104 protein-coding genes and 1 pseudogene (1 of these 105 running past the window's edge) are annotated in these 98,296 nt (G+C 66.3%); 50 read left to right on the top strand and 55 right to left on the bottom strand.

Annotated elements, in window-relative coordinates; genetic code table 11:
- The 3 genes from D573_RS13755 to D573_RS0104960 all read left to right on the top strand — a co-directional run.
- Positions 1-743: IS630 family transposase (locus D573_RS13755; RefSeq protein ID WP_018939176.1), on the top strand; the 743-nt coding region annotated here is incomplete at its 5' end.
- 44 nt (positions 744-787) lie between these two features.
- Positions 788-1,900 carry an efflux RND transporter periplasmic adaptor subunit gene (locus D573_RS0104965; protein ID WP_018938888.1) on the top strand — a complete coding sequence of 371 codons (1,113 nt, stop codon included), beginning with the start codon at positions 788-790 and terminating at the stop codon, positions 1,898-1,900.
- Positions 1,897-5,037, top strand: coding sequence for an efflux RND transporter permease subunit (locus tag D573_RS0104960; protein ID WP_018938889.1), 3,141 nt, complete (start codon positions 1,897-1,899; stop codon positions 5,035-5,037). Before D573_RS0104965 ends, D573_RS0104960 begins: the two co-directional genes overlap by 4 nt.
- 250 nt (positions 5,038-5,287) lie before the next feature.
- Here the strand turns inward: D573_RS0104960 and D573_RS14800 are convergent, their stop codons facing one another.
- From D573_RS14800 to msrB, 3 genes are all read right to left on the bottom strand, one after another.
- Positions 5,288-5,560, bottom strand: coding sequence for a hypothetical protein (locus tag D573_RS14800; RefSeq protein WP_081618737.1), 273 nt, complete (start codon positions 5,558-5,560; stop codon positions 5,288-5,290).
- Between the two features lie 398 nt (positions 5,561-5,958).
- Positions 5,959-7,158 (bottom strand): MFS transporter, encoded by a 1,200-nt coding sequence (locus D573_RS0104955; RefSeq protein ID WP_018938890.1) that lies wholly within the window; start codon positions 7,156-7,158, stop codon positions 5,959-5,961.
- A 54-nt stretch (positions 7,159-7,212) separates the two neighbouring features.
- Entirely contained in the window at positions 7,213-7,611 is a 399-nt protein-coding gene (gene msrB, locus D573_RS0104950) for a peptide-methionine (R)-S-oxide reductase MsrB (RefSeq protein WP_018938891.1), read from the bottom strand.
- Positions 7,612-7,727: 116 nt separating this feature from the next.
- On the opposite strand from msrB, the gene D573_RS0104945 reads away from it, so the two are divergent.
- From D573_RS0104945 to D573_RS0104935, 3 genes are all read left to right on the top strand, one after another.
- Entirely contained in the window at positions 7,728-8,810 is a 1,083-nt protein-coding gene (locus tag D573_RS0104945; protein WP_018938892.1) for an EAL domain-containing protein, read from the top strand.
- A 180-nt stretch (positions 8,811-8,990) separates the two neighbouring features.
- Positions 8,991-10,388, top strand: coding sequence for a glycoside hydrolase 100 family protein (locus tag D573_RS0104940; protein WP_018168395.1), 1,398 nt, complete (start codon positions 8,991-8,993; stop codon positions 10,386-10,388).
- Entirely contained in the window at positions 10,385-12,568 is a 2,184-nt protein-coding gene (locus D573_RS0104935; protein WP_018938893.1) for an HAD-IIB family hydrolase, read from the top strand. The genes D573_RS0104940 and D573_RS0104935 overlap by 4 nt, the downstream gene beginning before the upstream one ends.
- A 233-nt stretch (positions 12,569-12,801) precedes the next feature.
- On the opposite strand, the gene D573_RS0104930 is transcribed toward D573_RS0104935, so the two are convergent.
- Positions 12,802-13,563: a sulfite exporter TauE/SafE family protein gene (locus D573_RS0104930; protein WP_018938894.1), complete on the bottom strand. Its 762-nt coding sequence runs from the start codon at positions 13,561-13,563 to the stop codon at positions 12,802-12,804.
- Here D573_RS0104930 and D573_RS0104925 point away from each other — a divergent pair.
- Positions 13,556-14,224, top strand: a complete 669-nt coding sequence (locus D573_RS0104925; protein ID WP_018938895.1) for a DUF4124 domain-containing protein — start codon at positions 13,556-13,558, stop codon at positions 14,222-14,224. The genes D573_RS0104930 and D573_RS0104925 overlap by 8 nt on opposite strands.
- Here the strand turns inward: D573_RS0104925 and argB are convergent.
- The gene (gene argB / locus D573_RS0104920) at positions 14,214-15,092 is read right to left on the bottom strand and encodes an acetylglutamate kinase (RefSeq protein ID WP_018938896.1); all 879 of its coding nucleotides are present in this window, start codon (positions 15,090-15,092) and stop codon (positions 14,214-14,216) included. The two genes, D573_RS0104925 and argB, sit on opposite strands and share 11 nt — an antisense overlap.
- A gap of 175 nt (positions 15,093-15,267) precedes the next feature.
- On the opposite strand from argB, the gene hmpA reads away from it, so the two are divergent.
- Positions 15,268-16,449: an NO-inducible flavohemoprotein gene (gene hmpA, locus D573_RS0104915; RefSeq protein WP_018938897.1), complete on the top strand. Its 1,182-nt coding sequence runs from the start codon at positions 15,268-15,270 to the stop codon at positions 16,447-16,449.
- A gap of 7 nt (positions 16,450-16,456) precedes the next feature.
- Here hmpA and dut read toward each other — a convergent pair whose 3' ends face one another.
- The 4 genes from dut to D573_RS0104895 form a co-directional block, all read right to left on the bottom strand.
- Positions 16,457-16,918 carry a dUTP diphosphatase gene (dut, locus tag D573_RS0104910; protein ID WP_018938898.1) on the bottom strand — a complete coding sequence of 154 codons (462 nt, stop codon included), beginning with the start codon at positions 16,916-16,918 and terminating at the stop codon, positions 16,457-16,459.
- 74 nt (positions 16,919-16,992) lie between these two features.
- Positions 16,993-18,168 carry an RNA-guided endonuclease TnpB family protein gene (locus tag D573_RS0104905; protein ID WP_018938899.1) on the bottom strand — a complete coding sequence of 392 codons (1,176 nt, stop codon included), beginning with the start codon at positions 18,166-18,168 and terminating at the stop codon, positions 16,993-16,995.
- 129 nt (positions 18,169-18,297) lie between these two features.
- Positions 18,298-19,515: a bifunctional phosphopantothenoylcysteine decarboxylase/phosphopantothenate--cysteine ligase CoaBC gene (gene coaBC, locus D573_RS0104900; RefSeq protein ID WP_018938900.1), complete on the bottom strand. Its 1,218-nt coding sequence runs from the start codon at positions 19,513-19,515 to the stop codon at positions 18,298-18,300.
- 10 nt (positions 19,516-19,525) lie between these two features.
- The gene (locus D573_RS0104895; protein ID WP_018144675.1) at positions 19,526-20,128 is read right to left on the bottom strand and encodes a DUF502 domain-containing protein; all 603 of its coding nucleotides are present in this window, start codon (positions 20,126-20,128) and stop codon (positions 19,526-19,528) included.
- Between the two features lie 160 nt (positions 20,129-20,288).
- Here D573_RS0104895 and D573_RS0104890 point away from each other — a divergent pair, with 160 nt between their 5' ends.
- Positions 20,289-21,263: an MBL fold metallo-hydrolase gene (locus D573_RS0104890; RefSeq protein WP_018938901.1), complete on the top strand. Its 975-nt coding sequence runs from the start codon at positions 20,289-20,291 to the stop codon at positions 21,261-21,263.
- A gap of 10 nt (positions 21,264-21,273) precedes the next feature.
- On the opposite strand, the gene D573_RS0104885 is transcribed toward D573_RS0104890, so the two are convergent.
- Entirely contained in the window at positions 21,274-22,233 is a 960-nt protein-coding gene (locus D573_RS0104885) for a lipid A deacylase LpxR family protein (protein ID WP_018938902.1), read from the bottom strand.
- 88 nt (positions 22,234-22,321) lie between these two features.
- Here D573_RS0104885 and D573_RS0104880 point away from each other — a divergent pair, with 88 nt between their 5' ends.
- A complete protein-coding gene (locus D573_RS0104880; protein WP_026287987.1) occupies positions 22,322-24,049 on the top strand; it encodes a potassium/proton antiporter in 1,728 nt (575 codons plus the stop codon).
- On the opposite strand, the gene D573_RS0104875 is transcribed toward D573_RS0104880, so the two are convergent.
- Positions 24,012-24,806, bottom strand: a complete 795-nt coding sequence (locus D573_RS0104875; RefSeq protein WP_019611965.1) for an endonuclease/exonuclease/phosphatase family protein — start codon at positions 24,804-24,806, stop codon at positions 24,012-24,014. The two genes, D573_RS0104880 and D573_RS0104875, sit on opposite strands and share 38 nt — an antisense overlap.
- Before the next feature lie 2 nt (positions 24,807-24,808).
- Positions 24,809-26,860, bottom strand: a complete 2,052-nt coding sequence (locus D573_RS0104870) for a UvrD-helicase domain-containing protein (RefSeq protein WP_018938905.1) — start codon at positions 26,858-26,860, stop codon at positions 24,809-24,811.
- An 86-nt stretch (positions 26,861-26,946) separates the two neighbouring features.
- Here D573_RS0104870 and D573_RS0104865 point away from each other — a divergent pair, with 86 nt between their 5' ends.
- From D573_RS0104865 to D573_RS0104855, 3 genes are read left to right on the top strand one after another with little or no spacing between them, the layout of a single operon-like run.
- Positions 26,947-27,330 (top strand): thioredoxin family protein, encoded by a 384-nt coding sequence (locus tag D573_RS0104865; protein WP_018938906.1) that lies wholly within the window; start codon positions 26,947-26,949, stop codon positions 27,328-27,330.
- Positions 27,327-27,884 (top strand): 1,6-anhydro-N-acetylmuramyl-L-alanine amidase AmpD, encoded by a 558-nt coding sequence (gene ampD / locus D573_RS0104860; RefSeq protein ID WP_018938907.1) that lies wholly within the window; start codon positions 27,327-27,329, stop codon positions 27,882-27,884. The genes D573_RS0104865 and ampD overlap by 4 nt, the downstream gene beginning before the upstream one ends.
- Positions 27,881-28,465 (top strand): histidine phosphatase family protein, encoded by a 585-nt coding sequence (locus D573_RS0104855; RefSeq protein ID WP_018168376.1) that lies wholly within the window; start codon positions 27,881-27,883, stop codon positions 28,463-28,465. Before ampD ends, D573_RS0104855 begins: the two co-directional genes overlap by 4 nt.
- An 18-nt stretch (positions 28,466-28,483) precedes the next feature.
- Here the strand turns inward: D573_RS0104855 and D573_RS0104850 are convergent, their stop codons facing one another.
- Complete coding sequence (locus tag D573_RS0104850; RefSeq protein WP_018938908.1) at positions 28,484-28,801, bottom strand: DUF2322 family protein; 318 nt, start codon at positions 28,799-28,801, stop codon at positions 28,484-28,486.
- A gap of 161 nt (positions 28,802-28,962) precedes the next feature.
- Between D573_RS0104850 and D573_RS0104845 the strand changes: the two genes are divergently transcribed.
- Positions 28,963-29,724 (top strand): inositol monophosphatase family protein, encoded by a 762-nt coding sequence (locus D573_RS0104845; protein WP_018938909.1) that lies wholly within the window; start codon positions 28,963-28,965, stop codon positions 29,722-29,724.
- Between the two features lie 93 nt (positions 29,725-29,817).
- Here the strand turns inward: D573_RS0104845 and D573_RS0104840 are convergent, their stop codons facing one another.
- The 16 genes from D573_RS0104840 to D573_RS0104765 form a co-directional block, all read right to left on the bottom strand.
- Positions 29,818-30,144 carry a helix-turn-helix domain-containing protein gene (locus tag D573_RS0104840; protein ID WP_018144664.1) on the bottom strand — a complete coding sequence of 109 codons (327 nt, stop codon included), beginning with the start codon at positions 30,142-30,144 and terminating at the stop codon, positions 29,818-29,820.
- Positions 30,141-31,133, bottom strand: a complete 993-nt coding sequence (dusB, locus tag D573_RS0104835) for a tRNA dihydrouridine synthase DusB (protein ID WP_018176256.1) — start codon at positions 31,131-31,133, stop codon at positions 30,141-30,143. The genes D573_RS0104840 and dusB overlap by 4 nt, the downstream gene beginning before the upstream one ends.
- Positions 31,134-31,243: 110 nt before the next feature.
- A complete protein-coding gene (locus D573_RS0104830) occupies positions 31,244-31,891 on the bottom strand; it encodes a DUF3426 domain-containing protein (protein WP_018938910.1) in 648 nt (215 codons plus the stop codon).
- A 228-nt stretch (positions 31,892-32,119) separates the two neighbouring features.
- Positions 32,120-33,001: a 50S ribosomal protein L11 methyltransferase gene (prmA, locus tag D573_RS0104825; protein ID WP_018938911.1), complete on the bottom strand. Its 882-nt coding sequence runs from the start codon at positions 32,999-33,001 to the stop codon at positions 32,120-32,122.
- A 31-nt stretch (positions 33,002-33,032) separates the two neighbouring features.
- A complete protein-coding gene (gene accC / locus D573_RS0104820; RefSeq protein WP_018938912.1) occupies positions 33,033-34,379 on the bottom strand; it encodes an acetyl-CoA carboxylase biotin carboxylase subunit in 1,347 nt (448 codons plus the stop codon).
- 51 nt (positions 34,380-34,430) lie between these two features.
- Complete coding sequence (gene accB / locus D573_RS0104815; protein WP_018938913.1) at positions 34,431-34,886, bottom strand: acetyl-CoA carboxylase biotin carboxyl carrier protein; 456 nt, start codon at positions 34,884-34,886, stop codon at positions 34,431-34,433.
- Between the two features lie 9 nt (positions 34,887-34,895).
- Positions 34,896-35,336, bottom strand: coding sequence for a type II 3-dehydroquinate dehydratase (aroQ, locus tag D573_RS0104810; RefSeq protein WP_018176254.1), 441 nt, complete (start codon positions 35,334-35,336; stop codon positions 34,896-34,898).
- 191 nt (positions 35,337-35,527) lie between these two features.
- A complete protein-coding gene (locus D573_RS0104805; RefSeq protein WP_018650581.1) occupies positions 35,528-36,190 on the bottom strand; it encodes an OmpA family protein in 663 nt (220 codons plus the stop codon).
- A 102-nt stretch (positions 36,191-36,292) separates the two neighbouring features.
- The gene (gene aroE, locus D573_RS0104800) at positions 36,293-37,141 is read right to left on the bottom strand and encodes a shikimate dehydrogenase (protein WP_018938914.1); all 849 of its coding nucleotides are present in this window, start codon (positions 37,139-37,141) and stop codon (positions 36,293-36,295) included.
- On the bottom strand, positions 37,138-38,154 hold the full coding sequence (hemB, locus tag D573_RS0104795; protein ID WP_018938915.1) for a porphobilinogen synthase: 1,017 nt from the start codon (positions 38,152-38,154) through the stop codon (positions 37,138-37,140). The genes aroE and hemB overlap by 4 nt, the downstream gene beginning before the upstream one ends.
- 23 nt (positions 38,155-38,177) lie before the next feature.
- Complete coding sequence (gene hemF / locus D573_RS0104790; protein WP_018938916.1) at positions 38,178-39,107, bottom strand: oxygen-dependent coproporphyrinogen oxidase; 930 nt, start codon at positions 39,105-39,107, stop codon at positions 38,178-38,180.
- Positions 39,108-39,123: 16 nt separating this feature from the next.
- A complete protein-coding gene (locus D573_RS0104785; RefSeq protein ID WP_018938917.1) occupies positions 39,124-39,729 on the bottom strand; it encodes an L-threonylcarbamoyladenylate synthase in 606 nt (201 codons plus the stop codon).
- On the bottom strand, positions 39,716-42,286 hold the full coding sequence (locus tag D573_RS0104780; RefSeq protein ID WP_018938918.1) for a DNA topoisomerase I: 2,571 nt from the start codon (positions 42,284-42,286) through the stop codon (positions 39,716-39,718). The genes D573_RS0104785 and D573_RS0104780 overlap by 14 nt, the downstream gene beginning before the upstream one ends.
- A gap of 141 nt (positions 42,287-42,427) precedes the next feature.
- Positions 42,428-42,913 (bottom strand): DUF494 family protein, encoded by a 486-nt coding sequence (locus D573_RS0104775; protein WP_018938919.1) that lies wholly within the window; start codon positions 42,911-42,913, stop codon positions 42,428-42,430.
- Positions 42,910-44,049, bottom strand: a complete 1,140-nt coding sequence (gene dprA / locus D573_RS0104770; RefSeq protein ID WP_018938920.1) for a DNA-processing protein DprA — start codon at positions 44,047-44,049, stop codon at positions 42,910-42,912. Before dprA ends, D573_RS0104775 begins: the two co-directional genes overlap by 4 nt.
- A gap of 21 nt (positions 44,050-44,070) precedes the next feature.
- Positions 44,071-45,231, bottom strand: a complete 1,161-nt coding sequence (locus D573_RS0104765; RefSeq protein WP_018938921.1) for a LysM peptidoglycan-binding domain-containing protein — start codon at positions 45,229-45,231, stop codon at positions 44,071-44,073.
- Positions 45,232-45,373: 142 nt separating this feature from the next.
- On the opposite strand from D573_RS0104765, the gene def reads away from it, so the two are divergent.
- Genes def through msrA form a run of 13 tightly spaced genes read left to right on the top strand, consistent with a single transcriptional unit; the run spans position 45,374 to position 59,300 of the window.
- Positions 45,374-45,907: a peptide deformylase gene (def, locus tag D573_RS0104760; protein WP_018938922.1), complete on the top strand. Its 534-nt coding sequence runs from the start codon at positions 45,374-45,376 to the stop codon at positions 45,905-45,907.
- Complete coding sequence (gene fmt / locus D573_RS0104755) at positions 45,907-46,872, top strand: methionyl-tRNA formyltransferase (protein ID WP_018938923.1); 966 nt, start codon at positions 45,907-45,909, stop codon at positions 46,870-46,872. The genes def and fmt overlap by 1 nt, the downstream gene beginning before the upstream one ends.
- A complete protein-coding gene (gene rsmB, locus D573_RS0104750; protein ID WP_018938924.1) occupies positions 46,872-48,230 on the top strand; it encodes a 16S rRNA (cytosine(967)-C(5))-methyltransferase RsmB in 1,359 nt (452 codons plus the stop codon). Before fmt ends, rsmB begins: the two co-directional genes overlap by 1 nt.
- Positions 48,230-48,808 carry a DUF4390 domain-containing protein gene (locus tag D573_RS0104745; RefSeq protein WP_018168358.1) on the top strand — a complete coding sequence of 193 codons (579 nt, stop codon included), beginning with the start codon at positions 48,230-48,232 and terminating at the stop codon, positions 48,806-48,808. Before rsmB ends, D573_RS0104745 begins: the two co-directional genes overlap by 1 nt.
- Positions 48,793-50,994 carry an ATP-binding protein gene (locus tag D573_RS0104740; protein WP_018144644.1) on the top strand — a complete coding sequence of 734 codons (2,202 nt, stop codon included), beginning with the start codon at positions 48,793-48,795 and terminating at the stop codon, positions 50,992-50,994. Before D573_RS0104745 ends, D573_RS0104740 begins: the two co-directional genes overlap by 16 nt.
- On the top strand, positions 50,991-52,370 hold the full coding sequence (locus D573_RS0104735; protein WP_018168357.1) for a sigma-54 dependent transcriptional regulator: 1,380 nt from the start codon (positions 50,991-50,993) through the stop codon (positions 52,368-52,370). The genes D573_RS0104740 and D573_RS0104735 overlap by 4 nt, the downstream gene beginning before the upstream one ends.
- A 23-nt stretch (positions 52,371-52,393) precedes the next feature.
- The gene (trkA, locus tag D573_RS0104730; RefSeq protein WP_018144642.1) at positions 52,394-53,773 is read left to right on the top strand and encodes a Trk system potassium transporter TrkA; all 1,380 of its coding nucleotides are present in this window, start codon (positions 52,394-52,396) and stop codon (positions 53,771-53,773) included.
- A gap of 13 nt (positions 53,774-53,786) precedes the next feature.
- A complete protein-coding gene (locus tag D573_RS0104725) occupies positions 53,787-55,241 on the top strand; it encodes a TrkH family potassium uptake protein (RefSeq protein ID WP_018650576.1) in 1,455 nt (484 codons plus the stop codon).
- Positions 55,242-55,281: 40 nt separating this feature from the next.
- Positions 55,282-55,641, top strand: a complete 360-nt coding sequence (locus tag D573_RS0104720; protein ID WP_018144640.1) for a tetratricopeptide repeat protein — start codon at positions 55,282-55,284, stop codon at positions 55,639-55,641.
- Positions 55,638-56,615 carry a lysophospholipid acyltransferase family protein gene (locus D573_RS0104715; protein WP_018650574.1) on the top strand — a complete coding sequence of 326 codons (978 nt, stop codon included), beginning with the start codon at positions 55,638-55,640 and terminating at the stop codon, positions 56,613-56,615. Before D573_RS0104720 ends, D573_RS0104715 begins: the two co-directional genes overlap by 4 nt.
- A gap of 10 nt (positions 56,616-56,625) precedes the next feature.
- Entirely contained in the window at positions 56,626-57,453 is an 828-nt protein-coding gene (locus D573_RS0104710) for a DNA-formamidopyrimidine glycosylase family protein (RefSeq protein ID WP_018938925.1), read from the top strand.
- A gap of 42 nt (positions 57,454-57,495) precedes the next feature.
- Positions 57,496-58,656 carry a PQQ-dependent sugar dehydrogenase gene (locus D573_RS0104705; protein ID WP_018938926.1) on the top strand — a complete coding sequence of 387 codons (1,161 nt, stop codon included), beginning with the start codon at positions 57,496-57,498 and terminating at the stop codon, positions 58,654-58,656.
- An 11-nt stretch (positions 58,657-58,667) separates the two neighbouring features.
- Positions 58,668-59,300, top strand: coding sequence for a peptide-methionine (S)-S-oxide reductase MsrA (msrA, locus tag D573_RS0104700; RefSeq protein ID WP_018938927.1), 633 nt, complete (start codon positions 58,668-58,670; stop codon positions 59,298-59,300).
- A gap of 39 nt (positions 59,301-59,339) precedes the next feature.
- Here the strand turns inward: msrA and D573_RS0104695 are convergent, their stop codons facing one another.
- Both D573_RS0104695 and D573_RS0104690 read right to left on the bottom strand, forming a co-directional pair.
- Positions 59,340-60,107 (bottom strand): gamma-glutamyl-gamma-aminobutyrate hydrolase family protein, encoded by a 768-nt coding sequence (locus D573_RS0104695; RefSeq protein ID WP_018938928.1) that lies wholly within the window; start codon positions 60,105-60,107, stop codon positions 59,340-59,342.
- Between the two features lie 49 nt (positions 60,108-60,156).
- Positions 60,157-61,182, bottom strand: coding sequence for an amidoligase family protein (locus D573_RS0104690; RefSeq protein ID WP_018938929.1), 1,026 nt, complete (start codon positions 61,180-61,182; stop codon positions 60,157-60,159).
- Positions 61,183-61,255: 73 nt separating this feature from the next.
- On the opposite strand from D573_RS0104690, the gene folB reads away from it, so the two are divergent.
- The 6 genes from folB (at position 61,256) to fetB (ending at position 66,088) form a co-directional block, all read left to right on the top strand.
- Positions 61,256-61,621, top strand: a complete 366-nt coding sequence (folB, locus tag D573_RS0104685) for a dihydroneopterin aldolase (protein ID WP_018144633.1) — start codon at positions 61,256-61,258, stop codon at positions 61,619-61,621.
- A gap of 280 nt (positions 61,622-61,901) precedes the next feature.
- The gene (locus D573_RS0104680; RefSeq protein WP_018938930.1) at positions 61,902-62,642 is read left to right on the top strand and encodes a TorF family putative porin; all 741 of its coding nucleotides are present in this window, start codon (positions 61,902-61,904) and stop codon (positions 62,640-62,642) included.
- A 68-nt stretch (positions 62,643-62,710) separates the two neighbouring features.
- Positions 62,711-63,049 (top strand): P-II family nitrogen regulator, encoded by a 339-nt coding sequence (locus D573_RS0104675; RefSeq protein WP_012981610.1) that lies wholly within the window; start codon positions 62,711-62,713, stop codon positions 63,047-63,049.
- A 34-nt stretch (positions 63,050-63,083) separates the two neighbouring features.
- The gene (locus tag D573_RS0104670; protein WP_018938931.1) at positions 63,084-64,337 is read left to right on the top strand and encodes an ammonium transporter; all 1,254 of its coding nucleotides are present in this window, start codon (positions 63,084-63,086) and stop codon (positions 64,335-64,337) included.
- Between the two features lie 333 nt (positions 64,338-64,670).
- Entirely contained in the window at positions 64,671-65,291 is a 621-nt protein-coding gene (locus D573_RS0104665) for an ATP-binding cassette domain-containing protein (RefSeq protein ID WP_018938932.1), read from the top strand.
- On the top strand, positions 65,282-66,088 hold the full coding sequence (gene fetB / locus D573_RS0104660; protein ID WP_018168345.1) for an iron export ABC transporter permease subunit FetB: 807 nt from the start codon (positions 65,282-65,284) through the stop codon (positions 66,086-66,088). The genes D573_RS0104665 and fetB overlap by 10 nt, the downstream gene beginning before the upstream one ends.
- Before the next feature lie 138 nt (positions 66,089-66,226).
- Here the strand turns inward: fetB and D573_RS0104655 are convergent, their stop codons facing one another.
- The 3 genes from D573_RS0104655 to speE all read right to left on the bottom strand — a co-directional run bounded on the left by D573_RS0104655 (position 66,227) and on the right by speE (position 67,925).
- On the bottom strand, positions 66,227-66,511 hold the full coding sequence (locus D573_RS0104655; protein ID WP_018938933.1) for a type II toxin-antitoxin system RelE/ParE family toxin: 285 nt from the start codon (positions 66,509-66,511) through the stop codon (positions 66,227-66,229).
- Positions 66,511-66,738, bottom strand: a complete 228-nt coding sequence (locus D573_RS0104650) for a ParD-like family protein (RefSeq protein ID WP_018938934.1) — start codon at positions 66,736-66,738, stop codon at positions 66,511-66,513. Before D573_RS0104650 ends, D573_RS0104655 begins: the two co-directional genes overlap by 1 nt.
- Positions 66,739-67,073: 335 nt before the next feature.
- Complete coding sequence (gene speE, locus D573_RS0104645) at positions 67,074-67,925, bottom strand: polyamine aminopropyltransferase (RefSeq protein ID WP_018168343.1); 852 nt, start codon at positions 67,923-67,925, stop codon at positions 67,074-67,076.
- 315 nt (positions 67,926-68,240) lie between these two features.
- Between speE and speA the strand changes: the two genes are divergently transcribed.
- The 3 genes from speA to typA all read left to right on the top strand — a co-directional run bounded on the left by speA (position 68,241) and on the right by typA (position 72,661).
- On the top strand, positions 68,241-70,145 hold the full coding sequence (gene speA, locus D573_RS0104635) for a biosynthetic arginine decarboxylase (protein ID WP_018938935.1): 1,905 nt from the start codon (positions 68,241-68,243) through the stop codon (positions 70,143-70,145).
- A gap of 4 nt (positions 70,146-70,149) precedes the next feature.
- A complete protein-coding gene (locus D573_RS0104630) occupies positions 70,150-70,392 on the top strand; it encodes a YcgL domain-containing protein (RefSeq protein ID WP_018144623.1) in 243 nt (80 codons plus the stop codon).
- Positions 70,393-70,843: 451 nt separating this feature from the next.
- On the top strand, positions 70,844-72,661 hold the full coding sequence (typA, locus tag D573_RS0104625; RefSeq protein WP_018168341.1) for a translational GTPase TypA: 1,818 nt from the start codon (positions 70,844-70,846) through the stop codon (positions 72,659-72,661).
- 188 nt (positions 72,662-72,849) lie between these two features.
- On the opposite strand, the gene D573_RS0104615 is transcribed toward typA, so the two are convergent.
- From D573_RS0104615 to D573_RS0104590, 6 genes are all read right to left on the bottom strand, one after another.
- Positions 72,850-73,089, bottom strand: coding sequence for a hypothetical protein (locus D573_RS0104615; RefSeq protein WP_018939175.1), 240 nt, complete (start codon positions 73,087-73,089; stop codon positions 72,850-72,852).
- 11 nt (positions 73,090-73,100) lie between these two features.
- The gene (locus tag D573_RS0104610) at positions 73,101-74,261 is read right to left on the bottom strand and encodes an IS4 family transposase (protein WP_026288004.1); all 1,161 of its coding nucleotides are present in this window, start codon (positions 74,259-74,261) and stop codon (positions 73,101-73,103) included.
- Positions 74,206-75,588, bottom strand: coding sequence for a hypothetical protein (locus D573_RS0104605; RefSeq protein WP_018939173.1), 1,383 nt, complete (start codon positions 75,586-75,588; stop codon positions 74,206-74,208). The genes D573_RS0104610 and D573_RS0104605 overlap by 56 nt, the downstream gene beginning before the upstream one ends.
- A 67-nt stretch (positions 75,589-75,655) precedes the next feature.
- Positions 75,656-76,954, bottom strand: coding sequence for a pilus assembly PilX N-terminal domain-containing protein (locus D573_RS0104600; RefSeq protein WP_018939172.1), 1,299 nt, complete (start codon positions 76,952-76,954; stop codon positions 75,656-75,658).
- Positions 76,955-76,976: 22 nt separating this feature from the next.
- Positions 76,977-77,792, bottom strand: a complete 816-nt coding sequence (locus D573_RS0104595; RefSeq protein ID WP_077277013.1) for a prepilin-type N-terminal cleavage/methylation domain-containing protein — start codon at positions 77,790-77,792, stop codon at positions 76,977-76,979.
- Positions 77,786-78,337: a GspH/FimT family pseudopilin gene (locus D573_RS0104590; protein WP_018176231.1), complete on the bottom strand. Its 552-nt coding sequence runs from the start codon at positions 78,335-78,337 to the stop codon at positions 77,786-77,788. The genes D573_RS0104595 and D573_RS0104590 overlap by 7 nt, the downstream gene beginning before the upstream one ends.
- Positions 78,338-78,526: 189 nt before the next feature.
- On the opposite strand from D573_RS0104590, the gene D573_RS0104585 reads away from it, so the two are divergent.
- Entirely contained in the window at positions 78,527-78,940 is a 414-nt protein-coding gene (locus D573_RS0104585) for a type IV pilin protein (protein ID WP_018176230.1), read from the top strand.
- A gap of 45 nt (positions 78,941-78,985) precedes the next feature.
- On the opposite strand, the gene D573_RS0104580 is transcribed toward D573_RS0104585, so the two are convergent.
- Positions 78,986-79,519 carry a GspH/FimT family pseudopilin gene (locus D573_RS0104580; protein ID WP_018938265.1) on the bottom strand — a complete coding sequence of 178 codons (534 nt, stop codon included), beginning with the start codon at positions 79,517-79,519 and terminating at the stop codon, positions 78,986-78,988.
- Positions 79,520-79,803: 284 nt separating this feature from the next.
- Here D573_RS0104580 and D573_RS0104575 point away from each other — a divergent pair, with 284 nt between their 5' ends.
- Complete coding sequence (locus D573_RS0104575) at positions 79,804-80,670, top strand: SUMF1/EgtB/PvdO family nonheme iron enzyme (protein WP_018938264.1); 867 nt, start codon at positions 79,804-79,806, stop codon at positions 80,668-80,670.
- Between the two features lie 107 nt (positions 80,671-80,777).
- Here the strand turns inward: D573_RS0104575 and D573_RS0104570 are convergent, their stop codons facing one another.
- Together D573_RS0104570 and D573_RS0104565 are read right to left on the bottom strand one after the other, a co-directional pair.
- Complete coding sequence (locus D573_RS0104570; RefSeq protein ID WP_018938263.1) at positions 80,778-81,158, bottom strand: type II toxin-antitoxin system VapC family toxin; 381 nt, start codon at positions 81,156-81,158, stop codon at positions 80,778-80,780.
- Positions 81,158-81,400, bottom strand: a complete 243-nt coding sequence (locus D573_RS0104565; protein WP_018144612.1) for a type II toxin-antitoxin system Phd/YefM family antitoxin — start codon at positions 81,398-81,400, stop codon at positions 81,158-81,160. Before D573_RS0104565 ends, D573_RS0104570 begins: the two co-directional genes overlap by 1 nt.
- A 203-nt stretch (positions 81,401-81,603) precedes the next feature.
- Between D573_RS0104565 and D573_RS0104560 the strand changes: the two genes are divergently transcribed.
- Complete coding sequence (locus D573_RS0104560) at positions 81,604-81,882, top strand: type II toxin-antitoxin system RelE/ParE family toxin (RefSeq protein WP_018938262.1); 279 nt, start codon at positions 81,604-81,606, stop codon at positions 81,880-81,882.
- A gap of 24 nt (positions 81,883-81,906) precedes the next feature.
- Positions 81,907-82,206, top strand: coding sequence for a HigA family addiction module antitoxin (locus D573_RS0104555; protein WP_018144608.1), 300 nt, complete (start codon positions 81,907-81,909; stop codon positions 82,204-82,206).
- A 59-nt stretch (positions 82,207-82,265) separates the two neighbouring features.
- On the opposite strand, the gene D573_RS0104550 is transcribed toward D573_RS0104555, so the two are convergent.
- Together D573_RS0104550 and D573_RS0104545 are read right to left on the bottom strand one after the other, a co-directional pair.
- Positions 82,266-82,805 (bottom strand): protein disulfide oxidoreductase, encoded by a 540-nt coding sequence (locus D573_RS0104550; RefSeq protein ID WP_018938260.1) that lies wholly within the window; start codon positions 82,803-82,805, stop codon positions 82,266-82,268.
- Positions 82,802-83,233 carry a hypothetical protein gene (locus D573_RS0104545; protein WP_018168333.1) on the bottom strand — a complete coding sequence of 144 codons (432 nt, stop codon included), beginning with the start codon at positions 83,231-83,233 and terminating at the stop codon, positions 82,802-82,804. The genes D573_RS0104550 and D573_RS0104545 overlap by 4 nt, the downstream gene beginning before the upstream one ends.
- Positions 83,234-83,367: 134 nt before the next feature.
- On the opposite strand from D573_RS0104545, the gene nadA reads away from it, so the two are divergent.
- The 3 genes and pseudogenes from nadA (at position 83,368) to D573_RS13750 (ending at position 85,150) form a co-directional block, all read left to right on the top strand.
- Positions 83,368-84,450, top strand: a complete 1,083-nt coding sequence (nadA, locus tag D573_RS0104540; protein WP_018650559.1) for a quinolinate synthase NadA — start codon at positions 83,368-83,370, stop codon at positions 84,448-84,450.
- A gap of 43 nt (positions 84,451-84,493) precedes the next feature.
- Positions 84,494-84,805 carry a nucleotidyltransferase family protein gene (locus D573_RS0104535; protein ID WP_018650558.1) on the top strand — a complete coding sequence of 104 codons (312 nt, stop codon included), beginning with the start codon at positions 84,494-84,496 and terminating at the stop codon, positions 84,803-84,805.
- 4 nt (positions 84,806-84,809) lie between these two features.
- Positions 84,810-85,150 (top strand): annotated as a pseudogene (locus D573_RS13750) (DUF86 domain-containing protein).
- Positions 85,151-85,226: 76 nt separating this feature from the next.
- Here the strand turns inward: D573_RS13750 and D573_RS0104525 are convergent.
- Positions 85,227-85,433 (bottom strand): hypothetical protein, encoded by a 207-nt coding sequence (locus D573_RS0104525; protein ID WP_018938259.1) that lies wholly within the window; start codon positions 85,431-85,433, stop codon positions 85,227-85,229.
- 98 nt (positions 85,434-85,531) lie between these two features.
- On the opposite strand from D573_RS0104525, the gene D573_RS0104520 reads away from it, so the two are divergent.
- Positions 85,532-85,888: a hypothetical protein gene (locus D573_RS0104520; protein ID WP_018168331.1), complete on the top strand. Its 357-nt coding sequence runs from the start codon at positions 85,532-85,534 to the stop codon at positions 85,886-85,888.
- A 303-nt stretch (positions 85,889-86,191) separates the two neighbouring features.
- Here the strand turns inward: D573_RS0104520 and D573_RS0104515 are convergent, their stop codons facing one another.
- Both D573_RS0104515 and D573_RS0104510 read right to left on the bottom strand, forming a co-directional pair.
- Entirely contained in the window at positions 86,192-86,722 is a 531-nt protein-coding gene (locus tag D573_RS0104515; protein WP_018168330.1) for a hypothetical protein, read from the bottom strand.
- A 175-nt stretch (positions 86,723-86,897) separates the two neighbouring features.
- Positions 86,898-87,479 (bottom strand): thioredoxin family protein, encoded by a 582-nt coding sequence (locus D573_RS0104510; protein ID WP_018650556.1) that lies wholly within the window; start codon positions 87,477-87,479, stop codon positions 86,898-86,900.
- A gap of 115 nt (positions 87,480-87,594) precedes the next feature.
- On the opposite strand from D573_RS0104510, the gene D573_RS0104505 reads away from it, so the two are divergent.
- Positions 87,595-88,335, top strand: a complete 741-nt coding sequence (locus tag D573_RS0104505; protein WP_018938258.1) for a ferredoxin--NADP reductase — start codon at positions 87,595-87,597, stop codon at positions 88,333-88,335.
- A 113-nt stretch (positions 88,336-88,448) separates the two neighbouring features.
- On the opposite strand, the gene D573_RS0104500 is transcribed toward D573_RS0104505, so the two are convergent.
- The gene (locus tag D573_RS0104500) at positions 88,449-89,219 is read right to left on the bottom strand and encodes a S9 family peptidase (protein WP_018938257.1); all 771 of its coding nucleotides are present in this window, start codon (positions 89,217-89,219) and stop codon (positions 88,449-88,451) included.
- Between the two features lie 140 nt (positions 89,220-89,359).
- Here D573_RS0104500 and D573_RS0104495 point away from each other — a divergent pair, with 140 nt between their 5' ends.
- Positions 89,360-89,560, top strand: a complete 201-nt coding sequence (locus D573_RS0104495; protein WP_018168326.1) for a YdcH family protein — start codon at positions 89,360-89,362, stop codon at positions 89,558-89,560.
- Between the two features lie 295 nt (positions 89,561-89,855).
- Here D573_RS0104495 and D573_RS0104490 read toward each other — a convergent pair whose 3' ends face one another.
- Together D573_RS0104490 and D573_RS0104485 are read right to left on the bottom strand one after the other, a co-directional pair.
- The gene (locus D573_RS0104490) at positions 89,856-91,151 is read right to left on the bottom strand and encodes an FCSD flavin-binding domain-containing protein (protein WP_018938256.1); all 1,296 of its coding nucleotides are present in this window, start codon (positions 91,149-91,151) and stop codon (positions 89,856-89,858) included.
- Between the two features lie 17 nt (positions 91,152-91,168).
- Positions 91,169-91,480, bottom strand: a complete 312-nt coding sequence (locus D573_RS0104485) for a hypothetical protein (protein WP_018938255.1) — start codon at positions 91,478-91,480, stop codon at positions 91,169-91,171.
- A gap of 224 nt (positions 91,481-91,704) precedes the next feature.
- Here D573_RS0104485 and D573_RS0104480 point away from each other — a divergent pair, with 224 nt between their 5' ends.
- Positions 91,705-92,013 (top strand): PilZ domain-containing protein, encoded by a 309-nt coding sequence (locus D573_RS0104480; RefSeq protein ID WP_077277014.1) that lies wholly within the window; start codon positions 91,705-91,707, stop codon positions 92,011-92,013.
- Between the two features lie 16 nt (positions 92,014-92,029).
- On the opposite strand, the gene D573_RS0104475 is transcribed toward D573_RS0104480, so the two are convergent.
- Both D573_RS0104475 and D573_RS0104470 read right to left on the bottom strand, forming a co-directional pair.
- Positions 92,030-92,422, bottom strand: a complete 393-nt coding sequence (locus D573_RS0104475; protein WP_018938254.1) for a DUF3775 domain-containing protein — start codon at positions 92,420-92,422, stop codon at positions 92,030-92,032.
- Entirely contained in the window at positions 92,423-92,734 is a 312-nt protein-coding gene (locus tag D573_RS0104470; protein WP_018144591.1) for a DUF2288 family protein, read from the bottom strand.
- A gap of 95 nt (positions 92,735-92,829) precedes the next feature.
- Here D573_RS0104470 and D573_RS0104465 point away from each other — a divergent pair, with 95 nt between their 5' ends.
- From D573_RS0104465 to D573_RS0104455, 3 genes are read left to right on the top strand one after another with little or no spacing between them, the layout of a single operon-like run.
- Positions 92,830-93,159: a PepSY domain-containing protein gene (locus D573_RS0104465; protein WP_018938253.1), complete on the top strand. Its 330-nt coding sequence runs from the start codon at positions 92,830-92,832 to the stop codon at positions 93,157-93,159.
- Positions 93,156-93,872 carry a response regulator transcription factor gene (locus D573_RS0104460; protein WP_018168324.1) on the top strand — a complete coding sequence of 239 codons (717 nt, stop codon included), beginning with the start codon at positions 93,156-93,158 and terminating at the stop codon, positions 93,870-93,872. Before D573_RS0104465 ends, D573_RS0104460 begins: the two co-directional genes overlap by 4 nt.
- Positions 93,873-93,897: 25 nt before the next feature.
- A complete protein-coding gene (locus D573_RS0104455; protein WP_018168323.1) occupies positions 93,898-95,232 on the top strand; it encodes an ATP-binding protein in 1,335 nt (444 codons plus the stop codon).
- A gap of 170 nt (positions 95,233-95,402) precedes the next feature.
- On the opposite strand, the gene D573_RS0104450 is transcribed toward D573_RS0104455, so the two are convergent.
- Together D573_RS0104450 and hrpA are read right to left on the bottom strand one after the other, a co-directional pair.
- Positions 95,403-96,695, bottom strand: a complete 1,293-nt coding sequence (locus D573_RS0104450; RefSeq protein ID WP_369772876.1) for an FAD-dependent oxidoreductase — start codon at positions 96,693-96,695, stop codon at positions 95,403-95,405.
- Positions 96,685-98,296 carry the final stretch of an ATP-dependent RNA helicase HrpA gene (gene hrpA, locus D573_RS0104445; RefSeq protein WP_018938251.1) on the bottom strand. The gene runs 2,333 nt beyond the window's last position, so only the last 1,612 of its 3,945 coding nucleotides appear in the window; its start codon lies off the right edge, out of view; its stop codon occupies positions 96,685-96,687. Before hrpA ends, D573_RS0104450 begins: the two co-directional genes overlap by 11 nt.

Raw genomic sequence — 98,296 nt, 5'->3', positions numbered from 1 at the left:
TGGCCAAGGAGACCGGGCTCAATGCGATGGCCATCAGCCGGATTTGGCGGGCCTTCGGTCTCAAGCCGCATCGGCTCGAGACCTTCAAGTTGTCCACGGATCCGCACTTCGTGGCCAAGGTGCACGATATCGTGGGCCTGTACATGCACCCACCGGACCGCGCCTTGGTGCTGTGCGTCGACGAAAAGAGCCAGATCCAGGCCCTGAACCGGTCCCAGCCGGCGTTGCCGTTGTCGTTCGGCCATCCCGAGACCCGCACCCATGACTACCTGCGCCATGGCACGACCACCCTGTTCGCGGCACTGGATGTGGCCACCGGCGAGGTCATCGGCAAACTCCATAGAAGGCATCGCGCCAAGGAGTTCCTGGCGTTTCTCAACGAGATCGATCGCCAGGTCCCCGACGATCTCGACGTCCACCTCATCCTGGACAACTACGGCACCCACAAGACCGAAAAGGTTCGGGCCTGGTTCGCTGCACGACCGCGCTACCACGTGCACTTCACGCCGACCTCGGCGTCCTGGATCAACCTGGTCGAACGCTTCTTCGCGCTCATCTCGCAGCGCTGGATCAAGCGTCAATCGCATCGCAGTACTCGCGAACTCGAAGACTCCATCCGCGAATACCTGAAGACGTACAACGATGAGCCTCGACCGTTCATCTGGCGCAAAACAGCCGATCAAATTATCGCGTCGATCGCCCGTCTAACCGATCGCCTCGATAAAAATACGAACTTTTGTTAAAGGACACTAGATGCCGGGCCGCATTCGTGTCGGGGGAAAGGCAAGTGAAGGCGATAGGCGGGTTCCTGGGGCTGGTCCTGGTTGTGGCGATCGTGGCCGCGGCCTGGTTTGCGTTCGGCCCCGAGGATGGCGCCCGTGACGAGGGAGGCGATGCCCCCGCCGCGTCCCAACGCGACGAGCGCACGCCGGTGCGGGTCAGCGAGGTGGCTCCGCGCACCTTCGAGACCATGGTCGAATCCCTGGGCACGGTGGAGGCCAACGAGTCGGTCGTGGTGACCGCGAGCGTGACCGAGCGTGTGGTCGAAATCCTGTTCGATGATGGCGATGCGGTCGAGGCCGGAGACGTGCTGGTGCGCCTGGACGCCGACGAAGAACGCGCCGCCCTGCGCGAGATCCGCGTGCAGGTGGACGAGGCCCGGCGCGAACTGGACCGTGTGCGCGACCGGGTGGCCGATGGCGTGGTCACGCAGCAGCAGGTGGATCAGCAGCGATCGCGGCTGAACGAGGCCGAGGCCCGTCTGGCCGCCGCGGAGGCGCGGGTTGCGAACCGGGTGATCCGGGCCCCGTTCAGCGGCCGTTTGGGCTTGCGCCAGGTCAGCCCCGGCTCCCTGGTGAGTCCGGGTACCGCGATCGTGGAGCTGGATGATGTATCGGTGGTGAAAGTCGATTTCGCCGTGCCCGAGCGCCATGCCGCCGCCATCGGTCTGGGTATGGAAGTAGCGGGCCGCAGCGCGAGCGGAGAGTTCGCGGGGCAGGTGGCGGCGGTCAGCAATCGTCTGGACGTGGCTACCCGTACCCTGAACGTGCGCGCCCTGGTCGAGAATCCCGATCTATTGCTGCGCCCCGGCATGCTGGTAAACATCCGTCTGCCGCTGGACCCGGTCGAACGCCCGGGGGTGCCGGAGGGTGCCATCCAGCAGGTCGCCGATCAGCACTTCGTGTTCCGGCTGCGCGACGACGGCACGGTGGAGCGCATGCGCATCCGTATTGGCCGCCGCGACCCGGGCTACGCCGAGGTGCTGGATGGCCTGGAGCCGGGGGATACCGTGGTCTCCGAAGGGGTCTCGCGGGTTCGTGACGGGCGCGAAGTGCGTGTGCTCCCGCCGCGCGTACCGGATTCCGATAACGGCAACGGCGAGGCCGGGGCCGACACATGATTATCTCGGACGTCGCCAATCGCCGGCCGGTGCTGGCGATTGTCTTCAACCTGCTGCTGATCACCTTCGGCCTGATCGCCTACGACAGCCTTCCTCTGCGCGAGTATCCGGATGTCGATCCGCCGGTGGTGACGGTGGACACCATCTATCCGGGCGCCAGTGGCGAGATCATCGAGCGCGAGGTGACCCAGCGAATCGAGGACCGCATCGCGGGGATCGAGGGGATCCGTTTCATGCAGTCCTCCAGCGAGGACGGGCGCTCGCGCATCACCATCGAGTTCAATCTGAGTCGCGACATCGACGCCGCCGCGAATGACGTGCGCGAGGCGGTCAGCCGGGTACTGGGCGATCTGCCCGACGAAGTCGACCCGCCCGAAGTGACCAAGGCGGATGCCGATTCCAACCCGATCCTGTGGCTGAACCTTGCCAGCACCACGATGGATGCGCTGGAGCTGGCGGACTACGCCGAGCGGAACCTGATCGACCGCCTCTCGGTAGTGGATGGCGTGGGGCTGGTGCGCCGGGGCGGCGCCCGCAGTTACGCGATGCGCATCTGGGTCGACCGCGAGGCCCTCGCCGCGCGCGAGCTGACCGTGACCGACATCGCTGACGCCTTGCAGCAGGAAAACGTGGAACTGCCCGCCGGGCGCCTGGATTCGCTGGAGCGCGAGTTCACCGTACGCGTGGAACGCCAGTACCGCACGCCCGAGGATTTCTCCGGTCTGGTGCTGAAGCGAGGCGAGGGCGGACAACTGGTGCGCCTGGGCGATGTCGCCGAGGTGAACGTGGGGGCGGATACCGAGCGCAGCGAGTTCCGCGGCAATGGCGAGGACATGATCGGGCTGGGGATCATCCGCCAGTCCAACGCCAACGTGCTGGAGGTGGCCAACGGCGTGAAGGCCATGGCGGCCAGCCTGCAGGGCTCCCTGCCGGAGGGTACCTCGCTGGTGACCACCTACGACGAATCGGTGTTCATCGAGGGCGCGATCCGCGAGGTCTACATCACCCTCGCGGTGGCGACCGCGGCCGTGGTGTTCGTGATCTACCTGTTCCTGGGCAGCTGGCGCGCGACCCTGATCCCGGCGGTCACCGTCCCGGTGGCGATCACCGCGGCCTTCATTGGCATCAGCCTGTTCGGATTCTCGGTCAACCTGCTCACCCTGCTGGCGCTGGTGCTGGCGGTCGGCCTGGTCGTGGATGACGCGATCGTGATGCTGGAGAACATCCACCGGCGCATCGAGCGCGGCGAGCCGGGGTTGCTGGCGGCCTATCGCGGCGCCGGGCAGGTGGGCTTCGCGATCGTCGCGACGACCTCCGTGTTGATCGCGGTATTCGTGCCGCTGGCCTTCCTCGACGGCACGGTGGGCCAGTTGTTCACAGAGTTCGCCATCGCCATGGCCATCGCCGTGTTTTTCTCCAGCATCGTGGCACTGACCCTGGCCCCCGTGCTGGCCGGGCGCCTCATGCACAAGGGCGACGACGAGACCGGCGTGGCGCGTTATATCGGCCGCGGCTTTGCCGCGCTGGAGGCCGGCTATGGTCGGATACTGGCGAAGGGGCTCAAGGGCTCCTGGCTGGTGTTGCCGCTCCTCGCCGCCGTGTTGGCGGGCGGCTGGTACCTGTTCGCGGAACTGCCCGAAGAATTTGCCCCGCAGGAGGACCGCGGATCTTTCTTCGTGCTGGTGGATGGCCCCGAGGGTGCCAACTTCGAGTACATGAGCCGGCAGATGGCCGAGGTCGAGGCACGCATCCAGCCGTTGATCGAGGATGGCCCGATTCGCCGTGCACTGGTGCGCACGCCGCGCGGTTTTGGTGGTTCGGAGCTGATGAACAACGGCTTCGTGATCGCGATCCTGGAGCACTGGGATGACCGTGATGTTTCGGGTCAGGAGGTCATCAACCAGATCCGCGGCATCATCGACGAGATGCCGGGAGTCGAGGCGCGGGTGATCATGCGTCAGGGGCTCTCGAGTGGCCGTATCGGCCCGCCGGTGCAGTTTGTCATCTCCGGGCCGGACTACGATCAGCTCGAGGAATGGGGCGAGATCATGCGCGAGGCCGCCGAGGGCATCGACGGCCTGACCCGCGTGGACCTGGACTACGAACCCACCCAGCCGCAGCTCAACGTGCGTCTGGACCGCGACCGTGCGGGGGATCTGGGCGTTTCCATGCGCGATGTCGGGCGCACGCTGGATATCGTGCTGGGCGGCCGCGACGTGACCACCTTTGTCGACCGTGGCGAGGAATACGACGTCATCATCGAGGGTCTGGCCGACCAGCGCCGCACGCCCGGGGATATCGACAACCTCTACGTGCGCTCCAGCTCTGGCTCGATGGTGCCGTTGTCCAGCCTGGTGACCTACGAGGAGCAGGCCGGTCCGTCGTCGCTGGAGCGCTACAACCGTTCGCGCGCGGTGACCCTGACCGCCGGGCTGCGTGACGGCATGACCCTGGGCGAGGCCCTGGACGCCCTGGACGCGAAGGCGGCCGAGCTGCTGCCGGCCGAGGCCGGGATCGACTACAAGGGCGAGTCGCTGGACCTGCGCAGTGGCTCCGAGGCCATCCTGTTCGTGTTCGCGCTGGCCCTGCTGGTGGTGTTCCTGGTCCTGGCGGCGCAGTTCGAGAGCTTCGTCCATCCGTTGGTGATCATGCTGACCGTGCCGCTGGCGGTGGTCGGGGCGCTGATCGGACTGACGGTCACCGGTCAGACGCTGAACATCTACAGCCAGATCGGCATGGTCATGCTGATCGGACTGGCAGCGAAGAACGGCATCCTGATCGTGGAGTTCGCCAACCAGCTGCGCGATCGCGGGCGCGATTTCGATACCGCGATCCTCGAGGCCTCGCGCATGCGTCTGCGGCCGGTGCTGATGACCGCGTTGACCACTGTGGCCGGTTCGATCCCGTTGATCCTGGCTTCCGGTCCGGGTGAGGAGACGCGCTTCGTGATCGGGGTGGCGGTGTTCTCCGGGGTGTTGTTCGCCACGCTGTTCACGCTGTTCGTGATCCCGGCGGCCTACCGCATGGTCGCCCGCGGCACGACCTCGCCGCTGGCGACCACCCGCCGCCTGCACGACCTCGACGCCGAGGTCGATGACGTCGATGGCGAGCGCCGGGGCGCCCGCGCCGCGCCCTGATCGCTCAGGATTTCGGCAGACGGCTGCGGACTGCTGCCGGCGACGGTTGTGGGTAGGCCTGGTTCATCATCTGGTGTTTACGGTGCTTTCGTCCGGCCGTCTGCCACGCGCTCTCTCGCGAGCGCACCGCGAGGTACTTTCTTGCTTGCCCAAGAAAGTACCCTTCGAGGCGCACCCGGATTTCGCCCGGGAACCTTGCTCCAGGGCCCTCGGGCCGGCGGCGCTGAACTCGCTACGCCTGCGGCTTCGCTCAGACATCCAGCGCCCCATGTCTATTGTTAACTGGCCGGCCCATCACGCCCTCCGCGAGGGGCTTCATACGGGAGGAGAAGGTCAAAACAGACGGTATCCCGTAGGGTGCGGTTGAGCGCAGCGAAACGCACCGTTCCCCACGCCGTGCGACACCCTGATGCGATTCGCTGCGCTCATCACATCCTACGCCCCCCGGCGCCCGCTTCGCGGGCGCGGCACGCAACGGCCAGGGGCCGAGCGTGCCCAGGATGTTCGAAGACCTAGCCTTTATCCATGAGCACAATTGTCAGGCCAGCCGTTGTTTGACCTACCTCCCCGTTGTCGTCGCGCCGAGTGGAGAGGCTTTTCGCGGGACGATTCTAAATAGACACGGGGCGCTGGATGTCTGAGCGAAGCGCAGCGTAGCGAGTTCAGCGCCGCCCGCGAAAAGCCTCGGAGCGAGGGAAACCCCGGCCCGCGTAGCGGGCCGGGGTCGCGGCAGTCGGGCGTGTTTCTTGGGTACTTCTTTGCACGAGCAAAGAAGCCAGTTTTTGATCAACAACGGGCGCGGTGCGCTCGCGAGAGATCGCGTGGCAGGCGGCCCGGCGAAGCCACCGTAAACACCCGATGATGCGCCATGATCGTGGACTGCACGGCGGGAGGCCGAGCGTGGCCGGTGGGAATGGGTCGTCAGGCGCGTGCCGGGGCGCGGGCGTCGTCGCGCCAGAGCCAGAGGATGGCGACGGTCAGTACCGCGATCACCGGTAGCATCGCCAGGTTCAGGCCATCCCAGCCCAGCGGGCGCAGCAGTGCGCCGGCCAGCAGGGAGCCGGCGGTGACCAGGGCGAACACCGTCAGGTCGTTCACGCCCTGGACCTTGCCCTTTTCGCCGGCCGTGTGGGTCGTGGTCAGCAGGGTGCTGCCGCCGATGAACAGGAAGTTCCAACCGAGCCCCAGCAGGAACAGCGCCAGCCAGAAGTGCCCCAGGGTGTCGCCATGCGCGGCGGTGGCCACGCTGAACAGCACCAGCGCGTTGCCCAGCGCCAGCACCCGCGTAAGTCCGAGACGCGTGATCAGGTGGCCGGTGACGAAGGAGGGTGCGAACATCCCGAGCACGTGCCACTGCATCACCAGGGCAACCTGGCCCATGTCGAAGCCGGCCTGACGCATGGCCAGCGGAGTTGCGGTCATCAGCAGGATCATCACGGCGTAGCCCAGGGCGGCCGTCGTCAGCGCAACGACGAACCGGCCCCGGGGCATGATTTCGCGCAGGGGACGGGATACGGCACGTTCCGCTGCCGGCGGTGCGGGTACGCGCAGCCAGGCCAGCAGCAGCATGGCCAGCAGGGCGAGTGCCCCGAGCAGCAGGTAGGGGCCGGCCTCGGGCGTGTCGGGCAGCAGCGCCTGGGCATGATGGGCGTTCCACGGCCCGAGGAAGGCCGCGGCCACGCCCCCGGCCATGACCAGGGAGATGGCGCGCGGGCGGAAGGCGTCGCTGGCGACATCCGCCGCGGCGAAACGGTAGTACATCGCAAAGGCCTGGTAGGCGCCCAGCAGGAGATTGCCGAGCACGAAGATCCAGAAGGCCTCGGCGAATACCCCGACCGCGGCGATTGCCGCCCCTCCGAAGCCGCCGACACCCGCCCCCAGCAGGAAGCCTGTGCGCCTTCCGAAGCGTTTCATGAACAGCGACGCCGGCAGGGTGATGACCAGGGTCCCGATCATCATCGCGGCGACCGGCAGGGTGGCCAGCGACGGGTCGCTGGCCAGGCGCTCGCCGACCACGCCGCTCAGGGTCATCACGGTGACCGCGGCGATCAGGAACAGGGCCTGGCCGAGGGCAAGGATCAGGACGTTCGCGCGCTCGCGCGGGGTGGTCTGGCCGGACATGAGATTCCCTTCGGCATTGGGCCCGGGCCTCATGGCCCGGTTCGGGTAACTGGGTCAGCCGCGCGGATGGAACTCGAGCACCGCCGAGTTGATGCAGTAGCGCAACCCGGTGGGTTCCGGACCGTCCGGGAAGACGTGGCCCAGGTGGGAGTCGCAGGCGGCACAGCGTACCTCGGTGCGCTCCATTCCCAGAGTGCGGTCGCGGTGTTCGTCGACGGCAGCAGCGGACACGGGGGCCGTGTAGCTGGGCCAGCCGCTACCCGAGTCGAACTTGGCCGCGGAGTCGAACAGCGGCGCGCCACAGGCAGCGCAGTGATAGAGGCCGTCGGCCTTGTGGTTGTTGTAGGCGCCGGTAAATGGCCGCTCGGTCCCGCCCTCGCGGGCGATGTGATACTGCTCCGGTGTCAGGCGGTCACGCAGTTCGGCGTCGGTCGGGCGTGGGGATGAACTCATGTGATCTCCGGGTTGATGCTATTGTTTGCGAACCGAGAATGGGTCTTCCGGTGGACCGGGAAAATTATCCCCGGTTCTCGGCCGGGTGGCCAAAGACTGGACCGCTGGAGGTGGTCGTGGGTTGTCCCGATTGCGAACGTATCGATCTGCTGCCGGCGGCCTCCGGCACTCTTTACCTGGCACCGGTGCTGGCGCACACCCGCGCGGCCCTGCGCCAACGCATGGTGGACGAGCAATTGCCCTGCGCAGAGCCGAGCTCGGGCATCCTGGCCCTGCCGGTCAAGGGTGCCGGCGGGCTGGGCGAGATGCTGGTAAGGCTGGAGCAGGCCCTGAGCAGCTCCGAGCAGGCCGGTTGCCGCGCGACCTTCGTGCCGGAAGGCGAGGACTTCGGGCTGGCGCATCTGCAGGACACCCATCTGCTGTCCACGCTGATTGCGCGGCACAACGCGCGCGATCTCTCGGCGATCCTGGCCAACGACACCCTGGACTTCCACTTCCAGCCGATTGTGCATGCCGCGAACCCCACCGAGGTCTTTGCCTACGAGGCCCTGGTGCGCGCCTCCACACCGGATGGCGACATCATCCCGCCGCTGGACCTGTTCAAGACGGCGCGCAATGCCGAGCTGCTGTTCCATCTGGATCGTTCCGCCCGGATCAATGCCATCCGTCGTGCCAGTGAGCGCGGGGTCCGTAGCCATCTGTTCATCAACTTCAACCCGACCGCGATTTATGACCCGGCCTTCTGCCTGGAAACGACCGTGCGCGAGATCATGTCTCGCGTGCCGGGCCAGCCGGGGCCCGCCGGCTTCGTGTTCGAGGTGATCGAGAGCGACCAGGTCAACGACATGGAGCACCTGTCGCGGATCGTCGAGCGCTATCGCCGCGCCGGGTTCCAGGTCGCCCTGGACGACCTGGGGGCGGGGTACGCATCGCTCAACATGCTGTCGCAACTGCGCCCGGATTTCGTGAAGATCGACCGCGAACTGGTCAGCGGGATCGACCAGGACATCTACCAGCAGAAGATCCTCGAAAAGATCATCGAGCTGGCCAAGGATCTGGATATCCGGGTGGTGGCCGAGGGCGTGGAGACTGTGGACGAGTGGCGCTGGCTCAAGGAACGCGTGGATCTCTGTCAGGGCTACCTGTTCGCGCGCCCGGCCGCGGAGCCGCCGCTGCCGCGTCACCCCGAGCAGGCCTGATCGGAGTGATGCGACTCGAACCAGTGAAAGAGGAGGCGGTCGATGCGTGGCCGTATCCAGCGCGGCGGTGCGCTCATGTAGCATGGTTTCAACTCATTCGCCGAGCCGTGTCTGCAAACACAATCGACTCGCGCGCGAGTGAGTACATTATCAACTAGCGTTTCCCTGAACCCGGTGTTTATGAATCAGCTCCCGCCCGACGCCCGCAATCCGACGCTCGAATCCGCCTACCAGCTGTTGCACGATGCCGAGGTGCGCTATCGCGGGCGCACGGTGGGCACGGTGGCCAGCCTGGACGAGCGGGCGCCTGCGGAAAACTATGCCGACTGCTTCATCCGTGACTTTGTGCCCTCGGGGCTGGTCTATCTGCTGAACGACGAGCCCGAGGTGGTGCGCGACTTCCTCGCGCTGATCCTGCAGATCCGCGATACCCAGGAAGAGATCGAGGGCCATCGCCGCCTGCCGCGGGTGATGCCGGCGAGCTTCCGCGTGTTCACCGACGAGAACGGGCGCGAGTCCCTGGCGGCGGACTTCGGCGATCGCGCGATCGGGCGTGTGGCGCCGGTGGATTCGATGATGTGGTGGGTGCTGCTGCTGCGGGCCTACCAGAACCGCACGGGCGATACCGATTTCATCAAGAGTGCCGATGTACAGCGCGGCATCCGCTTAATCCTGAGCATCTGCCTGCAGGACCGTTTCGAGGTCTTCCCGACCCTGCTGGTGCCGGACGGCAGCTTCATGATCGATCGGCGCATGGGGGTGTTCGGCCACCCGCTGGAGATCCAGGCCCTGTTCTACGGGATGCTGAAGGCCTCGCTGGCGATGCTCGAACCCTGCGACAAGGACTCGGAGCTCTTGTGCGAGCAGTCCGCGATTCGTACGCGGCAGCTGTCCGATTACATTCGCAATTACTACTGGCTGGATCTCGAGCGGCTGAACGATATCCATCGCTATCGCACCGAGCACTTCGGCCACGAGTCCGAGAACTCGCTGAACATTTACCCCGAGAGCATCCCCGACTGGCTGGTGGACTGGATCCCCTCGGAGAGCGGCTACCTGGTCGGCAACCTCGGCCCCGGACGCATGGACTTTCGCTTCTTCAGTTTCGGCAACCTGCTGGCGGTGCTGTTCGGGCTGGCCGACGAGCACCAGTCGCGGTCGATCATGCAGACCTTCGAGCAGCGCTTCGAGGACCTGATCGGGACCATGCCGGTCAAGATCTGCTATCCGGCGATGGTGGGCGAGGAGTGGCGCCTGCTGACCGGGTCCGATCCCAAGAACACCCCGTGGTCCTACCACAACGGCGGCAACTGGCCGGCACTGTTGTGGGCGTTCACCGGCGCGGCCCTGCGCGTCGGGCGGCCGGATCTCGCGCGTAGCGTGCATGCGGTCGCGGCCGAGCGTCTGTATCGCGATAACTGGCCGGAGTACTACGACGGGCGCCATGGTCGTCTGGTCGGCCGGCGAGCCAACTATCGCCAGACCTGGTCGGCGACCGCGGTGCTTGTTTCGCAGGGCCTGATCGACAACCCCGAGACCCTCAGCCTGTTCGACAGCCCGGAACCCGAGGTGCCATGAAAAAGACCCAGAGCAAGTCACGCGACGGTGAAGGCCTTTATCTCGTCCTGATCAGTGTCCACGGCCTAGTCCGCGGACGGGAGCTGGAGCTGGGTCGCGACGCCGACACCGGCGGGCAGACGCTCTACGTGGTCGAACTCGCGCGCGCGCTGGCCCGCCACCCGCAGGTCGGCCGGGTTGACCTGCTGACCCGGCGGGTGGTCGACAGCAAGGTATCCGCCGACTACGCCGAACCGGAAGAAGACCTGGGCGACGGGGCCCATATCGTGCGCCTGGACTGCGGCCCGCGGCGCTACCTGCGCAAGGAGAAGCTCTGGCCCTATCTGGACTGCTTCGCCGACAACGCCTTGGGGCATATCCGGCGGGTGGGGCTGCGGCCGGACGTGATCCACGGGCATTACGCCGATGCCGGGCATGTCGCGGTGCAGCTGTCGAACCTGCTGGGCGCGCCGATGCTGCAGACCGGCCACTCGCTGGGGCGGGTCAAGCGCGAACGCCTGCGCGAGAGCGGGATGTCGGACGCCGACATCGAGGCGCGCTACAACATCTCCACCCGCATTCATGCGGAGGAGGAGGCGCTGGCCCATGCCCACCGCGTGATTGCCAGTACCCGCCAGGAGATTGGCGAACAGTACGCGACCTACGACAACTATCAGCCGGAGCGCATGGAGGTGATTCCGCCGGGCACCGACCTGACGCGCTTCCATCCGCCGAAACGGGGCCAGCGCAAGCCCCCGATCTGGGCCGCCGTCCGGCGCTTCCTGGAAACCCCCGATCGCCCGCTGATCATGGCCCTGTCGCGCGCCGACGAGCGCAAGAACATCCGCGGCCTGTTGGAGGCCTACGCCGGGAATGACTGGCTGCGCGAGAACGCGAACCTGCTGATCGTTGCCGGTAACCGTGACGACATCGCCGACCTCGACAAGGGCGCGCGCGATGTCATGACCGATCTGCTCCTGCGGATCGATCGCCACGACCTGCATGGCCTGGTGGCCTACCCGAAGCACCACGACTCCGACGACGTGCCGGATCTCTACCGCCTGGTGGCCTCCAGCAAGGGCGTGTTCGTGAACCCGGCGCTGACCGAGCCCTTCGGCCTGACCCTGATCGAGGCCGCGGCCAGCGGCGCCCCCATTGTGGCCACCAACGACGGCGGACCGGAGGAGATCATCTCGCGCTGCCACAACGGCCAGTTGATCGATCCGCTGGACCCGGAGGGCATCGCCGACGCGATCCAGGGCATCCTGGCGGATCGTCCGCGCTGGCAGCGTTACTCGCGCGCCGGGCTCAAGGGCGTGCGCCAGCACTATTCCTGGGACGGCCACGCCGAGAAATACGTCAAGCTGGTGAAGTCGCTGACCCGCGAGGTGCGCCAGGAGCGCCACCACGAGCGCCGGGTCTCCGGCCACCTGGCGCAGATGGATCGCGCCGTGATCACCGACATCGACAACACCCTGCTGGGCGATGACAAGGCCACTCGTGCCTTCGTCGCCTGGCTCAAGCGCAATCGCAAGCGGGTTGCCTTTGGTGTCGCCACCGGCCGGCGCATCGATTCGGCCGCGGCGATCCTCGAGGAGCATGGCGTGCCCACCCCGGACGTCTGGATCACCTCGGTGGGCAGCGAGATCCACTACGGCACCAAGCAGACCGAGGATCGCGGCTGGGCGCGACATATCAGTCATCGCTGGGAGCCGGACCGGCTGCGCGAATGTCTGCAGCAGGAGAAAAATCTGGTCCTTCAGCCGGATGTGGATCAGCGCGCATTCAAGGTCAGCTTTTTCGTCGAGCCGCCCGGCAGTCTGGATGCGAAGACGGTGGAGACCCGGCTGTACCGCGAGGACCTGCACGCCCGGGTGATCTACTCGCACGACCGGTTCCTCGACCTGCTGCCGGTGCGCGCCTCCAAGGGCCTGGCGGTGCGCTATCTCTCCGACAAGTGGGGCATCCCGCTGGAACACGTGCTGGTCGCCGGCGATTCCGGCAACGACGAGGACATGCTGCGCGGGCGCCTGCTGGGGACGGTGGTGGGCAACCACCAGCCAGAGCTGGAGAGCCTGCGCGGCTTCCAGCGCATCTTCTTCGCCGGGGCCACGCACGCGCGGGGCCTCCTCGAAGGGATCGAGCACTTCGACCTCCTCAACCGCTGCGAAAGCCCGGGCGACGCCGAGGCCGACGAATAGCCCGCGTTTGCTAGCGCCAAGCGCGTGAAGGCCCGAAGAAGGGCCAAGGCCGTTGCGCCACAGAGGACTCGAAGATCGCGGAGTGGGTGGATGTTGCCGCCAAACCCATTTCGCTCTGCGGATTTGCGGGGACGGCCAATCACTTCCAGGCCATGCCCTTCCTGCACGAAGCGCATGGTCGCCTTTCGTGCCTTCGTGTGCTTCATGGTGGATTACCCTGGTGAGGCAGGGCGTCAGGGCACGGGCAGCAGCAGGGCGATCCCGGTGAGGACGGTGACAACCTCGAAGGCGCGCTTGACCAGGCGGTTGCCGTAGTGCTGGGCCGCCCAGGCGCCCAGGTATCCGCCAACAAAACTGCCCACCAGCAGCGCCGGCAGCCAGTCCCACTGCACCGTGCCGAGCGTCCCGAGCATCAGGGCGCCCGCCCCGTTCCAGACTAGGCCGACCAGGACCATGGTGTAGGCGACCGCCTGGGTATAGTTCATGCCGTACCAGCGCACCAGCCACAGGGTGACCATCAGCCCCGTGCCCGAGGCCAGCGAGCCGTTCAGGATGCCGATCAGGAACAGACCGGCCGCGCCGATCAGGGCGTGGCTCCAGGAAAAGCCGATCTCGCGCACCACCTGCCCGAGCTGTGGGCGGCGCCAGGAGTACCAGCCGAGGCCGATGGTCAGCAGACCCAGGGCGATTTCGCCGGCCCGCGGCGGGATCCCCAACACCAGCCAGGCACCGATTAACACCCCAGGCAGACCGGCCAGCAGGATAATGGCTAGGCGCGTGGGCTCGAATGTGCTTTTCTTGAAGTGGCGCAAGCCGGCACCGGCACCCAGAGCCACGGATGCGATCTTGTGGGTGGCCAGTGCCACGGGGTAGGGAAGGCCCAGAAAAATCAGGGCGGGCAATTGCAACAGGCCCGCCCCGCCACCGGCCAACGCGGAGAACCCGTTGGCCACGATGGCGATGAAGACGAGTCCGAGGTGTTCGAAAATGGTCATTTGGGGTGTGTGGAACGGGCAGCGGTCAGGGGTTTTTCGCCCGGCGCTGGCCGGTGCGTTGCTGCTGGGGCTCGCGGTCCCGGTCCAGGCGGATATCTACCGCTGGGTGGATGATAACGGGACCGTACACTATTCCAGCACTCCGCAGCCCGAGACCAGCCAGCGCGAACGCCGCATCTACGACTCCGAGGGGCGTATGCGCGAGATCCTGCCGGCCCCGATGAGCGCCGAGGAGCGGGCGCAGGCCGCGGCCGAGCGCGAGCAGGCGGAACGCAACCTGGAGGCGACGCAACGCGCGCGACAGGATCGAGTTGCGCGCGAGCACCAGTTGCGTCGGGCTTACACCTCGCTGGAGGAGATCGAGGAGCTGCGCGAGCGCCGCGAGCGATCGATTGGCGGCAACGTCCTGCGCAGCGAGGCCCAGGAAAAGACCCTGTTGCGTGAGCGCGAGCGCATCCGCCGGCAGCTGGACGGCGCCAATGAAAACTCCGCGCTGGCGGATCGTTACCGGGCGGAGCTGGACGAGCTGGACGCGCGCATTGCTCGCGAGCGCCAGTACCGTCGGGGCCAGCGTGAGCGCCTGTCCGCGATCCACGAGCGCCTGGATCTGGACCGCCGCGACTTTCAGCAACTGGTGCTGAACGGCCGCGTTAACGACTGATCAACGTCCCCACACCCTGGTCGGTCAGTAGCTCCAGCAGTACCGCGTGTTCCACTCGGCCGTCCACGATGTGGGTGGCGTTCACGCCACTGCGCACGGCATCCAGAGCGCAGCGGATCTTCGGAATCATGCCGCCGTGGATGGTGCCGTCGCGGATCATGGCATCCACCTCCGGCGCGGACAGGCGCGGTAGCAGCGCCCCGCTGCCGTCGAGTACACCTGGCGTGTTGGTCAGCAGGAACAGCTTCTCCGCATCCAGCACCACGGCGAGCTTCTCGGCCGCGGTGTCGGCATTGATGTTGTAGGCCTTGCCGTCGCGGTCGAAGCCGATCGGGGCGATGACCGGGATGAAGTCACTCTGATCCAGGGTGTGGACGATGCTCGGGTCCACACCTTCCACCTGGCCGACATGGCCCAGGTCGACGCTGGGTTCGCCCTCGGCCGCGCCGTAGTCGCGCAACGGGGTCGCGCGGATCATCTGCCCGTCCTTGCCGGTCAGGCCGACGGCCCGGCCGCCGAAGCGGTTGATCAGCGACACGATCTCCTGGTTCACCAGCCCGCCGAGCACCATCTGCACCACGTCCATGGTCTCGCGGTCGGTCACGCGCAGGCCGTTGACGAATTCCGTCTCCTTGCCCAGGCGTTTCAGCAGTTCACCGATCTGCGGCCCGCCGCCATGCACGACCACTGGATTCACGCCGACCTGCTTGAGCAGAACGATGTCACGCGCGAACGAGGCCTTCAGGTGGTCCTCGGTCATGGCGTTGCCGCCGTACTTAATCACGATGGTCTTGCCTGCGAAGCGCTGGATATAGGGCAGCGCTTCAATCAGTACGTGGGCAACGGAATGGGCCGTCTGGGTATCCATGGCGGGTCCGGTTGTCGGGTTTCGCAGCCGTGCAGTTTAGCACCCCGCCTTGTGGGTGCGTCGGGGCGGCCATGGTCAGCGTCTCCTGGAAGGTCGATTCTATATGCATGGTTTGACCGGTGACGCCGTGGCGGGTATAAAGCTGCGCATCATATACATTAAAAAAAGGTGTCCCGTGCTCTCGACCGAACAGAAGGCGATCATCCAGCAAACCGTGCCGTTGCTGGAATCCGGCGGCGAAGCCCTCACCCGTCACTTCTACGAGATCATGCTGCGCGATTACCCGGAGGTGCAGCCGCTGTTCAACCAGGCGCATCAGGCCAGTGGCGAACAGGCACGGGCCCTTGCCAATGCGGTCCTGAATTACGCACGGCACATCGACCAACTGGAGGCCCTGGGCCCGCTGGTGGGCCAGATCGTCAACAAGCACGTGTCGTTGCAGGTGCAGCCCGAGCATTACCCGATTGTCGGCACCTGCCTGTTGCAGGCCATGCGCGAGGTGCTGGGCGAGGAGGTCGCGACCGATGCGGTGCTGGAGGCCTGGGGCGCGGCCTATCAGCAACTGGCCGACATCCTGATCGAGGCCGAAGAGGGCGTGTACACCGCGCACGAACAGCAACCCGGCGGCTGGCGTGGTGCCCGCGCCTTTCGTGTGGAGCGCAAGTTCCCCGAGAGCGAGGAGATCACCTCGTTCTATCTGCAGCCGGTGGACGGTCAGCCCGTCCCGCCGCACCAGCCAGGGCAATACCTCGGGCTGCGCCTGATGATCGACGGCGAGGAGGTACGGCGGAACTATTCCCTGTCGGCGGCGGCGAACGGCGAGAGCCTGCGCATCAGCGTCAAGCGCGAGCCAGGCGGTGTCGCGTCGACGTTCCTGCACGACCGGGTGCAGGAGGGTGACGCGCTGGACGTCTTCCCTCCGGCCGGCGATTTCGTGCTGCGGGCGTCGGATCGTCCCGTGGCCTTCGTGACCGCGGGGGTCGGGATCACGCCGGCGATGGCGATGACCGAGGCGGCGCTGGCGGACGGTCGCGAGGTGCACTTTCTCCACTGTGCGCGGCACGGTGGCGTGCACGCGTTTCACGGCTGGGTGGAGCGTCAGGCAGAACAGATGTCCGGTCTTACCCGTCGCTATTGCTATAGCGAGCCGCGTGCCGGCGATCAGCCGCATGCCGAAGGCTTTCTGACCCGTGAGCAGCTCGCCGAATGGCTGCCCGACAGCCGCGAGGTGGATGTCTATTTCCTGGGGCCGAAGCCCTTCATGCAGCAGGTGCGCGCCCACCTGCGCGGGCTAGGCATCCCGGACGAGCGGGTGAACTACGAGTTCTTCGGCCCGGCCTCGGCCCTGGAGACCTGACGCCGGTTCAGCCGCGCCCCGAGGAGCCGAAGCCGCCCGCGCCACGGGTGGTCTCTTCGAAGTCCTCGACCACGCGGAAGCGCGGCTGGACGACCGGGACGATCACCAGTTGGGCGAGGCGCTCGCCGACCTCGAGCGTGTAGGCGTTCGCGCCCCGGTTCCAGCAGGAGACCATCAACGGCCCCTGGTAGTCGGCGTCGATCAGGCCGACAAGATTCCCCAGCACCAGGCCATGCTTGTGGCCGAGCCCGGAGCGCGGAAGGATCATCCCGGCATAACCCGGGTCCTCGATGTGGATCGACAGCCCGGTCGGGATCAGCTCGGCCGCGTCCGGCTCCAGCGTCAGTGGGGCCTCGATCATCGCGCGCAGGTCCACGCCGGCCGAGCCGTCGGTGGCCGGGGCGGGCAGCGGGAAGTCCACGCCCATGCGCGGGTCGAGGATCTTCAGGTCAATCTCGGGGACGGGCATTCGGGGTTCCTTGGCAATGAGTGACTGCTCCCCGCCCTAAGCGCTGACGCGCCACGGGCGAGGCTTCCCACTTCTTAGGCAGCAACCGGCGACATGCCGGATTTACGCGAGCCTCCATGGGCAGAGACGGACAGCCCTTCCGCCTTCAAATGGATCATGCCTTGGTGCTTGATGTTCAGTGCCGCATTGATGTCCCGGTCATGATGAGTCTGGCAGGCGGGGCACTCCCACGACCGGACGTTCAACGGCATGGCGTCCATCTTGTGATGACAGACATGGCAGGTCTTGGAGCTGGCAAACCACGGGTCGATCCTGACCAGACGTTTGCCCTTCTCCATGGCCTTGTAGTCCAGTTTAGCGGCCAAGGCATACCAGGACGCATCGCCGATGTGCTTGGCGAGGCGGGTGTTCTTCATCATGTTGCGGACCTTCAGCGTCTCGACGATCACCGCTTGATTGTCGTCAACGATCTGTCGAGAGAGCTTGTGCTGGAAGTCGTTGCGGGCGTTGGCCAGACGTTCGTGAGCCTTGACCACGAGCAGCCGGGCTTTCGCCCGATTGGCGCTGCCCTTCTGGCAGCGGGAGAGCGCCTTCTGTTTACGCCGCAGATTGGCTGCGGCCTGGGTGAGAAAGCGCGGGTTGGAGGTCTTATGGCCGGTGGAGTCAATGGCCAGATGCGACAACCCCATGTCGAGGCCGACGACACCGGCGGCGTCGACATCCTTCAGCGGTTCCGGGGCGACCTGTTCGGTTTCGAAGAGCAGCGAGGCGTGGTGCTTCCCGGTGACCGTCCGGGTCAGGGTGATGCTTTTTAGTTTGCCTTCAACCTTGCGATGCACCTTGGCCTTGATCGGACCGAGCTTGGGTACCCTGATCCAGTTCTCGCCAGCCTGGATACCAACACAGTGGTAACTCGACTGCTTGCCACGCTTGCTCTTGAAGCGCGGATAGCCGGCTTTTTGCTTGGGGTCGAAAAAGCGCTGGAAGGCTTGGTCGAGATTGATGCACGACTGCTGGAGAGCCATGGAATCCGCTTCTTTCAGCCAGCCATACTTGCGTGACTTCTTGGCCACCGGAAGCAGCTTTTTGATGTCGTGTTTTGCACTCAACGACTGGCCGTGGCGCTGGTAGCGATGGGACATGATGCGAAGGCCGGTGTTGTAGCAGAAACGCACCGCGCCGAACTGGCGGTTCAGAAACGCCGCCTGCTCGGTCGTGGGGTAAGTGCGTATCTTGGTGGCCTTCCGCATGGCGCGCCATTTATGCATGGATGCATGTACAGCTTATGCCGCCGGACCCCATACCGTAAACCCAGCAGCGCTATCGCGCTGCTCGCTTGTATCCCCGCCCGAGTGGGCGAGCGTTTACGCGGATTTTTGCTAATCTGTTTCGCGTGGGTTCAGGCGCTCGATGATCAGGTCGATCAGCGCCCGCGCCAGTTGGGCCTTGGGCTGGTTCGGCAGCGTGCGCTCGCTGCCCTCCCATAGACACAGCAGCTCGTTGTCGGCGGTGCCGAAGGCGAGGCCTTCGCCGACGCGATTGGCCGCGATCAGGTCGAGCCCCTTGTTTCGGCGCTTGGCGTCGGCGTGCTCGCGCAGGTGCTCGGTCTCGGCGGCGAAGCCCACCAGGAACAGGCGCCGGGGGAGCGTGGCCGCCTGGCGCGCGGCGTCGGCGAGGATGTCCTCGGTGCGTTCCAGGGCCAGGTTCATCGTGGGGTCGGACTTTTTGAGCTTCTGGGCCTGTGGTGCGGCCGGACGGTAGTCGGCCACGGCCGCCGCTGCAATCAGGATGTCGGTCGCGGGCAGGCGTTCCATCACCGCGGCGTGCATGGCGGCGGCGGTTTCGGTGGCCATGCCCTCGACGCCGGCGGGCACGGCCTCCGCGGTGGGGCCGTGCACCAGCGTCACCCGCGCTCCAGCGTCGCGCGCGGCCGCGGCCAGGGCGAAGCCCATACGCCCGGAGCTGCGGTTGCTGATAAAGCGCACGGGGTCGATGGGTTCGAACGTGGGGCCGGCCGTGATCAGCACCTGGCGGCCGGCTAGCGGGGCGTCGGCCGGCTGCAGCAGTTCGCGCGCGATCGCGACCGGCTCGCGCAGGCGGCCTTCGCCCCGCTCGCCGCAGGCCTGGTCGCCGCTGTCGGGTCCGATCAGGGTCACGCCGCGTTCGACCAAGGTCGCAATGTTGGCCTGCGTGGCCGGGTGTGCCCACATGCGGTGGTTCATCGCCGGCGCCAGGGTGACCGGCGCGGTGGTGGCCAGCAGCAGGGTGCTCAGCAGGTCGTCCGCCAGGCCTTGGGCGTAGCGGGCGATCAGGTTGGCGCTCGCGGGGGCGACCACGATGCGATCGGCCCAGCGCGCCAGGGCGATATGGTCCATGCCGGATTCGGCCTCGGCATCCAGCAGTTCGGTGCGTACCGGCGCGCCGGACAGGGCCTGGAAGGTCAGCGGGGTCACGAAGGCGCGGGCACCCGCGGTCATCACCACGCGCACGGCGCAGCCGGCGCGCTTCAATTCGCGCACTAGCTCGCAGGCCTTGTAGGCGGCGATGCCGCCGCTGACGCCGACCAGTATCCGGGGCTGGGTGTCGTGTTCCGTCATGCGCCGGATTCTACCCGGTTCCTTTGTCCTGGCGCGCGGAGACGCCGGCGGTCAGGGCGTAGCGCATCGCATCCTCCAGAGGCAGGTCCAGCGGCTCGACCCGCTCGCGCGGCAGCATCAGGGTGTAGCCGCCGATCTGGTAGCTCATGGGCATGTAGACCGCGAGCGTCTCCGGCCCCCCCAGGTTGTCCGGCAGACCCTCGAAATCCTCGCGGGTGACAAAGCCGACCAGTTTGAAGTCGGTGCCGGGGAACGTGACGAGCACGGCCTTCCCGAAGCGTTGATGGATGTCGCCGGAGAGCAGGTTGGTGACGTCGCGCACCGTGCCGTGGATCGTCTTGATCACCGGGATGCGCTGCATCAGGCCCTCCAGCCAGTCGAACAGCCAGCGCACGACATAGGCCTGAAGCAACACCCCGAGGCCGAAGATCAGGCCGATACCGGCCAGTATCCCCATGCCCGGGAAGTAGAGCAGATCCGGCAGTACGGCCTGCAGCAAGCCCCCGAGGACATCCTCGGCGGTGCTGCCCAGCCACCACAGCAGGGCCAGCGTGATCGCGGCCGGGAGGATCGCGGCCAGGCCGGTCAGGAAGGTGCGGGAGATTCGGCGCACAACTGGCTCCGTGCAGGGGGGTATCTCTGGAATGCTAACGCATTCGTGTCCGCAGCACGGTCGGCTGCCGGTCACGACTGCTCGGGGCGGCACTTCCGTGATCGGGTGCAGTCTATGAAATGGGTTTGAACGGCATTTTTGCCGATAGAAGGAGCGGACGATGAGCGGATGGACCGGGTTGGGTGCGCTGGCGCTGGTAGTCTCGGTGGTTGCGCTACCGCAGGCCTCCGTCGCGGGGCCATCGGACGCGGCCGCGCCCGAGGACTACGCGATGACGCCCGAGGCGGTGGCGCCGGGCGTCTATGCGGTGATGACGCCGGCGCGGGATCTCCCCAGTCGCGAGAACCTCGGCTGGAACGCGAACATGGCGTTCGTGGTGACCGACGACGGGGTGCTGGTATTCGACACGGGTTCCTCCGAGACCATGGGTGTGGCGCTGCGCGAGGCGATTGCCGAGGTCACCGATCAGCCGGTGCGCTGGATCGTGAACAGCCACAGCCACGGGGATCACTGGCTGGGCAACCACGCCTTCGCCGATTCCGACCCGGAGATCATGGCCGGTTCCGCCGCGACCGCGCGTATGGAGACGGAGGCCGAAGGCTGGGTCGAGAATTTCCGCGAGATGACCGAGGGTGCGACCGGTGACACCACGCCGCTGTTGCCGAATGTTGCGGTGGACGAGCGTATCACCCGTGACCTTGGCGGCACCGAGGTGGTGATTCTTCCCTCCGGGGGTGCCCATTCGCCGGGCGATCTGAGCATCTGGCTGCCGCAGACGCGGGTCTTGCTGGCCGGGGACGTGGTCTACAGCGATCGTGCGCCGTCGGTCTGGGATGGCGATGTCGCGCAATGGATCGACCTGCTGGACGAGCTGATCGCGCTGGAGCCGGCGGTGGTCGTACCCGGCCACGGTCGGCTGGAGGATGCGCAGACGCTGGCCCGGCTGCAGCGTTATCTGGTCACGCTTTGGGAGGGGATCGAGGACGGTGTGGAACAGGGGCTGGCCGCTTTCGAGACCGTGCCGCTGGTGCGCGAGCGCATGGGTGACCTGATCGATCACTACCCCGGCTTCGACGACAAGATCGACCGGTCGGCGGCCACCACCTACCCGGATGTCGAGGCCGCGGTGTTCTGAATCCCCGTGTTCAGAACTGCCAGGTGGCGTGCAGCGAGCCGAACTCGGCCGCGCCCTTGGCCTGCCCGCTGAACTCGCGCGAGCGCCAGACATGGGTGTAGCCCAGGCGCACCCCGCCTACATGAAACACGACCCCGGCGGTGAGTTCGCCCACCACGGGGTGTTTGTCCACCGAGGGCCCGTCACGAAAGACTGGGCCGTCCAGGAACAGGTCGTAGAGCATCAGCCGCGTGTCGATACCGGCAAACGCATAGCCGCCGACGCGCGCGGTGGTCTCGAAGGTGTGGGTGCCGGACAGGGCCGGGCGGATCCGGGGCGGGCCGTAATCGCCCGGCAGGTTGCGCCCCGCGCGCACGATGGCGCCGGCATTCGCGAAGGTGAAGGGGGTTCCGGCGGCCGCGCCCCAGTGCGGGGTCAGGTCGGCGCCCCAGCCGTTTGGCGTGCGGTGTGACCGGCCGCGCAGCTGGCGTTCGTAGGCCAGCATCAGCGTCGGTTCATTGCCGATCTGGTGATCCCATCCTTTTGGCTCCGGTGCGCTGGACCAGCTGTGGACCTCCCTCTGGGTGCGTTCGGCCAGGGAGGCCGGGCCGACCGTACCCAGCGTGACCTGCAGGCGGTCCAGGCGGTTGTCGTGTTCCGCGGCCATGCTGAAATTCAGGTACAGCCAGCCGGCGTAGGGGCGATCATCCGGGTCCGGCGTCGTGCGCTCGATATCCTCCGGGGTGTACATGTTCTGACCCAGGTGGATCGCCGCCTTCAGGCGTTCGGGCTCCTCGCGACGGATGAAGAACGGCAGGCTGTCCGCCACAGTCCGCAGCCACGGTGGCACGCGGCCCTCGCTGCGGGTCCAGCCGATGCGAACCCCGTTGGTGTAGTAGCGATCCTCGCCCCCGAACAGGTCGTTCTCGAATTCGAAGTGCAGTGCATCGACGCCGCTACCGGCCAGGCTGGTTGGGCTGGCGACCGCCACGCACAGGAGTGCCGTGGCCAGCAGGCCAGCCTCTCTCCAGCGGGTGGAGCGCCGTCGGGATGCGGGGGTGTTCCGGTATGATTGGCGCATGGACCTCTCCAACCAGATCATCTTCCTGGCCGCGATCGTGCTGCTGGGGAGCATCCTTTCGAGCGTGATCACCTCGCGGCTGGGTGTGCCCCTGTTGCTGGTGTTCCTGGTCATCGGGATGCTGCTGGGCCCGGAAGGCCCGGGCGGTCTGGTGTTCGAGAATATCACCGTTGCCTATCTGATCGGCTCGGCGGCGCTGGCGATCATCCTGTTCGACGGCGGGATGCGCACACCGGCGCGCAATTTCCGCATCGGGCTGAAGCCGGCGCTGGGGCTGGCCACACTCGGGGTCATCGTCACGTCGGGGCTGACCGGGGCGTTTGCCGTGTGGTGGCTGGGACTGTCCTGGCTGGAGGGGCTGCTGCTCGGGGCGATTGTCGGGTCCACTGATGCTGCGGCGGTGTTCTCCCTGCTGCGCTCGCGCGGGCTGGAGCTGAAGAGCCGTGTCGGCGCCACGCTCGAGATCGAGTCCGGCTCCAACGACCCGATGGCGATCTTCCTGACCATTGTGCTGATCGAACTGCTGCTGCTGCCGGAACAGCAGTTCGGCCTGGTGGTGCTGGTCGAGTTCGTCCAGCAGATGGGCCTGGGCGCGTTGCTCGGGGTGGGTGGTGGCTTTGCCCTGCTCGCGCTGATCAACCGGGTGCCGATGGCGGCCGGGCTTTATCCGCTGTTTGCCATGGCCGGGGCACTGGCTATCTTCGGGCTCACCGGGCTGGTCGGCGGTTCCGGGTTCCTCGCCGTGTACCTGGCGGGGCTGCTGCTCGGCAACCGACCGCTGGAGGCCTCGCAGAACATCAAGCGTTTCCATGACGGCATCGCCTCGCTGGCGCAGATCGGCATGTTCTTGATGCTGGGCATGATCGTCGCCCCGTCCGAGCTCCCGCCGGTGGCGCTGGACGCCGGCCTGGTCGCCGCCGTGCTGATCCTGATCGCGCGGCCGCTGGCGGTGTGGATTTGCCTCTACCCATTCCGTTTTCCCTGGCGCGAGCAGGTGTTCATCTCCTGGGTTGGTCTGCGCGGGGCGGTGCCGATTATCCTCGCGCTGTTCCCCTTGCTGGCCGGGCTGGAACTGGCTGGCTACTTCTTCCACGTGGTGTTCTTCGTCGTGCTGATCTCGCTGCTCGTGCAGGGCTGGACCGTCGCGACCTCGGCGCGCTGGCTGGGGCTGGAGTTGCCCCCCACCACCGCGCGGGTGCAGCGCACCGAGCTCGACATCCCGGGGCAGCAGGAGATGGAGCTGGTCGGCTACCGTCTGGCGGAGACCACCCCGGTGGTGCGCGAGGCCTGGTCGAACTTCCGCTTGCCGGGCAGCGCACGGGTGGTGGCGCATCTGCGCAAGGGCAAATTGCTCGAGACCCTGGAGCTGCTGGATCTGCACGCCGGCGACCATCTCTACATCATGGTCACGCCCGCGGATCTGCATGACCTCGACCGCCTGTTCGTGCCCAAGGACGAGGTGCCGGAACGCCTCACCGAGCGCAGCGTGTTCGGCGAATTCGCGCTCAACGGCGACGCCCAGCTCGGCGCAGTCGGCATGGCCTATGGCGCCCCGGTCCCGCCCGAACGCCAGGGTGAAACCCTGGAGGTCTATCTGCGTCGCGAGCTCCAGGCCGAACCGGTCGTCGGCGATGCCGTCGATCTCGGACCGATGCGCCTGGTCATCCGCGAGATGGACGGCGCCCGTATCACCCGCGTCGGCCTGAAGCTGCTGAAGCCTTCGTGATCATGTCCTGCCAGGTTAAAAGCAGGGGCATGTGGTCGCTGACTTTCAGCCAGTAATCGGTCGGGTAGCCAATTTCGATCGCGCACTGTGCCAGCTGGTCGTGGGGTACGAAGGCGTAGTCAATGTGATAAGGCTTGTTCGCGTTTCGCTGAAGATAGAACGTGGCCTGGGACTCGCCGCCCTGTGATTCGTCGAACTGGTGGTGGTAAAGGCTTCGCAGCCCGATTGCCTCGAGTTCGGACACGACGTCGGTGTGATTCCACCATTGGTCGGGGCGATCCCAGACCGTGTTGCTGTTGAAGTCGCCAACGATGACCGCCTGATGCTGACGGATTTGTTCGCGGTGGATCTGGAGATATTTCCAGAATTGTCCGATGTACCGAAAGGCCTGCTGGTTGCTGCCCTTGGTCCAGACGGCGATGAAGACCTGATTCTCGTCCAGCACGAACGGCAGAAATAGTTTCAGATCGTTCGTGGCCCATTCGAGGGCCGGGCTGGTCCCGGAAAGCCCGGGCAGCTGAAAGTTTCCGGACCAGTGCAGGGCACGAACCGAATGGCCATTTCGCGGAAATATTCCGATGCCTTTGTGCCGTGATTCGCCGGCCCAGAGGTAATTGCCGGCCCACTGGTGGAAGGCCGGAGTCGAGTGAGCGGGATCCTCGCATTCCTGAACGACGAGTACATCGGCATCCAGTCTGCTGATTGCATCGAGCTTGTTGCGCAACGCCCCGTTGCAGTTCCAGCTGACGAGCCTCATCCCTATTTTTCGAGCATGGCCTTCAGGCCGGCGAGGTGGGCGCGGGCGGTGAGCTGCTGGGTCTCGGGGTCCGGCGGCTTGGCGTCGGGCCAGTCGAGATGCTCCCCGGGGAGTTCGTCGAGAAAGCGCGAGGGCTCGCAATCGATGCTTTCGCCGTAGCGGCTTCGGCTTTGGGCGTAGGTGATCAGCAGGGTTTGCTGGGCGCGGGTCAGGCCGACATAGGCCAGGCGGCGCTCCTCCTCGATGGAGTCGTCTTCGACGCTGACGCGGTGTGGCAGCAATTCCTCCTCGAAGCCGACCAGGCAGACATGCGGAAACTCCAGGCCCTTGGAGGTGTGCAGGGTCAGCAGCTGTACCGACTCGTTGCCGTCCTGGGAATCCCGGTTGCGGTCGAGGATGTCCATCAGGCTGATGCGATTGACGATGTCGGCAAGACCCATGCTGCGGGTGTCCTCGGCCTCGTCATCACCGTATTCGGCCGTGGTGTTCGCTCCGCCCATGCGCCCGACCCAGTCGATGAATTCGCGCACGTTGTCCATGCGCCGGGTTGCTGCGCGCGGGTTGGGGCTGTTCTCCAACAGCCAGGATTCGTAGTCGATGTCTTCGACCAGGGCGCGTAGCAGGACGTCCGGGGACTCTTCCGCGCCACGGCGCTGAAAGCCGTCAATCCAGTCAGTAAAGCGCTCCAGACGGGCCTGGGCGCGGGCATCCATGTATTCGGAAAGACCGGCGCCGCGCGCGGCCTGCAGCAGGGAGGTGCCGCGCTGGTTGGCGTAGTGGCCGAGCTTTTCCAGGGTGGCTGGCCCGATCTCGCGGCGCGGGACGTTGACCACGCGCAGGAACGCGGTGTTGTCGTCCGGGTTGGCGAGCAGGCGCAGGTAGGCAACCAGGTCCTTGATCTCGGCCTTCTCGAAGAACGACTGGCCGCCGCTCAGGCGGTAGGGGATACCCTGCTCGCGCAGGAGCTTCTCGAACAGCCTGGACTGGTGGTTGCTGCGGTAGAGGATCGCGAAATCCCCCCAGCCCGCGTTGAGACGGAAACGCCGGCGCATCAGCTCGGAGACCACGCGCGCCGCCTCGGTGTCGGCGTCGGAGCAGCCGATGACCTCGATCTTTTCGCCCTCGCCCAGCGCGCTCCACAAGCGCTTCTCGAACACGTGCGGGTTGTTCGCGATCAGCGCGTTCGCGGTGTGCAGGATGCGGTTGGTGGAGCGGTAGTTCTGCTCCAGTTTGATTACCTCCAGGCGCGGGAAATCGTCCTGCAGGCGCACGAGGTTTTCCGGGCGCGCGCCGCGCCAGGCGTAGATCGACTGGTCGTCGTCACCCACCACCGTCAGTCCATCACTGACGCCAACCAGCAGGCGCACCAGTTGGTACTGCGCGGAGTTGGTGTCCTGGTACTCGTCGACCAGCAGGTGGCGGATGCGGTCCTGCCAGCGGTTACGCAGCTCCGGATCATCGCGCAGGCAGTCCACCGGGCGCTTGATGAGGTCGTCGAAGTCCACCGCGTTGTAGGCGCGCAGGGCGTCCTCGTAGCGTGGGTAGAGGTTGGCGGCGGCGATGGCCTCCGGGGCATCGGTCATCTGACTCGCCTCGTGCAGCGCCTCCGCCGGCGTCATCAGGTCGTTCTTCCAGCGGCTGATGTGGCCGACCAGTGCGTCCACCTCGGAGCCGGTGTCGTCGCGGTAGGTGATTTCGCGCAGCAATTGCCGGCAGTCGCCCGGATCGAGGATCGAGAAGCCGGCACGCAGCCCGGCCGCCTGCAGTTCACGGCGCAGGAAATTGAGCCCGAAGGTATGAAAGGTGGAAACGCTAAGCCCGCGTGCCTGCTCGCGCGCCAGGCGGCCCTGCACGCGCTCGCGCATCTCGCGCGCCGCCTTGTTGGTGAAGGTGATGGCAACAATGCGGCGCGCCTCGAGCCCACGCTGCTCGATCAAGTGCGCGATCTTCTCGGTGATCACGCGCGTCTTGCCCGACCCCGCTCCGGCCAGCACCAGCAGTGGGTGGTCCGTGGTGGTCACGGCGGCCTGTTGTTGAGGATTCAGTTCAGACACCGGGGTGATCGATTCCTTCTCAGCGGGGCGCGTAAACTAACCCACGATCCAGCATTCATAAAGACAGTAACGGTGAGGGTAAGCCATTGACCGATGTGTCGGGCACTGCAGCCGCGACCGGGACGGACGGGTCGCTCCCGCGTCTGACCCAGTTTGATTTTCATCAGCGCCTGATGGATGTGCCGGGCTCGGCGGTGATTCTGTTCACGCGCCAGGGCTGTGGCGCCTGCAAGGTGATGGGGCGGGTCCTGGCGGAGTGGCAGGCGGCCGCGGATGCGCCTGCCTTGTTCGTGGTGGACGCCGAGACGGATACCGCCCTGGTGCGCGAATTCGAGGTCTTCCATCTGCCGGCGCTGTTCGTGTTCCAGGCGGGCGCCTACCACGGTCGCCTGGAGGCCCCGCCCCGGTTGCCCCTGCTGCGCGAGGCACTGACCGCCTGCCTCGCGCGCCCACCCGAGGAGGCGCCATGACCTCGAACGACATCGACTGGTGGCCGCCCGCGCGCGTGGTGGAAAGCCCGAACCAGGATGCCCGCCCGCCGGGACAGGACCCGGAGTTGATTGTGGTGCATGCGATCAGTCTTCCGCCCGGCGAGTTCGGCGGACCGCATATCGCCGAGCTCTTCCAGAACCGGCTGGATCCGCAGGCCCATCCTTACTTTGCCGAGATCGCGACGTTGCATGTCTCCGCCCATGTGCTGATTAACCGCGACGGGTGGGCCACCCAGTTCGTGCCGTTCTCCCGCCGTGCCTGGCATGCAGGGGCCTCGCAGTGGTGCGGACGCGAGCGCTGCAACGATTTCTCCATCGGGATCGAACTCGAGGGGACCGACGAGGATCCGTTCACCCCGGCGCAGTACGCCGAACTGGCGCGGTTGGTGGGCTGGCTCCGGGCACGCTACCCCGGTATTGGCGCGGATGGGCTGGTGGGGCACAGCGACATCGCGCCGGGGCGCAAGACGGACCCCGGGCCCTGCTTCGACTGGACGCGCCTGCGGCGGGAATTGCAGGCGGTTACGGCATGATCGTGGATTTGTTGCGCCACGGGGAGCCGGAGGGCGGTCAGCGCTATCGCGGTCATGGCTGCGACGATCCGTTGAGCCCGCGCGGGTGGGCCCAGATGGAGCAGGCGGTGAAAGGCGAGGCCGGCTGGCAGTACGTGGTCAGTTCGCCGATGCAGCGTTGCCGCGCCTTCGCTGAACGCTTCGCTGCCGGACAGGATTTACCGCTGTCCCTGGCGCCGGATCTGCGCGAGGTGGGCTTCGGCGACTGGGAGGGGCGGACCCGGGTTGAGCTTCAGCGTGACCGGCCGGAGGAGTACCGCGCCTTCTACGCCGACCCAGTCCACGCGCGGCCGGCAGGGGCCGAGCCGCTGGCGGATTTTCGGCGGCGGGTGGAGACCGGCTTCGAGGCGGCGTTGCGGCCCCTGGAGGCCGAGCGCGTGCTGCTGGTCGTACACGCCGGGGTGATCCGCGCCCTGGTGGGCTGGGTGATGGGGGTGCCGGACGCGCGGCTGTTCCAGTTGGAATGCGACTATGCCAGCCGCACCCGCCTGCACCGGCACCCGACCCGGGGCTGGCGCCTGATCCACGCCAACCGGGTTTGAGTCGGACGCCGCTCCGGTTTACCCGGCCTGGTTGCTGCGTTTGGGGACGGCCTTCACCGACAGGTAGAAGTCGTTGTTCAGCACGTCGATCAGACGATCGATGTTCGGGTGCTTGCCGGGGTTGGCGCGGGCGTCATCGGCGTGGCTGCCGTACATCAGCAGCCCCGAGTTGGCCGCCTTGGGGCCGATGCCGCCGAAGTCCAGCGCCAGCTGATAGTAGATCTGCAGCGACAGGCTCTGGCCTTCCACGTTTTCGATGGTCGCGGTGGGGTTGTAGTCTTCGCCAAACAATTCCAGGCGTTCGATATTGCTGACGTCGGGCAGCTTCTTGGACATGTCGGGCTCCTCGAAATAATGGCGGCATTATCGGGGCATGACCCGGTGGCGACAACCAACCCGCGAAGGCGGCAGGGTCGCGCCGGGTCAGCGACGAAGGCGCCACATGCTAAGATAGCGGCTTTTGTCGAGGGGACACGAACATGTCGCGAAGCGCGTTCATGGAGGCCGCCCAGGCCGCCGCCGATGCCGCCGAGAAGGTAATCCGCCACTATTACGAGGCGGGTGTCGACGTTGAAACCAAACCCGACGATACCCCGGTGACCCGGGCCGACGTGGAGAGCGAACAGGCGATCCGCCAGGTGATCCGCGAGCACTTCCCGGAGCACGGTTTCTACGGCGAGGAGACCGGGCAGTCGGACATGGATTCCGACTATGTCTGGCTGATTGACCCGATCGACGGCACCAAGAGCTTCGTGCGTCGCTACCCGTTCTTCTCCACCCAGATCGCGCTGATGTACAAGGGCGATCTGATCCTGGGGCTGTCCAATGGCATCCAGTTTGGTGAGCGGGCCTGGGCGGAAAAGGGCCAGGGCGCGTTCCTGAATGGCGACCCGATCGCGGTCGAGAAGACCACCGATCTGGGGCGGGCCTCCCTGTCCACCGGTAACCTCAAGTCCCTGGCGCAGAATGCTGAAGGCTGGAAGGCACTGGGCAGCATCACGGCCGAGGTGAACCGCACCCGTGGCTACGGCGACTTCTACCACTACCACCTGCTGGCGCGCGGCAGCATCGACCTGATCGTCGAGTCGGACGTGAATATCCTGGATATCGCCGCACTGGCGGTGATCGTGCGCGAGGCGGGGGGCGTGTTCACCAACCTCTCTGGCGGCGAGCTGGACCTGCAGACCGCGAATGTCCTGGCCGCGGCCACCCCGGAACTGCATCGTACGGCCCTGACCCGCTTGGGCTGGAAGGGCTAGCAGTCGTCCAAATCCGAGCGACTGCTGGTCGCGTATGGATAAGCGCCTTCCCGGCGGCTCGGTTTGGGCGCATGGGGTTGCCGGCGCCGGGGGTTATTCTCCGGCGCCGTTCCCGTTGGTTCCCACCAGTCCGTGGGTGCGCAGCTTCTTGCGCAGGGTGGCGCGGTTGAGCCCGAGCAGGGCCGCCGCGCGGCTCTGGTTGCCCCCGCAGCGCTCCAGCACGCTGGCCAGGAGGGGGCGCTCCACCTCGTTCATCACCAGCGCGTAGAGATCGTGGCTGCTCTGCCCATCCAGGGTCTCGAAGTACTGGTCCAGTGCATGGCGCACGGACTCGGCCAGCACACAGTCGGACGGGAGCACGCCTGCAACCGGCGTCTCGTGGACCTCAGGGTCCTGTTCGAGTGGCATGTTCATGCTCATGCAGCCTCGCTTGCGATTCCCGTCAGGTGGGCCCGAAGGCGCCACAGTTGTTCGCTGGCCGTGGGGGCGGCGAGAAGGTCAGCCCGGGCCGCCCGGGTGCGGGCCTCGTCGAGACCCAGGCCCTGAAGATACCAGCCCAGGTGCTTGCGCGCGATGCGCACGCCCTGCGGTTCGCCGTATTGGGCGTGCAGTTCGCCAATGTGCTCCTCGATCAGGGCCAGGCGGGCGGCGCGCCCGGGTGCCGGCGGTATCGGTTCGCCCGCCAGCGCGGCCCGGATCTGGCCCGGGAGCCAGGGCTGGCCCTGGGCGGCGCGCCCGATCATCACGCCCGCCGCGCGGGTCGTATCCAGTACCTGCAGGGCCTTTTCGGGGCCGGTGATGTCGCCATTGGCGAGCACGGGGATGGAAACGGCCCGGACGATGCGCGCGATGGCGGCGTAGTCCGTCTCTCCGCGATAGGCATCGGCCCGCGTGCGGCCATGCACGGTCAGCATGGCGATGCCGCAGTCCTCGGCAATGGCCGCGATGGTCTCGCCGTTGATCCGTTCGCGGTCGAGGCCCAGGCGCATCTTCAGGGTCACCGGGACCGTGACCGCGGTGGTGAGCGCCTGAAGCAGTTCGCGCACCCGTTCCGGCTCGCCCAGTAGCGCCGATCCGGCGGCCTTGCTGCAGACCTTCTTGGCCGGACAGCCGAGGTTCAGATCAATCACGTCGGCACCGCGGCGCACGTTCTCGCGCGCAGCCTCGGCCAGGGCCTCGGGTTCGTTACCCAGCAACTGTACGATGCGCGGGCGCGGTTCCTGGCGATGATCCAGGCGGTGGCGGCTCTTGTCGCTGGTCCATAGTCGGGTGTCGGAGGTCACCATCTCGGATACCGCCGCGCTGGCCCCCAGGCGGCGGGCCAGTAACCGAAACGGACGGTCGCTGACCCCGGCCATCGGCGCCAGAAACACGACAGGGTCGGGGAAGTGGTGAGTTCCGAGCTGCATCGGGGCTATCGGGTCGGGAGCAAGCGGGCCAGTCTAGCAGCTAACCTGCGCGGTTTCCGGTGCGGTCGATCGCGAAACCATTTGAATGCGCGCGAGCTTGGACCCGGGAATTACCGGGGCTGGATTTCGATGCCGGTGATGTGGCCATGAGGACTGGCAACGGCCAGACGCACGGAATGGGGGGAGTGGGCATTCATCGGTGCGTGGGTGTCGGTGTAGTCGTCGGGGGTTAGCCGGAGGGTGCCATGGGGCGTCCCAAGCTGGTCGGTCAGGCGAATATCGACGATCGGCCAGGCCTGCCGGATCGGGCTCTCGAGCACGAATTGCAGGTGCAGAGTGCCGTCGCTGGTGGTGAAGAAATCGGGCGCCGAGGTGCGGACTTGGCCAGGGGCGCGCCGCGGGTGCCAGGTCGGGCAGGGGATGGCCGCGCACACTTGCGCCCGGGCCTGGTCCAGCTGGGGGCTCCGGTCCGGTGCCACGGGCGGGATTGCCAGTAGTTGCGCGCCCAGCAGCAGCATCAGGGCGGCGGCCAGCATGACCCCCGGCCAGGAGCGCCGGCGTATCGTGTTTGCCGAGCCCAGGGGGCTTGCGTGGCGTTCGATGTTGAGGGGTATTGCAGCGCCCGGGGCCCGCTCGATGGCGTGGAGGGGCGCCTGGCGTGCCGGGAGGAGCCCCTGGCCCAGCACGCGTTCGCCCGCGCCGCCGATCTCCAGTGCCGGGAACAGATCGAACTCGGCATCGCAATTGGAGCAGTGCACTCGCCTCTGGCGGAGCTTGGCCCCGCGGGCGAGGGCGTGGGTGACGCCGCATTGGGGGCAGCGGGCCAGCATCCTACGGGCTGGGCGTCAGGTGTCGCGAGGATTCGCCCGATGGGGCCTGTTGATGGGCTTGCGGCGCGTTGCTGCAGCCGGGCGATCCTGTGCTTGCGGCGCCTTGCCGTTGAGAGCGATCGACTCGGCCGGGCGCGTCCATGACTCAGCGTGTCCCTAGCGCCGGCGGCCGCCGAGCAGGGCCCAGCCTTCGCGACAGTCCTCGACGCCGATATCGAAGGTGTCAGAGTAGGCCGCGATGACCTCGTCTGCCTGGCGTTCGAGCAGCCCGGCGAGCAGGATGCGTGCGCCCGGTTTCGCCGCCCGAGCCAACTCCGGTGCCAGATCGATCAGCGGCTTGGCGAGGATGTTGGCCAGCACCAGGTCATAGGCCGCGTCGGGCACAGGGTGATCGGTCAGCCCCGTCTCCAGCTGTGCGGGTGGGATGGCGTTGGAGTCGGCATTGCTGCGGGTGGCTTGCACGGCCTGTTCATCGATGTCGATGCCCAGTGCATGGCACGCGCCCAGCTTCAGGGCGGCGATCGCGAGGATGCCAGAGCCGCAGCCGTAGTCGAGGACCTCTTGATCGCGCGGTGGCTGCTGGGCCAGGGCGGCCAGGCACATCGCGGTGGTCGGGTGATTGCCGGTCCCGAAGGCAAGACCGGGGTCCAGGCGCACGAAGGTGCCTTCCTCGATCGCCGGTTCATCCTCCCAGGAGGGCACGATCCAGAGTGCGCCGCCGCAATGGATGGCGCCAAGACCGTCCAGCCCGGCGCGGACCCAGTCCTGGTCCTCGATCGCCTGGACCTGGATCGCCTCCGGGGCCTGCGCCTGGCGCGCCAGCGCGGCGGCGGCGAGGTCCGCCTGGGTGGTGTCCGGGAACACCGCCTTCAGGCGCACGGTGGACCACAGCGGATGGGTGCCCAGGGGCGGCTCGAAGAGGGGTTCGTCTGCGGCGTCGAACAGCTCGACGCTGACGGCACCCAGTTCGAACAGGGTGTCCTCCAGCGGCTCGGCTTGTTCCGGGCTGATCTGGCATTCAAGTTCGGCAAGGCTCATGGCATCAGGCTCGTGGCGCGAGGGGGAAGGGTCAGGCCTGTGCCTTGAGCTTCTTCTCGAGATAGTGGATATCGGTCTCGCCGCGCTGGAAGTTCGCGTCGATCATCAGGTCGTGGTGCAGCGCGACGTTGGTCTGGATGCCGTCCACCACGATCTCGCCCAGGGCGCCGCGCATGCGCGCCAGCGCGATCTCGCGGCTGTTGCCGTGGGCGATCAGCTTGCCGATCATGGAGTCGTAGTACGGCGGCACCATATAGCCGTTGTAGATGTGGGTATCCATGCGGATGCCCGGTCCGCCCGGCGCGTGGTATTGCTGGATGGTCCCGGGGCTGGGCATGAAGGTACGGGGGTCTTCCGCATTGATGCGGCACTCGATCGCGTGACCGGTGATGCGCACGTCGTCCTGCGTGTAGCCCAGGGGTTCCCCGGCGGCGATGCGGATCTGTTCGCGCACCAGATCGATGCCGGTGACCTGCTCGGTGACGGTGTGCTCGACCTGCAGCCGGGTGTTCATCTCGATGAAATAGAACCCGCCGTTCTCGTACAGGAACTCGAAGGTCCCGGCGCCGCGGTAGCCGATCTCCTGACAGGCACGGATCAGCCGTTCGGCCATGGCCTGGCGCTGGTCATCGGTAATACCCGGGGCCGGTGCCTCCTCGATGACCTTCTGGTGGCGTCGCTGCATGGAGCAGTCACGTTCGCCCAGGCACACGGCGTTGCCGTGGCTGTCGGCGAGGATCTGGAACTCCACGTGGCGCGGGTGTTCCAGGTACTTCTCCATGTACAGGGTGTCATTGCCGAACCCCTGCTGCGCCTCGTTGCGGGTCAGCGATATGGCGTTCAGCAGCGCGCCCTCGGTGTGCACCACACGCATGCCGCGGCCGCCCCCGCCGGCGGCGGCCTTGATGATGACCGGGTAACCGATCTCGCGCGCCAGCGCCAGGTTGGTGTCCGCGTCGTCGCCCAGGGCGCCGCCGGAACCGGGGACGCAGGGCACGTTGGCCTCCAGCATCGACTGCTTCGCGGAGACCTTGTCGCCCATCAGGCGGATGGTCTCGGCGCGCGGACCGATAAAGGCGAAGCCCGAAGACTCCACGCGTTCGGCGAAGTCCGCGTTTTCCGACAGGAAGCCGTAGCCCGGGTGGATCGCGCCGGCGTCGGTGACCTCGGCGGCCGCGATCAGCGCGGGAATGTTCAGGTAGCTTTCGCCCGAGGCCGCAGGGCCGATGCAGACCGACTCGTCCGCCAGGCGAACGTGCTTCAGGTCGCGGTCGGCGCTGGAGTGGGCGGCGACGGTGGCAATGCCCATTTCGCGGCAGGCACGCAGGACCCGCAGGGCGATCTCGCCGCGGTTGGCGATCAGAATTTTTTCAAACATGCTCGAACCTGTTTCCAGCGAAGCCGGGGGTGTGAGGCCCGGCGGATGGGTTCATCCGATGATGAACAGCGGCTGCCCGTATTCCACCGGGTTGCCGTTCTCGACCAGGATGTCGCGGATGGTGCCGCCCTGGTCGGCCTCGATCGGATTGAGCATCTTCATGGCCTCGATGATGCAGAGGGTCTCGCCGGCCTCCACCGTCTGGCCGACCTCGACGAATGGCTTGGAGCCCGGGCTCGGCGCCCGGTAGAAGGTGCCGACCATGGGTGCGGTGACCCGATGACCGTCCATTTCCGGTGCGGCCTCCGTCGCGCCCGCCGGGGCGGCGGTCGGGGGCGCCGCGGCGGCGGGCGCCGCTGGGGGCAATGGGGCCGGGGCGGCGGCCATGGGCGTCCCGATGGCGGAGCGGGTGATGCGCACCGACTCCTCGCCTTCGTGGATCTCGATCTCGTGGATGCCGCTCTCGTCGAGCAGGTCGATCAGTTTCTTGACCTTGCGAATGTCCATGGAAGCCTCTTAGTCCTTGATAGCTGCAAGCGCCGCATCCAGCGCCAGCCGGTAGCCAATGACGCCGAAGCCACTGACCAGGCCGGCGGCGACATCGCTCAGGCGCGAGGTCTGGCGGAAGGGCTCGCGGGCGTGGATGTTGCTGATATGGATCTCGTAGAACGGGATGGCAACGCCCAGGAGAGCATCGCGCAGGCTGACACTGGTGTGGGTCAGGCCGCCCGGATTGATCAGGATGTGCTCCACGCCCTCGCCGGCGGCGGCGTGGATGCGGTCGATCAGGTCGCCTTCGTGATTGCTCTGGAAGCAGTCGAGGGTTGCGCCGGCCTGTTCCGCCCGGGCTTTAAGGTCGGTCTCGATGTCCGCCAGGGTCTGTACGCCGTAGCGCTCCGGCTCCCGCTGTCCCAGCAGGTTCAGGTTGGGGCCGTTGAGCAGCAGTATGGACGCCATGGCAGGGGGAATCGGTAGCGATCCTGTCGAGAATGGACGCGATTGCACCGAAAAATCACGATGCAGCGAATGATCGGGATTCTGCCGCAGGAAGGGTAGGAGTGTCCAGCGCGAGGCGCTGGAGACGTCGCCAGAATGGGGTCGGCCCGGCGCCCCGGCGAGCGTCGGGGTGCCGGGCCGGAACGTGCAGGTTAGTCGGCGGTGAGCGGGAACAGGGTGAGTTCGACGCGGCGGTTCTGTTCGCGGCCGGCATCGGTGTCGTTGGTAGCGACCGGCTGGTGCGGCCCGAGGCCGATGGTGTGCACCCGCACCGGCTGTACGCCACGGCGGATCAGGGCCTGACCCACGCTCTCGGCACGGCGCTCGGAGAGGTCCATGTTGTATTCCACCCGGCCGGTGCTGTCGGTGTGCCCGGCGATCTCGATCCCGGTCTGGTCGAACTCCTCCAGCACCAGTGCGACCGAGTCGAGGACGTCATGGAACTGCGGCTTGATCTCGCTGCGATCGAAATCGAAGGTGATGTTGCTCGGCATGTTGAGGATGATGTTGTCGCCATCGCGGGTCACGCTCACGCCGGTGCCGCGCAGCTGTTCGCGCAGGGCATCCTCCTGGCGGTCCATGTAGTTGCCGATGGCGCCACCGGCCAGGGCCCCGATGCCGGCGCCAATCATGGCGCGCTGGGTGCGGTTGCGACTGCTGGTGACGCTGCCGAGCACCGCACCGGTGGCGGCCCCGATGCCGGCCCCGATGGTGGCTCGGGAGACGCGTTCTTCCCCGGTGTACGGATCCGTGGTGGTGCAGCCCACCACCAGTACCAGGGCGCTGGTGACGGCCAGGGCGAGAATGCGTTGCATGATGAATCTCCCAGTATTCGTTGGCCCCGTGCGGATACGGGGCAATAGGTTCAGCTTGCGCTGTGGCGCGTGAACCGTCCATGAACCCGGGTTGTGGGTGGGCTATTCGGGAGCGATTTCGTGACGCAGTTGACGCAGAATGGGATCCGTCTCGGGGTGCACCCCGCGCCAGATGGAGAAGGCCTCGGCCGCCTGTTCCACCAGCATGCCGAGGCCGTCGCTGCCGCGTACACAGCCCGCGCCGGCGGCCCAGTCCAGGAAGCGCTTGGCGCCGGCGCCGTAGACCAGGTCATAGGCCAGGCTGTCCGCGTGGACGAGGTGCTCGGGGAGCGCCAGTGCATCGTCGCCGAGACCGGTGGCGGTGGCGTTGACCACCAGGTCGAACGGACCCTGCGGCAGGGCGTCCAGGCCGCAGGCGGAGAGCCGGGTGGCCGGGGCGATATCCCGGAAGGCATCCACCAGCCCCTCGGCGCGGGCCACGGTGCGGTTGGCGATGATCAGCGCCTCCGGTGCGCCTTCCAGCAGCGGCTGCAGCAGGCCGCGGGTGGCGCCTCCGGCCCCCAGGATCAGGACCTGGCGATTGCGCACGTCGAAGTCGAGGCGGTCGAGATCCCGACAGAATCCGACGCCGTCGGTGTTGTCGCCGTGGATCCGGTGGTCGCCGTCCCGCCACAGGGTGTTGACTGCCCCGGCATGGCGCGCCCGGTCGCTCAGCACCCGGGCCAGGGCGAAGGCCTCTTCCTTGAATGGAACGGTCACGTTGAGGCCCTTGAGCCCCTCGGCGAACCAGGCGTTGACCTCCTCGGCGAACTGCCCGGGGGTGCCCTGGCGGGCTTCGTACACGAGGTGTTGCCCGGTCTGTTCGGCGAACAGGGTGTGGATGCGCGGGGACAGCGAGTGGTGAATGGGGTTGCCCACCACCGCGTAGCGATCCGGACGCGGCTCGCTCATCGCGCCGCGTCCTCCGCCAGCCATTCGGCCACGGTGCGCGCATAGTAGGTGAGGATGCCGTCGGCCCCGGCGCGCTTCATGCCGGTCAGGGCCTCCAGCACGCAGGCACGCTCGTCCAGCCAGCCGCGTTCGGCGGCGGCCTTGAGCATCGCGTACTCGCCGGAGACGTGGTAGACGAAGGTCGGGCGCCGGAATTCGTCGCGGATGCGGCGCACCACGTCGAGGTACGGCATGCCCGGTTTGACCATCACCATGTCGGCCCCCTCGGCGAGATCCAGCGCGACCTCGTGCAGGGCCTCGTCGCCGTTGGCCGGGTCCATCTGGTAGGTCTCCTTGCCGCCCTTGCCGAGATTGCCGGCCGAGCCCACCGCGTCGCGGAACGGGCCGTAGAAGGCGGAGGCGTATTTCGCGGAGTAGGCGAGGATGCGCGTGTGCACGTGCCCGCCGTCCTCCAGCGCGCCGCGGATCGCGCCGATGCGCCCGTCCATCATGTCGGAGGGGGCCACCACGTCGGCACCGGCCGCTGCGTGCGACAGCGCCTGCTTCACCAGGGCCTTGGTGGTGATGTCGTTCACCACGTAGCCGTCGTCGTCGATGATGCCGTCCTGACCGTGGGTGGTGAACGGGTCCAGGGCGACGTCGGTGATCACGCCAAGCTCCGGGTGCGCCGCCTTCAGTGCGCGCACCGCGCGCTGGGCGAGGCCCTCAGGGTTCCAGGCCTCCTGTGCGTCCAGGCTCTTCTTCTCGCCCGGCACCACCGGAAACAGCGCCAGTGCCGGGATGCCCAGGCGCACGGCGGCGGCCGCCTCGTCCAGCAGCTGATCGATGGAGACGCGTTCCACGCCGGGCATCGACGGTACCGCCTCGCGCACGCCCTCGCCCTCGGTGACGAACACCGGCAGGATCAGGTCGTCCGCGCGCAGGTGGTGTTCGCGCATCAGGCGGCGGGAGAAGCCGTCGCGGCGCATTCGGCGCGGGCGGCCGGCGGGATAGGGGGCGATCGGTGCGGTCATGCCAGGTCCTTGCGTGTTTGGAGTCAGCCGGCAGTCTCGGCGAGCCAGTCGCGCGGCTTCAGGTAGCGTTCGTAGAGTTCGGCCTCGCGCGTGCCGGGCGCCGGCTGGTAGTTGTACTCCCAGCGCACCAGCGGCGGCAGCGACATCAGGATCGACTCGGTGCGCCCGCCCGACTGCAGGCCGAACAGGGTACCGCGGTCGTAGACCAGGTTGAACTCGACATAGCGCCCGCGGCGGTAGAGCTGGAACTGGCGCTCGCGCTCGCCAAAGTCGGTGGCGCGGCGGCGCTCGACGATCGGGGCGTAGGCGTCGAGGTAGGCGTTGCCCACGCTCTGCATGTAGCCGAAGGCATGCTCGAAGCCGCCCTCGCTGAAGTCGTCGAAGAACAGCCCGCCCACGCCGCGCGGTTCGTCGCGGTGCTTGAGGTGGAAGTACTCGTCGCACCACTTCTTGTGCGCCGGGTAGAGGTGCTCGCCGAACGGGCGGCAGGCGGCCTCGGCGGTACGGTGCCAGTGGATGCAGTCCTCGTCGAAGCCGTAGTAGGGCGTCAGGTCGAAGCCGCCGCCGAACCACCAGATCGGGTCCTCGCCGGGCTTCTCGGCGATGAAGAAGCGCACGTTGGCGTGCGAGGTCGGAACAAAGGGGTTGTGCGGGTGGATCACCAGGGAGACGCCGGTGGCCTGGAACGAGCGCCCGGCCATCTCCGGTCGGTGGGCGGTGGCCGAGGCCGGGAGGTTGTCGCCCATCACGTGGGAGAAATTCACCCCGGCCTGCTCGAACACCGCGCCCTCGTGCAGCACGCGGGTACGCCCGCCGCCGCCAGCGGGGCGCTCCCAGGCGTCCTCCTCGAAGCGGGCCCGGCCGTCCAGGCCCTCGAGGCCCTGGCAGATGCGGTCCTGCAGGCCCTGCAGGTAGTCGATTACGCGCTCGATGGAGACGTTGTCCTGGCTCATGCTGCGTCCCGGTTGTTCAGTGGTCGGTGTTCGCGTCGGGGTCCGGTCCACCCCGGAGCCAGGCCCCGGTGCGGGCGTCGCGGATCGCGCTGGGGGCGTCGCGCCCGCCACATTCTGCCTGCAGGATCGCATCGATGCCCGCCCCGAGTTGTGAGGTAACGCAATCCCAGGTGCGGCAGGGCTCCGCGCCGGCGCGGTTCGCGCTGGTCGAGACCAGCGCGCTGTCGGTGGCGGCGCACAGCGCACGTGTGGCTGGATGGGCGGTTACGCGCACGGCCAGGCTGTCGTGTTCGCCACGCAGCAGGGTGGGGCAGTCAGGGGTTACGGGTAGCAGCCAGGTTGTGGGGCCGGGCCAGCTGGCGTCGATCTCGGCCTGGCGGTCGGCGGGCAGCGGGGCCAGCCAGGGGGCAAGGCGGTCGAGCCGGTCGCTGACCACGATCAGCCCCTTGGCTGCCGGTCGACCCTTCAGTGTCAGGATCCGTTGGATCGCCTCCGGCGCGTCCGGGCGGCAGCCAAGGCCGAAGACCGCCTCGGTGGGGTAGGCAATCACCCCGCCGTCGCGCACGTGGTGCGCGACGGGATCGATCTCGGCGGTCAGCAGCGGGGCGTTATTCCGATCCACGATCGCCGGAGGGCTCGGCACTCAGGCGGTTGTCGCCAGCGCCGGCGGACTTCGCAGTAGACGACTTCTTCGCCGGGGTCTTCTTGGCGGTGGTCTTCTTCGCGCCCGTCTTGCTGGCGGTGGCCTTCTTCTTGGTCGCCGGTTTTTTCGCGGATGTCGACTTGGCGGTCGACTTGGCCGACGTCTTGCTGGCGGTCTTGCCCTCGGTCTTGCTAGAAGACTTGGCAGCGGTCTTGCCCGTGGACTTGGCCGCCCCCTTGCGTCCGCGGCCCTTGCGTTCCGGGGCGGCGGCGATCAGTTCCTGGCACTGTTCCAGCGTCAGGGACTTGGGGTCGGTCTCTTTCGGGATCTTGGCGTTCTTGTTGCCGTCGGTCACGTAGGGGCCGTAGCGCCCGTTCAGGACCTGGATGCCTTCCGCGTCGAAGCTCTTGATGAAGCGTTCGGCGTCCTTTTTCTTCTTCTCGGCGACGACCTCCAGCGCGCGTGGCAGCTCGATGGTCCAGACATCGTCGTCCGGGCCCAGCGAGGCGTACTTGGAGCCGTACTTCACGTACGGGCCAAAGCGGCCGATGTTGACCATCACCGGTTCGCCCTCGGGGGTCTCGCCGAGATCGCGCGGCAGCTTGAACAGCTCCAGCGCCTCCTCGAGGGTGACCTTGTCCATCTTCTGCCCGGGCAGCAGGCCGGCGAAGCGCGGCTTCTCCTCGTCGTCCTTGGTGCCGATCTGCACGATCGGTCCAAAGCGGCCCAGGCGTACGCTGACCGGGCGCCCGCTTTGCGGGTCGGGGCCCAGCTCGCGCGATTGCACGGCCTCGGCGCGGGTCACGTTCTCTTCTTTTTCCTTCACCCGGTCGCGGAAGTCGCCCCAGAACGCTTCCAGCACCGGGACCCAGTCCTTCTCGCCGCGCGAGATGGCATCCAGCTCGTCTTCCAGCTTCGCGGTGAAGTCATAGTCCACGTAGCGGTCGAAGTGCTGGGTCAGGAAGCTGTTCACGATCCGGCCGGTGTCGGTCGGGATGAAGCGCTTGCCATCCATCTCCACGTACTCGCGCGACTGCAGGGTGGAGATGATGCTGGCGTAGGTGGAGGGGCGGCCGATCCCGTATTCCTCCAGCGTCTTCACCAGGCTGGCCTCGGTGTAGCGCGGCGGCGGCTCGGTGAAGTGCTGGTCGGCGGTGACCTCGTTCAGTTTGACGCTGTCGCCCTCGGCCATTTCCGGCAGGCGCTTGTCCTCGTCGTCGTCCTGCGTGTCGTCGCGGCCCTCCTGGTAGACCGCGATGAAGCCGGGGTCGACCAGGGTGGAGCCGGTAGCGCGGAACTGGTGCTGGGTCTCGCCCGGGACCAGGTCAGCAGCGACGGTGTCGAAGGTCGCGTGGATCATCTGGCAGGCGACGGTGCGCTTCCAGATCAGGTCGTACAGGCGTGCCTGGTCGCTGCTCAGGCGATCGCGTATCTCGTTCGGCACGTGGCGCACGGAGGTCGGGCGGATGGCCTCGTGGGCTTCCTGCGCGTTCTTGGACTTGGTCTTGTACTGGCGCGGGCTGTCGGGGACATTGTTGGCCCCGTAGCGCTCCTCGATCAGACCGCGGATTTCGCCGATCGCCTCGCCGGCCAGGGCCACCGAGTCGGTACGCATGTAGGTGATCAGGCCGATCGCGCCGGAGCCGAGGTCGATTCCCTCGTAGAGCTGCTGGGCGGTGCGCATGGTGCGGCTGGCGGTGAAGCCGAGCTTGCGCGAGGCCTCCTGCTGCAGGGTCGAGGTGGTGAACGGCGCGGCCGGGTTGCGGCGGCGCTGCTTCTTCTCGACCTTGGCGACCCGGAGCTCGCCGCTGGCGGCGTCGGTCAGGCGTTTCTGGGCGTCGTGCGCCAGTTCGGTGCTGTTGAGGTCGAACTGGTCCAGCTTGTTGCCGTCCAGGTGGGTCAGGCGCGCGGTGAACGACTGGCCCTGGCGTTCGGTCAGGGCGTCGAGCGTCCAGTACTCGCGGGCGACGAAGGCCTCGATCTCGTTCTCGCGCTCGGCGATCATGCGCAGGGCCGGGCTCTGCACGCGCCCGGCGGACAGGCCGCGCTTGATCTTGCGCCACAACAGCGGCGAGAGGTTGAAGCCGACCAGGTAGTCCAGCGCGCGGCGCGCCTGCTGGGCGTCGATCAGCGGCTGGGCCAGGTCGCGCGGGTGCTCGATGGCTTCCTGGATCGCCTTCTTGGTGATCTCGTGGAATACCACCCGGTGCACGTCGCGGTTTTCCAGCAGGCCGCGTTCGCGCAGGACCTCGTGGAGGTGCCAGGAGATCGCCTCGCCTTCACGGTCGGGGTCAGTCGCGAGGATCAGGTCGTCGGACTTCTTCAGCGCCTTGGCGATCGCCTCGATCTGTTTTTCGCTGCGCTCGATGATGTCGTACTTCATCCGGAAGCCGTCTTCCGGATCCACCGCGCCCTCCTTGGGTACGAGATCGCGTACGTGGCCATACGAGGCGAGGACCTGGTAGTCGGGACCCAGATACTTCTCGATGGTCTTGCCCTTGGCGGGGGACTCTACAATGACGAGGTGCTTGCTCATGTGGCTCGGGACCGTCTCCGTGGCAGCGGGTTCCGTGTCGGGGCGGTGGCGGTTGCAAGCATGCAACCGGGTTCACGGGCGCTAAAGACTAGATGAGGAAAACGCCCGTGGCTACCGCGTAACCATCGAAAGACGGCGAAGTCAGTGCAGATAATCCACGGCACTGGGGCCCGAGTCGTCGCGCATGACCTCTTCCAGGCGGGAATAGGCGATCGCGTCGTCGGGCTGGTTGAACAGCACCATCAACACCACCCAGCGCAGCTGGTCGAGGTCGATCTCCTCGGCATCCAGCTCCATGACGCGATCCAGCACCAGCTCGCGGGTGCCGGCCGTCAGCAGGCCGTTCTGCTCCAGGTGCAGCAGGAAGCCGTGAGACTCGGTGTCCAGGCGCTTGCGCTCCTCGGGGGCGTAGATCCGCTGGGCGGCACCGTCCCCGCCGCGGCCTGCCAACGGGGCTTCGCTCATCAGGCGGTCCAGCCAGCCGAGGGCGCGATCGATCTCGCGCCGGGCGAAACCGGCCTCCACCAGGTGGCGTTCCAGTTCCGAGCGGTCCGGCTCCTGGTCGGATTCCTCGTCGATGGTGTGCTCAAAGAGATACATGAGCACATCCAGCACGTTCTCGTTCATGATTCGGGGGATCCTGCGTCGAGGCGCTGGTAACGCCCGTGGTCGAGAGCGGCCACGCGGCCATGAAGTTCAAGCAAAACCAGCATGGATGAAAGCTGTTCGATGGTCAATTTGGTGCGTTCGCGCAGGGTTTCCAGCGGGACCGGGTCGAAACCCATCGCGTTCAGCACGCGTTCCTGCTCCGGGTCCAGCGGTTCGCTGGTGGGTTCCGCCGGAACAACTGGGGCGTTGGGCGCCACGCCCAGCCAGTCCGCGAGGTCGTCGAGGATCTCGTCGGCCGACTCCACTAGCTGGGCGCCGTCGCGGATCAGTTGGTGGCAGCCGCGGCTGGCGGGGCTGAGCACCGAGCCGGGGACCGCATAGACCTGGCGCCCCTGCTCGGCGGCCAGCCGCGCGGTGATCAGCGACCCGCTCTTCAGGGCCGCTTCGACAACCAGGGTGGCCAGCGAAAGCCCGCTGATCACCCGGTTGCGCTGCGGGAAGTTCCGCGCCAGTGGCCGGGTACCGGTGGGCCATAACGAGACGACCAGGCCATGGTCCGCGATGCGATGGGCGAGCCGGCGATGCTGGGCGGGGTAGATGCGGTCGGGCCCGGTGGCGACCACCGCGATGGTGCGCCCGCCGGGTGCGGCCAGGGCGCCCTCGTGGGCCGCGCCGTCGATGCCGCGCGCGAGGCCGCTGGTGACCGTGAGCCCGGCCGTGGCCAGCTCGCGCGCGAATTCGCTGGCCAGGCGCTCGCCCTGCGGGGTCGCCTCGCGGCTGCCGACGATCCCCACTTGCGGGGCGCGCAGCAGTTCCGGGTTGCCGTTCAGGTACAGCACCGGCGGTGGGTCGGGGAGCTCGGCCAGCAGGGGCGGATAGGCGGGGTCGTCGAGGCACAGGAGGTGATGCCGGGGATCGGCATCGAGCCAGGCCCGGTCGGCTTCGGCCCCTTTGTCGCGGGCCTGGCGCGCGGCATCGTCCTGTTTGAGGTCGATGCCCGCACGCTGCCATTCGGCGGCGGGGGCGTCGAGGGCGCCGCCCGGAGTGCCGAAGGCCTCGACCAGTTGCAGCAGGCGCCGCGGGCCGAGGCCAGGGGTGTTGATCAGGCGTAGCCAGTCCTGGTGCGGAGCGGCTGCCGTGCCGGCATCACGCATGAAGCCGGGCCGCAAGTCCGGTCAGGGGGCGCGAACCTTGTCACCCTCGCGCAGGGTGCGTTCCGCCTCGGTTACCAGCACGTAGGAGACCTTCTCGAAGGTCTGGAAGACCATCACGGTGCCGACTTCTTCTTCCGGCAGGGTGACGACGTCGTTGGCGCGATCACTGATCGGGTCGCGTACCTCGCGTCCGGCGGTGAAGGCCGCAAAGACCTGGCCGTTCTCGATGCCGTCGCGCTCGCCGCGGTTGATGATCGCGGCCTGCAACTGGCCGATCTGGCTGATGGCGTCGAACAGCGAGATGATCGTGCCCTCGGCGCCGGCCGGTGCGCGGCCAATGTCGAACAGCCGGTCCTGCTCTTCGGCGTAGGGCACCAGACGGTCGCCACGGATGGCCTCGCGTTCGCCCTTGCGGATATCGGCGCGGGCGACGTTGCCCGGCTCGATGATCTCCGCCTCGCCCACCGGCAGGGTCGCGACGCCCAGCTCCTCGCCGGTATCCGGGTCGATCAGCATGCCGTCGTGGCGCACGATGTGGTAGAGCTCGTACTGTTCGGTGTCTTCGGCGTTGCGCACGTAGACGCGGTCACCGGGGCCGAAGATCACGCGCTCGTCCTGCGAGGCGAGGACATAGGGCGCGTTCTCCAGGGTCTCTTCGTCCAGCACCTGCGGCCGGAACATGAACGACTGCAGGGTGGAGATGGGGGAGATGTCCTCGTCGCGCTCCACCACCCGGGCCTCGGGTGACAGGCGATGGGTCGGGCGCACGCGCGGGCCGCCGTCGACCATGATGCGCGGCTGGCCATCCACGTAATGAATGCTCAGCACGTCACCCGGATAGATCAGGTGGGGGTTCTCGATCTCGGGGTTGACCAGCCAGATCTCCGGCCAGTACCAGGGGTCCTGCAGGAACATCGCGGAGATATCCCAGAGCGTGTCGCCCTTCTTGACGACGTAGCGTTCCGGCGCGGATTCGCGGATCTCCGGCTCGGCCTCGGCGGAGCTGCGTTGTTCCAGTGCGTTGCGCGACTCGCGGGCGGCAGCTTGCGTTTCGCTGGTGCCGGATGCGGCCGTTTCGGCGCTGCCATTCTCTGGCGTGGCCGCGCAGGCGCTCAGCAACAGCGTTACACTGAAGAGAATGCCCGGCAGAACGAAGGTCGTGGTGGCCCTGGTCTTGTACATTTTGGTGTCCCCTGTCAGGTCCGCGCGCTCCCCGAGCCTTCCTGTGGCCCGGCCCCATTCGGATGACGCAACTCCGCGGATATTGCGGTCCAACGTTAGCAGAATTGCGACGTCTGTACAGTACAAAGTTTGAGGTTTTTTCATGGCCAAGCGTGAAATCCTGCACTTCCCCGATCCCCGGCTGCGCCTGAAGGCCGAGCCGGTCGCCGAGGTGGATGACGAGATCCGTACCCTGGTGGACGACATGTTCGAGACCATGTACGAGGCCCCGGGCATTGGCCTGGCGGCCACCCAGATCAACGTGCAAAAGCGTGTGCTGGTGGCGGATGTCTCCGATGATCAGAGCGCGCCGCATGCCTTGATCAACCCCGAGATCCTGGAAACCTCCGGCGAGGAGGAGATGGACGAGGGTTGCCTGTCCGTGCCCGGTTTCTACGAAAAGGTGCAGCGTGCCGACCGCATCCGCGTGCGCGCCCTGGGGCGCGATGGCCAGCCCTTCGAGCTGGACATCGACGGGCTGCTCGCGGTGTGCATCCAGCACGAGATCGACCACCTCGACGGCAAGCTGTTCGTCGATTACCTGTCCAGCCTGAAGCGCAGCCGCATTCGCAAGAAGCTGGAGAAGCAGGGCGTCCGCACCGGGGCGGGTGACAAGGCCGCGGTCCCCGCGGTCTGATGGGGGTGGCGGACACGGACGTCGACTCCCTGCGCATCGTCTATGCCGGGACGCCCGATTTTGCAGTCCCGGCGCTGCAGGCCCTGATCGAGAGCGGGCATGCGCCGGTCGCGGTCTACACCCAGCCGGACCGCCCGGCGGGGCGCGGACGCAAGTTGCGCCCCGGCCCGGTCAAGCAGGTCGCCGAGGCCGCGGGGCTGCCGGTGGTGCAGCCGGAGAGCCTCAAATCCCCTGAGGCCCAGGCGGCGCTCGCGGCCTGGCGCCCAGATATCCTGATCGTGGCGGCCTACGGGCTGATCCTGCCGCGCGCGGTGCTCGCGATCCCGCCGTTGGGCGGTCTCAATATCCATGCCTCGTTGCTGCCGCGCTGGCGCGGCGCGGCGCCGATTCATCGTGCCATCCTCGCAGGGGACTCCGAGACCGGGGTCTGCCTGATGCAGATGGCCCCGGGGCTGGATACCGGCCCGGTGCATGCCTGCCGCCGTGTCCCGATCACGCCGGAGACCACGACTGGAAGCCTGCACGACATCCTCGCCCGTGAAGGCGCCGAACTGCTGGTCGAGCAGCTCCCGGCGATCGCCGCTGGCGAGTCCGCCCCCTTGCCGCAGGATGATGCGCAGGCCACCTATGCCCGCAAGCTGGAGAAACAGGAGGCCTGGATGGACTGGTCGCAACCGGCCGTCGCCCTGGATCGCCAGGTACGTGCCTTCAACCCCTGGCCGGTGGCCCAGACCGGCTGGCAGGGGCAGGTGGTGCGGGTGTTTAACGCGACCCCTTTTGCCGAACCGGCCGATGCGGCGCCGGGGACGATTCGAAATACTGGAGTGGACGGCGTCGACGTGGCCACGGGCGACGGCATCCTGCGGCTGCAAACGGTGCAGCTGCCGGGACGTCGCCCGGTCGCGGCGGCCGACTGGGCTCGTAATGCCGATCTGGTTGGCCAGACCCTGACGGGGGCGGTCTGATGGCAGGCAAGCAAAAGCGTGTGGTGCCCTCGCGGGTGGATTCGCGTTCGCCGCGTCAGCGTGCGCTGGAGGCGGTCGAGCGCGTGGTGCTGCAGGGGCAGTCGCTGACCCGGGCGGTGGAGCTGGTGACCGAGGGGCTCGCGCCGCGCGATGCCGCCTGGGTGCAGGCCCTGGCCTACACCACCCTGCGCTGGTATCCGCAGCTGGAGGGGCTGGTCGGCGGGTTTCTCGAGCGGCCGCTGCGCAAGAAGGATGCCGTGATCGGCGTGCTGCTGGCGCAGGGCCTGGCCGAGGTGCTGCATTTCGGTACGCGGGATCATGCGGCGGTGCGCGAGACCGCCGAGCTGGCGCGCGAGATCCATCGACCCGGCGCGGTGGGGCTGATCAACGCGGTTCTGCGCCGTGCCCTGCGCGAGCAGGATGCGCTGGCCGCCCGGATCGAGGCGGAGCCGGGCCTGCGCTATGCGGTCCCGGACTGGCTGCTGGAGGCGATTCGCGACGCCTGGCCTGAGGACTGGGAGGCGTTGCTGGAGGCCTCGACGCTGCCGGCGCCGATGACCCTGCGGGTGAACCTGCACCGTGACAGCCGCGAGGCGGCGCTGGAGGCGCTGGCCGCTGCGGGGACGCCGGCGCGGCCGCACCCGGTGCTCGCCAGCGCGCTGACCCTGGAGAATCCGGTCGACGTCGGGGCGCTGCCGGGGTTTGCCGACGGGGCGCTGTCGGTCCAGGACGCCTCGGCGCAATGGGCCGGGCACCTGCTGGATCCGCAGCCGGGCGAGCGGGTGCTGGATGCCTGTGCGGCCCCGGGCGGCAAGACCGGGCACCTTCTGGAGCGCGCCGGTGGCCAACTGGACCTCACCGCGCTGGACAACGACCCGGAACGCCTGGAGCAGGTGCGCGAGAATCTCGACCGGCTGGGCTTCGACGCCCGGCTGGTCGCCGCCGACCTGGAGGCCGCCGACGACTGGTGGGACGGCCAGGCCTTCGACGCGATCCTGCTGGACGTGCCTTGTTCTGCCACCGGCGTGATCCGGCGTCATCCGGATATCAAGACCCTGCGTCGAGCCGAGGACATCCCGCGCCTGGCGGCGGAGCAGGCCCGCCTGCTGGCCGGCGCCTGGCAGCTGCTGCGCCCGGGCGGGCGGCTGCTGTATGCCACCTGCTCGTTGCTGTCGCCGGAAAACGAGGCCGTTGTGGCCCCGTTCGTGGCCGCGACCGCGGATGCGCGGGTGCTTCCCGTGAACGGCGATGCGGGGATCCCCGGAGGCCGGCCGCGCGAGGTCGGCGTGTCGCTGCCGCTGGGTCTCGAGGGCGGTGATGGCTTCTACTATGCGCTCCTGGAGAAGCAGGCCCCCTGATGCCGAGCGGCGCCTCCCCGTGGCGCGGGCCCTTCGTGGCGCTGTGCTGCCTGTTTGCTCTGCTGGCGCTGCCTGTGCCGGCCGCGGCGGTGGAGATCCGCGGCGCCAATCACCTGTGGCTGGACGACACCACCGTGCTGGTGCGTCTCGATATCGACATGCGTCTGCCCGCCGTGCTGGAAGCTGCCCTGGCCAACGGCGTGACCCTGGAGTTCGAGGCGGAGACCCGTCTGGAGCGCGGTCGCCGGGTGGGGCGCGACACCCTGGCGAGCGAGACCCGCCGGGTCCAGCTGCAATACTTTGCGCTGAACCGGCACTACCTGGTAACCGCGGTGACCGACGAGCGCATGGATCTGAAACCGACCCTGGGGGATGCCCTGGACCAGGTCGCCCGGCGGCTGGGCCGGCTGCGCCTGGACGGCATTCCCGCTTCGGCGCGCCCGAATCCCGGGGAGTTCGACCTGGCGGCACGCCTGATGCTGGTGTACTCGGCGCTGCCTCTGCCCCTGCAGCTGGATGCCGGGTTGCGCGGTGATCTGACGACACGACAGGAGTGGCGGCGATGGTCGCTGGACTGAGGGGCTTCCCGTGGGGGCTGTTCGGCATCGGGCTCCTGTTCGTGCTGCTGCTGACCTCGCTGGTGGTGATGGGCGATGCCGCGCAGAACCAGGCGCGCTTCGAGCAGCTGTTCCTGTGGCTGCTGGTGTTCCACGTCGCCGTGCTGGTGGCGCTGGGCGGGCTGATCATCTATCAGGTCGCGCGCATGGCGATCCAGTATCGCCGCGGGGTCCCCGGCAGCCGGCTGACCCTGCGCCTGGTTGCGGTGTTCATGCTGGTGGCGGTGCTACCGGTGTCCGTTGTCTATTACTTCTCCTTCAAGTTCCTGAACGAGGGCGTGGATTCCTGGTTCGACGTGCGCGTGGAGTCGGCGCTGGAGGATGCGCTGGAGCTGTCGCGCTCGTCGCTGGATCTGCGGGTGCGCCAGCTGGCGAACGAGACCCAGGAACTGATGAGCGATCTCGAGGGGGTCTCGGAGGGGCTGGTGCCGCTGGCCCTGAACGACTATCGCCGCCAGGTCGGGGCGCAGGAGCTGACCCTGGTCGGCTCCAACAACCGCATTATCGCCTCCAGCACCGACAGCCCAATTCGTCGTCTGCCGACCCCGCCCGGGTCCGACATTCTGATGCGGGTGCGCCCGGAACAGCCGTATTCGCGGCTGGAGCCGCAGCCCGACGGCTCGCTGATCATCCGCGTGGTGGCCACCACCAGCAGCCGCCGCCCGGGCTCGGAGAACCGTATCCTGCAGGGCATTTACCCCGTGGACCCGCGCATGAGCGCGTTGTCGCTACGGGTGCAGGACGCCTTCGCCGACTATCGCGAATTCGCCTACCTGCGCGGGCCGATGATCCAGGGCTTTGTGTTCACCCTGTCACTGGCGCTGGCGATCTCGCTGATGGCGGCACTCTGGGCTGGGCTGCTGGTGGCGCGGCGCATGGTGCGCCCGATCTCCGACCTGGTGCAGGGCACACGCATGGTCGCCCAGGGCGACTACAGCACCCGCCTGGCGGTGCAGCGCGCCGACGAGCTGGGTTTCCTGGTGCAGTCGTTCAATACCATGACGCGCACCCTGAACGAGGCGCGCGACGAGGCGGAACGCAACCGCCGCCTGCTGGACGCCGAGCGCGCCTATCTGGAGAGCGTGCTGCAACATTTGCGCTCCGGCGTGCTGGCGCTGGATGGCAGCCTGCGCCTGCGTACCGCGAACGCCGCGGCCAGCGAGATCCTGGAGTGCGACCTGCAGCGGGCGCGCACCCGGGTGATGTCGGAGGTGGGCGCCGAGTGCCCGCTGGTGGCGCAGTTTTTCGAGGCGATCAGCGATGCCCTGGTGCGCCAGGAAGAAGAATGGTCGCGCCAGGTGGTGGTGTTCACCCGTAGCGGGCGCAAGGTGCTGATGACCCGTGCCGTGTGGCTGCCGACCTCGGGGTCCAGCCGCGGTCTGCACGCGATCGTGTTCGACGATATGACCGAGTTCCTGAAGGCCCAGCGTGACGCCGCCTGGGGTGAGGTGGCGCGCCGCCTGGCGCACGAGATCAAGAACCCGCTGACCCCGATCCAGCTGTCCGCCGAGCGCCTGTCGCGGCGTCTGGGCAAGGTGCTGGAGGGGGCGGATCGCGAGGTGCTGGATCGCGCCACCGGTACCATCGTGCAGCAGGTGGAGGCGATGAAGACCCTGGTCAACGCCTTCCGCGACTATGCCCAGGCCCCGCAGCTGGAGCGCGCGTCGGTGGATCTGAACCAGCTGATCCGGGACGTCTGCGAGTTGTACCTGGACCAGGACGGGCGCTCGCGCGTCGATGTCACGCTGGATGCGTCCCTGCCGCGAATCCATGGCGACGCCGGGCGTCTGCGCCAGTTGCTGCACAACCTGATCAAGAACGCCCTGGAGGCGGGCGAGGGCCACGAGGACATGGAGGTGCATGTCGCCACGGCGTATCTCGACGACTCGGCCGGGCCGCATATCGAATTGCGCGTGATCGACACCGGTCCGGGCATCAAGCCGGAGTTCCTCGAGCGCATCTTCGAGCCCTACACCACCGACAAGCCGCGTGGAACCGGTCTCGGTCTGGCCGTCGCGCAGAAGATCGTGGAGGAGCATGGCGGCATGATTGAGTGCCATAATGCAGAGTCCGGGCCGGGCGGGGCGGTCTTCCGCATCCGCATCCCGGTGGAGCATGGTCCGGTGGTTCACGAGGAGCCCGAATGAGCGAAGCCTACATACTCGTGGTCGACGACGAGCCGGACATCCGCATGCTGCTGCAGGATGTGCTGGAGGACGAGGGCTATCAGGTAGCACTCGCCGGCTCCGTGGCCGAGGCCAAGGCACAGCGTCGCAGTCGCCGCCCGGACCTGATCCTGCTGGATGTCTGGATGCCGGACGGTGACGGGATCTCCCTGCTCAAGGAGTGGGGCGATGACGAGGGGCTGCCCTGCCCGGTGGTGATGATCTCCGGTCACGGCAACGTCGAGACCGCTGTGGATGCCACGCGCCTGGGTGCCTACGACTTCATCGAGAAGCCGTTGTCCATCGACAAGCTGCTGATCACCCTGAACAATGCCCTGGAGGCCGCACGCCTGCAGCGCGAGAACGTGGGCCTGAAGCGCCACGCCGGTACGGTGGCCGACCCGGTGGGCGACAGCGCCACCATGGTGAACCTGCGCGACCAGGTGCAGCGCATGGCGCAGCACGATACCTGGGTGCTGATCACCGGCGAGCCAGGCGTGGGCAAGCAGACCTTCGCGCGACTGCTGCATGCGCGCAGCGCGCGCCGCGAGAGCCCGTTCATCGTGGTCTCGGTGGGGTCGCTCTCGGGCGAGGAGGCGATCGCCGAGCTGTTCGGCAGCGAGCAGGGAGAACATGTGCGCTATGGCCTGCTGGAGCAGGCGGCAGGTGGCGTGCTGTTCCTGGACGAGGTCGCGGAGATGGATCTGCAGACCCAGGGGCGGTTGCTGCATGCGCTGGATACCCAGCGCATCACCCGCATCGGCGGCAACCAGCCCATCAGCGTGAACGTGCGCGTGATCGCAGGGAGCCAGTACGACCTGGCCGAGGCGGTTAAGCAGGGCCACTTCCGCGAGGACCTGTACTACCGGTTGAATGTCCTGCCACTGACCATCCCGCCCCTGCGCGAGCACCCCGAAGACATCCCGGAACTGCTGGAGTGTCATATGCGCCACCTGCACCAGCAGGAGGGGCTGCCGCCGCGCGCCTTCCAGCGTCCGGCCCTGGAACGGCTGCAGCAGTACCACTGGCCGGGCAACGTGCGCGAACTGCGCAACCTGGTGCAGCGGCTGATGATCCTGGGCTCCGGCGACGAGATCACCCGCGACGAGGTGGAACGTACCCTTAGCGGGCAGCCGCAGCGCGCCGAGGAGGGCGGCGAGGGGACGGTCGCCATCCCCGATCTGCCGCTGCGCGAGGCGCGCGAACAGTTCGAGCGCGAATACCTGCAGCAACAGCTGGAGCGCTCCGAGGGCAACATGACGCGCCTGGCGGAACGGGTGGGGCTGGAGCGCACGCACCTGTACCGCAAGTTCAAGGCGCTGGGGATCGACCCCAAGCGCGTGAAATCCGATAGCTGAACCTGCTCCGGGACGGGAGACGCATGAAGCACATCATCATCCTCGGGGCCGGGCAGGTCGGTCAGTCGCTGGCGGAGGCGCTGAGCGCCGACGGGATCGACATTACGGTGGTCGATTACCGCGCCGAGATGCTGGCGGAGCTGGAGGATCGTTTCGACATCAAGACCGTGCACGGCTTTGCCGCGCACCCCTCGGTGCTGGAGGCAGCCGGTGCGCAGGACGCGTCCATGCTGATCGCGGTCACCAACTCGGACGAGACCAACATGGTCGCCTGCCAGGTGGCCTCCACGCTGTTCAATATCGAGACCAAGATCGCCCGGGTGCGGGCCCGCGACTATCACGAGACCCCGGCGCTGTTCGCCCAGGACGCGATGCCGGTGGACATGCTGATCTCGCCCGAGGCCATCGTGACCAGCCACATCCAGCGCCTGATCGAGCACCCCGGTTCGCTCCAGGTGCTGGAATTCGCCGAGGGCCGAGTTTCGCTGGTGGGGGTGCGCGCCTACTACGGGGGCCCGCTGGTCGGGCACGAGCTGAAGAATCTGCAAAACGACATGCCGGGCATCCAGACCCGGGTGGCCGCGATCTTCCGCAAGGATCGCTCGATCCAGCCGGATGGTTCCACGGTGATCGAGGCCGATGACGAGGTGTTCTTCGTCGCGGCGAAGAAGAACATCCGTGCGGTGACCTCGGAGCTGCGCAAGCTGGAAAAGCCCTACAAGCGGATCATGGTGGCCGGTGGCGGCAACATCGGCGAGCGCCTGGCCGAGACGCTCAGCAAGCGCTACCGGGTCAAGGTGATCGAACGCGATTCCGAACGTGCCGATCATCTGGCGCGGACGCTACCCAGCAATGTCCTGGTGCTGCACGGGGACAGCTCGGATGACCGCTTCCTCGAATCCATCAATGTCGAGCACAGCGACGTGTTCTGCGCGGTCACCAACGACGACCAGGCGAACATCTTCGCCGGGATGCTGGCCAAGCGCTGGGGCGTGCGCAAGGTGATGTCGCTGATCAATCGGCCGAGCTACGTGGACCTGCTGCAAAGCGGGACCATCGATGTCGCGATCTCGCCACAGCAGGCGACCATCGGTGCGCTGCTGGCGCGGGTGCGCGAGGGCGGAACCGCCACCGTGCATGCCCTGCGCCGCGGTGCGGCCGAGGCGATCGAGACCGTGGTCAACGGCGATGCCCGGACGTCGCAGGTGGTCAGCCGCCGGATCGACGAGATCGACTTTCCCGAGGGCACTCGCGTCGGAGCGGTGGTGCGGGGCGAGGAGGTCATCATCCCCCATCGCGACACGGTCATCGAGGCCGGCGACCACGTGATTCTGTTCGTGACCGATCGGCGCAAGGTGAAGCAGGTGCAGCGCCTGTTCCAGCCCACGGCGCTGTTCTTCTAGGCGCAGCGCACGGATGCTCCATCTCGCCTCCACGGCCCGGCTGCTGGGTGTCCTGCTGACGCTGTTCAGTCTGGCGATGCTGCCGCCGGCGGCCATCGGCTTTCTGTACGGGGAGTCCACCGCGTATGTGTTCCTGCAGGCCTTCGCCCTCCTGTTGCTGATGGGCGGTCTGCTGTGGGCGCCGCTGTACCGCATGCGCCAGGACCTGCAGGCGCGCGACGGCTTCATCCTGGTGGTGCTGTTCTGGCTGGGACTGGGGATCGCCGGGGCGACACCGCTGTACCTCGATCCGAACCTGCACGTGTCCTTCACCGATGCCGCCTTCGAGTCGATGTCCGGGCTGACCACGACCGGCGCCACGGTGCTGACCGGGCTGGATGATCTGCCGCGGGCGCTGCTGTGGTATCGCCAGCAGCTGCAGTGGATGGGCGGTATGGGGATCATCGTGCTGGCGGTGGCCATCCTGCCGCTTCTGGGCGTGGGCGGCATGCAGCTGTTCAAGGCCGAGACCCCGGGGCCGATCCGCGACAACAAGCTGACGCCGCGTATCGCCGAGACCGCGCGCAACCTCTGGTACATCTACCTGGGCCTGACCGTGGCCTGCGCGCTGGCCTACTGGGCCGCCGGCATGGATGCCTTCGATGCGGTCGCACATGCCTTCTCGACCATCGCGATCGGCGGCTTCTCGACCTATGACGCCAGCATCGGCCACTTCGACAGTGCCCTGATCGAGAGCGTTGCCATCGTCTTCATGATCATCGCGGGGATGAACTTCGCCCTGCACTTCCTGGTGATCCATCGCGCCACCGTTGCCCCCTATCGTCACGACGAGGAACTGCGGACCTACCTGCTGCTGCTGGCCGTGGCCAGCGTGATCGTGGTGACCTTCATGCTCTGGACCGGCTTCGTCGGTGACCCTGCGGAGGCTCTGCGCAAGGGCATCTTCCACGTGGTGTCCATTGCGACCACGACGGGCTATGCCACCGACAGCTTCTACCTGTGGCCAGGCTTTCTGCCAGTGCTGCTGATCTTCCTCTCGTTCATCGGGGCCAGTACCGGTTCCACCGGCGGCGGCATGAAGGTCATCCGCGTGCTGCTGCTGGTGAAGCAGGGGCTGCGCGAGATCAAGCGTCTGATCCACCCGCACGCGCGGATCGCCGTGAAGGTCAACGGGAAGGAGGCCCCGGATCGCGTCGTGCAGGCGGTGTGGGGCTTCCTGGCGGCCTACGTGATGGTGTTCGTTGTGATGATGCTGTTGCTGATGGTGACCGGTCTGGATCAGGTCACCTCGTTCTCGGCAGTGGCCGCTTCGCTGAACAACCTGGGTCCCGGTCTGGGCGAGGTGGGCGCGAACTATGCCTCCATCAACGACTTCAGCAAGTGGGTCCTGGTGGTTGCGATGCTGATGGGGCGCCTGGAAATCTTTACCGTGCTGGTGCTTCTGTCGCCCGCCTTCTGGCGGCGTTAGCCTGACTGTACGTATCGGCACGCGCCGAGGGAGGTACCCCATGAGCGACATGATCGAACGCTTCCAGAATATGCTCGATGGCGGTCAGGATTCCGCCATGCTGCGTTTCTCGCTGGGCAATGCCCTGGCGACCGATGGCCAGCTGGAGGCCGCAGTGCCCCATCTGCAGCGGGCGCTGGATCTGGACGGCGGTTATTCCGCGGCCTGGAAGCTGCTGGCGAAGACGCTGGTGGAGCTGGAGCGCCCCGAGTCGGCCCTGTCCACCTGCGAGCGCGGTATCCGCGTGGCCACCGAGAAGGGTGATCTGCAGGCCGCGAAGGAGATGGAGGTCTACGCCAAGCGCGCCCGCAAGCAGCAGGCCGCCACGGACGGGCCCACCGACGGTGCCGGGGGCGCATGAGCGCTGTCGACGACGAAACCGGACGGCGCGAGGACGCTGGTGCCTACCAGGCCCCGCTGACCGCCGCGCACTTCGCCCCGCGTTACTGGGGCAGCTGGCTGTTGCTGGGCCTGGCCTGGGTGCTGCAGGAGCTGCCGCGACCGGCCGTGCGCGGTCTCGCCGGCGGGCTGGGCCGGCTGATTCGCCGGCTGGCCGGGCGCAGTCGGGCGGTGGTCGAGCGGAACCTGGAGCTGTGCTTCCCGGCGATGAGCGCCGCGGAGCGCGCCCAGCGCCTGGAGGCCTATTACCGCTACCAGGCGCAGACGGCGCTGGACTACGGGCTGCTGTGGTTCGGCAAGCCCGGCCAGCACGCCGCCCGCATTCGCATCGAGGGTCTGGAGCACTACGAGCGCCTGCGCTCCGGCGGGACGCCAGTGATCATCCTGGCGCCGCATTCCCTGGGGCTGGATTACGGCGGCGTGCGCATGAGTCAGATGTTCGACGGCGTGTCCTTCGCCAAGCCGATGAAGAACCCGGTGCTGGAGTGGATCAACCACCGCAGCCGCACGCGCTATTCCGGCGATATCTTCGCCCGCGACCAGGGCCTGCGCCCGGCCATTCGCCAGCTCAAGCGCGGTCGCTTCTTCTATTACCTGCCGGACGAGGACCTGGGCGCCGAGGGCGCGGTATTCGTGGATTTCTTCGGTGTGCAGAAGGCCACGCTGACCGCGCTGGCGCGTCTGGCGCGCATGTCGAAGGCGGCGGTCCTGCCCAGCTTCGCCTGGTATGACGCGGCGGCGGACCAGTACGTGATGCGCCTGTGGCCGCCCCTGGAGGACTATCCCTCGGGGGATGATGCCGTCGATGCGCGGCAGATGAACGCCGCCATCGAGCGTGGCATCGAGCAGGCCCCGGCGCAGTACCTGTGGTCCATGCGCCTGTTCCGCACCCGGCCCGAGGGCGAGCCGCGCCTGTACCCCGCGCGCGAGCGCTGATCCCGCCCGCATGCCCGAGGGCGACACGATCCACAAGCTGGCCGCCGCGTTGCGGCCGGTACTGGAGGGCGCAACGCTGACTGCGGTAGCGACCCGCACCCGGCGCGGCGATCCGTTGCTCGAGCATGGCGCGATGACCGCCGGGACCGTGCAGGCCCGGGGCAAGCACTTGTTGCTGGATCTTGCAGCTGCGGATGGCCGGCCGTGGCAGTTGCGCACCCACCTGGGCATGTACGGGACCTGGCACCAGTACGCCCCGGGTGTCGCCTGGCACAAGCCGGCCTCCAGTGCCTGGGCCATCCTCAGCCTCCCGGAGCGGGTACTGGTCTGCTTTCACCCTCGCGAACTGCAGTGGCGCCCGCGCACGGCGGGGGCGGCGGATGTCCCGCGTCTGGATGCCCGTGTCGGCCCTGATCTGCTGGACCCGGCGATCGACCTGGATGCCGTGGTCATGCGGGTGCGGACCGTCGCGGACCCGGCGCGCCCGATCCTGGATGTGCTGCTGGATCAGTCGCTGGCGGCGGGCATCGGAAACATCTACAAGTCAGAGGTGCTGTTCCTGCAAGGCTGTCACCCGCTGTGGCCTCTCGGGCAGGTGTCGCAGCGAGTGCTGGCGGGGCTGTACCGCGATGCCGAGCGGTTGCTGCGGCGCAACCTGAAGCCGGGTCCGCGCATCACCCGCGAGCGCGCGGAGGAGGGGGCGTTCCTGAACGTCTATGGCCGCCGTGGCGAGCCCTGCCGGCAGTGCGGCGCACCGGTCGAATATGCCCTGCTGGGCGAACACGGCCGCTCGACGTACTGGTGCCCTGTCTGCCAGCCGAGGGAACCCGCCGCCTGAACACAGGTACCAATGGACATCGGACCGAACAAGGAGCGAGCCATGAGCAAGCGCAAACATATCCTGGGACGTGTAACGGTGGTTCCCATGACCGTGGGCCTTCTGGTGGCATGCACCGGGTCCTCCGGGGTCTCGGCCGAGGGCCTGGAGGGCGGGCAGCAGGATCTGCAGGTCAGCGTGCTGCACGAGGAACTGAATCACCCCTGGGCCATCGCCTTCCTGCCCGAAGGCGGTGCACTGATCAGCGAGCGCCCGGGCACCCTGCGCTGGTTCGAGGACGCCGAGGCCTTCGACGGGCGGGGCGCGCTGGTCCCGGGGTTGCCGGACGACCTGCAGGCGCGCAACCAGGGCGGGTTGCTGGATCTTGCGCTGCACCCCAATTTCTCCGACAACCGCTGGCTGTACTTCACCTACTCGGCGAGCGTGGAGGGCGGACTGACGACCCGCCTGGCGCGTGGGCGCTTCCAGGATGGCGAGCTGCAGGACGTGGAGACACTGTTCACCGCCGAGCCGGGTGTCAGCGGCGGCCGCCACTTCGGCAGCCGCATCGTGTTTGACCAGGCCGGGTACGTGTACATCAGCGTGGGTGACCGCGGCGATCGCGATCATGCGCAGGACACCTCCACCCATATCGGCAGCATCATCCGGCTGCATGACGATGGTTCGGTGCCGGATGACAACCCGCTGGTGGATGAACCCGACGCCCGCCCGGAGATCTGGGCCTGGGGTGTGCGCAACCCGCAGGGCATGGTAATGGACCCCGAGACCGGCACCTTCTGGCAGAACGAGCATGGCCCGCGCGGGGGTGACGAGGTCAACATCATCGAACCCGGCCTGAACTACGGCTGGCCGGTCATTACCCACGGCGAGGAATACCGTGGCGGCCAGGTGGGCGAGGGCCTGACCGAGAAGGAGGGGATGGAGTCACCGCTGCATCACTGGACGCCTTCCATTGCCCCGTCCGGCATGGCGATCCTGCGCGATCCGGCCTTTGCCGACTGGGATGGTGACCTGCTGGTCGGCGGACTGGTGCACCAGACGCTGCGCCGCCTGACCTTCGACGGGCGCGACCTGGTCAATGAGTCCGAGGTGCTGCCGGATCTGGATCGCCGTGTGCGCGACGTGCGCGTGCACGAAGGCGCAATCTACGTACTTACCGACCACAACCCGGGGGAGCTGATCCGGCTCACCCCGGCTGACTGATGGAGTCGCCGATGTTCGCATTTTCCGAGCCGCGCATGCCTGCGCCCGAGCAGGCCTTGCCCGGGCGCGAGGAGCCGATGCCGGTGCCCGGGCGCCACATGGTGCTGGGAACCCCGTTGGCACCGCCGTACCCCGAGGGCATGCAGGTGATTCAGTTCGGCATGGGCTGCTTCTGGGGCGCAGAGCGCCTGTTCTGGCAGCTGGACGGGGTGTACTCCACCAGCGTCGGTTACGGTGGGGGCTATACCCCGAATCCGACCTATCGCGAGGTATGCAGCGGCCAGACCGGGCACACCGAACTGGTGCGTGTGGTATTCGATCCGCGGCGAGTCGACCTGGATGCGCTGTTCCGCACCTTCTGGGAAGGCCACGACCCGACCCAGGGCATGCGCCAGGGCAACGACGTCGGTACCCAGTACCGCTCCGCGATCTACACCACCGATGCGGACCAGCTGGCGGCTGCCGAAACCAGCCGCCAACGCTTCCAGGCCGCGCTGGACAAGGCACGGGGCGGAACGATCAGCACCGAGATCGTCGAAGGGCCGGCGTTCTATTTCGCCGAAGAGGATCACCAGCAATACTTGGCCAAGGTCCCCCACGGCTACTGCGGCCTCGGCGGCCTCTCCGTGCCGTACCCGGCCTGAGCGCCTGCCCTTCTTCGTGTCTTCTTGGTGAATCGGGTTTTAGACGTTGTTGGCGGCGGCCTGAACGAGGGCGTGGAACAGACGCTGGTGGCGGCGCTTCTGGGGCAGGTATTCCGGGTGCCACTGCACGCCGATGCACCAGCCGCGGTCGGCTTCGATCGCCTGTACCACGCCGCTGCTCTCGCGGCCGGCGACCCTTAGCCCGCGACCCAGGCCATCCACCGCCTGATTGTGCAGGGCGTTCACGTGCAGCGTGGCGTCGCCCAGGATGTCCGCCAGGTGGCTGCGCGGCTCCAGTTGCACCGGCTTGACCGGCAACAGGCTGCGGGCCTGTGGTGTTTCCACGTAGAACTCGGCCAGATCGCGCTGCAGCGTGCCGCCGCGCACCACGTTGACCAGCTGCATGCCGCGGCAGATGCCGAGGATCGGCCGATGATCGTCCAGCGCGCGGTGGATCAGGGCCTTCTCCAGGCGGTCGCGGTCGACGTCCAGTACGCCGCCGTGCGACTGGAACAGCCGGCGCAGCAGCCACAGGGCCGGGTAGAAGAGATAGCCGATCAGGCGCTGCGAGAGGCGGCGCTCCGCCTGGCGGATGGCGGCCGCATCCGGCCCATCGGGCAGGGTCTCGCCGTAGAGCTCGGGGTCGACATCCGCCCCGCCGCCCACGATCAGTCCGTCGAACGGGCAACGGCCGCGCGGCTTTCCCGGGCGCAACCGCAAAGGGCGGCCTCCCGCGCGCCACACCGCCAGGGCGGTGAACAGCCAGGCCGGACCCCCGCCCTGGTCCGGCCCGGTGATCGCGATCACCGGGCGACGGGCTTGGGGCGTGACCCGGCTGGTTGCATTGGGAGCCGAGTCAGAACCAGTCACGGAGGCGCTGGCTCCAGTCGTCGGCCCAGCGGCCTAATGCCTGGCCGGGGCGGTCCAGGTATTCCCGCGACAGGCGCTCCAGGCGCTCCGGATCCGCCGCCAGGCGTTCCACCTCGACCCAGCCATTGAACGGTCGCGCCAGGCTCCAGTCCGGGTCGTCGATCTCGCAGTTCGGCAGGCGGTAATGGAAGGCCGGGCGCGGTTTGATCAAGTCGTGTTCCACCGGTGCGGCGTTGACCCGTTCCGGGTCCAGGTGGGCAAACAAGGGCAACAGGTCCAGTGGTCGGTTGCGCGTCGGGCTGTGCGCCAGGTAGGCATCGATCAGGCCGGCCTGATCGGGTTGGAAGTCCGGGTCCAGCATGTGGCGTACAAAGGGCCCGGGAAACGCGCGAATGTAGGGCGACAGTCGCCGTGCCAGGTCGATTGCGCCGGCCGCGGTGAGGGCCTCGGCCATCAGCAGGAAGCTGCGCAGGATCGCCAGCAGCCACTCGGCATCGGTACGGTGGATCTCGATATTGATCTGCAACCCGAAGGCGTAGAGAAACGAGCGTTCGGTGCCCTGGGCGCCGGCCTCTTGCAGGGCCGCGCGTACCCGGTCCAGGCGGGGCAGGTCGGCCACCGGGATCGGCGGGGCCACGATTTCATGCGGCACCAGGCGGCCGGCGGCGTCGGCCAGCCAGTGATCCAGCGCCGCCTTGTCGGAGTCGTCCAGCGAGATGCCGAGGCGCGCGAGATGCTCGCGGTAGGCCCGGTCCTTCAGCACCCGGGCGTCCAGTTCCAGCTGGAAGTCGCCGACGTCGGTATCGCGCACGCGGGCGACGAACGCACTGTCCGGTTCGATCTGCCCTCCGAATTCGGCCTTTACTGCTTCGGCCATAATCTCCAGCGAGACACCGGCCATCTCGATCTCTACCCCGATGCGACGCGGTTCGCCCTCGAGGCTGTCGGGCCACGGGAGGTCGTGGAAGGGCTCGCTCATGCGTGTCTCGAAGCCGTGCAAGGGAAGCTCCATGATAACGGCTCGGTGTACCTCGTGCGGCCCGGGCAGTAGGATAGGCGCCGACCTACAGGAGCCCGCCGAGCCCATGGATCGAATCTATCTGCGCGACCTCGAAATCGATGCCGTTGTCGGTGTCTACGACTGGGAACAGCGGATCCAGCGCCGCCTGCGATTCGACATCGAACTGGCGGCGGACACCCGCATCGCCGCCTATTCCGGCGAGATCGGCGATACCGTCGATTACGAGGCGGTGGCCAACGCGGTGCGGGCCATCGTCACGCGCGAGCCGCACGCGCTGCTGGAATCCCTGGCCGAAGAGATCGCCGAGGCCCTGATGGCCCAGTTCGGCACCCCCTGGGTGCGCATCAAACTGGGCAAGCCCGGGGCCGTTCCCGGTGTACGCGAGGTCGGCATCGAGATCGAGCGCGGCACCCTCGCGACGTCCGACTAGCCCCTCTTCTCCTACGGGTCCTTCCGGCCCGCTTTCCTGCCTTTTGTTCCGCGTCTGCCCCGTGCGGGGACCGGACCGTGTTCACACTTTTCGTTGATCGCACGCTTTTGGTGCGTGTGCACTTTTAGTGCGCACCATCCAGAGGCAAAACCTCGTGGTTCGGCCGCAACACGTGTTGTGAAAAGCCGATTTTGCTCCCTTTTGGTACTTGGCACAGCCCGTGCAAGGACCGGGTGTCGACTACGCGACACTCGATTGACCAATCTGGGAGAAGACCAACATGAAGAAGTTCACCCGTTCCGCGCTGGCCGCTGCTGTCCTCACCGTAGGCTCCACCGGTGGCGTCGCGTTTACCTCCACCGCCGCCGCGGAGCTGTCCATGAATATCGGCGCCGTTTCCAACTACTACTTCCGTGGTGTCACTCAGACCGATGATGCTGCTGCCATCCAGGGTGGTGTGGATTTCGAGCATGAGTCCGGCTTCTACGCTGGTACTTGGGCGTCTACGGTTGATTTCGGAGAAGGAGAGGCAAAGTACGAGCTCGATCTGTACGCCGGTTTCGCAGGCGAACTTGGTAATGGGATGGGCTATGACGTCGGGTATATCTATTACGCCTATCCTGATAGCCCCGATGATATCGACTTCGGCGAGATCTACGGTGAACTCTCGTTCGCAGGATTCTACGGTGGTCTTGCGGCGACGGTGCACAGCGACCAGTCCAGTGGAGAGGCGTTCGATTCGGGAGACATCTATTACTACTTGGGTTACGACGTCGCGCTCCCGAATGACTTTGGTCTCGACCTGACTGCCGGTTATTACACGTTTGATGCCGATGGATCTGCGGGCCAGGAAGACCTGGATTACCTGCATTACGGAGCGACTATGTACCGCGATGTGGGCGACTTTGGTGAGGTCTCGTTCACTCTAGAGTATGCCGACATCAAGGATGACGATCGCTCCGAGCTCGCAGGGTCTGGCGATAACCTGAAGGTTTGGGTGGGCTGGTCCAAGACGTTCTGAAGCCGGCTATTACCTCTTAATGCAAAGGCGGGTCCGTGGATCAGCGGACCCGCCCACAGGAGTCTGACATGAAGATGATTACCGCCGTGATCAAGCCGTTCAAGCTTGATGATGTTCGCGAGGCGATCTCGGAGATCGGCGTGCAGGGCATGACCATGACCGAAGTGAAGGGTTTTGGTCGCCAGCGCGGTCATACCGAGTTGTATCGCGGTGCCGAGTATGTAGTCGATTTTCTGCCCAAGGTGAAGCTTGAAGTGGCCGTTGACGAAAACCTGGTCGACCAGGTCGTCGAGGCCATTTCAAAGTCCGCCAGCACGGGCAAGATCGGCGACGGCAAGATCTTTATTACGCCGGTGGAGCAGGTCGTGCGTATTCGCACGGGCGAAACCGGACCGGAAGCGCTTTAAACCTTTGCCTTCCAGCGAATGAGGAATTTCAATCATGGAAATTGAACAGCAAGTTGTCGAACTCGCCTATGCGATGGACACCTTTTACTTTCTGGTGGCCGGTGCACTGGTGATGTGGATGGCCGCGGGCTTTACCATGCTCGAGGCCGGTATGGTGCGCACCAAGAGTGTGGCCGAAATTGCAACCAAGAATATCGCCCTGTATTCGATCGCCAGCATCATGTACATGCTGATCGGCTACAACATCATGTACAGCGATGGTCTCAGCTCCATTATCCCGGGGCTGGGCTTCCTGATCAGCGGCGACAACGCAGTCGCGGACGTGCTGGGTAGCGGTGGCGACATCTACTACTCCGATCGTGCCGACTTCTTCTTCCAGGTCGTGTTCGTGGCCACCGCGATGTCCATCGTTTCGGGTGCCGTGGCCGAGCGCATGAAGCTGTGGGCCTTCCTGGCCTTTGCGGTCGTGCTGACGGGCTTCATCTACCCGATCCAGGGCTTTTGGAGCTGGGGTGGCGGTATCCTCGACCAGATCGGCTACCTGGACTACGCGGGTTCCGGCATCGTCCACTTCACGGGTGCCGCTGCGGCGCTGGCCGGTGTGTTGCTCCTCGGGGCGCGCAAGGGCAAGTACGGCGCGGATGGCAGGATCAACGCCATTCCGGGTTCCAACATGCCGCTGGCCACGCTGGGTGTGCTGATCCTGTGGCTGGGTTGGTTCGGCTTTAATGGCGGGTCCGAGCTGAAGGTGTCGGACATCGAGTCCGCCAATGCCGTGGCCGCCGTGTTCGCCAACACCAACCTGGCCGCGGCCGGGGGTGTGGTGGCCGCGCTGATCACCACCCGTCTGATCTTCGGCAAGGCCGACCTGACTATGGCCCTGAACGGTGCGGTTGCAGGCCTGGTGTCCATCACTGCCGAGCCGCTGATGCCCAGCCCGGTCCTGGCGATGATCATCGGTGCCGTGGGTGGTGTGATCGTGGTGTTCTCGATCGTCGCCCTCGACAAGCTGAAGATCGACGACCCGGTTGGTGCGATCTCCGCGCACGGTACCGCCGGTATCTGGGGTGTGATGGCGGTCCTGCTGTCCAACCCGGATGCGACCTTCTTCGGCCAGATCGTGGGCCTGCTCGCCATCTTCGTGTTCGTCTTCGTGGCCAGCCTGATCGTCTGGGCGATCCTCAAGGCGGTGATGGGTATCCGCCTGAGCGAAGAGGACGAAGCCATGGGCGCCGATATCGCCGAGTGCGGTCTCGAGGCCTACCCGGAGTTCACCGGGAAGCAATAAAGCTTCGTTAACCTGAAACCGGGGTCGGGCCGTAACCCGGCTCGATCCTGATACATCGTCTCCTCCGACGCCGACAAGACAGTCTCCCAGGACTTGGATGTTGGCCTTTGGGCGCCCCTTTATCGGGCGCCCTTTTTTTGTTCGACACACCCTGTGGGAGCGGGCTTGCCCGCGAAGCCCCCGCCCGCGGCGGTTCTTGCGACTGATGCCCGCGGGCTAGTAACACCCCGGCCGGCTCTCTTCCCAGCAAGCAGGGTCTCCCGGTCCGGCCATTCATCCCCGTACCCCGGCTTCGGTTACGATCCCGTTTTCGCCGCACCGGAACCCTGTCGCATGGATCGCCTGCTGGACGTCCGACAACTGAAAACAGCCCAGCTGGGCCCGCTGGACCTGGCGGTTCAGCCGGGCGAACTGGTGCAGGTCACCGGCGCCTCGGGTGCCGGCAAGTCCCTGCTGTTGCGCGCCCTGGCGGATCTCGACCCCAGCACGGGGGAGGTGATGCTGAACGGCGAGGCGCGCGACGCCATGCTGCCGGTCCAGTGGCGCCGGCGCGTGGCCTATGTGCCGGCCGAGACCGCCTGGTGGGGCGAGCGCGTGGACGAACACCTGCCGGCCGATTTCTCGCGCGAGGCGGCCCTGCACCTGCTGGAACAGGTTGCGTTGCCCGAGGCCTCGCTGGGGTGGGAAGTCGAGCGTCTCTCCAGCGGCGAGAAACAGCGCCTGGGTCTGGTGCGCGCGCTGCTGAACCGGCCCCGTGTCCTGCTGCTGGACGAGCCCACCGCCAACCTGGACCTGGAGAACACCAAGCGCATCGAGCGCGCGGTGCGGGCGTACTTGGCCGAAGAAGAGGCGGCGGCACTATGGGTCAGTCATGACACGCTGCAGCGCCAGCGTCTGGGCGGGCGCATCCTGACCATCCGCGATGGCCAGTTGGAGGCAAACGCATGGACCTGATCTCGCTTTCCGCGCTGGATCTGACGCTGGCGGCGCTGCTGGTTGTCGCCCTGGCTGGTCTGACCATCTGGGCGCGCATGGGGCTGGGGCGCAGTCTGCTGATCGCCGGGGCGCGCACCGTGATCCAGCTGCTGCTAATCGGCTTGGTGCTGCAGACGCTGTTCGACCACGCGCACCTGGGCTGGGTGGCGCTGATGGCGCTGGTCATGGTGTCGATCGCCGGCTACGAGGTGATGGCGCGTCAGCAGCGCCGTTTTGCCGGGCTGTGGGGCTACGGGATCGGTGCGGTCACCATGTTCGTTTCGGCCTTTGCCGTCACCGTGCTTGCGCTGACCACGATGGTGGGACCCTCGCCCTGGTGGGAGCCGCAGTACGCCATCCCGCTGCTGGGGATGCTGCTGGGCAACACCATGACCGGCATCGCGCTGGGGCTGGACCGCCTGACCCAGACGGTCTGGCGCGAGCGCCGCACCATCGAGGCCCGCCTGGCGCTGGGCTCGGGCTGGAGTGAGGCCGTCGCCACCATGCGCCGCGAGGCTGCCCGCTCCGGTCTGATGCCGACCATCAATGCCATGGCCGCGGCCGGCATCGTCAGCCTGCCGGGCATGATGACGGGCCAGATCCTCGCCGGTGCCCCGCCGGTGGAGGCGGTCAAGTACCAGATCCTGATCATGTTCTTGATCACCGCCGGAACCGGATTCGGCACCCTCGGCGCGGTCTGGTTCGCCTCCCGCCGCCTGTTCGACACCCGCGAACGCCTGCGCCTCGACCGCCTCAAGCCGGGCCGCCACACGTAGCCATATCCACCACGAACGGTGCATTTCGTATTCGCTCAATGCGCCCTGCGACGCGCGGCGGAGCCCTCGTAGGATGCGCTGAGCGCAGCGAACCGCATCACATGGCGTGTGTTTCGCGACCCCCTGCGCGTGCAGACCCTACGAGCCGCGTTTCAAATCTCGGTAGAGGTTTTCGTGTGTGCCCAGCAGTAGCAGGAGGCGGGTGGTGGGGTCGTACTCGTAGGCGAGCAGCATCAGTTGCTCGCGCGACTTGAACTTGTAGACCATGACCCCGGCCAGATCGCCTTTCTTGCTGGTGCCGATCTCGGGGTTGCGGACGATCTCGGCAACCGCTTCGTCCACGTCGGCCTTCTGGGCGGGATGGAGGCGCTTGTAGGCACGCCGGAAGCGAGTGCTTTGCAGCACCTCCACGTCCGCGGCCATTAGTCGGGTTTGCCCTCGGGGGTGAACGGGGTCGCGAGTTCCCGCCCCTCGGCGCGAGCGATCAGCAGTTCACAGACGAAGTCGATGGGCAGGTCCGGGTTGTCCATGGCGGTGCGCCCCACTTCGGCCCAGAACTCGATCTGACCGGCGATGGTCCGGTGCTCGGCCTTGGCGTGGGCCCGGGCCTGCTGGTACAGCGCCTCATCAATGCGGACGGGCAAACTCATGGCGTGCCTCCTCTACTACAAATGTAGTCAGATTAGCGCGGCCCTGCATGGTTCGCAATGACGGGGCCAGCAAGTACCGTCATCGCGAGGAGCGCAGCGACGTGGCGATCTCCGTGGGCGCCCCAGCGCCGGCCCGGGCAAACGTCGGGGTTGCGTCGGGAGGTTACTCGCTGCGCTCGCCCTTCGGGCCGGCCTGCGGCCGTTCAACGCGTTTCGCGCCTTTGTGCCACGGCCCCTTCGGCGCCTCGCAATGACAGGAAGGGAATCCCGTCATTGCGAGCGCAGCGAAGCAATCTCCCGACGATGGCATCGCGCTAAGGGGAGTTTGGCCGGGATCAGGCGAACAGCTTGCGGCGGAAGAACTCGGGCGTGGCCCCGGCGGCGCGGTGGATGGCGGCGTTGTAGTAGTGGGTGACAAACGTCGCCTCCTCGGCGGCTTCCTCGCGCAGGAATGACACCGGGGCGTCCTTCGCCGCGATGGTGCAGGTCCACCAGCCGGAGGGGTAGGTGGGTTGTGGGAAGTGCATCGTCAATGCATCGATGAAGCCGGCCGCGCGCAGGCTGTCGTGCATCGGGCGGATGATGCTCTCGGTATGCAACAGTGGCGATTCGCTTTGCTGTACCAGCAGGCCATCCGGGCCCAGGGCCTTCACGCAGTCCTTGTAGAAGGCGGTGGAGAACAGGCCTTCGGCCGGGCCCACCGGATCGGTGGAATCGACGATGATCACGTCGACGGAGCCGGGTGTGGCGTCCTGCAGGTACTGCACGCCGTCGTCGAACAGGAGCTCGGCGCGCGGGTCGTCGTTGGCGTCGCACAGTTCCGGGAAGTACTGCTCGGCCAAGCGGGTGACGCGCTCGTCGATATCTACCTGCACGGCCTTTTGCACTTCGTCGTGCTTGAGTACTTCGCGCAGGGTGCCGCAGTCGCCGCCGCCAATAATGACCACGTTCTTCGGGGCGCTGTGCGAGTAGAGCACCGGGTGCGACATCATCTCGTGGTAGATGAAGTTGTCGCGCCCGGTGAGCATCACGCAGCCGTCGATCACCATCAGGTTGCCGAAGGCCTCGGTCTCGTAGATCTCGATCTTCTGGTAGGGGGTCTGTTCTTCGTGCAGCTTCTGCTTGATGCGCAGGGACAGCGCCATGTTTTCGTGCGGTTCGCTGAACCAGTTGTTGTCGAGTGCCATTGGGCGGCTCCCCTTGCGGATGCGGTGGACGGTATGATGCGCCGCTATGATAGTGCCCTGTATCCTGCGGGCAACTCTGAACCTCCCCGTCATTGCGAGGAGCCGTAGGCGACGAAGCACAAAAGCAGCTTAGCTGCGTTGAACGGCCGCCGGCCGGCCCGAAGGGCGAGCGTAGCGAGTAATCTCCTGAACGAGGGCAGTGCGTTTGGTTGCGCTGCTCGCCCTGGACGTTCCGGTGGACATGGAAGGCGATTGCCGCGTCGCTTCGCTCCTCGCAATGACGGGGATATACCCGCTGTGAAACCCGGAACCGCCATGACCGTCACGCCCTGGAATCTGGATGAGGCCCGCGCCACCTACGGGATCGACCACTGGAATGGTGGCTTTTTCGATCTGAACGACGCTGGCCATGTGGTGATGCGGCGACCGGATTGGCCGGATCACCCGGGTGTCGATCTGCATGAGCTGGCCGGGCGGCTGCGCGAGGAGCATATCGGGCCGCCGGTGCTGGTGCGTTTCCAGGACGTGCTGGACGGGCGTGTGCGCCGCCTGGCGCGGGCCTTCGATGCAGCTGCACGCGAGTTGTCCTACCAGGGCGCGTTCACGGCGATCTATCCGATCAAGGTGAACCAGCAGCGCAGCGTGGTGGATCAGATCCTGGCGGCGGGCGACACGCAGGGTGCCGATGGCTTTACCCCACGGGTGGGGCTGGAGGCGGGCAGCAAGCCGGAACTGATGGCTGTGCTCGCGCAGTCGCGCCCGGGCGCCGCGATCATCTGCAACGGCTACAAGGACCGCGAATACGTGCGCCTGGCGCTGATTGGGCGCCAGCTCGGGCATCGCGTGTACATCGTGATCGAGAAGCCCTCGGAGCTGGAGGAGGTCATCCGCCAGGCCGAGCACATGGATATCGCGCCCCTGCTGGGGCTGCGCGTGCGCCTGGCGTCGATTGGCAAGGGCAAGTGGCAGAACACCGGTGGCGAGAAGGCCAAGTTCGGCCTGTCCGCGGCGGATGTGCTGGGCATCCTCGAGCGCCTGCGCGGCCTCGGCTGGCTGGATCGGCTGCAGCTGCTGCACTTCCACATGGGCTCGCAGATCGCGAACATCCGCGACATCCAGAACGGCATGGGCGAGGCGGCCAGCTACTTCGCCGCGCTGACCGAAGCGGGTGCCGCGCTTCAGGTGGTGGATGTCGGCGGCGGCCTGGGTATCGACTACGAGGGGTCGCGCTCGCGCAACGAATGCTCCATCAACTACTCGGTGGAGGAGTACGCGCTGAACATCCTGCGCCCGCTCAAGCGCATCTGCGAGGAGCATGATCTCGCCATGCCCGAGGTGTTCAGCGAGTCGGGACGGGCGCTGACCGCGCATCACGCGGTGCTGATCACCAACGTGATCGACTGCGAGCCAGCCCCGGGGGATGATGCTATACCGCCGGCGCCGGACGACGAGCTGCCCGAGATCGCCGCGATGCGGGCGCTGCTGGACGAGCGCGGGCGCCCGGCCTCGGAGATCTATCACGACGCCGCCTTCGGCCTGTCCGATCTGCAGGCGCGCTTCGCTCGCGGGATGCTGTCGCTGGCGGACCGGGCGCGCGCCGAGGCGATCTATTTCGCCCTGTGTCAGCGGCTGCTGGCGCAGCCGGACGCGCTGCCGGCCGAGATCCATGCGGAGCTGACGGACAAGCTGGCGGACAAGGTTTTCTGCAATTTCTCCGTGTTCCAGTCGATCCCGGATACCTGGGCGATCAACCAGATCTTCCCCATCATGCCGCTGCACCGCCTGGACGAGGCCCCGACCCGCCGCGCCGTGTTGCAGGACCTGACCTGTGACTCCGACGGCCACATCGAGCACTACGTGGAGCGCGAGGGTACGCACACCACCCTGGCGCTGCACCCGTGGAAAACGGGCGAGGCCTACTATCTCGGCATCTTCCTGGTCGGGGCCTACCAGGAGATCCTCGGCGACCTGCACAACCTGTTCGGCGACACCGACACGGTGAACGTGGAGCTGACCGAGCAGGGCGGCTACCGCCTGCTGAACCCCGAGCGCGGCGACACCGTGGACGAGCTGCTCTCCTACGTGCACTTTGCCCCGGACGACCTGCGCCGCGCCTTCCGCGCCAAGATCGATGCCATCGGCCTGCGCGGCGAGGCCGCCGGGCGCCTGCTGGCGGAACTGGAGCACGGCCTGACCGGCTACACCTATCTCGAGGACTGAACCCATGCAGTGTTACGTCTACCGCGCGACCAAGCGTGCCGATACCTATGTGTATCTCCCGGAGAAGGATGATTTCTCCGAACTCCCCGAGGGCGTGGTTCGGGCGCTCGGTCGCCTGGAGTTCGCGCTGGAGTTCGAGCTGACCCCGGAACGCACCCTGGCCCAGGAAGACCCGCAGAAGGTCCTCGCCAACCTCGATGAGCAGGGCTTCCACCTCCAGTTCCCGCCTCCGGAAGAAGACCGCTAGCCCTGACCTAGCCGCTTGGGCCCTTGCCGTCGACCTGGGGGGCTCTCCGTCACCCCGGATCGTTGCATATCGTCGTCACCCTGCCGCTGGCGCCCTCTTCGGCGTCCTGGGCACCGGCCTCTCCCCCGTCATCCCGGACACCGCGCAGCGGTGATCCGGGATCTTGTGCGCCGTGGTCTGGCCAGGCCTTGGGGGTATCCGGCGTGGGAGATCCCGGCTCTTCGCTGCGCTGCGGCCGGGATGACGACGTGGGAGCACCACATGGTCGCGGCGAGCTGCGGCCGGAATGACGAGGTCGCTCGGCATTGTCGGGGCGAACTGCGCTGCGCTTTGGTCGGGATGGCGGGCGCAAGCGTGCGGAGCCTGCGCTGAAAACGTGGAAGTCTCAGCGCGCCAACGCATAACTCTGTATAGTGTCGGCCCTTTTGCCAGTATCTAGAGTTTGCATTCCATGACCGAGAAGCTTCGCAATATCGCCATCATCGCCCACGTTGATCATGGCAAGACCACGCTGGTCGACCAGCTCCTGCGCCAGTCCGGCACCCTCGACAAGCGTGGCGATCACGGCGAGCGGATCATGGACTCCAACGCCATCGAGAAGGAACGCGGGATCACCATTCTCGCCAAGAACACGTCCATCGAATGGAAGGACTACCGCATCAACATCGTCGACACCCCCGGACACGCCGACTTCGGTGGCGAGGTCGAGCGTGTGCTGTCGATGGTCGACTCGGTGCTGCTGCTGGTGGACGCGGTGGATGGCCCGATGCCGCAGACCCGCTTTGTCACCCAGAAGGCCTTCGCCATGGGCTTCAAGCCGATCGTGGTGATCAACAAGGTGGACCGCCCCGGCGCGCGCCCCGACTGGGCCGTGGATCAGGTCTTCGACCTGTTCGATCGCCTGGGCGCGACCGACGAGCAGCTGGACTTCCCCATCGTGTTCGCCTCGGCGCTGAACGGCTTTGCCGGCATGGATTCCAGCGTCACCGAAGGCGACATGACCTGCCTGCTGGAGACCATCGTCGAGCATGTGTCCCCGCCGAACGTCGATGCGGAAGGCCCGTTCCAGATGCAGGTCTCCTCGCTGGACTACAACAGCTACCAGGGCCTGATCGGCATCGGCCGCGTGAAGCGCGGGCACATCAAGCCGAACAGCCCGGTGAAAGTGGTGGACCGCGAAGGCGGCGTGCGCAATGGCCGCATGCTGCAGATCATGGGCTTCCACGGCCTGGAGCGCGTGGAGGTCGAAGAGGCCCGCGCCGGCGACATCATCACCTTTACCGGGATGGACAAGCTGTTCATCTCCGACACCCTGTGTGATCCGAACCACGTCGAGGCGATGGAACCGCTCACCGTCGACGAGCCGACCGTGAGCATGACCTTCCAGGTCAACTCCTCGCCGTTCGCCGGGCGCGAAGGCAAGTACGTCACCTCGCGCGTGCTGCGCGATCGCCTGCAGGAAGAGCTGAAGCACAACGTGGCGCTGCGCGTCGAAGAGGGCGAGGACCCGGACAAGTTCAAGGTCTCCGGCCGCGGCGAGCTGCATCTCGGCATCCTGATCGAGAACATGCGTCGCGAGGGCTACGAGCTCTCCGTTGCGCGCCCCGAGGTGGTCATCAAGGAAGTCGACGGCGTGCGGCAGGAGCCCTACGAAGCCGTCACCGTGGATGTCGAGGAGCAGCACCAGGGCACGATCATGGAGAAGCTCGGCGAACGCCGCGGCGACATGACCAACATGGTCCCCGACGGCAAGGGCCGCGTGCGCCTGGACTTCATCATCCCGTCGCGCGGGCTGATCGGCTTCCAGACCGAGTTCATGACCGCGACCTCCGGCACCGGCATCCTGCACCACATCTTCGACCACTACGGCCCGTACCAGCCCGGTTCGGTCGCCTCGCGCCAGAACGGCGTGCTGATCGCCAACGCCACCGGCAAGGCGCTGGGCTTTGCCCTGTTTAACCTGCAGGATCGCGGCAAGATGTTCATCGGCCCCGGCGAAGAGGTCTACGAGGGCATGGTCATCGGGCTGCACTCGCGCGAGAACGACCTGGTCGTGAACGCGCTCAAGGCCAAGCAGCTCACTAACGTCCGCGCGTCCGGCACCGACGAGAACATCCAGCTCACCCCGCCGATTCGCATGACGCTGGAGCAGGCCATCGAGTTCATCGACGAAGATGAGCTGGTCGAGGTCACCCCGGAGAGCCTCCGCATCCGCAAGAAGTTCCTGGTGGAACACGAGCGCAAGAAGGCCTCCCGCGCCTCGGCGTAACCGCTAGCGCCAACGCCCCTTCAGGGGCCAAGGGAAAGAAAAGCGCCCGGTCGGTTCAGCCGCCGGGCGCTTTTGATGTGTCGACTCCGAAGCTTCGGCTCCAGCCCGCTGTCGCCCTCCTGGAAATCGCGAAACCGTTATTGAGGATAGGGCGCCAGGCAAAGAGGCAAGGTTTGATCCCGGTTGTACTAAAATCCGGGACAAGTGACGTCAGTTTGATCACACCATTGGCGATAGAACTCCCCTGCGTTATTGGCCAAGGGGGCTCCGTCTGTTGTGGTATCCCAACCGAGGAAATCGACGATCTGCTCGTTCGCGTCTTCGAGCGCGGACTTCGCTTGAGTGGGGGTGCGCTGCCCCGTGATTTGGTCGAATACAAAGTGCTGGCCAAAATCGATGAGTTGATAGTCATCGTCGATACAGGCCACTGCTGTCCCACTTACGCGGCCCTCAGCCGCAGTGGCATCTGGGGATCGGGTGGATCGTGTTTCCGACCGCGGAGGAGATCGGCCAAGGGTCTGCGCTGGAACAGGTTCAATTGCACCAGGCGTAGCACGGCCTGGATGCCCATGGCCGAGCGTGAGACGAATTTCTGGAAGGCCACCAGCAGGTAGACGCACAGCGCCACGAAGATCTGCGAGGCGACCGCGTTCAGGCTCCGGCCCAGGAAGCTGCGGATCTTCAGGTTCTGCTTGATCCACTTGAAGAACAGCTCGACCTCCCAGCGGGACTTGTAGATATCGGCCACGGTCTGTGCGGCCCAGCGCCGGTGGTTGGTCAGGAAGACATAGACCTTGCCGGTTTCCGGATCCCGATATTCGACCCGCCGGATCTCGGGCAGCTCGGCCTGTAACGCCTTGCGGCTGGTCAGGCGGATGATCTGATCCTTCAGAACCGGGCTGTCCTGCGCGACCGGCAAAGTCTTCACCACCTCGTGCACCATGCCCTGGCGGGCCCGGGTGACCCAGAAAATCCCGCGCTCGGTCAGTTGCTTGTGCCATGTATAGCGGCTGTAGCCACGGTCGAAGACCACCACGCTACCGCGCGGGAACGCGAAGGTGTCGGCGACGTCCATCTCCGACTCCAGACCACCACTCACTTCCGCAAAGGCCGGAATCAGCCCGTCATGATCCAGCCCCAGATGCAGCTTGAAGGCCGCCTTCTTGGGCGCGATGTCGGCCCACGGAAAGACCTTCATCGACAGATCGACCAACGAACCATCCAGCGAGAACAGCTTCCCCTTGAACCGGAAGCGCTTGCCCGGCACGGAACCACTGGACTGCAGTCGCGTATACAGCAGCCCGAAGAGCTCCTGGAAGAAATCCGCGTTGAGCGTCTCGTTCCCGCGCGCCAGGGCCGAACGGCTGACCGAACGGGTCCCCAGGTGATAGCGCAGCGCGGGATCGTTCATCAGCGCGGACTCGATATCACGCAGGCTGTGCCGCTGGCCCACATGCCCAACCACCAGAGCCAGAAACTGGCTCCAGCGGGACAAGGCGTCGCTGCGCCGCGGCCCATCCAGCTTCGTCGCCAGTCGCTCAAATTCAAGTCGCGGCACGGATTGGAGAAGCTGACGAAGTACAGTAGCATGGTAGGCCATAGCCCGATTCCTCGTTTCGATTCAACGTTTTGTGGTGAAACCATTGTATCGAAAACGGCCCAGGAATCGGGCTATCTCGTTGAATTAAGTGGGACAGCAGTGGGGTGCGCTGCCCCGTGATTTGGTCGAATACAAAGTGCTGGCCAAAATCGATGAGTTGATAGTCATCGTCGAAATAATCCGCGTAATCAACGTTTGGACCACCTGCGCTTTCACGTGTCACGTACTCCGGAGGGGCGCTGTCACTGGCGTCGAACGCCGGTGGCAGCCAGGTGGGGCGGATACCGTCGGCGGAGTCGCGCTCGACGAGGGCCTGCACCAGCGGGTGGGTCATCCCGAGCTCTGCGCGCTGCCATATCCCGCTGCCCCGGAAGGCCCGGCGGATCGAGACGGACGGTTCGGTGACTCGGGGTTCGTTATCCCCCGAATCTGCGAGGTCGAACTCGGGGTCGCCCACTGCGATTGCGCCACTTTGGTCGGACACGTCGATTTGAGAGTCGCGGACGGCGATATTGCCGAACCATCCCCGTCCCACGTAGCATCGATAAAAGAACGTCTCGGGTTCGAATTCAGGGATGTCGTTGTTTACGCAATAGCCGGAATCGGAGACGCGGGCACGCAGAGTATCGAATTGATCGTCGTCAAATAGACGGATTACCAACCCCGAGATCGTGCTGAATCCCAGAGAAAGGTCGGTTTCGAGAAGAACGGTCTCGGTCCCGTCCGTGTCAATGCGGACCAGTTGGCGACGATCATCATCTGCGCGCATCTCCATCCGTCCAAACCCTCGGTCATCAGGCAGCTCGGCCAGCGTCGTTGCGTCTGACGGGTCAATTGGGTCCCCGCCAGTGCGGGCGTCACCGGAGGGCGATGCGATATTCTGGCCGCCGGGGAGGCGTCCCCGCGCCTGGTTAAGGCTCAGAAGGGGGTCGGTCCAGTAGAGTACGCTCGCGACTTGAACGCTCTGTTCTTCATCTCTCGCGTTGTCCCAGAATGCTGTCAGCTCGATTGTGGTGGTGCCATCGAGGGAGTTGATGGTTCCTTCGTCAAGCTCAAAACGAAAATTTGCATTGGTCCCGGTGAAGCCTTCGGTCAATGCATCCTTCGCAAGGTTGAAATCTGTCTCCGTGAGGGAATCACGCATCTTGTCGATGCGGGACTCCATGACCTGGACGGCTTCCGCCCGGGCCTTGGAGTCTGCCGTCGAGACCATCAGGTCCCCGTACAGCTTGGACAACGCAAGGATTCCGAGGCCGATCACCGCCAAGGCAATTAGTGCCTCGATCAACGTGATTCCGAACGTGCGCTGTTTAGGGTGAGACATCATCTTTGAACCTCTGTACGCGAAGCGTGACGGGGCTGTCGTTGGATGCAGGCGGGCGGTGGTGCTTGCTTTAGTCAACGCCATGGGTCCAGTCGCGCCAGCTTCCAGATACCAGAGAGCGTGCCCCTACGCTGCCCGCACCGCCAGCTGCGATCGGATCAAAGTAGAAGAAGGGTGTACCGGAGACCTCTGCGTCGTCAGGTACGTCCGTACGCCCCTGGACAATGGCGGCACCAAAGAACCGGGGATTGCCTCGCGCGATAAGGTCGCCGGTAATGTAGAGAATGCCGTGAAAGTCTTGGAAATTACCCGTTGTCCTGAGGTCACCTTCCACAACTAGCAGTACGGGGTTTTCGCGGCTACCCAAGGTCCCAGTCAGTTCGGCATCGCCTTCGATCCAGATCGTCTGGCCCCATTCGCTTGCGTCAAATTCGAATCGGTCTCCGTTTGATTCGAGGACATTTTCGATTTGGTTTTCCTTGTATGACTCCATGCTGGAGCCCATGAATGATTCGAAGAACTCATCTCCGGTGACGCCAAAGTTGTCGTCTCGGTCGATGACATCAAGGCCCAGCAGGTCACCGCGAGACTCCTGGACATAAGTCCCGTCCCCGTCCAGAGGGACTGGGTCTGGGTTGGCTGGGTCCGTGGAAGGGCGGGATTCGCCCTCGCGCAAGAGGAAACTGTTACCTGTACCACCACCGCTGGTGTTGATTTCACCACCGGAGCGGATGTTGGTGTCCGTGTACGCGTTGTAAACCGCAGCTGTACCGGAGATTGCGAGGCCTCCTCGTGTCACGAGGGGATTGTCAGGTGGATTCGCGATTGATGGACCGGCCTGTACGCCGACCAGTATCGCCTTCCGTCCGGCTCGGTCATCGCTCCAGCCGCAAGAAAGGGCCACGGCATTCCGGATGTTTGTTTCTTCGTCAGCGCTGGTGAGCAGCAAAGGATCGCCGGAAGCAGAGGTTAGGTTGGCCACTGCTTGAGCAAAGGCGTCCGGAGTATTGCCGCAGATTGCATCCGCGGTGCCGAAGGCTTCACTCGCAGCCGTAGGCGCAAGGAAGGCCGCTCGGGCCGCGTATCGGTCTGTCTCCAGCATGAGGAACGAATCTCCATTGTCTTCCCAGCCCGGGGGGCGGTTGTTCTCCGCTGCGTAGGCCAGTGCTACTTCCAGTCCCGCCTGCGCGGCGTTGTTGGTCTGTTTCATGCGCAATTCGTTGGCTGACATGCGCTGTTCGAGAATGGCGGTCTGGGAGGCGAAGATGATCACCAGGGTGATGGCGACCAGGATGATCACCGTGATCAACAGGGTCGCAAGGCCTTTCTGGTGGCCTCTGCGCGGTAACCTGGAAAAATACGATGTCATGCAGTTGCTCCGTTGTAGCGGGTCAGTCGTCGCTACCATTAAAGATTCGCGCGTTGCGGACTCCGACGGTCAGGCTGGTATCTCGGTCGTCGCTGTCAGTGAACGAGACCCGTGTGTCGGGCTCGTCGGCGTGCTGCGCATCCAGCTGGATGGTTACGCGTCGGTTCTCGAAGTAAAAATCTTCGTCGCCGCCGTTGTCGGGGCAAAGGCCGGCTGTCTCGGTGGCGTTCCCGTCTGCGTTTAGGTGCAGGCAGGACGACCGGTCAAGCGAGAAGTCGAGCAGGGTGACGTTAGTTGTTGTCGGGTCTGTGAGGGTTTCCCAGCCGTCATTCTGGTCACATGATCCGGTTGACTCGATCTGGCCGGTCAGCATCTGAATCGAATTCCCTGCCAGGCGGTAGCCGAACACGTACTGTTCGTCGATCTCGTCCAGTGCCTGCAACGGATCCTCGATGATGTAGCCGTAAGTTGGGTCGTAGCTGAGCAGGATGCAGCTGCCGCCTTCGTGAATTGCCAGGTTCAGGTCCGAGGCCATGAAGGGGTTTCTCGGAAGCGCATCGGATTCTTCGTCGAACTCAATGCGGTCGGGGTGCGAATAGCCCGTGCGACGGATGTCGTTGGCCATTAGATCCAGCGCAATGCGCGTTTCCTGCGTAAGCCGGGCTTCCTGGGTGACGAAGGTGGCGCCTCGTATGGCCGTGATGTATAGGGCAATCACCGCGGCGATCACGATCGTTCCGACCAGGATCCCGATCATCAGCTCGATGAGCGTGAAGCCCCCAGCGCCGTTGCGGCGGCGCGAAGGAATCGGCGCAGTGTTTCTAGCTCGGTTCAGCATTCGCTATACGCCCCCATGGCACGGTTGGTTCCGCAGGCGCGAGGACGTCCGATCGGATTGATCTGGACCTGCATCCCAAAGTTGTTTGGCGATGACGTGAAGAGGAGATCGGACCGGTCGCCCTGCACGGTGCCGCGCACGTGATTGAAGGTGATGGTCTGTTCGCCCGTCATCGAGACATTGCGGTAATCATCCGAGCTGGTCGTGCGCAGCACTGCGTCCTCGTCACCTGCCATCACGATGGTGCATGCGTTCGCGGCGGCCGGGTCCTCGACCGTGCAATCGCAGGCGGGTGTGCTTGTTATGCCGTGACACCAGGCGTCGCCGTCCACCTGGCTCACGAAGCGGATATCGCGCCCCTGCTTGATGGCCTCGGTGCGGGCCATCTGGATCTGGTCGAGGGCGCTTTCGGCGGCGCCGATTACACGGCGCTGCTCGGCGAGGTTGAAGGCTGGGGCGGCCAGCGTGACCAGGATCACCAGCACGGCGATGGTGATCATGAGCTCGATCAGGGTGAAGCCGAAGGGTTTTTGTGGTGCGGCCATGCGCGGTCCCCGGGCAGGAGGTAGGGAGGTCTCGACTCCCATTATACGGTTTGGGGTATCTTGGGCATGTCGTCTGGCTACCGCTCGTCGTGCGAATGCTTCCACTCGCGATATTGACAGGGCTCGCTGGCGGGCGGTTGTGGTGGAATCGGGTTTGGCGAAAACGGAAGTCTCCGAGGGGATAGAGCGATGAAGGCAGCAAACACGAAGGCGCTGGGATTTACCCTGATCGAGCTGATGATCGTGGTCGCGGTCGTGGCCATCCTGGCGGCAATCGCTTACCCGTCGTACCAGAACTACATCTTGAAGTCGCAACGAGCGGATGCGCATGACTCACTACTGCGTATTCAGATGGAACAGGAGCGCTGGCGGGCAAATAATCCGGCCTACACCGGAGACCTTTCGGATCTGGGGCTGACCGCCGAATCGGACGATGGGCATTACCAGCTGGCGATATCCAACGAGTCGGGGTCGAGCTTTACCGCGACCGCCACCGCGCAGGGGCGCCAGGCGAATGACTCCAATTGTCAGAGCATTACGCTCGCGGTTACCGGAGGGAGCGCGGACCGGGATGGAACCCCGGGTGGCGATGATTGCTGGTGATCCGTACGTTCCTGACCGAACGTTTTTCGCGCGCTGAGGACAACGCTAGTCAGGACAGCTCTTCGATGGCTCGCTTCGCGGCCGCCCGATGCTGCTGACAATTACGCGCCGGCCTTCGTGGCCGTTGCCGCAAACGGTAAAGCTGCCCATCTGCAGTGCGCCGCTCGTGCGCCGGGTTGTTCCCCGGGCTACGTAGGACACGTAGTCCCGGACCGGGGTGTTCCCCTTGATCGAGAGCATGTCCTGTAGCCCTGGATTCTCGTAGCCGATGAGTGGGTCTTCCTCGGAGCGCTCGCCCGAGTGTTCCGGGTCGGCAAACCAGATCCAGCCGTATGCCCAGTCGCCGTCTTCGCGGCAGGTCTCACCGTCGCTGGACGGACAAAGGGTGACCCGCTCGTTGCGCTTGATCGCCTCGCTGCGTGCAAGATGCATGGCGTTGAGCAGGCTGTTGGTGGCGCCGATGACGCGTTGACGCTCGATCATCTGACTGAAGCTTGGGGCGGCGAGCATGGCCAGGATGGCGAGCACACCCAACGCGACCATCAGCTCGATGGCCGTGATTCCTTTGCAAGTCTGCATCGTCGTCTCCTCCCTGAGATCGCGTGCATGCGAGAGCATAGACGAGCGTGGCGCTCGAGGCCACGGGCCAGGTCGGGTGGTGCTGGAACGTTGCTGGCGACAGGTTGCCTACAAGTCAGAGGTCCCGGTCAGGAATGCGGGCGGTAGTGCTGGCTGGATGCCGCGGATGCGACAGGAGATTGCTTCGCTTCGCTCGCAATGACGGGGCGGTGTCGCGATGTCATTCGTAAAGACGCGGCGTGTCAGGTGCAGCGAAATTGAAGGTGCTGGAGGTTAGCAGGGTCATGGTGAAGGACGTGCAGCGGATGGATCAGGCGGATCTGCTGGATTTGCAGCAGCAGGCGGCGCGCAAGGTGGGCGGATCGGTCGGCTTTCGCGATGAGGCGCGCTCCGGCGTGCCGACGCCGGAGCTGCAGGTGATCCCGGCCGGGGAGTTCGAGATGGGTTCGGATGCCTCGGAGTATGGCCATCAGCCGCACGAGGCCCCGCGGCGCTACGTGGCGCTGGAGCGACCCTTTGCGCTGGGGCGCTATCAAGTCACCCGCGAGGAGTGGGGGGCCTTCCAGGCCGCTACCGGCTGGGAACCCTGGGAGTGGCTGGTGTGGCCCAGCACCCCGCGCATGCCGATCTTCAACATCAAGCCGGACAGCATCCAGCAATATCTCGACTGGCTGAGCGAGGAGACGGGCAAGCGCTATCGTCTGCCGACCGAGGCGGAGTGGGAATACGCCTGTCGGGCGGGCACGCGCACGCCGTTCGCCTTTGGCGAGGTGGTGGGGTGCCGCGACGTGCACTTCAATTCGCTGTTTCCGTACGAGGAGCGGCGCCAGCGGCGCAGGTGGTATATCCCGGCGTGTTTCCCGTTGTCGCGCCCGCTGGATGTGGGCAGCTTCCAGCCGAACCTCTGGGGGCTGTACGACATGCACGGGAACGTGCAGGAGTTCACCTCCACCCCTTGGCACGACGGACACCAGTCGCTGCCGCGTGACGGCGTCTATCGCCGAGACCCGGACAACGAGTGGGTGGTGACCAAGGGTGGCTCGTGGTTCGACTCTGCCGTGAATACGCGCAGCGCTGCCCGGCGCCGCCGCAACATCGACGAGATGGATACCAACCTGGGCTTCCGCGTCCTGCGCGAGCTGGACGATTAGTCGCTTCGCCCGGGGGCCATGCGTTTCGCTGCGCTCAACGCATCCTACGGCGTTCGGGTAATGATCGAGCGCAGGGGGTACTGAGCGAAGCGAACTGCACCGATCCGTTATTCGGGTCGAAACAGGTGTATTTCCAAACCCTCAATGTGCCGGTAGTGCCGATCGTTGGCCGTGACGAGTGGCAGGCCCAGCTGTGTGGCGGTCGCCGCGATCAGCGCATCGGCCATCTGCATGTTGTGGCTGAGGGCGTAGGTCTCGACAAGGAAGGTTGCGCGGTTCGAGATGGCTTCGCTTACCGGTTGGATGCGGGCATCCCAGTACTGGACGGCTTGGCGCAGCGCGCGGAATTCGGTCTGGTCGCGCAGGCCCTGGATGAGCTCCATGTAGGTTACGGCGGACACCGTGAATCCGGGCGAGCGGTCGAGCCATTCGCCGGCTTTCTGATTCCCGCGCAGATTCCAGATCAGGACATCCGTGTCCACTAGCATTACTTGAATTTCCTCGGTTGCCGGATTCGTCGGACGTAGTCGTCAACCGAGCCTTGCTGGTCTCGCCAGAGTCCAAACAGTGGATTGTGGGCGGCGCGTGCTTGCGGGGCCGCGGCGCTCCGGTATGGGACTAATTTGGCGCGCAAGCGGCCTCGATACGTGATCTCGATCTCCTCGCCCCGGTCCACGGCGGCGAGCAGTTCGCGGCTGTGCAGGCGCATGTCCTTGGTGGTGGCTTCCATGGCGGCCTCCCTTGGTTACACTTTGAAGTGTAACTTGTGCGCGTTGGGGGTCAAGAAGCTGGGTTGCTGCCCACGGCCATTTTGATGCGTTTCGCTTCGCTCAACAGCATCCTACGCGGGGCTGGCTGGACGTAGGGTGCACTGAGCGAAGCGAGCTGCGCCATTGGTTTGCTGCTTACCGTTAAGCGTTATATCATGTGCCCATGATCAGAAGCTTTCGGTGTAGGGAAACCCGGGCGCTGTTCGAAACGGGCAGAAGTCGACGTTGGTCGAGCGTCCGAACGATCGCGGAACGCAAGCTGATTCAGCTTCAAGCGGCGGAGACGCTGCAGGATTTGCGGTCACCGCCGGGGAACCGGCTGGAGGCCCTGTCTGGTGACCGCGTGGGACAGCACAGCATTCGCATCAATGCCCAGTGGCGCATTTGTTTCCGGTGGACGGACGAGGGTGCCGAGGACGTGGAGATCGTCGATTACCACTGAAGGGTTCCCGAAGGAGGTTAGAGCATGACTACAAACGGTATGCGGCCCATCCATCCAGGCGAGGTCCTGCGCGAGGAGTTTCTTGCTCCGCTAGGGCTTAGCGTGAACGCGCTTGCCGGGGCATTGCATGTACCGACGACGCGGATGAATGACATTGTGCGCGAGCGCCGGGGCGTCTCCGCCGACACGGCCATGAGGCTGGCGCGTTATTTCGGTACTTCCGAGCGTTTCTGGCTGAACCTCCAGGTGGAATACGAATTGCGGCGTGCCCAGATCGAACTCGCCGACCGCGTGCGTAGCGAGATCGAACCCCGCGCCGCGTGATCACGGTTGGGCGTAGGGTGCACTGAGCGAAGCGCACTGCACCGTGTCGGGCGGTGCCGCTACAGCCAGCGGGCGAGCCAGAGGCGCAGGCGGAGTTCGAGCGGCGGGGCGTAGCCCTGCTTGCGGAAGACGATTTCGCCGTCGGGTGTGATGATGAAGCTGGCCGGGACGCCGCGCACGTTGTAGCGCGCGGCGAGGGCGCCCTCCGGGTCGTTGATCACGGCGAGTTCGCGCTCCTGTTCGGTCATGTGTTCGAGCAGCTCTTCGTCCACGCCGGACTGCATGGCGACCGTCAGAACCGGGTGGCCTTGCGACAGGCGCACGATCTCGCCTGCCTCCAGGCGGCAGATCGGGCACCAGGTGGCCCAGAAGTGCAGCAGCATGGGTTCGTCCGCGTAGTCCGCGAGCGAAACGGGCGTTCCATCCAGAAGATGGGCCTCGAATTGAGGCGCCGGGCCCTCGACCATGTCGCGCGCCATCCAGGCGCGCACCGCCAGGAAGATCACGAGCGCGAGCCCGATCTGGATGCCCCAGCTGAGCGCGCGGCGTCGCCGCGAGGGCTTGGGGCGTTTCGGCTGTTCAGGCGGCGTCTCGGTCAACGGATCATCTCGGCTTGTCCAGGGCGTGCGCGGGTGCCGCGGGTCTTCGGGCCCTTGCGCACGGCGATGCGTACCAGTTCGTCCTCGTCTTTCATCAGGCGTTCCCTCTGTGCCTCGGTCAACAGCGGATTGCGCGCGACGAAGTAGCGCAGGTTGGGGTCGCGGTCGTTTACGCAGGCCTCCACCTGGTCCGGGGTCAGGTCCGGGCGCTTGGCGCAGTTGAGGCGCACGGTCTGGTTCGGGTCGGCCAGTAGGAGGACGACCTCTTCCGGCGTCAGGTCCATGCGCCGCGAGAAATACGCCTTCACCTGGGCGTGCTGGTCGCGTACCAGTAGAGGGCGCCACTGGTCCTCGAGGTCCGCGGACAGGGCCAGGTCCATGCGTTCCTCGAACGTCATCGCCTTGTATTGCTGCTTCAGCTCGGTCATGGCCGCAACATTATAGGCGGGCCGGTTGGGATGCGCGGATACGACCCCACAATGTGCAGGAACGACAGCGGCCGGGGCCCTGTCGTACTATTAGAAGACGATGATCTACCCCGGATCCTGGGGTGAGAGGGCAGATGAACGCACCGGTGGCCGAAAAACCGATTTTCCACGTGCCGCGCACGGACCATGTGACGGCCTCGCTGCACGCGTTGACCGACACTCAGCGCGACGAGCTGGTGCGCCGCATCAAGCGCTTGCTGATCGAGCGCAACGCGGTGCTGGTTGCGCATTACTACGTGGACGAATCCCTGCAGCGCCTGGCGGACGAGACCGGCGGCTGTGTGTCCGACTCCCTGGAGATGGCGCGCTTCGGCAAGGAGCACCCGGCCGAGACGCTGGTGGTGGCCGGCGTGCGCTTCATGGGCGAGACCGCCAAGATCCTGAGCCCGGAAAAGCGCGTGCTGATGCCGACGCTGGAGGCGGAGTGCTCGCTGGACCTCGGCTGCCCCCCGGACGACTTCGCGAAGTTCCGCGCGCAATACCCGGATCACACGGTCGTCGTGTATTCGAATACCTCGGTGGACGTGAAGGCGCAGGCCGATTACGTCGTCACCTCCAGCATCGCCGTGCCGTTGGTCGAGCACCTGCGCGACCAGGGCAAGAAGGTTCTCTGGGCCCCGGACAAGCACCTGGGCGATTACATCCGCCGTACCACCGGCGCCGACATGGTGCTTTGGGACGGCTCCTGCGTGGTGCACGACGAATTCCGCTCCTGGGCGCTGGAAGATCTGCGCGGGCGCCATCCCGGCGCCGCCGTGCTGGTCCACCCGGAATCCCCGCGCGAGGTGATCCACCAGGCGGATGTGGTGGGGTCCACCAGCCAGCTGATCGCGGCGGTGAAGGACCGCCCGGAACAGGAATTCATCGTCGCGACGGACAAGGGCATCTTCTACAAGATGCAGCAGGCCGCGCCGGACAAGAAGCTGATCGAGGCGCCCACTGGTGGCCACAGCGCCACCTGCACCAGTTGCGCGCACTGCCCGTGGATGGCGATGAACGATCTGGTCTCGCTGGCCGAGACACTGGAAGACACCAACGAGCCGGCGAAGAACGAGATCTTCGTCGACGAGACCGCGCGCCAGAAGGCCCTGGTCGCCACCCAGCGCATGCTCGATTTCGCCACCGAACATCGCAAGGCCACCGAAGGCGACGCCTGAGCACTTTGCCGGGATGACCGACGGGCATTAACAGGACGATGTAATGGGCCAAATGTCTCGCAGGCTGGACCGTACCGCCGTCTTGAAGGCACTCAGGGATCACCGTGCGCATCTCGAGCGCGAATTCGGCGTGTGCGGCCTGGCGCTGTTTGGCTCGCTGGCCCGCGACGAGGCCGGAGAGCAGAGTGACGTCGATATCCTGGTGGGTTACGACGGCCCGGCCTCCGCACAACAGTATTTCGGTGTGCAGTTTTACCTCGAGGATCTTCTGGGGTATCCGGTGGATCTGGTCTCGGAAAAAGCTCTGCGCGCCGAGCTTCGTCCGTTCGTCGAGCGCGAGGCGATCCGTGTCTGAGTCCATGGCCGGGCGCGAGTGGCGTTTCTATCTGGACGACATGATTCGGTTCGCGCGCAAGGCGATGGCCTATACGGATGGTCTTGATCGCGACATGTTCATACGGAATGAGCTCGTCTTCGACGCCGTACTCCGTAACCTCGAGCTGATCGGCGAGGCTGCCAGTCATGTGCCTCCGAGGTCCGGGAGGAACATCCGGATATTCCCTGGCGCATGATCGTTGCTACCCGCAATCGGTTGATCCACGCCTATCTGGGTATCGACAGCGACACGATCTGGAATTTGGTGGACGAGCACCTTCCAGATTTGGTCAGCGGTCTCGAGAAAATGCGCCAGGAGTTGTAGGGGCTAGGGTTTTTTGGCCGCCTGTCGGGCTTCGACGTCCGCCGCTAGCTGCGTGGGACATGTGTTCCATAGGTTTCTATCGGTCGTTAAGCCACGCGGCCCACTGCGAGTGGGTGGAGGCGTCCACGCCGGCAGCCTTGGCCGCCTGCTGCAGGTGGGTCTGCAGGTCGGCCATCAGTTCGGAATCCATCAGCTCGGGCTCCAGCGTCAGTTGCGCGTGCAGCGTGCTGTAGACGAGCTTCAGTTCATTCACCGGATAATGCGACCAGTCGAGGTGGGCCATGGTGTCCGTTCTCCATATGGGGTGGGTAATTCGTGTCTCTGAATATAGCTTGGCGTTGACCTCGGTGGCTGGACAAATGGGCTTGCGGGGTATCGGACATGTTTAAGCGGCGGGCGCGCCTGCTGGTGGCGGCCGAGCGGGCCGACGGGCGTGCTGCACGCGTGGCCGAGCTGGGCGCAGCAGCGGAGTTCGAGGACTGGATCGAGGTGCGCCCGGCGCGGATCATGGGCGGGGTCACGGCAGAGGATCTGGCGTGGGCCGATCTGCTCGTGGCGGTCGACGCGGCGGCCGCCCGCGCGATGCCCGCCGAACGCCCGGCCACCTGCCGCCCGAAGTACTGGACGCTGCCGGGCGAGACCGGGGCGGCGTTCGACCTGCAGACCCTGGAGGCGTTGCGTTGCATGGTTGGGGGGATGCGCATGCTCGCGCGCGTGGACGCTGAAGACGACGCCTGACGCATCCTTTCCTCGTTCGTCATCCCGGAAACCGGGTAGCGGTTATCCGGGATCTCCTGACCCTGTCACCGTTCCGGCGAGATCCCGGCTCTACGCTTCGCTTCGGCCGGGATGACGATATCCTCCGTCATTTCGAGGCCCGCGAGGGGGCGTGGCAATATCCATCCGAAATCCCGATGCTTGCCTCGCGGGTGAGGGGGTGGCGTTTGGGCTGTCTGCGGAGGTCGCCACGGCGCGGCGCGTCTCGCGATGACGTGCTCATCAATCCGTTGTGGGGAGGCTCCACCGGGGGCTGAGGTGCTTCTACTCGGGGTGGTAGGGGACGGGTGCGCGGGCGTGGAGCTGGGCCAGGTGGTCTTCGTAGAGCGCCCAGATGCGCGGGGCGATGGCGCCGCGCGAGCCGGGGTAGGTGAGGCGGTCGGGGTTGAAGCTGATCAGGCGCTCGATCTCGGTGCAGCGCAGTTCCTCGTTGATCACGTTGAAGATGAGGATCTGCGTACCCTGGTCAGCGATGGGCAGCAGGGCGCCGATGAGGCCGGTGTCGTTCAGCCCGGGGTCGCCGCGGGCATCGCCCAGCTCGGCGGGGGGGCGCACCAGCGTGCCCAACAGCTCCTGATAGGCCTGGTCACAGGCATAGCAGATTTCCGGTGCACGCAGGCCCTGCACGCGCGCACAGGCTTGACGCACCGTTCCGTCTGGCAGCGCCATGCGTTCCGGGGCGACCGGGATGCGGTTGGTCTTGCCGTTCGGAAGCAGGCGCGGGACCGACTCCTGGCAGGAGGGGCAGCGCCATGTTGAGACTCGCGGGCCGTCGATTACGTTATTGGGCGGCATGCGGCGCTCCCCGGAAAATAGATGGGGTCAGTATACGGCGCGGCGAGGGGCTTGTTGGGGATGGCCCGCGGGCGAACGCTCCGGCCAGGATCTGGCGCGGGCAGGGCCATTCGCGGGCAGGCCCGTTCCCACAAGGCTGTTACCACAAAAACTTGTTTGAACAGGAGTGCCCGGTTCAGCCGAAGTAGTCGGGCTCGTTGCCCGGGCGCCACTTGATGTTGCAGCCGAGGCTCGGGTGCTGGGGCTCGGGGGCTGCCTGGCCGTCGAGCAGGGCATCGCTGGCCGCGCGCAGATCGCGTCCGGTGACTGGGGTGTCGGAGCCCGGGCGGGACGCGTCGAACTGGCCGCGATAATAGAGCTTGCGTTCGGCGTCGAACAGGTAGAAGTCCGGGGTGCAGGCGGCGTGATAGGCCTTGGCGACGGACTGGTCCTCGTCCAGGCAGTAGGGGAAGTTGTAGCCGAAGCGGCGGGCGTCGTCCTTCATCTTGTCCGGGGCGTCGTCCGGTACGGCCTGGATGTCGTTGGAGTTGATCGCGATGACCGCGATGCCCTTGCTCGAGTATTCGCGGCCGTAGCGGGCGAACTCGTGCCGGACCAGCTGCACGAACGGGCAGTGATTGCATATAAAGGCGATCATGTAGCCTTTCGCGTTGGGGAAGCTGTCGAGGCTGATGGTCTCGCCGGAGACGACGTCCGGAAGGGAAAAGCCGGGTGCCTCGGTGCCGAGTTCGATCATCTGCGAGGGGGTGCGGGCCATGACTGCTCCAGTGTTCGGATTTGCGACAATTATACGGCGTTGGCCGGGGGTGCTTGAAACCTTCCGGCCGCGCCAGCACTCTTCGAGATAATACCCGAGTAATGGAGTAAGGAATATGGGCTGGGTGACCGGGGTCGTAAAGGAGCGCAAGCAGTGGACGGATCGGCTGTTCTCGTTGCGCGTGGATGCCGAAGTCGAGCCGTTCAAGGCCGGGCAGTTCAACCGCTTGCGTCTGGAGATCGACGGCGAGCCGGTGGCGCGGCCGTATTCCTATGTGAATGCGCCGGGCGAAACGCCGCTGGACTTCTATCTGATCACCGTTCCGGATGGACCGCTGTCCAATCGTCTGGCGCAACTGGGGCCGGGCGACACGGTGGAGCTGATGCCGCGCGCGACCGGCTTTTTCACCCTGGATGAGCTACCGGACAGCCGCGACCTGTGGCTGCTTTCCACGGGCACTGCGCTGGGGCCGTTCCTGTCCATGCTGAAGACCGATACCCCCTGGGAACGCTTCGAGAACATCCGCCTGATCCACGCGGCGCGCAAGGCCGAAGAACTGACCTATCAGGACACGATCCGGCAGTTCCAGGAACGTGATGCGAAGCGGTTCCAGTACATCCCGTTTGTCAGCCGCGAGCCGTTCCCGGGTGGGCTCGAGGGCCGGGTACCGGCCGCGATTGCCGAGGGCCGCCTGGAGCATCACGCGGGCCTGAAGATCACGCCGGAGCACTCCCAGGTCATGCTGTGCGGCAACCCGGACATGGTGAAGGATACCGCCGCGATCCTGCGCGAGCGCGGGCTGGAGAAGAACCGCCGACGCAAGCCGGGGCAGATCACGACCGAGAACTACTGGTAGGCCCCGGATATGTAGGAGCGTGCTTGCACGCGAAGCCCCTGCCAACGCTCGATATGGGCAGGGGCGTTCGCCTGCAAGCAGGCTCCTACGGGGGAGCTCCTGCCGTTCCGGGTCTAGTCGAGCAGGTTCGCCGACCAGGCGCGGATCAGACCGGCGACATAGCGGGTGTGTTCCGGGCGCGAGAGCAGGTGGTCGGTCTGGTGCAGGGCGACGAAGCTCTTCGGGTGGTGGGCCTGCTGGAAAATCTTGCGGGCGTGGTCGACGCTGACCACGGTGTCGCCCGGTGCATGCAGCAGCAGGAGTGGCTGCTCCAGGGTCTCCAGTGCGGCATCCAGGGTCGGCTCATCGATCGACTCGATAAAGGCGTGGCCGATTTCCACCGGGCGCCCGCCGATGCTGATGCGGGCCGAACCCTCGCGCCGAATCTCCTCCGCGGTATCGCCGAACAGGTGGGCGACATGGCCGGGGCGGCTGGGGGCGGCGATGGTCACGATGCCGTCCAGTGACTCGCGCTGCGCCCCCACATAGATCGCCATGGCGCCGCCGAAGCTATGGCCGATCAGCAGGTTGGTATGCCGCCCCGTGTAGGTCTCCAGCGCCTCGATGGCGGAGTGCAGATCCTCGCAGTAGGTTGCAAGCGTGCTGTCGCGAAACTCCCCTTCGGAGTCGCCCAGCCCCATGAAGTCGAAGCGCAGGGTGGCGATGCCTTCCGCGGCCAGGGCGCGCGCCAGGCGCACCGTGGCGGGGAAGTCCTTGGAGCAGGCGAAACAGTGGGCAATGCAGGCCTGGCCGCGGAGGGCATCCGCCTCGGGCGCGACGATCACGCCGCCGAGGCGGACGCCGCGCGGGGTCTGAATGGTCAGCGGCGTGTTGTGGGTCGCCATCGGGGGGGCTCCGGATGAAGGGTATTCGCTATGGTCCCACCGGGGACGGTCTGCGATCATACGGGTTTGATGATCCGAATGGCCACGCGGGGTGTCTCCCGGTATACGGCCACCACTTCACGGGACCACTGGGGGACGGCTTGGAAACCGAGAGTCAGATTCGCGCACGCCTGGCCGAGCTGGAGGCCGAGCACCGGGCTCTGGATTCCGCGATCGGCGTGATGCACGAGCAGGCCGCACCGGACATCTTCGCCATTCAGCGCCTGAAGAAGCGCAAGCTGCAGTTGAAGGACTCTATCCAGCGCCTGCGCAGCCGCCTGATCCCCGACCTCAACGCCTGACCCGGGTGCATTCATCACGAAGCGGATGAAGGCACGAAGAAGGGCAGGGATCAGGCGGTTGTCAGGCGAGTAGGATGCGTTGAGCGTTGCGAAACGCATCCGGGGGGCGGCAGTTCCGCGGAACCGATGCGATTCGCTGTGCTTATCGGCATCCTACCCTTCTTGTATGTTATCTCCGGTTTCATCCGTGACCTCTGTGGTGCAAATCGCCCTTCTTTGTGTACTTCGTGGTGGCCAACAAAAAACGGCGCCCGGAGGCGCCGTTTGAGTGTGTTCCATAGTGGAACGCTGGAGCTTAGCCCCAGATGTCGCTGGTGATGCCGTTGTACCAGGCGCGGGTGTATTCCGCCTCGCGGCGACGGAAGCTGGTGCTGGCACCCGACGGGCTGACCCCACCGGCACCGGATACCCCCGCCATCGCACCGTCCTGGTACTGGTAGACCGCGGCTACGCTGACCGCGTAATCGGGGGTCACCAGGCTGTAGCAGGTGTTGGCGGACGAGGGGTTGATGGGCTCCTGCCCCGCCAGTTCGCGGACGATGGCGGCCGCCACGATCTTGCCCTGGTTGTTGGCCGAGTGGCCGGACTTCGGCATGGCGCCCGCCACGCTGGCATCCCCCAGGACGTAGATGTTGTCGTCCATCTCCGACTTGAAGGTCAGCTGGTCGACCGGCACCCAACCGGCGTCGTCGGTCAGTCCGACGTCATGGGCGATCTGACCGGCGTGCTGGGCCGGGATGAAGTTCAGCACGTCGGCGCGGACGCGTTCGAAGCCGCTGTCGGCCAGTACGGTCATGTTGGAGACGTCGATCTCCTCGGCGCGTCCGCCCGATGAGCCGGCCCGCCACTCGATCATGTCGCCATAATGCTCGGCCCAGCCTTCCTCGAACAGGCCCTGCTTGGAGAAGCCATCCTTCGGGTCGAGGATGATGATCTTGGAACGTGGCTTCTCCTGCTTGAAGTAGTTCGCGACCAGCGATACCCGTTCGTACGGCCCCGGCGGGCAGCGGAACGGGTTGGGCGGGGCGACCATGACGAATACGCCGCCGTTCGGCATGTCCTGCAGCTGGGAGCGCAGCAGTTCGGTCTGCGAACCGGCCTTCCAGGCATGCGGGATGCGCTCGGCATCGGACTCGGAGATGCCCGGCATGTCGTCGTAGCGGAAGTCGATGCCCGGTGACATCACGAGCTTGTCGTAGCTCACGCGGTCGCCTCCGCTCAGGCGCACGCTGCGCGCATCGGCGTCCACCGCGGTGACGCGGTCCTCGATGATCTCGATGCCGTATTCATCGCGCAGGGTGTCGTAGCCCTGGGCGATGTCGTCCATGCCAGCGAAGCCGCCGATCACCCAGTTACTGCCGTAGCAGGTGTAGTAGGTGGCGTTGGGCTCGATCAGCGTTACGCGCATGTCGGGCGAGAACTGCTTGATGTATTTCGCGGTGGTCGCGCCGCCGGAGCCGCCGCCGACGACCACAATGTGGGCCTTTTCGGCCCCGCTCATGCCATTGGCGGCACAGCCGATACCGGTGAGGGCCGCGGCGCTGCTGATGCCCGCGACCTTCAGGAAATTACGTCGATTAAAGTCATGCATGATTCGTTTCCCCCTGATCAGAAGCGGCTGAAGTAGCCGGCCATCGATTCGATTTCCTCGTCGGTGTAGCCCTTGGCGTGACGATCCATGATCGTCGCGTCGCGGTCACCGTCGCGGAATGCCTTCATCTGGCTCACGATGACGTCAGCAGGAATGCGGTTCAGTTTCAGCACACCATCATCTTCAGCGGCCGCGTTGTGGCAGGCCTTGCAGGAGGCGGCCATGAGCTGGCCCCGGGTGATTTCGTCGTCGGCGAAGGCCTGGGAAGCAGTGCCTGCCAACGCCAGCGAGGCGGCAAGCCCCACCAGGTACAAATGCGATTTCTTCATTGAAACGGACTCCTCCGTTAGAAGTGGCTTTTTGTGACCGACAGCTGTGGAGTACTGCCTTCATCCTCTGGCCCGGTGTGGAGATCCGGGTTGTGATTGCGCCACCGGGTTCGAGCCCGGTAGTTGCGCCTGATCGCGAAAACCAACGATCATGAACCTCGTATAGCACAGAAAAAACGCCTTTTCGATGCATTGCAAAGGCATATGCCGCCAGGAGGAGTGCCATGACAGGAGAACGACGTCGTCATCCAAGGATCCCGATGACGGTCGAGGTCGTGGCCGAGTGCGAGAGCGGGGATACGGTCACCCTGACCACGAACGATATCTCCGGCGGGGGGGCCTTCCTCGAGTGGGAAGACCCGGAAAATGCCTGCGTGGGGCACCTGATGAAGCTCGCCTCGGACGACGAACTGATGCTGCAGGTATTCGGCATGCTGGGGGACGGCGGCGCGGCGCCGCGGGTCAAGGCCCAGGTGGTGCGGGTGATGGACGGGGGTATTGCGGTGCGCTTTGACCCCGAAGAGCTGGAATAGCCACGGGGAACGGGCGTTACGCCTCGCGCTCGATCTGTTCCAGCCCCGCGGCCCATTCGTCGGCGATCAGCGGGTTGGTCAGCAGCCAGTTCACGGTGTCCGGGCTCCAGTCATCCTGCGCGTCCTGCAGGGCGCTCTCCCAGTCTTCTGCCGTGTAATCCCCGCGCCCCAGGGTGCTGAGGGCCTGCAGCTCCGCCTGTTGGTCCGGACCCAGGTCGCGCAACGTGCCCTCCAGTTCCTGCAGGGTCAGGTCGCTGGCGTGATCAGCCAGGATCTGCATCGCCCAGTCGTTGTCGCTACCCTCGCTTCCGGTATCCGGGAAGACCACATCCTCTTTGGCATGGAATTCCCGTGCGGCCTGGATTAACCGCTCCATCGTCTCGCCGGTGATGCCGAGGGAGATGGCCATCTAGTGGGCCGGCGTCCGTTCCTGGGCCAGGACCCAGGGGGCGGCCACGATCGCGGTGAAGATCGGGTCGTTCGCGGCCCAGCGGCGGGCATCGTCATCCGAGGCCCGCGCGACCTGGTCGTTGGCCAGCCATTCGCTGACCTGATGGGTCGCATCGTCGCGGATGGCGCGGGCGACCTCGATCAGATCCAGCTCCGGCGCCACGCGGATCACCACGCCGCGCGCGAAATGCGGCATCAGGTCTTTCCACGGCAGCGGGCCGGCCTGTTCTTCCAGTGGGACTTCGGGTTGTTCGGCAGTGGCGTCGTGCATGACGGTTCCAGTCGGTTTCAGATATCGTTCAGGCTAGGCCGATACCCTTGTATCTTCAACATCTGTCCACGCACGCGTCCGGAGAATGCACCGATATGCGACCCACGCCGGATCTCCAGCCCGGACACCGCGGGCGGGACCTGACGCGGCCCCGCGCGGGCCACGCACTGGTGCTGGCGACGCTGCTGTTCGTGGCGCTTCCGGCGCAAGGCCAGTTCAACACGGATGACCCCGAGGCCGCCGTCTGGGATCTCGACGAGGCCGTTGCCCAGATCGAGGCGCACTACCCCGGCCGGGTGCTCCACGCGCGCGAGGATGTGAGCCAGTTCGGGGCGCGTCTGTTCATCATCCGTATCCTGACCAACGATCAACAAGTGCGTACCCTCCGGATCGAGGAAGGCACCGAAGTGGAGCTCCCGGAATGAACCTGCGCGTGGTACTGATTGAAGACGACGTCGCGCTGCGCAACCAGATTGGCGACGAGTTGGACCGCAGTGGCTGCCGCGTGGATACCGCCTCGGACGGCGAGACCGGGCTTTACCTGCTGACCGAGTACCACTGCGACATCGCGGTGGTGGATCTGGGCCTGCCGGGCATGGATGGGCTGGACGTGATCCGCAAGGCGCGCGAGTCCAAGCCGCGCCTGCCGATCCTGATCCTGACCGCGCGCGACCGCTGGCAGGACAAGGTCGAGGGCCTGGAGGCCGGGGCTGACGACTACCTCGCCAAGCCGTTCCACATCGAGGAATTGCTGGCGCGGCTGCGCGCCCTGGCACGCCGCAGCCTGCAGTCGGGCCAGGAGCGGCTGGCGTTCGGGCCGCTGGTGATCGACACCGCAGGTGACGAGGTCTGGCTGAATGGCGAGCCGGTCACCCTGACCACATTCGAATACCGCCTGCTGATGACATTGGTCCGCCAGCCGGGCCGGGTGCTCAGCAAGGATGCGCTGGCGGACTACCTCTACGATCACGACGAGGACCGCGAAAGCAACGTGATCGAGGTCCTGATCGGACGCCTGCGGCGCAAGCTGGATGCCGACGGCAGCCTGGGCTTGATCGAGACCCTGCGCGGACGCGGCTACCGCTTCGCCCGCGAACCCGACGCCGTGCCGGAAAACGAGTCGGACAGCCCTCGATGACCTGCCGCGAGGCTGCCGGGTCCGCATGACAGCGGCCCTGCGCAAGCTGCGTGGGAGTCTGGTCCTGCGCCTGGCGGGGGTCACGGCGATCACCGTGCTGATCTTCTCGTTGCTGACCGCCTGGGTGCTGGAGGCCGCCTTCCGCGACAATGCGGCGGATGCGGTAGAAACCCGCCTCGAGGCGCAAGTCCTGCTGCTGATGGGGCTGGCCGAGGTGGTTGGCCCGGCCGATGTGCGCGTCCCCGAGATGCTCCCCGAGAGCCGTTTGCAGTTGCCAGTCAGCGGTCTGTACGCGCGTATCCTGGGCGAGGAGGGGCAGACCCTGTGGCGCTCGCCGTCCGCGGTCGGCGTCTCCCTGCGCGGCTGGACGGAAGACGAGTACTTCAGCTTCAGCCTGCCGGTGCAGTGGGAGCTGGACGGCGGTCAGGTCGGCCTGACCTTCCAGATGCTGGAGGACCGTGAGGCCTTCAGCGAACAGGTCGAGCAGTACCGCACCAGCCTCTGGCAGGGGCTGATGACCATGACCCTCTCCATGATCCTGGTCCTCTCGCTGGCGTTGTGGTTCTGGGGCTTGCGCCCGCTGCGCCAGGTCCGGCGTGACCTCGATGCCCTGCGCCACGGCGACCATGCGCATCTGGCGGGCGATTATCCCACCGAGGTCCGCGCCCTGACCGGCAGCATCAACGACCTGGTCGAGTTCGAACGCGCCCGCCTGGCGCGCCAGCAAAATGCCCTCGCGGACCTGGCTCACAGCCTGAAGACCCCGATCTCCGCCCTGCGCCTGAACCTCGAGAGCGCGCGACCGGATAATGACGACATGCAGCGCCAGGTCGACCGGCTGCAGGGCATCGTCCAGCATCAGCTTAACCAGGCCCAGCGGCTTGGGCCGGCCCCGTTCCAGGCTGCCGAGCCGCTGGGGCCGATCATCGAGCGTACCGGACAGGCATTGGGACGGCTCGCGGCCCAGGAAGGGGTGGCGCTGGAGACCGATCTGGCTGCGGGCTGCGTCCTGCGCATGGACAGCGGGGCGATCTTCGAGCTCCTCGGCAATACCCTGGACAATGCCATCCGCCATGCGACCACGCGGGTGCGCATTACCACTCGCTGCCAGCCCGGCGAGGTGATGCTAATCATCGACGATGATGGGCCTGGCATCCCGCCGGCCGACCGCGCCCGGGTGCTGGAACGCGGGCAGCGCGCCGATACCCGCGGCGGCCAGGATGACGGCCGCGGTGAGGGTCAGGGGCTCGGTCTCAGCATCATCCACACCCTGGTGACCGACCACGGCGGGACGCTGTTCATCGAGCAGGCCCCGGAGCTCCACGGCGCGCGCATCCGCATGGTGTTTTCCGCGTCCTGAAGCCAGTGCGGCCGGGGTCGGGGGTTGCTCCATGATGCGTTTCGCGGTGCTCAACGCATCCTACGAGGATCCCTAATGGCACCCCGCCGCTTGGCATCGTGCACCGTAGGATGTGTTGAGCGTAGCGAAACGCATCGACCAGGGTGTGTAGCTCCCCAAACCGTTCGAAATCAGAGTGTCAGGCCGTCCATCGGCAACGCCGGGGGTTCGCCCAGCACGCTGTCGCGCACCAGCGCGGCGGCGCCGCAGGCGAAGGTCCAACCGAGGTGGCCGGACCCGGTATTGAGGTAAAGGCCGGGTACCGCGGTCGCCCCGAGGATCGGGGTGCCGCGTGCGCTCATCGGGCGCAGGCCGGTCCACGGGGCCATGGTCTCGGCATCCATTTGCTCGGGCAGGCTGGCCAGGGTGCGCCGGCAATGATCCAGTACGCTGGCGGCACGTTGCGGGTTCAGGCTGCCGTCGCGACCCGCGAACTCCGCGGTGCCGGCCAGGCGCAGGCGATCGCCCAGCGGGGTCATCACGACCTTGTTGGCGTCGTCGATCAGCGGCAGGTGAATCCGGGTTCCGGCGTCCATCGGCAGGGTCAGTGAGTAGCCCTTGACCGGTGCCACGGGCAGCCGGATCCCGAGTGGGCGCAGCAGATCGGGCGCGTGGTAGCCGTTGGCAACGACACAGGCATCCGCGGCGATCGGGCCTTCCGAGGTCTCCAGCGCATCGAGGCGGCCGCGGAAGGTGCGCAGGCGGCGCACCGCCACGCCCGGGCAATAGGTCAGTCCGCGGCGGCGGGCGATGGCCAGCAGGCCCGCGGTAAAGCGGGCGGCATCGCCGATGGCATCGTCGGGAAAGTAGAGTCCGCCGCACAATTGATCGCGCACGGGGGCCAGCGCCGGCTCTTCGGCGATGATGCGTTCCACGGTCCAGTCCTCGAAGCGCACGCCGGCGTCCGCCATGTCCTCGCTGGCGGTGCGATTGCGGGCCTGGCTGGCCGGGTCCTGGAATAGCTTGAGGATGCCGCTGCGGCGGAAGTCGAAGTCCAGCCCCTCGGGTGCCAGCTCGCGCTGCAGGCGGTCGATCTCCTTCAGGGAGAAGGCCGCCAGGCGCGCATTGAGCCGGGTGTGTTCCTCGAAGCGCCCGCGGCGGCTGTTGCCGAGAAAGCGCAGGCCCCAGCCGATCAGTCCCGGTATGGCGTGCGGGCGCACCAGCAGTGGCGAATCGCGGCGCCCGAGATAGCGCAGCAGGTCGAGACCCACGCCCGGGGCGTTCCAGGGTTCGGCATGGCTGGCATGCAGCATGCCGCCATTGGCGAAACTGGATCCGCTGGCCGGCGCCGCAGCGGCGTCCAGCAGCACGACCTCGGCTCCAGCCTCCTGCAGGTACCAGGCTGTGGTGACACCGATCACCCCGGCGCCGATGACCGCTACGCGCATCCGTTGGTCCTTCCGTTGTCGTGGCTCATGTGCCACTGGCCAGTCGTTGGATCAGTGTCGCGTATTCGCGTTCCAGGCGTTTGGGCGAAACCTTCTCGCGGGTGCCCAGTTCCTGGGCGAACTGCGAGACGCGGAATTCCTCGATGCGGTAGCGAAAGGCGAGGACGTCCGGGTGGTCCGGGGCGCGGGCGATCAGTTCCTGCGCCTGCTGCCACAGTGGCTCCACGGCGACGCGGCGGGCGCGGTCCTTGTCCGGGGCCTGGGTCAGACGCTCCAGGCGCTTCTCGATCGCCTCGAGGTAGCGCGGCAGTTCCGGCAGGACATCATGCGGGATGCGCAGCAGGAAATCCGCCGGGACCAGCGCGTCCAGCTGCCCGCGGATGTCGCGCGCGGCCTCGATCCAGGACAGCGGCAGGTCGCCCTGCAGCCGGGTGCGCAGGTCGTGCCAGCGGCGCAGGATCTCGGCGGTCAGGCGCGAGAGCTCCATTACGGTGGGCGAGAACGCCGGCAGGGACTCGTTGAGTCGTTGGGCGAACGCCTCGGCGGCGCGTGGCCAGGGCTCGGCCAGGAACACGCGGTCCGCAGCGGCCTCCAGGATCTGGTCGCGCAGGGCCTCGCAGCTGCCCAGCGTCGAGTAATTCAGGCAGGCGCGTTCGATCTCCGGGAGCTGGCGGCGCAGATCGCGCGCGGTCTTGCGGGCGCCGAGCAGGAACAGCCGGCGCAGGCCCGCGCGGTGGGCGCGTTCGGCCTTGGCTGGGTCGGGTTCCAGCTCCAGCGAGACCGAATCGCCGCGATCGACCAGGATCGGGAAGGCCCGCAGTTGTGCCCCCTGGTGGTCGAATTCGACACTCTCCGGCAGCGCACCGAAATCCCACTCCGTGATGCCCTCGCGGGTGATCTCGTCCGGGCGGCTGGCATCGAAGTGGGCCTCGGCGCTCCCGCCCAGCCGTGCCTTGAGCGCGGCCAGGTCGCGGCCGCTGGTCTCTTCATTCCCTTCCGGGGCGAGGATGCGAAAGCGCATCACCAGGTGCGGCTCCAGGGTCTCCGGGCGCCAGGCATCCAGCGGGATGTCGGTGCCGGTCATGGCGCGCAGGGCTGCGGCCAGTGCGGGAATCAATGGGCCCTGGCGGTGTTCGATGCGGGCCAGGGCGGCCTGGGCGAAGTCCGGGGCGGGCACGAACTGGCGGCGCAGGGCCTTCGGCAGGCTCCGCAGCAGGGCGGTCACGCGATCCTCCAGCAGCCCTGGAACCAGCCAGTCGCCCAGCCAGTCGGGCACCGCGTTCAGCGCGGCGATGGGGATGGTGACGGTCACGCCGTCGTCCGGCTGGCCGGGTTCGAAGCGGTAGGCCAGTGGCAGGCGCAGGCCCTCGAGCTCCAGATGGTCGGGATAGGCGCCTTCCGGGAGTGTGGCCTCTGGCTCGTTCAGGAGCTCGGCGCGGTCGATCTTCAGGGCATCCGGGTCATTTTTTTCGGTCTTGCGCGCCCAGGTCTCGAAGCTCGTGCCGTCGGTGATCGCGGCCGGCAGACGGGCGTCGTAGAAGTCGAACAGGCGCTCCTCTTCCACCAGCAGGTCGCGGCGGCGCCCGCGCGCCTCCTGTTCGGCGATTTCGGCCACCGCCTCGCGGTTGGCGCGCACG

Source organism: Thioalkalivibrio sp. AKL9 (assembly GCF_000377825.1).
Taxonomy (GTDB): domain Bacteria; phylum Pseudomonadota; class Gammaproteobacteria; order Ectothiorhodospirales; family Ectothiorhodospiraceae; genus Thioalkalivibrio; species Thioalkalivibrio versutus.
Note: the sequence above shows the minus strand (reverse complement) of the source record. Positions and strands in the feature narration are given on the sequence as shown.

Excerpts from the sequence above, each read along its gene's own strand:
- D573_RS0104805 (WP_018650581.1), bottom strand. The coding sequence starts at position 36,190 with ATGCAACGCATTCTCGCCCTGGCCGTCACCAGCGCCCTGGTACTGGTG.
- D573_RS0104595 (WP_077277013.1), bottom strand. The coding sequence starts at position 77,792 with ATGCTGAACCGAGCTAGAAACACTGCGCCGATTCCTTCGCGCCGCCGC.
- D573_RS0104725 (WP_018650576.1), top strand. The coding sequence starts at position 53,787 with ATGCTCCATCTCGCCTCCACGGCCCGGCTGCTGGGTGTCCTGCTGACG.
- D573_RS0104460 (WP_018168324.1), top strand. The coding sequence starts at position 93,156 with ATGAACCTGCGCGTGGTACTGATTGAAGACGACGTCGCGCTGCGCAAC.
- D573_RS0104655 (WP_018938933.1), bottom strand. The coding sequence starts at position 66,511 with ATGGCCGCGGACGTGGAGGTGCTGCAAAGCACTCGCTTCCGGCGTGCC.
- D573_RS0104545 (WP_018168333.1), bottom strand. The coding sequence starts at position 83,233 with ATGACCGAGCTGAAGCAGCAATACAAGGCGATGACGTTCGAGGAACGC.
- D573_RS0104465 (WP_018938253.1), top strand. The coding sequence starts at position 92,830 with ATGCGACCCACGCCGGATCTCCAGCCCGGACACCGCGGGCGGGACCTG.
- D573_RS0104480 (WP_077277014.1), top strand. The coding sequence starts at position 91,705 with ATGACAGGAGAACGACGTCGTCATCCAAGGATCCCGATGACGGTCGAG.
- D573_RS0104840 (WP_018144664.1), bottom strand. The coding sequence starts at position 30,144 with ATGAGCATGAACATGCCACTCGAACAGGACCCTGAGGTCCACGAGACG.
- D573_RS0104845 (WP_018938909.1), top strand. The coding sequence starts at position 28,963 with ATGGAGGCCGCCCAGGCCGCCGCCGATGCCGCCGAGAAGGTAATCCGC.
- dut (WP_018938898.1), bottom strand. The coding sequence starts at position 16,918 with ATGCCCGTCCCCGAGATTGACCTGAAGATCCTCGACCCGCGCATGGGC.
- D573_RS0104670 (WP_018938931.1), top strand. The coding sequence starts at position 63,084 with ATGGAAATTGAACAGCAAGTTGTCGAACTCGCCTATGCGATGGACACC.
- typA (WP_018168341.1), top strand. The coding sequence starts at position 70,844 with ATGACCGAGAAGCTTCGCAATATCGCCATCATCGCCCACGTTGATCAT.
- D573_RS0104500 (WP_018938257.1), bottom strand. The coding sequence starts at position 89,219 with ATGGCGACCCACAACACGCCGCTGACCATTCAGACCCCGCGCGGCGTC.
- D573_RS0104850 (WP_018938908.1), bottom strand. The coding sequence starts at position 28,801 with ATGTCCAAGAAGCTGCCCGACGTCAGCAATATCGAACGCCTGGAATTG.
- D573_RS0104610 (WP_026288004.1), bottom strand. The coding sequence starts at position 74,261 with ATGGCCTACCATGCTACTGTACTTCGTCAGCTTCTCCAATCCGTGCCG.
- nadA (WP_018650559.1), top strand. The coding sequence starts at position 83,368 with ATGAACGCACCGGTGGCCGAAAAACCGATTTTCCACGTGCCGCGCACG.
- D573_RS0104600 (WP_018939172.1), bottom strand. The coding sequence starts at position 76,954 with ATGACATCGTATTTTTCCAGGTTACCGCGCAGAGGCCACCAGAAAGGC.
- D573_RS0104560 (WP_018938262.1), top strand. The coding sequence starts at position 81,604 with ATGATCAGAAGCTTTCGGTGTAGGGAAACCCGGGCGCTGTTCGAAACG.
- D573_RS0104580 (WP_018938265.1), bottom strand. The coding sequence starts at position 79,519 with ATGCAGACTTGCAAAGGAATCACGGCCATCGAGCTGATGGTCGCGTTG.
- D573_RS0104455 (WP_018168323.1), top strand. The coding sequence starts at position 93,898 with ATGACAGCGGCCCTGCGCAAGCTGCGTGGGAGTCTGGTCCTGCGCCTG.
- D573_RS0104605 (WP_018939173.1), bottom strand. The coding sequence starts at position 75,588 with ATGATGTCTCACCCTAAACAGCGCACGTTCGGAATCACGTTGATCGAG.
- D573_RS0104630 (WP_018144623.1), top strand. The coding sequence starts at position 70,150 with ATGCAGTGTTACGTCTACCGCGCGACCAAGCGTGCCGATACCTATGTG.
- D573_RS0104520 (WP_018168331.1), top strand. The coding sequence starts at position 85,532 with ATGTTTAAGCGGCGGGCGCGCCTGCTGGTGGCGGCCGAGCGGGCCGAC.
- aroQ (WP_018176254.1), bottom strand. The coding sequence starts at position 35,336 with ATGGCGTCCATACTGCTGCTCAACGGCCCCAACCTGAACCTGCTGGGA.
- argB (WP_018938896.1), bottom strand. The coding sequence starts at position 15,092 with ATGGATACCCAGACGGCCCATTCCGTTGCCCACGTACTGATTGAAGCG.
- folB (WP_018144633.1), top strand. The coding sequence starts at position 61,256 with ATGGATCGAATCTATCTGCGCGACCTCGAAATCGATGCCGTTGTCGGT.
- D573_RS0104855 (WP_018168376.1), top strand. The coding sequence starts at position 27,881 with ATGATCGTGGATTTGTTGCGCCACGGGGAGCCGGAGGGCGGTCAGCGC.
- D573_RS0104590 (WP_018176231.1), bottom strand. The coding sequence starts at position 78,337 with ATGGCCGCACCACAAAAACCCTTCGGCTTCACCCTGATCGAGCTCATG.
- D573_RS0104710 (WP_018938925.1), top strand. The coding sequence starts at position 56,626 with ATGCCCGAGGGCGACACGATCCACAAGCTGGCCGCCGCGTTGCGGCCG.
- D573_RS0104665 (WP_018938932.1), top strand. The coding sequence starts at position 64,671 with ATGGATCGCCTGCTGGACGTCCGACAACTGAAAACAGCCCAGCTGGGC.
- D573_RS0104505 (WP_018938258.1), top strand. The coding sequence starts at position 87,595 with ATGGGCTGGGTGACCGGGGTCGTAAAGGAGCGCAAGCAGTGGACGGAT.
- D573_RS0104680 (WP_018938930.1), top strand. The coding sequence starts at position 61,902 with ATGAAGAAGTTCACCCGTTCCGCGCTGGCCGCTGCTGTCCTCACCGTA.
- D573_RS0104745 (WP_018168358.1), top strand. The coding sequence starts at position 48,230 with ATGCCGAGCGGCGCCTCCCCGTGGCGCGGGCCCTTCGTGGCGCTGTGC.
- D573_RS0104740 (WP_018144644.1), top strand. The coding sequence starts at position 48,793 with ATGGTCGCTGGACTGAGGGGCTTCCCGTGGGGGCTGTTCGGCATCGGG.
- D573_RS0104955 (WP_018938890.1), bottom strand. The coding sequence starts at position 7,158 with ATGTCCGGCCAGACCACCCCGCGCGAGCGCGCGAACGTCCTGATCCTT.
- D573_RS0104525 (WP_018938259.1), bottom strand. The coding sequence starts at position 85,433 with ATGGCCCACCTCGACTGGTCGCATTATCCGGTGAATGAACTGAAGCTC.
- dprA (WP_018938920.1), bottom strand. The coding sequence starts at position 44,049 with ATGCGTGATGCCGGCACGGCAGCCGCTCCGCACCAGGACTGGCTACGC.
- D573_RS0104715 (WP_018650574.1), top strand. The coding sequence starts at position 55,638 with ATGAGCGCTGTCGACGACGAAACCGGACGGCGCGAGGACGCTGGTGCC.
- D573_RS0104940 (WP_018168395.1), top strand. The coding sequence starts at position 8,991 with ATGAATCAGCTCCCGCCCGACGCCCGCAATCCGACGCTCGAATCCGCC.
- coaBC (WP_018938900.1), bottom strand. The coding sequence starts at position 19,515 with ATGACGGAACACGACACCCAGCCCCGGATACTGGTCGGCGTCAGCGGC.
- fmt (WP_018938923.1), top strand. The coding sequence starts at position 45,907 with ATGGGGGTGGCGGACACGGACGTCGACTCCCTGCGCATCGTCTATGCC.
- D573_RS0104930 (WP_018938894.1), bottom strand. The coding sequence starts at position 13,563 with ATGACCATTTTCGAACACCTCGGACTCGTCTTCATCGCCATCGTGGCC.
- D573_RS0104555 (WP_018144608.1), top strand. The coding sequence starts at position 81,907 with ATGACTACAAACGGTATGCGGCCCATCCATCCAGGCGAGGTCCTGCGC.
- D573_RS0104720 (WP_018144640.1), top strand. The coding sequence starts at position 55,282 with ATGAGCGACATGATCGAACGCTTCCAGAATATGCTCGATGGCGGTCAG.
- D573_RS0104960 (WP_018938889.1), top strand. The coding sequence starts at position 1,897 with ATGATTATCTCGGACGTCGCCAATCGCCGGCCGGTGCTGGCGATTGTC.
- D573_RS0104510 (WP_018650556.1), bottom strand. The coding sequence starts at position 87,479 with ATGGCCCGCACCCCCTCGCAGATGATCGAACTCGGCACCGAGGCACCC.
- D573_RS0104485 (WP_018938255.1), bottom strand. The coding sequence starts at position 91,480 with ATGAAGAAATCGCATTTGTACCTGGTGGGGCTTGCCGCCTCGCTGGCG.
- prmA (WP_018938911.1), bottom strand. The coding sequence starts at position 33,001 with ATGAGCCTTGCCGAACTTGAATGCCAGATCAGCCCGGAACAAGCCGAG.
- D573_RS0104735 (WP_018168357.1), top strand. The coding sequence starts at position 50,991 with ATGAGCGAAGCCTACATACTCGTGGTCGACGACGAGCCGGACATCCGC.
- D573_RS0104780 (WP_018938918.1), bottom strand. The coding sequence starts at position 42,286 with ATGAGCAAGCACCTCGTCATTGTAGAGTCCCCCGCCAAGGGCAAGACC.
- D573_RS0104650 (WP_018938934.1), bottom strand. The coding sequence starts at position 66,738 with ATGAGTTTGCCCGTCCGCATTGATGAGGCGCTGTACCAGCAGGCCCGG.
- msrB (WP_018938891.1), bottom strand. The coding sequence starts at position 7,611 with ATGAGTTCATCCCCACGCCCGACCGACGCCGAACTGCGTGACCGCCTG.
- D573_RS0104705 (WP_018938926.1), top strand. The coding sequence starts at position 57,496 with ATGAGCAAGCGCAAACATATCCTGGGACGTGTAACGGTGGTTCCCATG.
- D573_RS0104585 (WP_018176230.1), top strand. The coding sequence starts at position 78,527 with ATGAAGGCAGCAAACACGAAGGCGCTGGGATTTACCCTGATCGAGCTG.
- D573_RS0104925 (WP_018938895.1), top strand. The coding sequence starts at position 13,556 with ATGGTCATTTGGGGTGTGTGGAACGGGCAGCGGTCAGGGGTTTTTCGC.
- D573_RS0104935 (WP_018938893.1), top strand. The coding sequence starts at position 10,385 with ATGAAAAAGACCCAGAGCAAGTCACGCGACGGTGAAGGCCTTTATCTC.
- hemB (WP_018938915.1), bottom strand. The coding sequence starts at position 38,154 with ATGACCGCACCGATCGCCCCCTATCCCGCCGGCCGCCCGCGCCGAATG.
- msrA (WP_018938927.1), top strand. The coding sequence starts at position 58,668 with ATGTTCGCATTTTCCGAGCCGCGCATGCCTGCGCCCGAGCAGGCCTTG.
- D573_RS0104875 (WP_019611965.1), bottom strand. The coding sequence starts at position 24,806 with ATGAGGCTCGTCAGCTGGAACTGCAACGGGGCGTTGCGCAACAAGCTC.
- accC (WP_018938912.1), bottom strand. The coding sequence starts at position 34,379 with ATGTTTGAAAAAATTCTGATCGCCAACCGCGGCGAGATCGCCCTGCGG.
- D573_RS0104890 (WP_018938901.1), top strand. The coding sequence starts at position 20,289 with ATGAGCGGATGGACCGGGTTGGGTGCGCTGGCGCTGGTAGTCTCGGTG.
- aroE (WP_018938914.1), bottom strand. The coding sequence starts at position 37,141 with ATGAGCGAGCCGCGTCCGGATCGCTACGCGGTGGTGGGCAACCCCATT.
- D573_RS0104880 (WP_026287987.1), top strand. The coding sequence starts at position 22,322 with ATGGACCTCTCCAACCAGATCATCTTCCTGGCCGCGATCGTGCTGCTG.
- rsmB (WP_018938924.1), top strand. The coding sequence starts at position 46,872 with ATGGCAGGCAAGCAAAAGCGTGTGGTGCCCTCGCGGGTGGATTCGCGT.
- D573_RS0104515 (WP_018168330.1), bottom strand. The coding sequence starts at position 86,722 with ATGCCGCCCAATAACGTAATCGACGGCCCGCGAGTCTCAACATGGCGC.
- D573_RS0104775 (WP_018938919.1), bottom strand. The coding sequence starts at position 42,913 with ATGAACGAGAACGTGCTGGATGTGCTCATGTATCTCTTTGAGCACACC.
- D573_RS0104470 (WP_018144591.1), bottom strand. The coding sequence starts at position 92,734 with ATGCACGACGCCACTGCCGAACAACCCGAAGTCCCACTGGAAGAACAG.
- dusB (WP_018176256.1), bottom strand. The coding sequence starts at position 31,133 with ATGCAGCTCGGAACTCACCACTTCCCCGACCCTGTCGTGTTTCTGGCG.
- D573_RS0104675 (WP_012981610.1), top strand. The coding sequence starts at position 62,711 with ATGAAGATGATTACCGCCGTGATCAAGCCGTTCAAGCTTGATGATGTT.
- D573_RS0104905 (WP_018938899.1), bottom strand. The coding sequence starts at position 18,168 with ATGCGGAAGGCCACCAAGATACGCACTTACCCCACGACCGAGCAGGCG.
- ampD (WP_018938907.1), top strand. The coding sequence starts at position 27,327 with ATGACCTCGAACGACATCGACTGGTGGCCGCCCGCGCGCGTGGTGGAA.
- speE (WP_018168343.1), bottom strand. The coding sequence starts at position 67,925 with ATGGCACTCGACAACAACTGGTTCAGCGAACCGCACGAAAACATGGCG.
- hemF (WP_018938916.1), bottom strand. The coding sequence starts at position 39,107 with ATGAGCCAGGACAACGTCTCCATCGAGCGCGTAATCGACTACCTGCAG.
- speA (WP_018938935.1), top strand. The coding sequence starts at position 68,241 with ATGACCGTCACGCCCTGGAATCTGGATGAGGCCCGCGCCACCTACGGG.
- D573_RS0104765 (WP_018938921.1), bottom strand. The coding sequence starts at position 45,231 with ATGTACAAGACCAGGGCCACCACGACCTTCGTTCTGCCGGGCATTCTC.
- D573_RS0104565 (WP_018144612.1), bottom strand. The coding sequence starts at position 81,400 with ATGGAAGCCACCACCAAGGACATGCGCCTGCACAGCCGCGAACTGCTC.
- D573_RS0104535 (WP_018650558.1), top strand. The coding sequence starts at position 84,494 with ATGGGCCAAATGTCTCGCAGGCTGGACCGTACCGCCGTCTTGAAGGCA.
- D573_RS0104690 (WP_018938929.1), bottom strand. The coding sequence starts at position 61,182 with ATGGAGCTTCCCTTGCACGGCTTCGAGACACGCATGAGCGAGCCCTTC.
- def (WP_018938922.1), top strand. The coding sequence starts at position 45,374 with ATGGCCAAGCGTGAAATCCTGCACTTCCCCGATCCCCGGCTGCGCCTG.
- D573_RS0104570 (WP_018938263.1), bottom strand. The coding sequence starts at position 81,158 with ATGCTAGTGGACACGGATGTCCTGATCTGGAATCTGCGCGGGAATCAG.
- accB (WP_018938913.1), bottom strand. The coding sequence starts at position 34,886 with ATGGACATTCGCAAGGTCAAGAAACTGATCGACCTGCTCGACGAGAGC.
- D573_RS0104490 (WP_018938256.1), bottom strand. The coding sequence starts at position 91,151 with ATGCATGACTTTAATCGACGTAATTTCCTGAAGGTCGCGGGCATCAGC.
- D573_RS0104475 (WP_018938254.1), bottom strand. The coding sequence starts at position 92,422 with ATGGCCATCTCCCTCGGCATCACCGGCGAGACGATGGAGCGGTTAATC.
- D573_RS0104575 (WP_018938264.1), top strand. The coding sequence starts at position 79,804 with ATGGTGAAGGACGTGCAGCGGATGGATCAGGCGGATCTGCTGGATTTG.
- fetB (WP_018168345.1), top strand. The coding sequence starts at position 65,282 with ATGGACCTGATCTCGCTTTCCGCGCTGGATCTGACGCTGGCGGCGCTG.
- trkA (WP_018144642.1), top strand. The coding sequence starts at position 52,394 with ATGAAGCACATCATCATCCTCGGGGCCGGGCAGGTCGGTCAGTCGCTG.